General features: G+C 64.8%; 117 protein-coding genes (1 of these 117 cut by a window edge). 58 read left to right on the top strand and 59 right to left on the bottom strand.

All coding sequences use genetic code 11. From position 1 onward, the window contains the following. Positions 1-238 carry the 3' portion of a DUF1491 family protein gene (locus J1C52_RS11455; protein ID WP_227428077.1) on the top strand. The gene continues 98 nt to the left of window position 1, outside the view, so 238 of the gene's 336 nt are visible here — the last part of the coding sequence; its start codon lies beyond the left edge, outside the window; its stop codon occupies positions 236-238. Positions 239-305: 67 nt separating this feature from the next. Here J1C52_RS11455 and phnE (J1C52_RS11450) read toward each other — a convergent pair whose 3' ends face one another. The 10 genes from phnE (J1C52_RS11450) to J1C52_RS11405 all read right to left on the bottom strand — a co-directional run bounded on the left by phnE (J1C52_RS11450) (position 306) and on the right by J1C52_RS11405 (position 8207). Continuing rightward, complete coding sequence (gene phnE / locus J1C52_RS11450; RefSeq protein ID WP_227428076.1) at positions 306-1118, bottom strand: phosphonate ABC transporter, permease protein PhnE; 813 nt, start codon at positions 1116-1118, stop codon at positions 306-308. Beyond that, complete coding sequence (phnE, locus tag J1C52_RS11445) at positions 1115-1924, bottom strand: phosphonate ABC transporter, permease protein PhnE (RefSeq protein ID WP_227428075.1); 810 nt, start codon at positions 1922-1924, stop codon at positions 1115-1117. Before phnE (J1C52_RS11445) ends, phnE (J1C52_RS11450) begins: the two co-directional genes overlap by 4 nt. Then, on the bottom strand, positions 1921-2748 hold the full coding sequence (gene phnC / locus J1C52_RS11440; protein ID WP_227428074.1) for a phosphonate ABC transporter ATP-binding protein: 828 nt from the start codon (positions 2746-2748) through the stop codon (positions 1921-1923). The genes phnE (J1C52_RS11445) and phnC overlap by 4 nt, the downstream gene beginning before the upstream one ends. Before the next feature lie 73 nt (positions 2749-2821). Then, complete coding sequence (gene phnD, locus J1C52_RS11435; protein WP_227428073.1) at positions 2822-3769, bottom strand: phosphate/phosphite/phosphonate ABC transporter substrate-binding protein; 948 nt, start codon at positions 3767-3769, stop codon at positions 2822-2824. A gap of 184 nt (positions 3770-3953) precedes the next feature. After that, a complete protein-coding gene (locus tag J1C52_RS11430; protein ID WP_227428072.1) occupies positions 3954-4646 on the bottom strand; it encodes a L,D-transpeptidase in 693 nt (230 codons plus the stop codon). Between the two features lie 52 nt (positions 4647-4698). Beyond that, positions 4699-5019 carry a hypothetical protein gene (locus J1C52_RS11425; protein ID WP_227428071.1) on the bottom strand — a complete coding sequence of 107 codons (321 nt, stop codon included), beginning with the start codon at positions 5017-5019 and terminating at the stop codon, positions 4699-4701. 82 nt (positions 5020-5101) lie between these two features. Continuing rightward, positions 5102-5413, bottom strand: a complete 312-nt coding sequence (locus J1C52_RS11420; RefSeq protein WP_227428070.1) for an antibiotic biosynthesis monooxygenase — start codon at positions 5411-5413, stop codon at positions 5102-5104. Continuing rightward, positions 5410-6078, bottom strand: a complete 669-nt coding sequence (locus tag J1C52_RS11415; RefSeq protein WP_227428069.1) for an orotate phosphoribosyltransferase — start codon at positions 6076-6078, stop codon at positions 5410-5412. Before J1C52_RS11415 ends, J1C52_RS11420 begins: the two co-directional genes overlap by 4 nt. A gap of 13 nt (positions 6079-6091) precedes the next feature. Beyond that, a complete protein-coding gene (pyrC, locus tag J1C52_RS11410) occupies positions 6092-7123 on the bottom strand; it encodes a dihydroorotase (RefSeq protein WP_227428068.1) in 1032 nt (343 codons plus the stop codon). 10 nt (positions 7124-7133) lie between these two features. Next, positions 7134-8207, bottom strand: coding sequence for a threonine aldolase family protein (locus J1C52_RS11405; protein ID WP_227428067.1), 1074 nt, complete (start codon positions 8205-8207; stop codon positions 7134-7136). Positions 8208-8327: 120 nt separating this feature from the next. Between J1C52_RS11405 and J1C52_RS11400 the strand changes: the two genes are divergently transcribed. The 9 genes from J1C52_RS11400 (at position 8328) to J1C52_RS11360 (ending at position 16404) form a co-directional block, all read left to right on the top strand. Next, positions 8328-8885 (top strand): NifU family protein, encoded by a 558-nt coding sequence (locus tag J1C52_RS11400; RefSeq protein WP_227428066.1) that lies wholly within the window; start codon positions 8328-8330, stop codon positions 8883-8885. Further along, positions 8875-9498, top strand: coding sequence for a tRNA (adenosine(37)-N6)-threonylcarbamoyltransferase complex dimerization subunit type 1 TsaB (gene tsaB / locus J1C52_RS11395; RefSeq protein WP_227428065.1), 624 nt, complete (start codon positions 8875-8877; stop codon positions 9496-9498). Before J1C52_RS11400 ends, tsaB begins: the two co-directional genes overlap by 11 nt. Then, the gene (gene rimI / locus J1C52_RS11390) at positions 9495-9905 is read left to right on the top strand and encodes a ribosomal protein S18-alanine N-acetyltransferase (RefSeq protein ID WP_227428064.1); all 411 of its coding nucleotides are present in this window, start codon (positions 9495-9497) and stop codon (positions 9903-9905) included. Before tsaB ends, rimI begins: the two co-directional genes overlap by 4 nt. A 155-nt stretch (positions 9906-10060) precedes the next feature. Then, positions 10061-11053, top strand: a complete 993-nt coding sequence (locus J1C52_RS11385) for a BMP family lipoprotein (RefSeq protein ID WP_227428063.1) — start codon at positions 10061-10063, stop codon at positions 11051-11053. Between the two features lie 11 nt (positions 11054-11064). After that, a complete protein-coding gene (locus tag J1C52_RS11380; protein WP_227428062.1) occupies positions 11065-12645 on the top strand; it encodes an ABC transporter ATP-binding protein in 1581 nt (526 codons plus the stop codon). Beyond that, the gene (locus J1C52_RS11375) at positions 12642-13736 is read left to right on the top strand and encodes an ABC transporter permease (RefSeq protein ID WP_227428061.1); all 1095 of its coding nucleotides are present in this window, start codon (positions 12642-12644) and stop codon (positions 13734-13736) included. Before J1C52_RS11380 ends, J1C52_RS11375 begins: the two co-directional genes overlap by 4 nt. Continuing rightward, positions 13736-14698 (top strand): ABC transporter permease, encoded by a 963-nt coding sequence (locus J1C52_RS11370; protein ID WP_227428060.1) that lies wholly within the window; start codon positions 13736-13738, stop codon positions 14696-14698. The genes J1C52_RS11375 and J1C52_RS11370 overlap by 1 nt, the downstream gene beginning before the upstream one ends. 24 nt (positions 14699-14722) lie before the next feature. Beyond that, positions 14723-15643, top strand: a complete 921-nt coding sequence (locus tag J1C52_RS11365) for a sulfite exporter TauE/SafE family protein (protein WP_227428059.1) — start codon at positions 14723-14725, stop codon at positions 15641-15643. Beyond that, positions 15643-16404, top strand: coding sequence for a TIGR02186 family protein (locus tag J1C52_RS11360; RefSeq protein WP_227428058.1), 762 nt, complete (start codon positions 15643-15645; stop codon positions 16402-16404). Before J1C52_RS11365 ends, J1C52_RS11360 begins: the two co-directional genes overlap by 1 nt. A gap of 13 nt (positions 16405-16417) precedes the next feature. On the opposite strand, the gene J1C52_RS11355 is transcribed toward J1C52_RS11360, so the two are convergent. The 4 genes from J1C52_RS11355 to J1C52_RS11340 all read right to left on the bottom strand — a co-directional run bounded on the left by J1C52_RS11355 (position 16418) and on the right by J1C52_RS11340 (position 19245). Then, positions 16418-16888: a hypothetical protein gene (locus J1C52_RS11355; protein ID WP_227428057.1), complete on the bottom strand. Its 471-nt coding sequence runs from the start codon at positions 16886-16888 to the stop codon at positions 16418-16420. Positions 16889-17061: 173 nt separating this feature from the next. Next, on the bottom strand, positions 17062-17595 hold the full coding sequence (locus J1C52_RS11350) for a GNAT family N-acetyltransferase (protein WP_227428056.1): 534 nt from the start codon (positions 17593-17595) through the stop codon (positions 17062-17064). Continuing rightward, positions 17579-18070: a flavin reductase family protein gene (locus tag J1C52_RS11345; RefSeq protein WP_227428055.1), complete on the bottom strand. Its 492-nt coding sequence runs from the start codon at positions 18068-18070 to the stop codon at positions 17579-17581. Before J1C52_RS11345 ends, J1C52_RS11350 begins: the two co-directional genes overlap by 17 nt. A gap of 83 nt (positions 18071-18153) precedes the next feature. Then, on the bottom strand, positions 18154-19245 hold the full coding sequence (locus J1C52_RS11340; protein ID WP_227428054.1) for a UDP-3-O-(3-hydroxymyristoyl)glucosamine N-acyltransferase: 1092 nt from the start codon (positions 19243-19245) through the stop codon (positions 18154-18156). Positions 19246-19348: 103 nt separating this feature from the next. Here J1C52_RS11340 and J1C52_RS11335 point away from each other — a divergent pair, with 103 nt between their 5' ends. The 5 genes from J1C52_RS11335 to rnr all read left to right on the top strand — a co-directional run bounded on the left by J1C52_RS11335 (position 19349) and on the right by rnr (position 24078). Further along, positions 19349-19774, top strand: coding sequence for a YqaA family protein (locus tag J1C52_RS11335; RefSeq protein WP_227428053.1), 426 nt, complete (start codon positions 19349-19351; stop codon positions 19772-19774). A 58-nt stretch (positions 19775-19832) separates the two neighbouring features. Continuing rightward, positions 19833-20180: a hypothetical protein gene (locus tag J1C52_RS11330; protein WP_227428052.1), complete on the top strand. Its 348-nt coding sequence runs from the start codon at positions 19833-19835 to the stop codon at positions 20178-20180. Beyond that, the gene (dapE, locus tag J1C52_RS11325; protein ID WP_227428051.1) at positions 20161-21318 is read left to right on the top strand and encodes a succinyl-diaminopimelate desuccinylase; all 1158 of its coding nucleotides are present in this window, start codon (positions 20161-20163) and stop codon (positions 21316-21318) included. The genes J1C52_RS11330 and dapE overlap by 20 nt, the downstream gene beginning before the upstream one ends. Next, the gene (locus tag J1C52_RS11320; protein ID WP_227428050.1) at positions 21312-21737 is read left to right on the top strand and encodes a GNAT family N-acetyltransferase; all 426 of its coding nucleotides are present in this window, start codon (positions 21312-21314) and stop codon (positions 21735-21737) included. The genes dapE and J1C52_RS11320 overlap by 7 nt, the downstream gene beginning before the upstream one ends. A gap of 130 nt (positions 21738-21867) precedes the next feature. Continuing rightward, positions 21868-24078 carry a ribonuclease R gene (rnr, locus tag J1C52_RS11315; RefSeq protein ID WP_227428118.1) on the top strand — a complete coding sequence of 737 codons (2211 nt, stop codon included), beginning with the start codon at positions 21868-21870 and terminating at the stop codon, positions 24076-24078. 6 nt (positions 24079-24084) lie between these two features. On the opposite strand, the gene J1C52_RS11310 is transcribed toward rnr, so the two are convergent. The 10 genes from J1C52_RS11310 to J1C52_RS11265 form a co-directional block, all read right to left on the bottom strand. Next, positions 24085-24309, bottom strand: a complete 225-nt coding sequence (locus J1C52_RS11310; protein ID WP_227428049.1) for a DUF1127 domain-containing protein — start codon at positions 24307-24309, stop codon at positions 24085-24087. Between the two features lie 170 nt (positions 24310-24479). Next, positions 24480-25772, bottom strand: coding sequence for a crotonyl-CoA carboxylase/reductase (gene ccrA, locus J1C52_RS11305; protein WP_227428048.1), 1293 nt, complete (start codon positions 25770-25772; stop codon positions 24480-24482). A 135-nt stretch (positions 25773-25907) separates the two neighbouring features. Next, positions 25908-27296: a 1-acyl-sn-glycerol-3-phosphate acyltransferase gene (locus J1C52_RS11300; protein WP_227428047.1), complete on the bottom strand. Its 1389-nt coding sequence runs from the start codon at positions 27294-27296 to the stop codon at positions 25908-25910. 186 nt (positions 27297-27482) lie between these two features. After that, positions 27483-27905: a nucleoside-diphosphate kinase gene (gene ndk, locus J1C52_RS11295; protein WP_227428046.1), complete on the bottom strand. Its 423-nt coding sequence runs from the start codon at positions 27903-27905 to the stop codon at positions 27483-27485. Positions 27906-28006: 101 nt separating this feature from the next. After that, the gene (locus J1C52_RS11290; RefSeq protein ID WP_227428045.1) at positions 28007-29038 is read right to left on the bottom strand and encodes a DUF1036 domain-containing protein; all 1032 of its coding nucleotides are present in this window, start codon (positions 29036-29038) and stop codon (positions 28007-28009) included. A gap of 89 nt (positions 29039-29127) precedes the next feature. Further along, positions 29128-29535, bottom strand: coding sequence for a hypothetical protein (locus J1C52_RS11285; RefSeq protein ID WP_227428044.1), 408 nt, complete (start codon positions 29533-29535; stop codon positions 29128-29130). 319 nt (positions 29536-29854) lie between these two features. Beyond that, complete coding sequence (locus tag J1C52_RS11280; RefSeq protein ID WP_227428043.1) at positions 29855-30541, bottom strand: DUF502 domain-containing protein; 687 nt, start codon at positions 30539-30541, stop codon at positions 29855-29857. Positions 30542-30560: 19 nt separating this feature from the next. Continuing rightward, entirely contained in the window at positions 30561-31487 is a 927-nt protein-coding gene (locus tag J1C52_RS11275) for a pseudouridine-5'-phosphate glycosidase (protein ID WP_227428042.1), read from the bottom strand. A 10-nt stretch (positions 31488-31497) separates the two neighbouring features. Next, the gene (locus tag J1C52_RS11270; RefSeq protein WP_227428041.1) at positions 31498-32391 is read right to left on the bottom strand and encodes a carbohydrate kinase family protein; all 894 of its coding nucleotides are present in this window, start codon (positions 32389-32391) and stop codon (positions 31498-31500) included. An 84-nt stretch (positions 32392-32475) separates the two neighbouring features. Next, a complete protein-coding gene (locus tag J1C52_RS11265; protein ID WP_227428040.1) occupies positions 32476-32688 on the bottom strand; it encodes a hypothetical protein in 213 nt (70 codons plus the stop codon). A 266-nt stretch (positions 32689-32954) separates the two neighbouring features. Here J1C52_RS11265 and recA point away from each other — a divergent pair, with 266 nt between their 5' ends. The 3 genes from recA to J1C52_RS11250 all read left to right on the top strand — a co-directional run bounded on the left by recA (position 32955) and on the right by J1C52_RS11250 (position 37064). Next, positions 32955-34022, top strand: coding sequence for a recombinase RecA (gene recA / locus J1C52_RS11260; protein ID WP_304621951.1), 1068 nt, complete (start codon positions 32955-32957; stop codon positions 34020-34022). Positions 34023-34122: 100 nt separating this feature from the next. Then, positions 34123-36780 carry an alanine--tRNA ligase gene (alaS, locus tag J1C52_RS11255; RefSeq protein WP_227428039.1) on the top strand — a complete coding sequence of 886 codons (2658 nt, stop codon included), beginning with the start codon at positions 34123-34125 and terminating at the stop codon, positions 36778-36780. Continuing rightward, on the top strand, positions 36777-37064 hold the full coding sequence (locus J1C52_RS11250; protein ID WP_227428038.1) for a DUF1330 domain-containing protein: 288 nt from the start codon (positions 36777-36779) through the stop codon (positions 37062-37064). The genes alaS and J1C52_RS11250 overlap by 4 nt, the downstream gene beginning before the upstream one ends. Before the next feature lie 66 nt (positions 37065-37130). On the opposite strand, the gene truA is transcribed toward J1C52_RS11250, so the two are convergent. Continuing rightward, positions 37131-37898, bottom strand: coding sequence for a tRNA pseudouridine(38-40) synthase TruA (truA, locus tag J1C52_RS11245; protein WP_227428037.1), 768 nt, complete (start codon positions 37896-37898; stop codon positions 37131-37133). Between the two features lie 36 nt (positions 37899-37934). Next, positions 37935-38780 carry an SDR family oxidoreductase gene (locus tag J1C52_RS11240; RefSeq protein WP_227428036.1) on the bottom strand — a complete coding sequence of 282 codons (846 nt, stop codon included), beginning with the start codon at positions 38778-38780 and terminating at the stop codon, positions 37935-37937. Between the two features lie 214 nt (positions 38781-38994). Between J1C52_RS11240 and ppk2 the strand changes: the two genes are divergently transcribed. From ppk2 to J1C52_RS11220, 4 genes are all read left to right on the top strand, one after another. Next, positions 38995-39846 carry a polyphosphate kinase 2 gene (gene ppk2, locus J1C52_RS11235; protein WP_227428116.1) on the top strand — a complete coding sequence of 284 codons (852 nt, stop codon included), beginning with the start codon at positions 38995-38997 and terminating at the stop codon, positions 39844-39846. Positions 39847-39924: 78 nt separating this feature from the next. Continuing rightward, positions 39925-40242 carry a DUF6525 family protein gene (locus tag J1C52_RS11230; RefSeq protein ID WP_227428035.1) on the top strand — a complete coding sequence of 106 codons (318 nt, stop codon included), beginning with the start codon at positions 39925-39927 and terminating at the stop codon, positions 40240-40242. A gap of 9 nt (positions 40243-40251) precedes the next feature. After that, positions 40252-40428, top strand: coding sequence for a DUF4169 family protein (locus tag J1C52_RS11225; RefSeq protein ID WP_227428034.1), 177 nt, complete (start codon positions 40252-40254; stop codon positions 40426-40428). Further along, a complete protein-coding gene (locus J1C52_RS11220) occupies positions 40428-40649 on the top strand; it encodes a ribbon-helix-helix domain-containing protein (protein ID WP_227428033.1) in 222 nt (73 codons plus the stop codon). The genes J1C52_RS11225 and J1C52_RS11220 overlap by 1 nt, the downstream gene beginning before the upstream one ends. Positions 40650-40651: 2 nt before the next feature. Here the strand turns inward: J1C52_RS11220 and J1C52_RS11215 are convergent, their stop codons facing one another. The 4 genes from J1C52_RS11215 to hpt form a co-directional block, all read right to left on the bottom strand. Then, a complete protein-coding gene (locus J1C52_RS11215; protein WP_227428115.1) occupies positions 40652-41740 on the bottom strand; it encodes an AI-2E family transporter in 1089 nt (362 codons plus the stop codon). A 171-nt stretch (positions 41741-41911) separates the two neighbouring features. Further along, the gene (locus tag J1C52_RS11210; protein ID WP_227428032.1) at positions 41912-42796 is read right to left on the bottom strand and encodes a c-type cytochrome; all 885 of its coding nucleotides are present in this window, start codon (positions 42794-42796) and stop codon (positions 41912-41914) included. Between the two features lie 75 nt (positions 42797-42871). Continuing rightward, on the bottom strand, positions 42872-43327 hold the full coding sequence (locus J1C52_RS11205) for a c-type cytochrome (RefSeq protein ID WP_227428031.1): 456 nt from the start codon (positions 43325-43327) through the stop codon (positions 42872-42874). 82 nt (positions 43328-43409) lie between these two features. Next, on the bottom strand, positions 43410-43949 hold the full coding sequence (gene hpt / locus J1C52_RS11200; protein ID WP_227428030.1) for a hypoxanthine phosphoribosyltransferase: 540 nt from the start codon (positions 43947-43949) through the stop codon (positions 43410-43412). A 67-nt stretch (positions 43950-44016) separates the two neighbouring features. Between hpt and J1C52_RS11195 the strand changes: the two genes are divergently transcribed. Continuing rightward, positions 44017-44463: a type II toxin-antitoxin system RatA family toxin gene (locus J1C52_RS11195; protein ID WP_227428029.1), complete on the top strand. Its 447-nt coding sequence runs from the start codon at positions 44017-44019 to the stop codon at positions 44461-44463. On the opposite strand, the gene J1C52_RS11190 is transcribed toward J1C52_RS11195, so the two are convergent. The 3 genes from J1C52_RS11190 to J1C52_RS11180 are packed head-to-tail and all read right to left on the bottom strand — an operon-like array spanning position 44460 to position 46619. Then, positions 44460-44927 (bottom strand): CinA family protein, encoded by a 468-nt coding sequence (locus J1C52_RS11190; protein WP_227428028.1) that lies wholly within the window; start codon positions 44925-44927, stop codon positions 44460-44462. The genes J1C52_RS11195 and J1C52_RS11190 overlap by 4 nt on opposite strands. Continuing rightward, positions 44924-45421 (bottom strand): phosphatidylglycerophosphatase A, encoded by a 498-nt coding sequence (locus tag J1C52_RS11185; protein ID WP_227428027.1) that lies wholly within the window; start codon positions 45419-45421, stop codon positions 44924-44926. Before J1C52_RS11185 ends, J1C52_RS11190 begins: the two co-directional genes overlap by 4 nt. Positions 45422-45467: 46 nt before the next feature. Next, on the bottom strand, positions 45468-46619 hold the full coding sequence (locus J1C52_RS11180) for a bifunctional 2-C-methyl-D-erythritol 4-phosphate cytidylyltransferase/2-C-methyl-D-erythritol 2,4-cyclodiphosphate synthase (RefSeq protein WP_227428026.1): 1152 nt from the start codon (positions 46617-46619) through the stop codon (positions 45468-45470). A 193-nt stretch (positions 46620-46812) separates the two neighbouring features. Between J1C52_RS11180 and dusB the strand changes: the two genes are divergently transcribed. The 14 genes from dusB to J1C52_RS11110 all read left to right on the top strand — a co-directional run bounded on the left by dusB (position 46813) and on the right by J1C52_RS11110 (position 62408). Then, complete coding sequence (gene dusB, locus J1C52_RS11175) at positions 46813-47799, top strand: tRNA dihydrouridine synthase DusB (RefSeq protein WP_227428025.1); 987 nt, start codon at positions 46813-46815, stop codon at positions 47797-47799. After that, positions 47796-48902, top strand: a complete 1107-nt coding sequence (locus tag J1C52_RS11170) for a two-component system sensor histidine kinase NtrB (RefSeq protein WP_227428024.1) — start codon at positions 47796-47798, stop codon at positions 48900-48902. The genes dusB and J1C52_RS11170 overlap by 4 nt, the downstream gene beginning before the upstream one ends. After that, entirely contained in the window at positions 48902-50296 is a 1395-nt protein-coding gene (locus J1C52_RS11165) for a response regulator (RefSeq protein WP_227428023.1), read from the top strand. The genes J1C52_RS11170 and J1C52_RS11165 overlap by 1 nt, the downstream gene beginning before the upstream one ends. A gap of 137 nt (positions 50297-50433) precedes the next feature. Beyond that, entirely contained in the window at positions 50434-52668 is a 2235-nt protein-coding gene (locus tag J1C52_RS11160; protein ID WP_227428022.1) for a sensor histidine kinase NtrY-like, read from the top strand. Next, entirely contained in the window at positions 52661-54037 is a 1377-nt protein-coding gene (locus J1C52_RS11155) for a sigma-54-dependent transcriptional regulator (protein ID WP_255618463.1), read from the top strand. Before J1C52_RS11160 ends, J1C52_RS11155 begins: the two co-directional genes overlap by 8 nt. A 69-nt stretch (positions 54038-54106) precedes the next feature. Next, positions 54107-55483: a Trk system potassium transporter TrkA gene (gene trkA / locus J1C52_RS11150; protein ID WP_227428021.1), complete on the top strand. Its 1377-nt coding sequence runs from the start codon at positions 54107-54109 to the stop codon at positions 55481-55483. Between the two features lie 28 nt (positions 55484-55511). Beyond that, positions 55512-57038, top strand: a complete 1527-nt coding sequence (locus J1C52_RS11145; RefSeq protein ID WP_227428020.1) for a potassium transporter TrkG — start codon at positions 55512-55514, stop codon at positions 57036-57038. Positions 57039-57185: 147 nt separating this feature from the next. Then, entirely contained in the window at positions 57186-57419 is a 234-nt protein-coding gene (gene hfq / locus J1C52_RS11140) for an RNA chaperone Hfq (RefSeq protein ID WP_071470717.1), read from the top strand. A gap of 68 nt (positions 57420-57487) precedes the next feature. After that, positions 57488-58738, top strand: coding sequence for a GTPase HflX (gene hflX, locus J1C52_RS11135; RefSeq protein WP_227428019.1), 1251 nt, complete (start codon positions 57488-57490; stop codon positions 58736-58738). A gap of 126 nt (positions 58739-58864) precedes the next feature. Beyond that, entirely contained in the window at positions 58865-59719 is an 855-nt protein-coding gene (locus tag J1C52_RS11130; RefSeq protein WP_227428018.1) for a GGDEF domain-containing protein, read from the top strand. 135 nt (positions 59720-59854) lie between these two features. Next, complete coding sequence (locus J1C52_RS11125; RefSeq protein WP_227428017.1) at positions 59855-60091, top strand: twin-arginine translocase TatA/TatE family subunit; 237 nt, start codon at positions 59855-59857, stop codon at positions 60089-60091. A 57-nt stretch (positions 60092-60148) separates the two neighbouring features. Further along, entirely contained in the window at positions 60149-60685 is a 537-nt protein-coding gene (gene tatB / locus J1C52_RS11120; RefSeq protein WP_227428016.1) for a Sec-independent protein translocase protein TatB, read from the top strand. Then, positions 60682-61557: a twin-arginine translocase subunit TatC gene (gene tatC / locus J1C52_RS11115; RefSeq protein WP_227428015.1), complete on the top strand. Its 876-nt coding sequence runs from the start codon at positions 60682-60684 to the stop codon at positions 61555-61557. Before tatB ends, tatC begins: the two co-directional genes overlap by 4 nt. Then, positions 61554-62408 carry an ATP-binding protein gene (locus J1C52_RS11110; protein ID WP_227428014.1) on the top strand — a complete coding sequence of 285 codons (855 nt, stop codon included), beginning with the start codon at positions 61554-61556 and terminating at the stop codon, positions 62406-62408. Before tatC ends, J1C52_RS11110 begins: the two co-directional genes overlap by 4 nt. An 88-nt stretch (positions 62409-62496) precedes the next feature. On the opposite strand, the gene putA is transcribed toward J1C52_RS11110, so the two are convergent. Continuing rightward, positions 62497-65937, bottom strand: a complete 3441-nt coding sequence (gene putA, locus J1C52_RS11105) for a bifunctional proline dehydrogenase/L-glutamate gamma-semialdehyde dehydrogenase PutA (protein ID WP_420493655.1) — start codon at positions 65935-65937, stop codon at positions 62497-62499. A 137-nt stretch (positions 65938-66074) separates the two neighbouring features. Between putA and J1C52_RS11100 the strand changes: the two genes are divergently transcribed. Then, the gene (locus J1C52_RS11100; protein ID WP_227428013.1) at positions 66075-66545 is read left to right on the top strand and encodes an Lrp/AsnC ligand binding domain-containing protein; all 471 of its coding nucleotides are present in this window, start codon (positions 66075-66077) and stop codon (positions 66543-66545) included. Here J1C52_RS11100 and hpaR read toward each other — a convergent pair. After that, on the bottom strand, positions 66542-67048 hold the full coding sequence (hpaR, locus tag J1C52_RS11095) for a homoprotocatechuate degradation operon regulator HpaR (RefSeq protein WP_227428012.1): 507 nt from the start codon (positions 67046-67048) through the stop codon (positions 66542-66544). The two genes, J1C52_RS11100 and hpaR, sit on opposite strands and share 4 nt — an antisense overlap. 179 nt (positions 67049-67227) lie before the next feature. Between hpaR and J1C52_RS11090 the strand changes: the two genes are divergently transcribed. Next, positions 67228-67485, top strand: a complete 258-nt coding sequence (locus J1C52_RS11090; protein ID WP_227428011.1) for a DUF2312 domain-containing protein — start codon at positions 67228-67230, stop codon at positions 67483-67485. Positions 67486-67491: 6 nt separating this feature from the next. On the opposite strand, the gene J1C52_RS11085 is transcribed toward J1C52_RS11090, so the two are convergent. The 16 genes from J1C52_RS11085 to bchF form a co-directional block, all read right to left on the bottom strand. Beyond that, on the bottom strand, positions 67492-68367 hold the full coding sequence (locus tag J1C52_RS11085) for a hypothetical protein (protein WP_227428010.1): 876 nt from the start codon (positions 68365-68367) through the stop codon (positions 67492-67494). A gap of 160 nt (positions 68368-68527) precedes the next feature. After that, the gene (locus J1C52_RS11080) at positions 68528-68983 is read right to left on the bottom strand and encodes a c-type cytochrome (protein ID WP_227428009.1); all 456 of its coding nucleotides are present in this window, start codon (positions 68981-68983) and stop codon (positions 68528-68530) included. A 69-nt stretch (positions 68984-69052) separates the two neighbouring features. After that, complete coding sequence (gene hemA, locus J1C52_RS11075) at positions 69053-70264, bottom strand: 5-aminolevulinate synthase (protein WP_227428008.1); 1212 nt, start codon at positions 70262-70264, stop codon at positions 69053-69055. Positions 70265-70288: 24 nt separating this feature from the next. Continuing rightward, positions 70289-71089 (bottom strand): putative photosynthetic complex assembly protein PuhE, encoded by an 801-nt coding sequence (gene puhE, locus J1C52_RS11070; RefSeq protein ID WP_227428007.1) that lies wholly within the window; start codon positions 71087-71089, stop codon positions 70289-70291. Positions 71090-71145: 56 nt separating this feature from the next. Continuing rightward, on the bottom strand, positions 71146-72240 hold the full coding sequence (gene acsF / locus J1C52_RS11065) for a magnesium-protoporphyrin IX monomethyl ester (oxidative) cyclase (protein ID WP_370633261.1): 1095 nt from the start codon (positions 72238-72240) through the stop codon (positions 71146-71148). Further along, positions 72237-72533, bottom strand: coding sequence for a hypothetical protein (locus J1C52_RS11060; RefSeq protein ID WP_227428006.1), 297 nt, complete (start codon positions 72531-72533; stop codon positions 72237-72239). The genes acsF and J1C52_RS11060 overlap by 4 nt, the downstream gene beginning before the upstream one ends. A gap of 46 nt (positions 72534-72579) precedes the next feature. Continuing rightward, the gene (gene puhC / locus J1C52_RS11055; RefSeq protein WP_227428005.1) at positions 72580-73056 is read right to left on the bottom strand and encodes a photosynthetic complex assembly protein PuhC; all 477 of its coding nucleotides are present in this window, start codon (positions 73054-73056) and stop codon (positions 72580-72582) included. Positions 73057-73068: 12 nt separating this feature from the next. Further along, entirely contained in the window at positions 73069-73716 is a 648-nt protein-coding gene (gene puhB / locus J1C52_RS11050) for a photosynthetic complex putative assembly protein PuhB (protein ID WP_227428004.1), read from the bottom strand. 35 nt (positions 73717-73751) lie between these two features. Next, complete coding sequence (puhA, locus tag J1C52_RS11045; RefSeq protein ID WP_227428003.1) at positions 73752-74546, bottom strand: photosynthetic reaction center subunit H; 795 nt, start codon at positions 74544-74546, stop codon at positions 73752-73754. Between the two features lie 18 nt (positions 74547-74564). Continuing rightward, a complete protein-coding gene (locus J1C52_RS11040) occupies positions 74565-75998 on the bottom strand; it encodes a PucC family protein (protein WP_227428111.1) in 1434 nt (477 codons plus the stop codon). Beyond that, on the bottom strand, positions 75995-76672 hold the full coding sequence (gene bchM, locus J1C52_RS11035) for a magnesium protoporphyrin IX methyltransferase (RefSeq protein ID WP_227428002.1): 678 nt from the start codon (positions 76670-76672) through the stop codon (positions 75995-75997). Before bchM ends, J1C52_RS11040 begins: the two co-directional genes overlap by 4 nt. After that, on the bottom strand, positions 76672-77571 hold the full coding sequence (gene bchL / locus J1C52_RS11030; RefSeq protein WP_227428001.1) for a ferredoxin:protochlorophyllide reductase (ATP-dependent) iron-sulfur ATP-binding protein: 900 nt from the start codon (positions 77569-77571) through the stop codon (positions 76672-76674). The genes bchM and bchL overlap by 1 nt, the downstream gene beginning before the upstream one ends. A 91-nt stretch (positions 77572-77662) precedes the next feature. Then, positions 77663-81217 carry a magnesium chelatase subunit H gene (locus tag J1C52_RS11025; RefSeq protein ID WP_227428000.1) on the bottom strand — a complete coding sequence of 1185 codons (3555 nt, stop codon included), beginning with the start codon at positions 81215-81217 and terminating at the stop codon, positions 77663-77665. Then, positions 81207-82787: a ferredoxin:protochlorophyllide reductase (ATP-dependent) subunit B gene (bchB, locus tag J1C52_RS11020; protein ID WP_227427999.1), complete on the bottom strand. Its 1581-nt coding sequence runs from the start codon at positions 82785-82787 to the stop codon at positions 81207-81209. Before bchB ends, J1C52_RS11025 begins: the two co-directional genes overlap by 11 nt. A gap of 67 nt (positions 82788-82854) precedes the next feature. After that, complete coding sequence (locus tag J1C52_RS11015) at positions 82855-84147, bottom strand: ferredoxin:protochlorophyllide reductase (ATP-dependent) subunit N (RefSeq protein WP_227427998.1); 1293 nt, start codon at positions 84145-84147, stop codon at positions 82855-82857. Further along, positions 84144-84626: a 2-vinyl bacteriochlorophyllide hydratase gene (bchF, locus tag J1C52_RS11010; RefSeq protein WP_227427997.1), complete on the bottom strand. Its 483-nt coding sequence runs from the start codon at positions 84624-84626 to the stop codon at positions 84144-84146. The genes J1C52_RS11015 and bchF overlap by 4 nt, the downstream gene beginning before the upstream one ends. Before the next feature lie 305 nt (positions 84627-84931). On the opposite strand from bchF, the gene J1C52_RS11005 reads away from it, so the two are divergent. The 8 genes from J1C52_RS11005 (at position 84932) to idi (ending at position 93605) form a co-directional block, all read left to right on the top strand. Then, positions 84932-85729, top strand: coding sequence for a cobalamin B12-binding domain-containing protein (locus J1C52_RS11005; protein WP_227427996.1), 798 nt, complete (start codon positions 84932-84934; stop codon positions 85727-85729). A 58-nt stretch (positions 85730-85787) separates the two neighbouring features. After that, a complete protein-coding gene (gene ppsR / locus J1C52_RS11000; RefSeq protein WP_227427995.1) occupies positions 85788-87215 on the top strand; it encodes a transcriptional regulator PpsR in 1428 nt (475 codons plus the stop codon). A 91-nt stretch (positions 87216-87306) separates the two neighbouring features. Continuing rightward, positions 87307-89001, top strand: a complete 1695-nt coding sequence (gene bchE, locus J1C52_RS10995; RefSeq protein WP_227427994.1) for a magnesium-protoporphyrin IX monomethyl ester anaerobic oxidative cyclase — start codon at positions 87307-87309, stop codon at positions 88999-89001. A 5-nt stretch (positions 89002-89006) separates the two neighbouring features. Continuing rightward, positions 89007-89600 carry a bacteriochlorophyll 4-vinyl reductase gene (bchJ, locus tag J1C52_RS10990; RefSeq protein WP_227427993.1) on the top strand — a complete coding sequence of 198 codons (594 nt, stop codon included), beginning with the start codon at positions 89007-89009 and terminating at the stop codon, positions 89598-89600. 83 nt (positions 89601-89683) lie between these two features. Beyond that, positions 89684-90580: a chlorophyll synthase ChlG gene (gene chlG / locus J1C52_RS10985; RefSeq protein ID WP_227427992.1), complete on the top strand. Its 897-nt coding sequence runs from the start codon at positions 89684-89686 to the stop codon at positions 90578-90580. Then, positions 90577-91848 carry a BCD family MFS transporter gene (locus J1C52_RS10980; protein WP_227427991.1) on the top strand — a complete coding sequence of 424 codons (1272 nt, stop codon included), beginning with the start codon at positions 90577-90579 and terminating at the stop codon, positions 91846-91848. The genes chlG and J1C52_RS10980 overlap by 4 nt, the downstream gene beginning before the upstream one ends. Positions 91849-91851: 3 nt before the next feature. Next, positions 91852-93033 (top strand): geranylgeranyl diphosphate reductase, encoded by a 1182-nt coding sequence (locus J1C52_RS10975; RefSeq protein ID WP_227427990.1) that lies wholly within the window; start codon positions 91852-91854, stop codon positions 93031-93033. Then, positions 93030-93605, top strand: coding sequence for an isopentenyl-diphosphate Delta-isomerase (gene idi / locus J1C52_RS10970; RefSeq protein WP_227427989.1), 576 nt, complete (start codon positions 93030-93032; stop codon positions 93603-93605). The genes J1C52_RS10975 and idi overlap by 4 nt, the downstream gene beginning before the upstream one ends. Here idi and tspO read toward each other — a convergent pair. The 3 genes from tspO to J1C52_RS10955 form a co-directional block, all read right to left on the bottom strand. After that, entirely contained in the window at positions 93593-94051 is a 459-nt protein-coding gene (gene tspO / locus J1C52_RS10965; RefSeq protein ID WP_227427988.1) for a tryptophan-rich sensory protein TspO, read from the bottom strand. The two genes, idi and tspO, sit on opposite strands and share 13 nt — an antisense overlap. A gap of 139 nt (positions 94052-94190) precedes the next feature. Then, on the bottom strand, positions 94191-95237 hold the full coding sequence (crtB, locus tag J1C52_RS10960) for a 15-cis-phytoene synthase (RefSeq protein ID WP_227427987.1): 1047 nt from the start codon (positions 95235-95237) through the stop codon (positions 94191-94193). Further along, a complete protein-coding gene (locus J1C52_RS10955; protein WP_227427986.1) occupies positions 95234-96775 on the bottom strand; it encodes a phytoene desaturase in 1542 nt (513 codons plus the stop codon). The genes crtB and J1C52_RS10955 overlap by 4 nt, the downstream gene beginning before the upstream one ends. A 134-nt stretch (positions 96776-96909) precedes the next feature. Between J1C52_RS10955 and crtA the strand changes: the two genes are divergently transcribed. The 5 genes from crtA to J1C52_RS10930 all read left to right on the top strand — a co-directional run bounded on the left by crtA (position 96910) and on the right by J1C52_RS10930 (position 101803). Continuing rightward, entirely contained in the window at positions 96910-97614 is a 705-nt protein-coding gene (gene crtA, locus J1C52_RS10950; RefSeq protein WP_227427985.1) for a spheroidene monooxygenase, read from the top strand. Next, entirely contained in the window at positions 97611-98612 is a 1002-nt protein-coding gene (gene bchI / locus J1C52_RS10945) for a magnesium chelatase ATPase subunit I (RefSeq protein WP_227427984.1), read from the top strand. Before crtA ends, bchI begins: the two co-directional genes overlap by 4 nt. A 52-nt stretch (positions 98613-98664) precedes the next feature. Beyond that, positions 98665-100392 carry a magnesium chelatase subunit D gene (locus tag J1C52_RS10940; protein WP_227427983.1) on the top strand — a complete coding sequence of 576 codons (1728 nt, stop codon included), beginning with the start codon at positions 98665-98667 and terminating at the stop codon, positions 100390-100392. A gap of 3 nt (positions 100393-100395) precedes the next feature. After that, complete coding sequence (gene bchO, locus J1C52_RS10935) at positions 100396-101268, top strand: alpha/beta fold hydrolase BchO (RefSeq protein WP_227427982.1); 873 nt, start codon at positions 100396-100398, stop codon at positions 101266-101268. Positions 101269-101356: 88 nt separating this feature from the next. Further along, the gene (locus tag J1C52_RS10930) at positions 101357-101803 is read left to right on the top strand and encodes a hypothetical protein (RefSeq protein WP_227427981.1); all 447 of its coding nucleotides are present in this window, start codon (positions 101357-101359) and stop codon (positions 101801-101803) included. Between the two features lie 15 nt (positions 101804-101818). Here the strand turns inward: J1C52_RS10930 and J1C52_RS10925 are convergent, their stop codons facing one another. The 3 genes from J1C52_RS10925 to J1C52_RS10915 all read right to left on the bottom strand — a co-directional run bounded on the left by J1C52_RS10925 (position 101819) and on the right by J1C52_RS10915 (position 103943). Continuing rightward, complete coding sequence (locus J1C52_RS10925; protein ID WP_227427980.1) at positions 101819-102217, bottom strand: c-type cytochrome; 399 nt, start codon at positions 102215-102217, stop codon at positions 101819-101821. Then, on the bottom strand, positions 102214-102987 hold the full coding sequence (locus J1C52_RS10920; protein ID WP_227427979.1) for a gamma-glutamyl-gamma-aminobutyrate hydrolase family protein: 774 nt from the start codon (positions 102985-102987) through the stop codon (positions 102214-102216). Before J1C52_RS10920 ends, J1C52_RS10925 begins: the two co-directional genes overlap by 4 nt. Positions 102988-103088: 101 nt before the next feature. Continuing rightward, a complete protein-coding gene (locus J1C52_RS10915) occupies positions 103089-103943 on the bottom strand; it encodes a TIGR00282 family metallophosphoesterase (protein WP_227427978.1) in 855 nt (284 codons plus the stop codon). Positions 103944-104076: 133 nt separating this feature from the next. On the opposite strand from J1C52_RS10915, the gene J1C52_RS10910 reads away from it, so the two are divergent. After that, complete coding sequence (locus J1C52_RS10910) at positions 104077-104940, top strand: hypothetical protein (RefSeq protein ID WP_227427977.1); 864 nt, start codon at positions 104077-104079, stop codon at positions 104938-104940. A 3-nt stretch (positions 104941-104943) separates the two neighbouring features. Here the strand turns inward: J1C52_RS10910 and J1C52_RS10905 are convergent, their stop codons facing one another. Continuing rightward, a complete protein-coding gene (locus J1C52_RS10905) occupies positions 104944-105441 on the bottom strand; it encodes a D-galactarate dehydratase (protein WP_227427976.1) in 498 nt (165 codons plus the stop codon). An 83-nt stretch (positions 105442-105524) separates the two neighbouring features. Between J1C52_RS10905 and moaA the strand changes: the two genes are divergently transcribed. The 5 genes from moaA (at position 105525) to J1C52_RS10880 (ending at position 110141) form a co-directional block, all read left to right on the top strand. Then, positions 105525-106529, top strand: a complete 1005-nt coding sequence (gene moaA / locus J1C52_RS10900; RefSeq protein WP_227427975.1) for a GTP 3',8-cyclase MoaA — start codon at positions 105525-105527, stop codon at positions 106527-106529. A gap of 123 nt (positions 106530-106652) precedes the next feature. After that, entirely contained in the window at positions 106653-107252 is a 600-nt protein-coding gene (locus J1C52_RS10895; RefSeq protein ID WP_227427974.1) for a (d)CMP kinase, read from the top strand. Further along, positions 107249-107950, top strand: a complete 702-nt coding sequence (locus tag J1C52_RS10890; RefSeq protein ID WP_227427973.1) for an FG-GAP repeat domain-containing protein — start codon at positions 107249-107251, stop codon at positions 107948-107950. The genes J1C52_RS10895 and J1C52_RS10890 overlap by 4 nt, the downstream gene beginning before the upstream one ends. Positions 107951-107954: 4 nt before the next feature. Further along, positions 107955-108734 (top strand): 23S rRNA (adenine(2030)-N(6))-methyltransferase RlmJ, encoded by a 780-nt coding sequence (gene rlmJ, locus J1C52_RS10885; protein ID WP_227427972.1) that lies wholly within the window; start codon positions 107955-107957, stop codon positions 108732-108734. Positions 108735-108857: 123 nt separating this feature from the next. After that, positions 108858-110141, top strand: coding sequence for a DUF3422 family protein (locus J1C52_RS10880; RefSeq protein ID WP_227427971.1), 1284 nt, complete (start codon positions 108858-108860; stop codon positions 110139-110141). A gap of 21 nt (positions 110142-110162) precedes the next feature. Here J1C52_RS10880 and J1C52_RS10875 read toward each other — a convergent pair. After that, positions 110163-110848: DUF6680 family protein (locus tag J1C52_RS10875; protein WP_227427970.1), on the bottom strand; the 686-nt coding region annotated here is incomplete at its 5' end.

The raw sequence follows: 110848 nt of genomic DNA, 5'->3' as shown, positions 1-110848 counted from the left end.
TGCCACTTCTGGCGCGGTGCTGGTGAAACTGGCACCGATGGACGGGACCGCGCGCGCCTATCTGAAACGCTTCGATTTCGCCCGCGATGCGCATGTCTGGGACGTGCTGCGCGCGGGGCCAGAGGCAGAGGTCGATGCCACCATAACCCGCGAGCGGCAGGTGGACCCCGATCTGTGGGTCGTCGAGGTGGAAGATCCCCAAGGCCGTCACCTGCTGGACGAAGAGGGCTTGGCCTGACGCTGGTCCAAATGAAAACCGCCGCGCCTTTCGGGGCGCGGCGGCTGGTTTCGTTGTGTTGGCCCGCCTAGATGATCGCGTGGCGCACCTTGGCGGATACCCATTCGCTCAGCACCACGGTGCCCAGAATGACCAGCAGGATCAGGGACACTTGGTTCCATGCCAGCACGCTCATGCTGGCCTGTAGCTGCAAGCCGATCCCGCCCGCGCCCACCAGCCCCAGAATGGCGCTTTCGCGGATATTGATGTCCCAGCGGAACACGCTGATGCCGTAGAAGGTCGGCAGCACTTGCGGGACGATCGCGTAATTCAGGATCTGCGCTTGGCTGGCGCCCGTGGCGGTCACGGCCTCGACCTGTTTCACGTCGGTTTCCTCGATCGCCTCATAGAGCAGCTTGCCGATGAACCCGACCGAGCGCAGCCCGATTGCGATGATCCCGGCCAGAATGCCCGGCCCAAGGATCGACACCAGCAAAAGCGCCCAGATCAGCGAGTTGATCGAGCGCGAGGCCACGATCAGGAACAGCGCGATGGGCCGCAGAACAAGGCGCGAGGGCGTGGTGTTATTGGCCGCCAGAAAGGCCAGCGGCACGGCCAATATGATGCCCAGAAGCGTGCCCAGTGTGGCGATGTTCATCGTGTCCCACAAGGGCCAGATCAGGCTGTCGATATAGTCCCATTTGGGCGGCACGGCGCGGCCCAGCAGGTCGCCCGCCGCGCGCGGCGCGTCATAGACAAAGGCCCAGATGGTGCGCTGGGTCATCATCTCCCAGCACCACACGAACAGCGCCACACAGGCCAGCCAACCGCCCCAAAGCGCCAAGCGCGCCTTGGGCGTGCGGTGCCGCCAGATCGGGGTTTGTGCGTCGGTCACGCTCATTTCAGGAACCTCCGCAGGTAGCCGGACGAATATTCGGCCAGCATGACGATTGCGATGATGATAAGCAGGATCGCGCCCGCCGTGTCGTATTCATAGCGCCCCAGTGCCGTGTTCAGCGTGCCGCCGATGCCACCCGCGCCAACAATGCCGATCACGGCGGATTCGCGGAAATTGATGTCCAGACGATAGAGCGACAGGCCGATCAGCCGCGGCATGACCTGCGGTTGCACCCCGTAATTGACCAGTTGCACCCAGTTCGCGCCTGTCGCGCGGATCGCTTCGGCCTGTTTTTCGTCAATATCTTCAATATCTTCGGCCAGAAGCTTGCCGATAAAGCCAATCGTGGCGAAAGACAGCGTCAGAAAGCCCGCGAAGGCACCAAAGCCGAACAGCGCCACGAAGAAGATGGCGATAATGACCTCTTGCAGCGAGCGGCTGATGGCGATGATGCTGCGGCAGACCAGGTAGACCGGGCGCGGCGCGATGTTGCGCGCGGCCCCAAGCCCGATGGGGATAGAGATCAGCACCCCCACCACGGTCGAGGTGAAGGTCATCGTCAGGCTTTCGCCGATCCCGATCCAGATGTCGCGCGAGCGCGACGTGAAGTCGGGCTGCAAGAAGCCCGCGATGAAGCGTTGCGCGCGCGACATGCCTTCGACCACGCGGGCCCAGTTCACCTCGACCGTGCTGAGCGCAAGGGCCAGGTAGACAATCGCGCCCAAGGTCAGGGCAATGCGCCAGAAGCGCGACTTGACCATCATTGGCGGCTTGCGCCACCGGGTCGGGTAGGTGGTGGCGTCACTCATAGCGCGCCCATCATCTTTTCGGTCTGCGCCTGTTCCTCGGCTTCAGCCTCGGCATCCTCGGCGGCACCCTTGCGCATGGCGGTCCAGTCCTCTGCGCCGTAGATCAGCGTCAGCGCGTCTTCGGTCAGGTCAGAGGGCACTCCGTCGAACACCACGCGGCCCGCTTGCAGGCCGATGATACGGTCGCTGAATTGCTGTGCCAGCACCACGTCATGGATGTTGATGATCGCAGGCAGGCCGCGCTCGCGGCAGATCTCGACAATCAGGCGCATGATCTGGCGGCTGGTTTTCGGGTCAAGGCTGGCGGTCGGCTCATCAATCAGCAGCAGCTCCGGGTCTTGCGCCAGCGCGCGCGCGATGCCTACACGCTGCCGCTGCCCGCCCGACAACGCATCGGCGCGTTTGTCGGCATGCTGCATCAGCCCAACGCGGTCCAACAGGCGGTAGGCATTGGCGACGTCCTTCTCGGGGTATTTGCGCAGGAAGGACCGCCAGAAACCCACATAGCCCAAACGCCCCGACAGCACGTTTTCCATGACTGTCAGACGCTCGACCAGCGCATATTCCTGAAAGATCATGCCAATGCGGCGGCGCGCGCGGCGCAACTCGCCCGTGCGCAGGCCGGTGATGTTCAGGTCGTTCAGCAGCACCTTGCCGGTGGTGGGCTGCACAAGACGGTTGATGCAGCGAATGAGCGTCGATTTGCCCGCACCCGACGGGCCGATCAGCCCCAGAACCTCGCCTTTCGGAATTTCGAAAGACACGTCGCTCAGGGCTTTGTCACCCGTTTTATAGGTCTTGCCCAGACCGTCGATTTTCAGCATCTTGCGCCCTTTTCAAACAGGAAAGAACAGGCAGGGCGCACCCTGCCTGTCTGTTTTGATCGCGCTGCAACGGTTAGTTGCAGCTGTAGCTTACGCCATTGGCTTCGTCGATCTGACGGATCACGGCCCAGTTTTTCTGGAAGGTGATCGGGATGAACTGCGCTTCGCCCGAATTCTGGAACTCGGTTTCCATCGAGGTGCCGGTCCAGTCAAAGGTGAAGAACGCCTCGCGCACCTTTTCCTGAAGGTCGGGGTGCAGGTTGTAGACGGTGCCGTAGCCGGTGGTCGGGAAGGTCTGCGAGGTATAGACGATCTCGTAGCTGTCTTCCGAGATCACATCGCGCGACACCATCCGCTTGCGGACAGAGTTGGCGATGGACGCGGCGTCATAGTCCTTGTTCACGACACCAAGGATCGACTGGTCATGCGCGCCAGAGAAGGCGGGGGTGAAATCGCGCTCGGGGATCATGTCGAATTCCGACGCAAGGATCGCCGAGGGTGCCTTGAAGCCCGAGTTCGAGGTTTCCGAGGTGAAGGCCAGTTGGCGGCCCTTGATGTCCTCGACCGTGGCGATGCCGGAACCGGGATAGGTGATGATTTCCATCTCATACCCGAAAGAGCCGTCTTCGGCAGCCATCATGGCGAAGGGGCGGAAGCCTGCGCAGGCCACGGCCAGCGGGTTCGACCCGGTGTTGAAGCCCGCGACATGCAGACGGCCCGCGCGCATGGCTTCGATCTGGGCGGCGTTCGACTGCACGGGGAAGAATTGGACATCCTTGCCGGTCAGCGCCGACATGTGGTCAAGGAAAGGCTGCCAGACTTCGGCATAGACTGCCGGGTCTTCGACAGGGGTGTAGGCGAAGATCAGGACCGACGGGTCCAGCCATTGCGATTCGTCGGCCGGAATGTCTGCGATCAGGTCGCCATCGGCGTCGGAATAGCGCTCGTCCAGTTCGAACGCGGTTGCAGGCAACGCCAGCAGCGCGGCGGTTGCCGCCGTGGCCATGAGGGTCTTCAGCATTTTCTCTCTCCCTTCGGGGTTGTCGTTCCGGGCGTTTCGTAGCGCCCTTTCTTGACAGTTGGTTTACACTCCCGTGACGGTTTTATGACAATGATTGACAGCGCCTGACAAGCTTTTTCGGGCCTAGGTCCGCAATGGCCGAATGGCGCGCTCCGGAACCATGTCCCGGCGCGCGCCGCCCGTGTCAGAACAGCATTCCCAGACCCGCAGGCGCAAGCGAGGGCAAGACCACCACTTTCGCCCCGTGAATAGCCCGCGCGTGCAGGTCGATCACGTCCTGGTCCAGCAGGCGAATGCAGCCCGAGGACACCGCGCGCCCGATGTCGCGCGCAACCGCCCCGCCATGGACGCGGTAGAGCGTATCCTCGCCGTTCTGGAACAGGTAAAGCGCCCGTGCGCCCATCGGGTTGTCGGGGCCGGGGGGCATACCGCCCTTGGCGACCGAGAAGCGCTCGAGCGACGGCTCGCGCGCGATCATCGCCTCTGGCACTTTCCAGCGCGGCCATGCGCGGCAGAATTGCAGCCGCGCTGTGCCGGACCACGCGAACCCTTCGGCGCCCACGCTTACGCCATAGCGCAGCGCGGTGTCGCGGCTTTGCACGAAATGCAGGTTGCCCGCATCCGGGTCCACGATGATGGTGCCGCGCGGCTGGTCGGGCCACGGGTTCTCCACGCTTTGCCGCCAGTGCTGGGGCGGTAGCGTTCCGGGTGAGATGGCGGGCACGGGGAAGGGTTCATCGGTGATGGCGTCGTAGAAGCCGGGCAGGGGCGGATGGGCCGGGGGCTGCGCCACGGCGCGGGTTGCGGGCATGGGTTTGGCGCAGGCCGATAAGCCAAGCGCCACCGCTGACGCGGTGAAAGCTCTGCGTGTAAGCATGGGATTTTCCTGAAAACTGTAGCATGTTCTGCGCCGAAGCGCGGTGAGGTGGCTACATGTTCCGGGGCGGTCCTTGCGGCGGGGCAGGCTGGGTCTGCATCCGTGCGTTTGTCTGCTGCGGCGCGGCAGGGGCGGCTCGCTCTGGCCCTGCAATGTCCCTCGGGCCCGCGCCCTCCAGGTATTTTGCGCATCCCGCACCCGGCAAGAATGCGCTGCGGCAGGTGCGAATCTGGCTTTGCGCCGCGCTTTGCGGGGCGGTCTGGGCCAAGGGTGCGGCATCTGCCGGCACGCTCGGCACCCACGCATTCAGCGCGCCCAAGGGCAGCATCAGGACCATCATCAGGGCCAGAAGGACGGGGCGAAGCGCACGCATAAGGCCTGTTTGGGTCACAAGGCGCTATAACGCAAGCCCAACGCCGCCCCCGCCGGTCACGTTCGCGCGCGCCGCTTGGGGTTTAGGCGTCTGGCCCATCCGCGTGGGTGAAATGATGCACCCATGCGCTTTCGAAAAAATGCGCCATGCTGTCCGGGATATGCACCCGGTCCCAATTCGGCCCGATAAAGGCGGTCAGGCTGCCCGCGCTCTTCCAGACAGAGATCATGGCGTATTCATCGGGGCTGGCTTGCGTCGGAAACCCGACCGTCACGCCCACACAGCCGGCAACATCGGCGACAGAGGCGCGGGCGACGGTTTTGAACAGCGGCTCGAACTCTGCCCGCAAATGCGGATGGATGCGCACGCGGTAGATGCGGGTGATCTTGCTCAAGCCCCCGCCCAGTCGCGGGGCGCGCGTAGGAACGCCTCCACGGCATCGAGTGTCGCGGTATCGAAATCCTCGCCCCGCCGCGCTTCTGCCAGCACGTCCCACCATGTGCACAGGTAGTGCAGCTTGACGCCATGCTCTGCCAAACGCGGCTCGGTTTCCGGGAAGATGCCGTAATAGAAGATCACGGCGGTATGCGCGCAAGTCGCACCCGTTTCACGGATCGCATCGACGAAGCTCAGTTTAGAGCCCCCATCGGTGGTCAAATCCTCGACCAGCAGCACGCGCTGCCCTTCGCTCATCGCGCCCTCGATCCGTGCATTGCGCCCGTAGCCCTTGGGCTTCTTGCGCACATAGGTCATCGGCAGCGCCATGCGTTCGGCCACCAGCGCGGCAAAGGGAATGCCCGCCGTTTCACCGCCCGCGATATTGTCGAACGCCTCCATCCCCGCATCTTCCAGCACGCGGCAGGTCAGGAAATCCATGAGCGTGGACCGAATGCGCGGGAAGGAAATCAGCTTGCGGCAGTCGATATAGGTCGGCGCTTTCAGGCCCGAGGCCAATGTGAACGGCTCTGCCGCATTGAAATGCACGGCCTTGATGTCCAGAAGCATCCGCGCGGTCAGGCGAGCGGCTGTGGCGCGGTCGGGGTAGGTGGTGGGGATCATGTCAGAGCCTTTGTTACAGAACGCGCCAATGCAGCGGGAAACCGGGGTCGAACACGGTCACGGGTCCAGCGCCGGTTTCGATCTTGGCAGGGTAGGCGACCGGATCAGCGGTTTTCTCCAGCGTGATCGTCGCGTCATTCACCGGCAGGCGGTAAAAGGCCGGACCGTTGCGGCTGGCGAACCCTTCCAGCTTGTCCAGCGCCCCCGCCGCCTCGAACACATGGGCGAGGATGGACATCGTGTTGGTGGCCGTGAAGCAGCCCGCGCAGCCACAGGCGTTTTCCTTGGCGTCATCCGTGTGCGGCGCGCTGTCGGTGCCAAGGAAGAACCGCGCATCGCCAGAGGTCGCGGCCTGCACCAGCGCCAGCCGGTGGCTTTCGCGCTTGGCGACCGGCAGGCAATAGTAATGCGGCTTGATCCCGCCCACCAAGATATGGTTGCGGTTGATGACCAGATGGTGCGTCGTGATCGTGGCACCAAGGTTCTCGGGCTGGCTTTGGACATAGGCCACGGCGTCGGCGGTCGTGATATGCTCCATCACCACGCGCAGCCCCGGCGTGGCGCGGCGGATGGGGTCGAGCACACGGTCGATGAACACCGCCTCGCGGTCGAAGATGTCGATGTCATGGTCCGTAACCTCGCCATGACAACACAGCGGCACGCCCGCTTCCGCCATCGCGTCGAGCACCGGGCGGACCTTGTCGAAATCGCGCACACCGCTGGCCGAGTTCGTGGTCGCCCCCGCCGGGTATAGCTTGACTGAAGCGATGATCCCGTCCCGATGCGCCGCAACCACGTCGGCCGGGTCGGTGTCTTCGGTCAGGTAAAGCGTCATCAGCGGCGTGAAGCCGTCGCCCGTCACGCGCAAGATACGCTCGCGATAGGCCGCCGCCTGAGCGCCTGTTACCACGGGCGGCACAAGGTTGGGCATGATGATCGCGCGGGCGAAATGGCGCGCGCTTTCCGGCGCGATGCCTTCCAGCATGGCACCGTCGCGCAGGTGCAAATGCCAATCGTCGGGGCGGGGGATGGTGAGTTGGGTCATGTGCCCGTCTTTAGCCAAGCGCGCGGTCCGAGGCCAGCGCGTTTTGCCCGGTCAGAGCGGTCAGGAAATGGTCAACATCGCTTTCGGTTGTGGACCAGCTTGTGACCAGCCGCGCGCCGATCGGGTCGGGGTCGTCAAACGTCGCATAGTCGGGCCACAGGTAATATTGCGCCCCCACCGCTTGCAGCCGGTCATGGCCCGCGCGCGGCCATGTGGCGAACAGCATGTTGCCGCCGCGCGGATAGGCGATTTGCGCGTGCTCCGTCAGCCCCGCTTCCAGCCGCGCGGCCATGGCATTGGCGTTCCGGGCTAGATTTAGCCACAGATCGCCCTCCAGCCAGGCCAGCATTTGCGCCGAAAGATACCGGTGTTTCGACGGCAGATGCCCGCCGCGCTTGCGGCGCAACTGGAATTCCCAAGCCTGCGCGGTGTTGAAGAAGATCACCGCCTCGACGCCGAAAAGCCCGTTCTTGGTGCCCCCCAGACACAGCACATCGACACCCGCGCGCCATGTCATGTCCGCAGGTGAGCAGCCTTCGGCCACCAGCGCATTGGCAAAGCGCGCGCCGTCCAGATGGACGGGCAGGCCGTGGGCGTGGGCGATTTCCGCCAATGCCGCGATCTCTGCCACCGAATAACGCGTGCCGCATTCGGTCAGGTTGGTCAGGCTCAGCAGTCCCGGCTGGACATGATGCACCACGCCCTTGCACGATTGCGCCAAGGTCAGCGCCAAGGCGTCGGGGTCGATCTTGCCGTTTTCGCCCGCCACATGGGTCAGCTTTGCCCCTCCGGTGAAGAATTCCGGCGCGCCGCATTCGTCAACCTCTATGTGTGCCAGACGGTGGCAGTAGATCGCGCCCCAAGGTGGGCAAAGGCTGGCACAGGCCATCGCATTGGCCGCTGACCCGGTCGAGACGAGAAAGACCTCGGCTTCCGGCGCTTCGAACAGCGCGCGGATGCGGCCGCGTAGCGCGTCCATATAGGTGTCTGCCCCGTAGCCCATGGCATAGCCTTGGTTCGCGGCGCGCAGCGCGTCCAGAATGGCGTCGGGCACGCCGGATGTGTTGTCGGAAGCAAACTGCATGGATGGACCTTTCGTAAGCTGCCCCCAAAGCTGCGCGGGGGCGTGGGCGCTGTCAAGGTGGCGACCTTGACAGGTGTGGGGGCAGGGCGCATATGCCCCGTAACACCAAGGAGATTGCTCATGTTCATCCAGACCGAAAGCACCCCGAACCCGGCCACGCTGAAATTCATCCCCGGTCAGGACGTGATGGAAGTGGGCACGGCGGATTTCCCGAATGCCGACAGCGCCGCCTCTTCGCCGTTGGCGCGGCGTCTGTTTGCGATCAGCGGCGTGACGGGGGTGTTTCTTGGCCTCGATTTCATCACCGTGACCAAGGCGGATGATCTGGACTGGCAACACCTGAAGCCCGAGATCCTTGGCGCGATCATGGAGCACTTCCAGTCCGGCGCGCCCGCCATCGAAGGGGCGGCGCAGTCGGGTCATGCGGCGCATGACGGCCCCGACAGCGAGATCGTGGGCCAGATCAAGGAATTGCTGGACACCCGCGTGCGCCCGGCAGTCGCCCAAGACGGCGGCGACATCACCTTTCACGGGTTCGAGCGGGGTGTCGTCTACCTGCATATGAAAGGCGCTTGCGCCGGTTGCCCGTCCTCGACCCTGACGCTGAAAATGGGGATCGAGAACCTGCTGCGCCACTACATTCCCGAAGTGACAGAGGTGCGCCCCGTTGCCGTTTGACGCTTTGGTCTTGGGCTTTGACACATCGGCCGCGCATTGCGCGGCCGCTTTGGTGTCGGGCGACCGGGTTCTGGCGCAGGCGCAGGAAGACATGGCCAAGGGCCAAGCCGAACGCCTGATGCCGCTTCTGGAAGAGGTTCTGGCGCAAGGCGGGGCCGCGTGGTCCGATCTGGCCGCGCTGGGCGTGGGCATCGGCCCCGGCAATTTCACCGGCATTCGCATCTCGGTCGCGGCCGCGCGCGGGTTGTCGCTGGGCTTGGGCGTGCCCGCGATCGGCGTGAGCGTGTTCGACGCGCGCGCCCATGGCCTGCCGCGCCCGCTGAGCGTGGTCGAGGATGCCAAGCGCGGCATGGTCTATGTGCAGCATTTCGGGCCGGACAGCGCCCCGGCCCTGAGCGCGCTGGAAGATGTGGTCGTGGCCGAACATATCACCGGCACGGGCGCGGGCCTGCTGGGCGCGGTGCCGCTTGCCGCCTCCGTGCCGCTGGCGGTCGCCATTGCCCGGATCGCGGCCCTTCGCCTTGGCACGCCCCAGCCGCGCCCCGCGCCGCTTTACCTGCGCGCGCCCGACGCCGCGCCCTCGAATGATCCCGGCCCGGTGATGCTATCGTGACGCCCGAAGCAATGGCCGTGCTGCACAAGGCGGCCTTTCCCGACGACCCTTGGACGGCGCGCGATCTGGCCGCCCATCTGGAGGATCCGGCTTCGCTGCTGGTCGCGCAGGACAAGGGGTTCATCCTGCTGCGCTGCGTTCTGGACGAGGCCGAGGTGCTGACCTTCGCCGTCGCCCCAAATGCGCAAGGGCAGGGCATGGGCGCGACCCTTCTGGCCAAGGCCATCGATCAGGCGCGGGCGCGCGGCGTGCAGCGGCTGTTCCTGGAGGTGGCCGAGGACAACACCCCGGCCCGCGCGCTTTACGCGCGTGCAGGCTTTGCCCAGACCGGGCGGCGCAAGGGTTACTACCGCCGCAGCCACGGCCCGGCGGTCGATGCGCTGTTGCTGGAGCGCGCCCTAGCCTGACCTTTGGTCACTTCCCCGCCATGCGCCACGTCGCCCGGTTTTTCCTGTTGACCCTGCGCGCGCTTAGGGGGTTAATCGACCCCAATCGCGGCCCACCGCGAGTGTTCCCCAAGACCCAAGCGCGCAACAGCCGCGCATCCAACAGGAGAGCTATGATGAAATCCCTCAAGACCCTGACCCTTTCGGCATCCGTGCTGGCGCTGGGCGCCGGCATGGCGCTGGCCGAAGGCCCGGCGCTGATTTTCGACCTTGGCGGCAAGTTCGACAAATCCTTCAACGAGGCCGCCTATAACGGTGCCGAGCGCTGGAAAGCCGAAACCGGCGGCGAATACCGCGATATCGAGATGCAATCAGCGGCGCAGCGCGTGCAATTCGCCCGCCGCATGGCCGAATCCGGCGCGAACCCCATCGTGGTGCTGGGCTTCCAGAACGCCCCCACGCTGGAAGAGGTCGCGCCCGACTATCCCGACACATCCTTCGTGCTGGTCGATGCGGTCGCCGATCTGCCCAATGTCCGCTCGGTCATCTTCGCAGAGCATGAAGGCAGCTACCTTGTCGGGATGCTGGCCGCGATGGCGTCTGAATCGAACACCATCAGCTTCGTCGGTGGCATGGAAATTCCGCTCATCAGCGCGTTTGCCTGCGGCTATGCCCAGGGCGCGAAAGCTGTGAACCCCGACATGAACGTGATCGTGAACTACACCGGCAACACGCCCGAAGCATGGAACGACCCGGTGCGCGGTGGCGAAATCGCGCGCGGCCAGATCAGCCAAGGGTCGGATGTGGTCTTCGCGGCTGCCGGTGGCACCGGGCTGGGTGTGCTGCAAGCGGCGGCAGATGCGGGCGTCTATTCCATCGGCGTGGACAGCAACCAGAACTACCTGCACCCCGGTTCGGTCCTGACCTCTATGCTGAAACTGGTGGACGAGGCCGTCTATCAGGCCTTCACCGATGGCCCCGGCATGGAAACCGGCGTTGTGACGATGAACCTTGCCTCGGCTGGCGTGGGCTACGCGCTGGACGAGCATAACGCCGACCTGATTACCGCAGAGATGCAGGAAGCCGTGGAAGCGGCCCGCGCGTCGATCATCGCGGGCGAAACCGTGGTGCATGACTACCGCACCGACAGCACCTGCCCGGCGTTCTGAGCGACCCGCGCATGACGACTGTCACAGACCAAGCGACGCGGCAGGAAACTGCCGCGTCCTCTGCGCAAGTGCCGCCCGCAATCGAATTGCGCGGCATCTCCAAGGCATTCGGGCCGGTTCAGGCCAACAAGAACATCTCGATCAAGGTCGCGCGCGGCTCGATCCATGGCATCGTGGGGGAAAATGGCGCGGGCAAATCCACGCTCATGTCCATCCTCTATGGCTTTTACAAGGCCGATGCGGGCGAGGTGTATATCAACGGCAAACGCACCGATATTCCCGACAGCCTGGCCGCGATCCGCGCCGGTATCGGGATGGTGTTCCAGCATTTCAAGCTGGTCGAGAATTTCACGGTTCTGGAAAACGTCATCCTCGGGGCCGAGGACAGCGCGCTTCTGGGACCGTCGCGCCGCCGCGCACGCGGTGTTCTGAAGCAATTGGCAAGCGATTTCGAGCTGGAGGTCGAACCCGACGCGCTGATCGAAGAGCTGTCCGTCGGACACCAGCAGCGCGTCGAGATCCTGAAGGCGCTGTATCGCGAGGCCGACATCCTGATCTTGGACGAACCCACGGGCGTGCTGACCCCGTCCGAGGCCGACCATCTGTTCCGCATCCTGCGCGGGCTGAAGGAGCAGGGCAAGACCATCATCCTGATTACCCACAAGCTACGCGAGATCATGGATGTGACCGACGAGGTCAGCGTCATGCGGCGCGGCGAAATGGTGGCTACCCGCAAGACCGCCGACACCAGCCCGACCGAGTTGGCCGAATTAATGGTGGGCCGCAAGGTCTTGTTACGCGTGGAAAAAACCAAGGCGCAGCCGGGTGATGAGGTGCTGCGCGTCGAAGGCCTGAGGCTGGTCGATGCGCAAGGCGTGGAACGCTTGCGCAAGATCGGCTTCAACCTGCGCGCGGGCGAGATATTGGGCATCGCGGGCGTGGCCGGCAACGGCCAGTCGGAACTTCTGGAAGTGCTCGCGGGCCTGCGCGAGGCCGAAGGCAAGGCATGGCTGCGGGGCGCGCCGTTGCCGCTTTCTGGGCCAGAGTGCAACGGGCAGGCGCGCCGTGCCGCGCGCATCGCCCATGTGCCAGAGGACCGTCACCGCCGTGGGCTGGTGCTGCCCTTCCACGCATGGGAAAACACCGCGCTCGGCTACCATAACGACCCGCGCTATAACCCCAGCCCGTGGCGGATGGACGGCGCGGCCATCGTGGCCGACACCGCCGCCAAGATGGAACGCTTCGATGTGCGCCCGCCCAACCCGCAACTGCCCGCCGAGGGGTTTTCGGGCGGCAACCAGCAAAAGATCGTGCTGGCGCGCGAAATCGAATACGGCCCGGACCTGTTGCTGGTCGGCCAGCCCACGCGCGGGGTCGATATCGGCGCGATCGAATTCATCCACCAACGCCTGATCCAGCTGCGTGACGCGGGGGCCGCGATCTTGCTTGTGTCGGTGGAACTCGATGAAATCCTGTCGCTCTCGGACCGGATATTGGTCATGTTCGACGGGCGTATCATGGGCGAGCGGATGGCAGACGCGACCGACGCCAAGGAACTGGGCCTGATGATGGCCGGGATGACCGAGACATGAGCAGCAAACGCATTCCCAACTGGGCCGATGTCACGCTGGTGCCGCTGGTATCGGTGGTGCTGGCCTTTATCATTTCGGCCATCCTGATCTGGGCCATCGGCGAATCCCCCTGGGCCGCCGTCAAGATGATGGTCGATGGCGCGTTCGGGTCCAGCTATGGCTGGGGCTACACGCTCTATTATGCCACGAATTTCATGTTCACGGGCCTTGCCGTGGCCGTGGCCTTTCAAGCGCGACTGTTCAATATCGGCGGCGAGGGGCAGGCGGCGCTTGGCGGGCTGGGCGTGGCTTTGGTGCTGCTTTATCTGCCATGGCCGCATTGGACGCTGGCGCTTCTGGGCGCATCGGTGGGCGCGGCTTTGTTCGGCGCGCTCTGGGCGCTGATCCCCGGCTATCTGCAAGCGAAACGCGGCAGCCATATCGTGATTACCACGATCATGTTCAACTTCATCGCCGCGTCCTTCCTGAATTACATGCTGGTCAATTTCCTGCGTCCCGTGGGCAGCCAAGACCCGTCCTCGCCGCGCTTTCCCGATGCGACGAGCCTGCCGAAACTTCATGAAATCCTTGGGCTTTTCGGCATTCCCTTTTCCAAGGTGCCGCCCGTCAACATCTCGCTTCTGATCGCGGTGGGCCTGTGCTTTGCCGTGTGGTGGATGCTGTGGCGCACGCGGCTGGGCTACCAGATCCGCGCCTTGGGCGAATCCGAGCCTGCCGCGCAATATGCAGGCATCAGCCCCGCGCGTATCACGATCATCGTCATGCTCATCTCTGGCGGGCTGGCGGGGTTGATGGCGCTGAACAACGTCATGGGTGAACAGGAACGGCTGGTTCTGAACGCGGTCGAGGGCGCGGGCTTCATCGGCATCGCCGTGGCGTTGATGGGTCGCAACCATCCGTTCGGGGTGTTCCTGGCCGCGATCCTTTTCGGGTTCCTCTACCAAGGCGGCGCGGAACTGGCGCTCTGGACGGGTATCCCGCGCGAGCTGATCGTCGTCATCCAGGCGCTGGTCATCCTGTTTACGGGTGCGCTGGACAACATGGTGCGCATTCCGATCGCGAAACTCTTTTCCCTGCGGAGGGCGGGCTGATGGATTTAGCAACCCTTGCGCAGGTGCTTGACAGCACGCTGCGACTGGCGACACCGCTGCTTTTCGCCTGCCTTGCGGGCCTGATTTCCGAGCGCGCGGGCGTGTTCGACATCGGGCTGGAGGGCAAGATCCTCGCCGCCGCCTTTCTGGCTGCCGCGATTGCCTATGTGTCGGGCAATGTCTGGCTGGGCGTCTTGGCGGGCATCGCGGTGTCGGTGTTCATGTCGCTGATCCACGGCGTCGCCTCGATCACGTTCCGGGGCAACCAGCTTATTTCCGGCGTGGCGATCAACTTCCTTGCCGCCGGTCTGACCGTGGTGATCGCGCAGAACTGGTTCCAGCAGGGCGGGCGCACCCCGTCGCTGACCGGGGATGCTCGGATGCCGACCATTGATTTGCCCTTCGCTGAGGCCTTGGCCGACGTGCCTGTGATCGGCCCGATATACGGCATCTTTTCGGGCCACGCTCCGCTGGTTTACCTTGCTTTCCTGTGCGTGCCTGCAACGTGGTTCCTGCTGTTCCGCACCCGCTTCGGCCTGCGGCTGCGCGCGGTTGGCGAAAACCCCGCGGCTGTGGACACGGCAGGCGTGTCGGTCATTGGCTTGCGCTTCGGCGCTGTGGCCATCTGCGGCGTGCTCTGCGGGTTGGCAGGCGCGTATCTGTCCACGGGCCTGTCGGCGGGCTTCGTCAAGGACATGAGCGCCGGGCGGGGCTATATCGCGCTGGCGGCCATGATCTTTGCCAAATGGCGCCCATGGCACGCGATGGGCGCGGTGCTGCTGTTCGGCCTGCTGGAGGCTGTGGCAAATCGCTTCCAGTCGATCGAGGTGTTTGGGCTTGCGCTTCCCGTGCAGGTGATGCAGGCCTTGCCCTATATCCTGACGGTTGTCATTCTGGCAGGGTTCGTGGGCCGCGCCATTCCGCCACGGGCGGGGGGCAGCCCCTATGTGAAAGAACACTAGCCGCGCTTAGCGCCGGGGCCGACCATGCAGATATACCTGCCGATTGCCGAAACCTCCGTCAACGCTTTCACGTTGCTGGGGGTTGGCGGCGGGGTGGGGATGCTGTCGGGCATGTTCGGCGTGGGCGGCGGGTTCCTGATTACGCCGCTTCTGTTCTTCATCGGGGTTCCGCCCGCCGTTGCCGTGGCAACCGGGGTCAACCAGGTCGTGGCCTCGTCCATCTCTGGCGTGCTGGCGCATCTGAAACGCAAGACGGTGGACCTGCCCATGGGCTGGGTGCTGCTGGTGGGCGGCATGATCGGGTCGGTGGTGGGCATCTGGTTCTTCAACCTGATGAGCCGGCTGGGTCAGATCGACCTGATCGTGCAACTGTCTTACGTGATCTTCCTCGGCGTCATCGGTGCGATGATGTTCAACGAAAGCCTGCGCGCGCTCTTGCGCACGCGCTCGGGCACCGCGCCAAGGCGCAAGCGGCATATGCATACATGGATCCATAACCTGCCGCTGAAGATGAAATTCCGCGCCTCGGGCCTCTATATCTCGGTCTTTCCGCCGCTTCTGGTGGGGGTGGGCGTGGGCATTCTGGCCGCGATCATGGGCGTGGGCGGCGGGTTCATCCTTGTGCCCGCAATGATCTACCTTCTGGGAATGCCCACCAAGGTGGTGATCGGCACGTCGCTGTTTCAGGTCACATTCGTCGCGGCCTTTACCACTTTCATGCACGCGCTGACGAACCAGACGGTCGATGTGATGCTGGCGGTGTTCCTGATTATCGGCGGCGTGATCGGCGCGCAGATCGGCACGCGTGTGGGGCTGAAGCTGGGGGCAGAACAATTGCGCATCCTGCTGGCGCTGATGGTGCTGGCGGTCTGCGGCAAGATCGCCTTCGACCTGCTCTGGCCGCCTGCGGAACTCTACTCCATCTCGGTCGCGGGGGGCGCGTGATGGGACGGCTTTTCGCCCTGCTGCTGCTTGTGTTGACAGCCGCGCCCGCGCAGGCGCAGGAAGAGGTCGTCGCGGGTCTGAGCCAGAACAGCGTCGCGCTGACGGTCAATTTCGTGGGCTCCGACATCCTGATCTTCGGGGCTGTGCGCCGCGACGGCGTGATCCCCGAAGGCCCGCTGGACGTGATCGTCACCGTCGAAGGCCCGCCGCAGGAAGCCACGATCTGGCGCAAGGCGCGCCGCTTCGGCATCTGGGTGAACGCAGAGGCGCAAGAGGTCCGCGCAGCCCCAAGTTTCTACGCCGTGGCCAGCACCGCGCCCTTGGCCGAGATCCTCTCGCCAGAGGCGGATCTGGATTACCGCATCTCGACCCGGCTCGCGATTTTCGAAGCCCGCAGCGACACCGACCTGACCGATCCCGCCGCCTTCACAGAGGCGCTGATCCGCATCCGCAAGGACGAGGGGCTGTATCAGGAAGGGGCGACGCCCGTTGATCTGGAACGCGACACGCTGTTCACGACGCGCATTACCCTGCCAAAGAACATTGTCGAGGGCAGCTATGCCGCGCGCATCTTCCTTATGCGCGAGGGGGCGGTCGTGGACGAGTATGAAACCTTCATCGAGGTGCGCAAGGCGGTGCTGGAACGCTGGCTGTATTCGCTGGCCTATGACCAGCCCGCGCTTTACGGCTTGCTGGCGCTAGTCTTGGCGGCGGTGTTCGGCTGGGGCGCGTCAGCCATTTTCCGGCTGATCCGCAGCTAGCGGGCGCGGTCGCTCAGCCGCCCAGAAGCCCGCCGAACATCTCGCCGAAGGCATCGCGCAGGGCGTAGCTTAGCCCCGCCAGCACCAGCGCGCCCGCGACCAGCATCATTCCCCATGTCAAAATCTGGAACCCGATCGCAAGCCCGCCCAGGGCAATGCCCGAGAGTGCGGCGCGCTTCGCCTCGTGCCGGATGAACGAGGCCAGCCCAAGGATAATCGCCAGCCCGGCAATCAGGCCCGTGGCCAAGTTCAGGTAATCGTCCAGATCGCGGGCCATCGGGGCCGGTGGCGGCGCGTCTTGCCCGACCGCCGCACGCGCGGCGGATTTCGCGATCTCGGCGGCAAGCTCGCCCAAGGTGACGCCGGCAGCTTGTTGCGGTGCGAAGGGTCCGGCCCAGAAGACGACCAGCCCCATGCCAAGGGCGATTGCCCCAAGGGTGAAGGCGGCCCATCCAAAAGGTTGCGCTGTTTGAGCTTCCGACATGATATGCCTCGTTTGAAAATGGCTTTTGTGGAAGGCTACCGCGCAAATATGTCGAGGATTTGGCAAACCGTTACCGCCCGCGCGCCGCGCCCCGGCCGCAGAGCCGGGGCCTCTGGGTTGGCTTGGTGGACCGCAAGGCCCCGGCTCGGGGGCCGGGGCACGGCGCACAACCTTCAGCGCAGCGTCAGCCCTATCCGATACTCTGGCCCCAGCCGCCCTGCATGTGGCGGCCCCATCTGCCGCATCCCGCAGTCGCGATAGAGTGCGAGCGCCGCGTCATTGGCGGCGTCAACCGCCAGCACAAGTTTGTCAGTCTCTGGCCAGTGTGTGCCAAGTGCGGTCATAAGCCCCGCCATCGCCAGCCGCCCGAGCCCGCGCCCCTGATAGCGGGTCGCGATCTTCAACCCGTGCAGCGAGGCCGCGCGCGCGGGCACCCAATCCGGTGCGGCTTGCCCGCGTTTCACAAGCGCCAGCCCAACCGGCGTGCTGTCCAATAGAAAGGCTAGCAAGAGCGCGTCGTCTGAGTTGGCCTCAGCCCAATCCTGAAGAGTATAGGCAAAACTGCCGCTGAACTCTTCCTGCTCTGGCGTGACGCAAAGCGCGGCCAAGGCAGGGAAGAGCGGGTCTTGCGGGCCGCTCAAGACATGGACATCAAGTTCCGGGTGCGGGCGACCGGCCTCCCGTGGCGGCTCAGCCGATGGACCCATAGGCCCCGCTGAAAAAGCTGAGGCCCGCGCCTTCGCGGGTGGCCACGCGCTGCACTTCGCCCACGACAATCGCATGATCGCCGCCCGGATAGACGGCGTGGCGCGCGCATTCGAACCGGGCAAGGCAGCCCGGCAGCAGCGGCGTGTCGCCCAAGCCCGCCTCTATGCCGGGCAGGCTGAAATCGAACCCGTCGCGCGCGAAATGTCGGGCTATGTCCAGCTGGTCCTCGGCCATCACATGGATGGCGAAATGCGGGGCTTGCTCGAAAATCTCGAACCGGCGGGAAAAGCGCCCCGGTGCCCACATGACCAGCGCGGGCTCTAGCGACAGCGCGGCAAAGCTGTTGGCGGTAATCCCGACCGGGCCTTGCGCGGTCTGGGTCGTCACCACCGTGACGCCGGTGGCAAACCGCCCCAAGGCATCGCGAAACGCGCGCTGATGGTCTGCATCCGGGGTGAAAACCTGCTCTGTCATGACGCTTCCGTCCATTGCTTTGCCTTTGCTGCCTGCCAAGATGTCAGCCGACAGCTAACCCGCGCGCGGGTTTGGGCAAGGTGTCAATCCTGCGCTTTGCCGCCGAAAACCGCCTTTTGCAACTCTGCCACGGTCGCGGCCAGACGCGGCAGGCGGCGCAGGGCCTTGCGAATTTCAAGCTGGGTTTCGATCTTGGTGGCCGGATCGCCCAGCATCGCGCGCCCGGCGGGCACATTGGTGTAGATGCGCGCGGCCCCGCCCGCGATCACGTCATCGCCCACGAAGATATTGTCATTCACCGCGACCTTGCCGCCCAACAGCACGCGGTTCCCGATACGCGCAGACCCGGCCACACCGGCCATGCCGCAGAGCATACAGTCTTCGCCGATCTGCACGTTATGGCCGATCTGGACGACCGAATCGATCTTGGTGCCCGAGCCAATGACCGTGTCGCGCACCGTGCCCCGGTCGATCGAGGAATTCGCGCCCAGTTCCACATCATCCCCGATGGTGACGGACCCAAGCGACTGGATGCGCATCCATTTCTGCTGGCGCAATTCCCGGTCGCCCGACAGCGAGGCGCGCACGTCTTCGGCCGCCGACGGCTCTGGCGTGACAAAGCTGAAACCGCAGCCGCCCACCACGCAATTGGGCTGACCGATGAAGCGGTCGCCGATGCGCACCCGCGCGGCAATGCGCGTGCCCGTGTGCAGGATGGCATCTTCGCCGATCACCACGTCTTCGGCCACGGTCACACTCGGGCCGATGCAGGCGCGCGCGCCGATCACCGTGCGCGGGCCGATATAGGTGAAGGGACCGATGCGCGCGCCCTTTGCCACGACTGCGCTTGGGTCGATGCAGGCCTGCGGGTGAATGCCTTGGCCAAAGTCATAGCCCTGGTCCATCAACCGGCTGACGCCTGCCATGGCAAGGCGCGGGCGCGGCGCGAAGATCGCGGCCTGAAGCCCCATGGCGCGCCAATCGGCGCCGGGCCACAGGATGGCCGCGCGCGCTGCCCCCTTGGCCAGCCCATCGGCGTATTTCGGGTCCATCGCCAGTGCCAGCGCGTCCGGTCCGGCCTGCGCGGGTTCGGCTGCGTGGGTCACGATCAGGTCCAACGCGCCTTCGGCTTTGGCCCCAAGGGCTTGGGCAATATCTGCGATGCGATGCGCCATGATCCCGCCTTTCCTGTCGGTTGCGCCCTTTTAGCGAATGCCCAAGGGCAGGGCCAGATGTTTGGCGCGTGACAGCGGCCTGCCGTCGGGGCATGAGGGGCGCATGGATCTGCTTGCCCTCTTTTTCGCCGCGCTTGTGGCGGCCACGCTTCTGCCCGCGCAGTCGGAAATCGTGCTGAGCGCACTTGTGCTGGCCGGCAGCCACCCGGTCTGGCTGCTGCTGACCGTTGCCACCACGGGCAATGTGCTGGGGTCTTGCGTGAACTGGGCCTTGGGGCGGTTCCTGATGCGCTACAAGGACCATCCGCGCTTTCCCTTTCGCCCCGACCAGATCGCCCGCGCCGAAGGCTGGTATGCCCGCTATGGCTGGTGGAGCCTGTTTTTCGCATGGGCCCCCATCATCGGCGATCCGCTGACGCTGGCGGCGGGCACGATGCGCGAACCCTTCTGGCGTTTCCTTCTGGTGGTGACATTGGGCAAATTCGGGCGCTACGCGGTTCTGGTCGCGGCGGTGCTGGCGGCGTCCTAAGCCCTTGCCAGCCGCGCGCCGACCTGCGAGGAACGGACAAAACGACCGGAGCCCGGACATGCCGAAACCCGACCGCCCCAAACCCCCCGCGCCAGAACAGGTTTTCACCCTGCTGGTCGAACTGGGCGTGACCGACGATCTGCCGAAGGGCGCGACGGGGGCGGGGTTGCTGCTCTATGCGCCGGGGCCGGACGAGGCGAGTGCCGTCCGCGACGCGGTGTCGGTGCTGAAACAGGCCGATCTGAAACCGCTGGACGTGACAAGCTACGGCACGCTGGACGACCGCTTGGCGGCGGGCGACGAAATCCCGCAGGAAGAGCGCGACTTGATGGCGCGCGCACTGGCCGAGAATGCCGTGATCGTGGCACAGAAAACATGGTTTACCGATGACGCAGCAGATGATTGACCCGGTTCAACTGACAGCCGACTTGGTGCGCTGCCCCTCTGTTACCCCGGATGAGGGGGGCGCGCTGGTGTTGCTGGAGAGAATGCTTGGCCATGCGGGCTTTGCCTGCACCCGCGTGGACCGGGGCGAGACAGCCAATCTGTTCGCCCGTTGGGGGGCAAAAGGCCACGCACGCAGCTTCGGGTTCAACGGGCATACCGACGTGGTGCCGATTGGCCTGCGCTCGGACTGGACGCGCGATCCGTTTGGGGGCGAACTTGCCGAGGGGCGGCTGTGGGGCCGGGGCGCTTGCGACATGAAATCGGGCGTCGCGGCCTTTGTCGCCGCCGCCATCGACTTCGTGCAGGCTTCACCGACCGACGGCGCGATCATCTTGGCCATCACCGGCGACGAGGAAGGCCCGGCGCAAGACGGCACCATCGCGCTGCTGGACTGGATGGACGCGCAAGGCGAGGCCATGTCGGTCTGTCTGGTCGGCGAACCCACCTGCCCGGAGCGCATGGGCGAGATGATGAAGATCGGGCGGCGCGGGTCGATGAACGCGACCATCACCGCGCGCGGGCGGCAGGGGCACGCCGCCTATCCGCATCGCGCGGCGAACCCGCTTCCCGTGCTGGTGCATCTGCTGGACCGGCTGGCGCGGCACGTATTGGACCGCGGCACCGAGCATTTCGACCCTTCGACCTTGGCGCTGACCACGGTCGATGTGGGCAATGCGGCGACCAATGTGATCCCGGCCACGGCGCGGGCGGGGCTGAACATCCGCTTCAACGACCTGCACACGGGCGCGTCGCTGACCGAGTGGCTGGAGCGTGAGGCGGCAGAGGTCTGCGCGGGCACGGGCGTGGCATTAGAGGTGTCGGTCAGCGTGTCGGGCGAGGCGTTCCTGACGCCGCCGGGCCCGCTGTCGGACATGGTCGCGCGCGCGGTCGAGGCGGAATGCGGGGTGACACCGGTCTTGTCGACCTCTGGCGGCACCTCTGATGCACGTTTCATGAAAAACCACTGCCCGGTGGTGGAATTCGGGCTTGTGGGGCAGTCCATGCACCAAGTCGACGAATACGCGGAAATCGAGCATATCGAACAACTTAAGCGCGTTTATTCACGTATCTTGCAGGATTACTTCGCCGGATGCTGACGGTTGCCCCGACAACGGACATCGCCACCTGTCACGCCCTGCGGCGGGTGGTTTTCATCGAGGAACAGAATGTCGATGAGGCGCTCGAGGTGGACGGGCTGGACGAGCGCGCCCTGCATGTTCTGGCGCGGCTGGACGGCCTGCCCGTGGGCTGCGCGCGGATACTGCTTATGGGGGACACCGCCAAGATCGGGCGGGTTTGCGTGCTGGGCACCCATCGCGGGAAAGGCATCGGGCAGGCGCTGATGCGTGCGGCGCTGGAGCTGGCGCAAGCGCAGCCGGGGGTGCGGCGCGCGAAGTTGGGCTCTCAGGTCCATGCGCTGGGGTTTTACGAAAGCCTTGGGTTCGTGCCCGTGGGCGAGGTTTACATGGAAGCCGGCATCGCGCATCGCGACATGCTGCGCGCGTTCAGCGCGTGACGCGCCTTGCGCCCCATGCTAAAGCGCGGCGCATGAGATACGCCCCAGTCTGCCCAGATCGCCCACCCACCCACCCCCGGCAGGGGCTGCGCCCCTGCCTTGCGCTCTGGGCAGACTGGGGCGCGCCATGGTGAAGCAGCTTCCCTCTGTGTCCGAGTTGCGCGACTGGATGGCAGAGAACCCCTCTGCCACCATGCGCGAGATCGCGCGCGCCTTTGGTATAAAGGGTGCGGCCAAGATCGACCTGAAAGCCATGCTGCGAGAGTTGGAGGGGGAGGGCATCGCCCCGCGCCGCCGCGCCTCTGGCGGTGCCTTGCCGCCGGTGACGGTGCTGGACGTGCTGGGGCCGGACGAAGATGGCGACCTGTTCGCGCGCCCGATCGAGTGGCGCGGGCAGGGCGGCGCCCCGCGTGTCATCCTGCTGGCCCCCAAGGATTTGGGCGCGGGCGACCGCGTTCTGGCCAAATGCGAGGCGATCCGCGGCCCCGATTACGAGTATCAGGCCAAGGTCATCCGCAAGCTGGGGTCGAACCCGCAGCGCATATTGGGCCTGTTCCGCAAGGGGGCCGAAGGTGGGCGCGTGGTGCCCATCGACAAGGGGTCTGACCGCGACTGGATGGTTGGCCCCCATGATGTGAACGGCGCGCAGGATGGCGAACTGGTGCTGGCCGAACCCATGGGCCGCGCCCGCTTTGGCCCGCCGCGCGCGCATGTGGTCGAACGTTTGGGCGACCCGACCGCGCCCAAGGCAGTGTCGTTGATCGCGATCCACCAGCACGGCATTCGGGACGCCTTCGATGACGCGGTGGTGGCAGAGGCCGACAGCGCGCAGCCCATGCCCTTGGGCAACCGGCTGGACCTGCGCGACATGGCTCTGATGACCATAGACCCGTGGGATGCGCGCGACCATGACGACGCGCTTTTTGCCGAACGGCGCGGCGACGGGTTCACGCTATGGGTCGCGATTGCCGATGTCGCCGCCTATGTGCGCCCCGGCTCAGAGTTGGACCGCGAAGCGCGCAAGCGTGGCAATTCCACCTATTTCCCCGACCGCGTGGTGCCCATGCTGCCCGACACATTGTCGGGTGATCTGTGTTCCCTGCATGAGGGTGTTGACCGCCCCTGCATCGCGTTGGAAATGCAGATCGACGCAGAGGGCAACAAGATCGGCCATCAGTTCCACCGCGCGATGATGCGCTCTGCCGCCAGCCTGACCTATGAGCAGGCGCAGGCGGCGGATGATGGGCGGCTTGATGCGCAGACGGAACCGCTTGCCGGACCCTTGGGCGATTTGTTCGCTTGCTACCGCGCGTTGACCCGCGCCCGCGAGCGTCGCGCACCGCTGGAGATAGACCTGCCGGAACGCCAGATCGTGCTATCGGATGAGGGGCGGGTCACATCGGTCGCCTTCAAGGAACGGCTCGACGCGCACAGGCTGGTCGAGGAATGCATGGTGCTGGCCAATGTCGCCGCCGCGGAAACGCTGCGCGAAAAGGGCCGCCCGCTGCTCTACCGCGTGCACGAAGAACCCAGCCCCGACAAGTTGGAGGGGTTGCGGCAGGTGGCCAAGGAAACCGGGCTGGTGCTGGCCAAGGGGCAAGTGCTGCACACGCGCCACCTGAACCGCCTTTTGGCGCAGGCCGAGGGCACCGAGTTTGACGAGATGATCAACATGGCCACGCTGCGGTCCATGACGCAGGCCTATTACGCACCGCAGAATTTCGGGCATTTCGGGCTGGCGCTGCGCGAATACGCGCATTTCACCTCACCCATCCGGCGCTATGCCGACCTGATCGTGCATCGCGCGCTGATTTCGGCGCATGGCTGGGGCGATGACGGGCTGTCGGCTTGGGATGTGGAGCATCTGGAGGAAACCGCCAAGGCGATTTCCGAGGCAGAGCGCCGCTCCATGACCGCAGAGCGCGACACGAATGACCGCTATCTGGCGTCCTATCTGTCGGAACGCATGGGCGCGGAATTCGCGGGCCGCATTTCGGGCGTGGCGCGGTTTGGCGTGTTCGTGAAGCTGGACGACACCGGCGCGGATGGGCTGGTGCCCATTCGCACCATCGGGGCCGAGTATTTCCGCCACGACCCGGATGCGCAAAGCCTGACCGGCGAGCGCACTGGGGCCATGATCCAGATCGGCCAGCGCGTGCTGGTGAAACTGGCAGAGGCCGAGCCGATCACCGGCGGGCTGATGCTGGAACTGCTGGAGGTCGAGGGCGAAACGCTGCCCGTCGCCCGCGGTGGCCCTGCGCGCGGCGGCCCAAAACGCAAGGCCGCGAAAGCCAAGCGCAAGGCCAGCAAGCTGGCGCGAAAGTCGCGCCGGAAAGGCTGATCGCGGTCAGCCTTGGTGCTTGAACGCGGCTTCCGCCGCGATGCGCGGGATTTCACTGCGGTGAATGCCCAGATCGCCCAGTTCGCGGTCGGACAAGGCGTGCAATTCGCGTGCGGTGCGGTTGTAGACGGCGCGCTGCTGCATGAGCGTGCGGAACGCGTCGCGCAGCTCTTGCAGACGTGCCAGCAGGCTGCTGGAGCGTGGGGCGCGGGTCTGGGTGGCATAGGTCATGGTCGGCTCCTTCGAAATGGTATGTTACCGTTAAATCTATGCCGATGCTGCGACTGCACAATAAGCAAGACGGAAATGCCGCTATGCAGCATTTGCAAGGCAGGCTTCGATCAAGAAAAAACCGCGACCGGAAAGCCGGTCGCGGTATGCGCTTGCGCTGATGGGGCTGTTTACTTCGTCGGGCCGGCGTCCAGCACCTCTTCCAGCGTGCGCAAGCCGGTGCGCGGCGATTGCACCAGCACGGCCATGTTGCCCGGCAGGTGTTCGTTGCGCAGCATCTTGGTATGCGCAGCCGGGATGTCTGCCCAGGTGAACACTTCCGACATGCAAGGGTCCAGACGGCGCTCGATCATCAACTGGTTCGCCGCAGACGCTTGCTTCAGATGCGCGAAATGCGAGCCTTGCAGGCGCTTCTGGTGCATCCACATGTAGCGCACGTCAAAGGTGCAGTTGAAGCCGGACGTGCCCGCGCAGATCACGACCATGCCGCCCTTCTTGCACACCAGCGTCGAGACCGGGAAGGTCGCTTCGCCGGGGTGTTCGAACACCATGTCCACGTTCACGCCCTTGCCGGTGATGTCCCAGATCGCCTTGCCGAATTTGCGGGCTTCCTTGAACCACTCGGCATATTCTTCGCTGCCGACCTTGGGCAACTGGCCCCAGCAGTTGAATTCCTTGCGGTTGATGACGCCTTTTGCGCCCTGATCCATCACGAATTGCCGCTTGGATTCGTCCGAAATCACGCCGATCGCATTCGCACCCACGGTGTTGGCCAGCTGGATCGCATACGACCCCAGACCGCCCGAGGCACCCCAGACCAGCACGTTCTGGCCGGGCTTCAGGTCATGCGGCTCATGGCCGAACAGCATACGGTAGGCGGTCGCCAGCGTCAGCGTGTAGCACGCCGCTTCTTCCCAGGTCAGGTGCTTGGGGCGCGGCATAAGCTGCTGGGCCTGCACGCGGGTGAACTGGCTGAAAGAGCCGTCATGCGTCTCGTAGCCCCAGATGCGCTGGCTGGGCGAATACATCGGGTCGCCGCCATTGCAATGCTCGTCATCGCCATCGTCCTGGTTGCAGTGGATCACGACCTCGTCGCCCACTTTCCAGCGCGTGACCTTGTCGCCCACTTTCCACACGATGCCCGACGCGTCGGAGCCAGCGATGTGATAGGGCTGCTTGTGGCCGTCAAACGGGCTGATCGGCTGGCCCAGACCGGCCCAGACGCCGTTGTAATTCACGCCCGCGGCCATCACCAGAACCAGCACTTCATGGCTGTCGATGTCCCAAGTGTCGACCACTTCGACCTCGAAGGCCTTGTCGGGTTCGCCATGGCGCTCGCGGCGGATCGTCCACGCATACATTTTCTTGGGCACATAGCCCATCGGGGGCATTTCGCCGATCTCGTAGAGGTCTTTTTCGGGTGCGTCGTATTGGGCGATGCCCGTCTGGTTATCCAGCGCCATGTCGGCCTCCAAGCTCAGGGTTGCGGGGGGTCAGCCCCGGTTGAGGTGCTGCGACGCAGAATTCATGCGGCGCTTGCAGCATGGATAAAATGGGCCGCGCAACATTGCAACCCTGAATATTGTCATTTTGTAATTTTATGTCGAAAGCCTGTCGGGCGGCGACGCATCCGGTCCCGGCTCTCGACTGGCCGAGGCGGCGTAATAGGCGATCAGGTCTTGCGCGTCCCCGGACACGCGGAATTCGCCGGAATCCTCAACAATCACGCCGCGTAGCGCCAGTTGCGCCAAGCCACGCGCCATCATCTCCTGCACGCGCGCAGGCTCTGGCGCGGCCATTTCCAGCTGTTCCAGGATCGCGCTGGCCTCTGCTTCCAGCTGCGACCTGTTGCCGCGTCCGCCCCGCGCTTGCAGCGTGGCGGCGCTCAGCGGCACCGCAAGGATCGGCATGGCTGCGCGAATCCGCGCCATCAGCAAGTCGCCCAGCGCTTCGGCATCATGGTCGGGATGGCTGCGGGCAAAGGCGCGCAGCGACACAGGCTGGCCATAGCTGACCGCCGCCTGCCCAAAGCCCCGGAACCGCCCCCACAGCTTTTGCCACAAGATGCGCGCCACGAACCCCAGCGCCACGCCCGTGCGCCCGCGAAAGCGCCGCCGACCGCTGGCCTGCGCGGCAATCAGCACGCGGTCCTCCAGCACGCGGTCATAGGCCAGCGCCACGGGCACGAACAACACATCGCGCACCCCGGTCTTGTCCCAGCCGCGCAGGATATAGGTCAAAAGCCCCACCTTGGCGCGCCCCACATGCCCATCCAGGCTCAGCCCGCCCTCTGGGAAGATCGCCTGCGTGATGCCCTGTTGCACAGACATCTGCACATAGCGCGCCAACACCGCCCGATAGAGCGGATTGGCATAGCGCCGCCGGATGAAATAGGCTCCCATCGCCCGGATCAGCGATTTCAGCGGCCAGATCCGCGCCCATTCGCCCACCGCGTAGCTCAGCGCGGAATGCTGCGAGGCAAGCCATGTCACCAACACGTAATCCATGTTCGAGCGATGGTTCATCACGAAGACGATCGCATCCTCGGGCGCGACATGGTCCAGCTCGCTCTGGTCCTCGGCGCGCACCACCACTTGGTACAAACCCTCGCCAATGCGCCGCGCAAGCCTTATGGCCAGCCCGAAATAGGTGGCGGTGGAAAATCCCGGCACGATCTCGCGCGCGTAGGAGCGCGCCTTTTCAAAGGCCACATTGGGCGGAATGCCTTCCTCGCGGGCATAGTGGCGCACCGCTTCCATAACCTGCGGGTCATAGACCAGCCGGATCACCTGGTCCTGCCGCCGCATCAGCTTGAACGGCTCTATCGGGCGCTTCAGACGTTGGTTCAACCGCGCGACCGCCCGCTCGGCGCGTTTGCGGAAAAACCAGCGCACGGACGGGAACAGGAAATGCGACGCGAAAGTGACCGCGGCAAAGCCCACGATCAGGATCAATGCCCAGACTGGCAATTCGACGCGCTCAAACATTCCCGCAATCTGTCAGGAAGAACAGGCGCGGTAAATGCAGAACCGTTCCTGTTTTCATCCTTGCCTAAATATCCTCGGGGGGTGAGCGCGCGCCGCAAGGCGCGGGCGAGGGGGGCAGACAGCCCCCCTAAAACCAAAGGCCCCGGGCGTGACCCGGGGCCTCTCGTTCAGCGCGGCCGGTCGGGCTTAGCCGACCAGTTCAATACCTGCGAAGAAATAGGCGATCTCGACCGCCGCGGTTTCCGGCGCGTCAGAGCCATGGACCGAGTTCTCGCCAACCGATTGCGCGAATTCCGCGCGAATGGTGCCGGGGGCGGCATCGGCGGGGTTGGTCGCGCCCATGACTTCGCGGTTCTTGGCGATCGCGTTCTCGCCTTCCAGAACCTGCACGACAACCGGGCCGGATGCCATGAATTCGCACAGTTCGTCATAGAAGGGGCGTTCAGCGTGGACCTTGTAGAACTCGCCGGCTTGGGCCTTGGTCATGTGAATGCGCTTTTGCGCCACGATGCGCAGACCGGCTTCTTCGAACTTGGCATTGATCTTGCCGGTCAGGTTGCGGGCGGTTGCATCGGGTTTGATGATCGAGAAGGTGCGCTCTAGGGCCATGATAACTCTCCGGATATATCTGGGTGCGGAAAAGGATTTTCCGCCTGCGGGGGCCGCTTATCATGGGTATATGACGGTGAAAAGACCCGTCGCGTGCGGGCCTAGTCGCTGCGGTAGAAATCGAGGGGCTGCATCACGCCTAGCGGAAACAACGACAGGCTGTCCTGCGACAGCTCGAATACCTCGAAACAGCGAATATCGCCATCGCGCGCATAGCTCTGCGCCAGCAGATAGGGGCCGTCGCCCATCGCGCCTTCGCAGGTATTGGCCAGTTCCATCAGCCGCGTGTCGCTTGGAATGTTCTGATACCATTCCTCGAACACCCCGCCCGCGATCAAAAGCTGGTAATTCGGATCGCTGGTCGAGGTCCAGAACCCCTGAAGCTCGGCCCGGAGCCGGGCATAGGGGTCGGACCCTTCCACCCGCGCCTCGCGGATCGTGACATCGACATTCGCGCCGCCATAGCCCGCCAGATCGCCCACCCATGTCATCGGCGTGTTGGGGGCAAGGTCCATCATCCGCTCCAGCAGCGCTTGGTCCGTGTAAAACGCGCTAGAGGCGACATAGCGCCAGCCGTCATTGTGCAATTCGCATTGCACGCTCGCATCCGTCACCTCGCAATGGCTGAGCAGACCCGCCACGGTATAAGGCTCGCCATGCGTGCCCGGCGCGTCACCTTGCGCCATGGGGGCAGGGGCGGGCGGCGGCGCGGGTGGCGGTGGCGCGGTTTTGCTGCTGGTCAGCGTCATCGTGAAGCGCGTGATCCCGTCGCTCAGCGCGATTTCCGAAAATGCCTCTCGGTCATAGCCGCGCGCGGCGCACTCCTCGTCCCCCATGATGTCAAAGGGCTGCGGCGAGGTGCAGAAATAGTAAGTCTCATGCGTCCAGCTATCCAGCTTCGACGTGGCGCGGTAATAGTAGAACCGGTTTTCCAGCGGTTCTGACACGACCGCGCGGCAGGCGTCTGGCTCAACCGCCCACCACCCCTCTGACCGCCATGCGCCATCGCTGCGGTAGCCAATGGCGACCGTGACGCGCGCATTTGTTTCGTTGCAAAAGCGCAACTCAGCCAAAGCCGTGTCGGGCGTGGCCAAAAGGGGCAGGGCAAAGGCGGTCAGGATAAGGGAACGCAAAGCAAGCTCCGATGTTTGGGCTACTTTGGCATCTTGGCACGGGATTTGCGTTTTGCGAAGGAAAAGTCGCGGATCAGATGCATCAGCACCTATCGCACCGCGATGTCGCCTGATCGTATCCGGTCCATCAAAGCTGGTGTGGCATTGATCCCGCCGTGGTCGTCCAGCCAAGCAATCGTCTTGCAGGCCGAGGCGGTGTAAAGCGCCTCGGCCTCTGTTGCGGCTTGCCGCCGGAAACTGCTTTGGTCAGATGGTGGCTCTGGCCAATCCCCAGCCTTGCAGCCCGTGACCGCGCCACTTGCGAATTCCAGATAGCGGGAGTCTTGCGACACCAGAACTGCCAGCCCCTCGTCGAACCAAGTGGGCACGGGTTGCGACACCAAGCGGCGCGCTGTGCCAAGTCTGGCGTGCAGTTCGCCATGGGCCATTTCATGCGCCAGAATGGTCGCAGTCGCGCCGTCTGGATAGACAAAGACAAACAGGTTCAAATAGGCCATCGCAAGCGGTCGCGGCCCGTCGGATACACCACAATTTCCCGACAGGCACAAAAGCCAGACCGGGTCCGCGGCGCGGTTGGGATAGATCTTGTGCAGCCTGTCTCTTGCAGCGTCAAAGCCTTGCAATGCGGCCTCAATCTGCGCGTCGGTTGCCTGACTATCGGCATAAATGTTCGGCGATACTTCATGAAAGCCGGAACAAGTGGGACACAAATAGGCCCTTAGATGCGGTTCCGAATGCAAAAGAAACGCCGATGCAGCGCCAATAAGCGCCACCACCACAAACAGCCACCTCCGCCAAGTTAGGCGCAGGCCGCGTTTATCCTGCATCCTTCACCTCCGGCGCTGCCACCAGCTTGCCCTTGCGGCTGTCGGGATAGACCAAGCCCGCCGAGATAATCAGCTTCGCGGCATCCTCGATCGACATGTCCAGCTCGATCACGTCGCGGCGGGGCACGAACAGCAGAAAGCCAGAGGTCGGGTTCGGCGTGGTCGGCAGAAAGACAGAGATCATCTCGTCCTGATCCGCGCCCAAGCGGTCGCCGATTTCCCCGCGCGTGGTGGTCGAGATGAAGGCCGTGGCCCATATCCCCTTGCGCGGGTATTCCACCAGGCAGGCGCGGTCGAATGTGGGGGCAGAACGCGCAAGGATCGTGTCGGCGATCTGTTTGACGGCGTTGTAGATGGAACGCACGACCGGCATCGCCTCGACGATGCGCTCGCCCCAGCCGACCAGCGTGCGCCCGATGAAGCCCTTGGTGAAATAGCCCATCACCACGGTAAAGATCAGGAAGATCGCCACGCCCACGCCGGGAACGTCCCAGCCTGTCAGCACCTCTGGCTGAAAGCGCGCGGGGATCAGCGGCATCACGATCCCGTCGATCCATGTCACCACGTTCCAGACCAGCCAGACCGTCAGCACGCCCGGCGCGATGACCGCAAGGCCGGCGAGGAAATTCGAGCGGATGGACCCCAAAAGCCCGCGTTTGTGATGCTCTGCCGACATGCCCTGTCCTGCCTGTGTCTTAGCCGCCGATATGGGGCTGCGCGGCTTGCGATACAAGCGCGCGGGCAATCTGGGCACCCAGCCGCGCATTGTTGCGCACCAGCGCGATATTGGCGGTCAGCGACGCGCCGCCGCTCAGCTCGTATATGCGGGCCAGCAGGCGGGGCGTGACCTCTTTGGCGGCGACGCCCGCGCAATCCTCCAGCGCCTGCGCGATCCAGCCGTCGATCACCGCGCGCGGGATTTCATCGGCCTCTGGGATGGGGTTGGCCACCAATTGCCCGCCGGGCAGGCCAAGCGCCGCGCGCATCAGGTGCGCGCGGGCGATGTCTGCGACGTCATCCATCCGCAACGGGGCGGGCAAGCCACTCTCGCGCGACCAGAAGGCCGGAAAGCCGCTTTGGCCATAAGCGATAACCGGCACGCCCAGCGTTTCCAGCACTTCCAGTGTCTTGGGCAGGTCCAGAATGGCCTTGGCCCCCGCCGCAACCACGGTGACAGGGCTTTGCGCAAGCTCTTGCAAATCGGCGGAAATGTCGAAGCTCAGCTCGGCCCCCCGGTGCACGCCGCCAATGCCGCCCGTGGCAAAGACCGCGATGCCTGCACGCGCGGCACAGATCATGGTTGCGGCAACCGTGGTCGCGCCGGTGGCCCCCATGGCCAGTGCCACCGCCAGATCGGCGCGGCTTAGCTTCAGCGCGCCTTTCGTCTGGGCCAGCCTTTCCAGCTCTGCGGGCTCCAACCCGATATGGATGGTGCCGCCTAGCACCGCGATGGTCGCAGGCGTGGCCCCGGCTTGGCGAATGTCATCTTCGACCTGCTGCGCCATGGCCAGGTTCTGCGGGTAGGGCATGCCATGGGTGATGATGGTCGATTCCAGTGCCACAATCGGCGCGCCTGCGTCGCGCGCCTTGGCCACTTCGGTTGAATAACGCATCTCAAGCATCTGGAATCCTTTAATGTTCCGGACCACCCGCCACATAGGCGGCGGCGGTGCGCAGCGCATGGGCCAGCGCGTCTTGGCGCGCCATGCCGCGCGCCTCTGCCGCCATATGCGCGGCCATGAACGTGTCGCCCGCGCCGGTCACGCGCACCGCCTGCACCTGCGGGGGCGCAAGGGTCAGAAGCGTGTCGGCACTGGCATCCGTGGTGTCGCGCGCGCCATCCGTGACCAGCACACGCTGCGCCCCGCGTGCCAAAAGCCCGCGTGCGGCATCGGCGGACTTGGCGAATTCGGTGCCGCAAAGCAGGCCGGCCTCTTCAAGATTGACGTAAAACACCGTTCCGGGCCGCGCGATCAGTGGCAGCAGTCGCTCCCCCTTGCCCGGAGAGGCCGGGGCCACCCGCAGATCCGCCGCCGCGAAAGCGGGCGCGCTTGCGATTTCGGCCAGTAGCGAAACCGTCAGGTTGCCATCGAGCGCGATCATGCCCTGCCAAGGGCTTGCGTCACTTGCCAACCGCCCATCACGCAGCGGGGCCAAGATCTTGGCCCCGGCCATCTCCAGCGAATGCACATCGGCAATCGCCGCGATCAGCCCGCCCGCGCCCTCGATCGCCATATAGGTATCGGTGGGCAGGTCGGGCGCGCGGTAGACATGGGCGCAACCCACGCCGCGCGCGCTCATCTCGGCCACCAGCGCATCGCCCGCCGGGTCTTGGCCAATCGCGGCCAGCACCTGTGGGTGTGCGCCCGCGCGCACCAACGCCATGGCGATATTCAGCGCAACGCCGCCGGGAATGCGCGCGATCCGGCCCGCCACGTCAGAGCCCACGCGCATCGGGGCGGGCGTGCGACCGATGATGTCCCACAGCGCCGCGCCGATGCAAAGAATGTCTGTTGAAGCTGTCATGGCCAAGGTGATGGTCCAAACCCGGCCCCTTGGCAAGCCACCGCGGCACGCCGGACCGGACCCCGGCGCGCCACCCGGTTGCGATCAGGCGTAAAAACGCCCGCCGAAGATTTGTTCAACCGCGTCCTGACGGGTCAGGCCTTGCGCGCGCAGCTCCGCGTCAGAGGTCGCGCTCAACTGCTCTACCCGGCGGTAGGTCGGCGACAGCTGCGCCATGCTTTCCAGCACGCGGGTCAGCTTGTCCATCAGCGACTCGGTTGCGCCGGATACAAGAATGTCAGTCGTTACACTTGCCATGGGGTCAGTCCTTTCCAAAAGGCGATACGCCTCCCTTGCGATCAAGTTAGGTCAGGGTGGCTGCCCTTACCACGGCAAATCCGGAATGCCCGCTTTGCATTTCGTGCAAAGCTTTGGCGGCAAGACTTTATTAACCGCTTTGTCGCAATCTGGCCGGGATCTCTAATCATAAAGTTCTCGCTTTGTGCTTTTTGATCGTGTAGAACATGTCAGGAACAAACACGCGATTGCCGCAACCGGCACGCTGTGAAATAAGGGGCGAAAGAATGGCTGTAGCGGACCTGCTGAACATGACCGACAAGAAGACGGCGGAAAAACAGAAAGCACTCGACTCGGCGCTGGCGCAGATTGAGCGTCAGTTCGGCAAGGGTTCGATCATGAAGCTGGGGGGCGACAACCCCTTCAAGGATATAGAGGCGACCTCGACTGGCTCGCTGGGTCTGGACATCGCGCTGGGCATCGGCGGCCTGCCCAAGGGCCGCATCATCGAGATTTACGGGCCGGAATCCTCGGGCAAGACCACGCTGACGCTGCATGTGGTCGCCGAAGAGCAGAAAAAGGGCGGCGTCTGCGCCTTTGTCGATGCCGAACACGCGCTCGACCCGCATTACGCCAAGAAACTGGGCGTCGATCTGGATGAATTGCTCATCTCGCAGCCCGACACGGGCGAACAGGCGCTGGAAATCGTCGACACGCTGGTGCGCTCTGGCGCGGTGTCGCTGGTGGTGGTCGATTCGGTCGCGGCGCTGACGCCCAAGTCGGAGCTTGAGGGCGATATGGGCGACAGCTCTGTCGGCGTCCATGCCCGCCTTATGTCTCAGGCCATGCGCAAGCTGACAGGGTCCATCAGCCGCTCGAACTGCATGGTGATCTTCATCAACCAGATCCGCATGAAGATCGGCGTCATGTTCGGCAGCCCCGAAACCACGACCGGGGGCAACGCGTTGAAATTCTACTCCTCCGTGCGTCTGGACATTCGCCGCATCGGCTCGATCAAGGATCGCGACGAGGTTGTCGGCAACCAGACCCGCGTGAAGGTGGTTAAGAACAAGGTCGCGCCGCCCTTCAAGCAGGTGGAATTCGACATCATGTATGGCGAAGGCATCTCGAAAACCGGCGAATTGCTGGACTTGGGCGTCAAGGCCGGCGTGGTCGAGAAATCGGGCGCGTGGTATTCCTATGGCGACGAACGCATCGGGCAGGGGCGCGAGAACGCGAAAACCTTCCTGCGTGAAAACCCTCAGCGCGCGATAGAGATCGAGGATAAAATCCGCGCCGCCCATGGGCTGGATTTCGCCATGTCGGAAAACGATCCCGACCTGACAGAGGACTAACCGTCCGGTCACATGATTTCGGCGCGGGGTGTGGACAGCCCCCGCGCCGAGGGCTAAACCGTGCCATCAGATTAGCACGCGCAAGCGCCCGGAGTGTGACATGCCCAGCCTGAACGACATCCGCTCGACATTCCTCGACTTTTTCGCCCGCAACGGGCACCAGGTCGTCGACAGCTCGCCCCTTGTGCCGCGCAATGACCCGACGCTGATGTTCACCAATTCGGGCATGGTGCAGTTCAAGAACCTGTTCACCGGGCTGGAACACCGCGATTACAACCGCGCGACGACCTCGCAGAAATGCGTGCGCGCAGGTGGCAAGCATAACGACCTTGATAATGTCGGCTATACTGCGCGCCACCATACCTTCTTCGAAATGCTGGGGAATTTCAGCTTCGGCGATTACTTCAAATCCGACGCGATCCCCTTCGCCTGGGAATTGTTGACCAAGGATTTCGACATCCCCAAGGACCGTCTGCTCGTCACCGTTTACCACACGGATGATGAAGCGGCAGACATCTGGAAAAAGGTCGCGGGCCTGTCGGATGACCGCATCATCCGCATCCCGACCGATGACAATTTCTGGCGCATGGGCCCGACCGGCCCCTGCGGCCCCTGCACCGAGATTTTCTTCGACCATGGCCCCGAAATCTGGGGCGGCCCTCCCGGATCGCCCGAAGAAGATGGCGACCGCTTCATCGAGATCTGGAACCTCGTCTTCATGCAGAACGAACAGCATGACGACGGGTCCATGACCGAATTGCCGCGCCAGTCCATCGACACCGGCATGGGGCTGGAGCGTATCGGCGCGCTGTTGCAAGGCAAACACGACAATTACGACACCGACCTGATGCGCGCGCTGATCGAAGCCTCGGCGCATGTCACCAATTCCGACCCGGACGGCCCCGGCAAGACCCATCACCGCGTGATCGCCGACCACCTGCGCGCGACGTCCTTCCTGATCGCCGACGGTGTGTTGCCCTCGAATGACGGGCGCGGCTATGTCCTGCGCCGCATCATGCGCCGCGCCATGCGCCACGCGCATATGCTGGGCGCGCAAGACCCGGTCATGCACCGCCTCGTGCCCGCGCTGGTCACGCAGATGGGCGGCCATTTCACCGAATTGCGCGAGGCGCAGGCGCTGATTACCGAAACCCTGCGCGCCGAGGAAACCCGCTTCCGCCAGACGCTCGATCGCGGGTTGAAACTGCTCGATGCCGAGCTGACTGACCTGTCGGACGACGCCGATCTGCCCGGCGCCACGGCCTTCAAGCTGTATGACACCTTCGGCTTCCCGCTGGACCTGACGCAAGATGCCCTGCGCGAACGCGGCCGCAAGGTCGATGTGGCGGGCTTCGACGCCGCCATGGCCGAACAAAAGGCCCGCGCGCGCGCCGCTTGGGCGGGGTCGGGCGAGGCTGCCGATGCCTCGATCTGGTTCGACATTGCCGATCGCGCAGGTGCGACAGAGTTCTTGGGCTACAAATCCGAAACGGCAGAGGGCCAGATCCTTGCGCTGGTCGCGGAAGGCGCGGAAGCCGACCGCGCCGAGGGGCAGGTCCAGATCATCACCAACCAGACGCCGTTTTATGCCGAATCCGGCGGTCAGGTGGGTGATACCGGCCTGATCCGCACCGCGACCGGCTTGGCCCGCGTGACCGACACGCGCAAGGCCGCAGGCCTGCATATCCATGTGGCAGAGGTGACGGAGGGGCATATCGCCAAGGGCCAGCCCGCCAAGCTGGAGGTTGACCATTCCCGCCGCAGCGCCATCCGCGCCAACCACTCGGCCACGCACCTGCTGCACGAGGCGCTGCGCCGCGCGCTTGGCGACCATGTCGCACAGCGCGGCTCGCTCAATGCGCCCGACCGGCTGCGCTTCGATTTCAGCCATGGCGCGGCGCTGGACCCCGCGCAGATCGCGGCGGTAGAGGCAGAGGTGAACGCCTTCATCCGCCAGAACGGCGCGGTCGAAACCCGCATCATGACGCCCGATGACGCGCGCGCCTTGGGCGCGCAGGCGCTCTTTGGCGAGAAATACGGCGAAGAGGTGCGTGTTGTCTCGATGGGCACGCTTATCGGCTCTGGCAAGGGTGCCGAGGGCGACACCTATTCGCTCGAACTGTGCGGCGGCACGCATGTGGCGCGCACGGGCGATATCGGCGCTTTCGTGGTGCTGGGCGACAGTGCCAGCTCTGCCGGTGTGCGCCGGGTCGAAGCGCTCAGCGGTCAGGCCGCCCTCGATTACCTGCGCGCGCAGGACCAGCGTCTGGCCGATGCCGCGCTTGCGCTCAAGGCGCCCGCCGCCGATGTGCCCGCCCGCGTGCGCGCGCTCATGGACGAACGCCGCGCGCTGCAAAACGAGATCGCGCAACTCAAGCGCCAGATCGCCATGGGCGGCAGCACGGCAGAGGATGCGCCGCAAGACGTGGGTGGCATCAAGCTGATCGCCCGCGTCATGCAGGGCGTCAGCGGCAAGGATCTGCCCGCGCTGATCGACGCGATGAAAGACAAGCTGGGCAGCGGTGTCGTGGTGCTGATTGCCGATACGGGCGCGAAGCCCGCCGTCGCCGCAGGCGTAACGTCAGACCTGACCGACCGTATCTCGGCGGTGGACCTTGTGCGCGCCGCCGTCACCGAACTGGGCGGCAAGGGCGGCGGCGGCCGTCCCGACATGGCGCAGGGCGGCGGGGCCGACATCGCCGGGGCAGAGGCCGCGCTGAAAGCCGCAACCAACCATCTGGCAGGAGTATCCGCATGAGCGCTCTCTGGATCGCCCACGTCACCGTCACCGACCCCGACGCCTATGGCCAATATGCCAGCCGCGCGACCAAGGCGATTGCCGATCACGGCGGCGTCTTCCTCGCGCGTGCGGGCCGCGCGGTCCAGCTTGAAGGGCAGGGCCACCCCCGCAACGTGGTCGCGCGCTTTCCCTCGGTCGAAGCCGCGGTCGCGTGCTACAACTCTCCCGCCTATCAGGAAGCGCTGAGCTTCGCCAAGGATGCCGCCACGCGCGAGCTGGTCGTCGTCGAAGAGATCGACTGATCCTTCATCCTTGCAAAAATATCCTCGGGGGTGCGGGGGCAGACAGCCCCCGCCTGTCCCAAGGCCTTACAGGAACGGGTCATCCGGATAGCCCACCCCGGTCAGGCACAAGCCGTCTGGCGGGCTGACCGGGCCACAGGCCGCGCGGTCGCGTGCCTCCAGCGCCGCTTTCACGTCATCGGGGGCCCAAGCGCCCGCGCCCACCCGTTCCAATGTGCCGACGATGCTGCGAACCTGGTTGTGCAGGAAGGACCGCGCGCGCAGGTGAAAGCGGTATTCCACCCCGCCGGGCACATCGCGCGCCTCTATCTCTACCGCATCAAGCGTTTTGACGGGCGACAGCGCCTGGCATTGGCTGGCGCGGAAGGTGGTGAAATCATGCTGCCCGATCAGATGCGCCGCGCCCGCGCGCATGGCACCCACATCCAGCGCGTGGCGGATATGCCAGACAAAGCCCGCATCCAGCGCGGGCGGCGCGCGCCGCGCAAGCAGGCGAAAAGTATAGCGCCGCTCCAGCGCCGAGAACCGGGCGTGAAAATCCTCTGTGACCTGCGCACAGGCCAGGATCGCCACGGGCAGCGGTTTCAGATGGTGGTTCAGCGCCTCCATCAGGCGAAAGGCGTCCCAATCGCGGGCCATGTCGCAATGGGCCACTTGGCCGGTGGCGTGCACGCCCGTATCGGTGCGGCCCGCGGCGGCAATCGACGGCAGATCGGGTTCCAGCCATGCCAGCGCGTCCTCTATCGCGCCCTGCACCGAAGGCAGGTCGCGCTGCCGCTGCCATCCGCAAAAGGGGCGGCCGTCATATTCGATTTTCAGGGCATATCGCGGCATGGCGAGGGGCTTAGCGCCGCGCGGCGACAGATGCAATTACCCTTCCGCCGCCAGCACCGCGCGCAACCCGCTGCGGTAGTCGGGATAAAGCGGCTGCCAGCGTAGGTCGCGCTTGATGCGGTCATTGCGCACACGTTTGCTTTCGGAATAGAAGCTGCGCGCCATGGGCGACAAATCCGCTGCCTCGAACGCGATTTCCGGGGGCGGGGTCATGCCCAACAGCTCTGCCGCATAGGCGATCACGTCTTGCGGCGGGGCGGGGTCGTCATCGCACAGGTTGTAGATGGCCGTGCCTTGGTCCGACTGGATCGCCGCGTGAAGCGCGCCGCCGATGTCGTCGCGGTGAATGCGCGAAAACACCTGTCCGGGTTTGACGATACGCTGCGCGCTGCCGTCGCGCAGACGCTCGAACGGGCTGCGACCGGGGCCATAAATGCCCGCCAGCCGCAAGATATGCAGCCGCGTGGGCGCGGTGGCTTGCCATGCGGCCTCTGCCGCGACGCGGGCGCGGCCGCGCGCCGTGCCGGGGGTGAGGGCCGTGTCCTCATCCACCCATGCGCCGCCATGGTCGCCGTAAACCCCGGTGGTCGAAAGGTAGCCGGTCCATTCCAGATGCGTGGCGCGCGCGATTTGCGGGCCATGGGCGGCCAGCACCGGGTCGTCGCCATCCTCTGGCGCGACGGAGCTTAGCACATGTGTCACCCGCTCCAGCGGCAGCGTGGTCGCGGGCCAGAGCAGCGGCTCAATGCCTGCGCGCTCCAGCGCGGTTGCGCGCTCGGGGCTGCGCGTGGTTCCGATGATATGCCAGCCCAGCGGCAGCAACCGCTCTGCCAGCGACTGCGCGCTATAGCCATGGCCAAGGGAAAGAAGCGTTTTCGTCATGGCCAAGATATCGGGCGCGGAGCCGCCCAAGGCAAGCCCGGATTGAGGCATGTCAAGGACAGGTTTTGCAGCGCGGGGTAGAATGGCGCATTCAGGAAATCAGACAGGACGCTTGCCCATGGAAGATGTCGCCGCCACCGTTTTGCCAGAAGGCACCCCGATCGAGCCGGTCGAACCCGTCCGCCTGAAAACCGCGCCCGCGAAATATGCCTGGATGCCCGATCCCGACACGCTGACGCAGGACGAGATCCGGCAATTCTTCGAATCCGACCGCTACCCGTATCGCTACAAGATGGCCCGCGCCCCCTACGAGGCCGAGAAAGCCCGCCTGCAAGCCGAGCTTCTGAAGGTGCAGAAATGGGCGATAGAGACGGGCGAGCGCTTCGTTTTCCTGTTCGAGGGGCGCGACGCCGCTGGCAAGGGCGGCACGATCAAGCGGTTCAACGAGCATCTGAACCCGCGTTTCGCCCGCGTCGTGGCACTCAACAAACCGTCCGAGAAAGAGCTCGGCCAGTGGTATTTCCAGCGCTATGTCGAACATCTGCCGACCAGTGGCGAAATGGTGTTCTATGACCGCTCTTGGTATAACCGCGCGGGGGTCGAGCGGGTGATGGGCTTTTGCACGCCCAGCGAATACCTGGAATTCATGCGTCAGGCGCCGGAATTCGAGCGTATGCTGGTCCGCTCTGGCATTCGACTGTTCAAGTTCTGGTTCTCTGTCACCCCGGACGAGCAGCGCCGCCGCTTCAAGGCGCGCGAAACCGACCCGCTGAAACGCTGGAAACTGTCGCCCATCGACAAGGCGAGCCTTGGGAAATGGGACGAGTATACGCAGGCCAAGGAAGCGATGTTCTTCTACACCGACACCGCCGATGCGCCTTGGACGGTGGTCAAGTCGAAGGACAAGAAGCGCGCGCGGCTGGAATGCATGAAGCATGTCCTCTCGACGCTGGATTACCCCGACAAAGACCCCGAGATCGCGCGCAAGCCCGATCCGCTGATCGTGGGACGTGCGCGCCACATGGTGCTGTCGGGCGCAGAGCTTGGGCATGTCATGGGCGGCTAGGGTGGTGCAGCGGGGCGGGTTGCGGTTGGTTATAGTATAGCGTAACATTGCGGGATGGTTTCAACCCGCAAGGATCGCATGGCCCGCTCCAACCGTGGCACAACCAGCCTGCGCGTGAAGACCCGCAGGCGCAACCCGATGCAGGAGTATGACCGCCTGCCGCCCGAATTGCGCGCATGGTTGGCGCGGGCGGCGCTGCCGTGGCGGCCCGGCTCTGTTGCGCGCGTCTATGCGCGCGCTGTCTCTCGCACCGGCGACCCGCAGCGCGCCTTGGCGCAGCTTGATGCGGTTGAAGCGCGCCTTGTGGCAAAGGATGCCGCCGCGGTTTGGGGGGCTGCACATCCGGCGGCCAATGCGCCCGAAATGACGATTGCCGACAGGGCAGGGCGCGGCTAACCTGCGCGCATGAGCAAGGTTGTCAATCTGCGCACGATCCGCAAGCAAGCCGCCCGCGACGCCAAACGCCGTGCGGGCGACGAGACTGCCGCGCGCCATGGCCGCACCCGCGCCGAACGCGATGCCCAGAAAGCCGCCGCCGAGAAGGCCCGCGCGCATCTGGATGCGCATAAGCGCGAAAGCTGATGCCGCGCCCTGTCAAACATTCGCTGACGCTGCGGGGGCATCGCACATCGGTGTCGCTGGAAGCCGAATTCTGGCGCGCCTTTCGCGCGCTGGCAGAGCGCGAGGGCATGGCGCTGAATGAACTTGCCGCCCGGATCGACGCCGCGCGCGGGGATACGGGGCTGGCCTCTGCCATCCGGCTATACGTGTTGGAGGACGCGCTCAAGCGCGCGGGCGGCTAGGGTTATTCCGCGCCGATCGCTTTTGCGTATTGGCGCTCTTCGGCTTCGGTCGCGGGCTGGGCGGGGGGCAGGGGGAATTCCTCTTCCGGCAGCCCTTCGCGCGACAACAGCACCGCCACCGGTCGCGCGGCGGGAATATGCGAGCACACGATCATCACCGCGACCATGAAGGGCACCGCAAGGAACATGCCCGGAATGCCCCAGACCGCGCCCCAGAACGCGAGCGAGATGATGATCCCGAAGGACGACAACCGCAGCGTCTTGCCCATCAGCATGGGGTCGATGACATTGCCCAACAGGAACTGGATCATGCCCGCGATGACGAAGATCAGGATCGCGGTCGAGGGTTCCGCCACCTGGATATAGGCCACCAGCGTGACCACCAGCGTGGCGATGATCGACCCGACAGAGGGGATGAAGTTCAACACGAAGGTCAAAAGCGCCATGGCCAGCGCGAATTGCAGGTTGAACACGCTCAGAAGCAGGAAGATCAGCGCGCCGGTCACGGCGGAAATCAGGGTTTTCACCAGCAGGTAGCGGTTCACCCGCCGGATGATCGACCCGATGATCGCGCTCACGCGCGTGGCCTGCGCATGATCGCCCATCAGCTTTTCCAGCTTGGTGCCGAACCAGACGCGCTCGGCAAACAAAAAGCCCACAAACAGGATAATCAGCACCACCTGAGACAAGAGCGACCCCGCTTGCCCAGCCGCAGAGCGCAGATAGCCCGACACCTCGATGGAGCGCACCGTGGCCAGAACCGAGGCTTCGACATCTTCCCCCATCCAGGCGAACATGCGCGCGATGGCGCGTTGTGCGTCCTCTGTATAGGCCCGCGTGGTGGTCAGCACCGTGTTGATCTGCGAAATCACCAGCCCCACCAGCGTCAGCAGCCCCGAGGCGATCAGCACCACCGCCAGCACCGAGGCCACCCAGTTCGTGACCCGCAGATTGCCGATCTTCATGCTTTGGATGGAATTGATCGCGTCCGATGTCAGCGAGAACAGGATGATGGCAATCGCGAGCGAGATCAGGATGAACTTGGCCTGCACCAGCAGAAACAGCACCACCGCGAAGGCGATGATGCCCATCAGCCATGTTTGCAGGCGGAACTTTTCGCCAAAACTGAGCCGTGCGGCCAGCGGGGTGACAGATTTAGAATTGTCCGACATGATCCAGGGGCTGTGCTGCGTTGCGCCCAAGTATGCGAGGGAAAGCCGCGCTCGGCAAGGCGTGATGGCGCAAAGCGCGCGCGCGGCGCATCAGCGCTGTCCCGCGCGCAAGATATAGGCGGCAATCGCGTCCAGCTCGGATTTCTCCAGCTGGCCCAGATTGGCGATGACCTTGGCCATGGACCCGCCCGCCACGTCGAAGGACGGGGTAAAGCCGGTTTCCAGATAGGCGCTGATGTCGAAGGCGGTCCACGTGAATTCGTCGCCCGCGATGGCCGGGATGCGGCCGCTGCCAGAGGGGTTGGGCGCGCCCGTCAGCCACGCGCCGGTGTCGAGCCCCCCCAAGGCGTCGCGCGGCGTGTGGCATTCGGCGCAATGCGCCAGCGCCTCTGCCAGATAGCGCCCTTCGCTTTCCTGCGCAGTCAGATCGCCGGTCACGACCCAGTCGCGGTCCATGTAAAGCGCTTTCCACACGCCAAGGCTGCGGCGGATGTTGAAGGGAAAGCCCAGATCATGCGCGCGCGAGGGCGTCGCATCGGCGGGCAGCGTCTGCATATAGGCGTAAAGATCGGCAATATCCTGCGGGTCGGCCTTGGCATAGGATGTGTAGGGAAAGGCCGGGTAATAATGCTGCCCCTCGGGCGAGACGCCGCGCATGACCGCATCCATGAACTGCGCTTGCGTCCAGCCGCCGATGCCGTGCTCCGGGTCGGGGCTGATATTGGGGGCGTAGAACGTGCCGAACTGGGTCACGAACTCTGCACCGCCGCGCAGCAGCTTGGGGTCCGCGTCATCCTCTGTGCCCATATGGCACGACGCGCAACCGCCCGCCAGAAAGATCCGTTCGCCCGCCAGCGCGTCGCCCGTCAGGCGCTCAGACACGGTTTCGGGCAGGCCAACAGGCTGGGTGATATACCATCCCACCGCCACCGCCGCCGTCCCAAGCCCCAAAAGCAGCGCCCCGATGCGGTTCATATCCGTGCCTTTCCTTTTTGGAACAGGCCGCCCCAGCTAGGGGCGGCCTGTCATGTGCTTCGCGAAAGCGTCAACTCAGCTTTCTTCGCGGTAAACTTCGTGGCAAGCACCGCAAGTTGCGCCCATCGCGCCCACGGCGGGGCGCAGCGCGTCCAGACCGTTGCCGGCCACGCCTTGCAGGGCGGCGGTCGCTTCCTGAAGCGCCACGAATTTGGCGGTGAAATCGTCAAGGTTTTCCCAGATCTCGGCCTTGGCGCGGGTTTCCATGATCGCCGACGAATCGGTGCCTTCGGGCCACAGGCGCGACTGGTCGTGACGGGTCAGGTGGAACATGTTGTCGGCAGCGGTCTGCGCCATCTCAGCGTCATAGTCCATCCGGCCCTGCGCCATGCCACCCAAAACGGCAAGGTTGTGGCCATAGAGCTTGAACTGACCTTGACGCGCCTGAACTGCGTTCATGTCCTGCGCCAGCGCCGGTGCTGCCAATGCCACGGCCAGTGCCGCGCCGGAAATTACCTTGAAGAATGCCATCCTGTCGCTCCTCGAGTGTTGTTTGTGGCCTAAAGCGTAGCGCAGCTTCGTGAGGTTTCAAACACACGCGCGCGTGAACGGCCTAATCAAGGAAGCGAACCTTGCCGATATAGGGCAAATTGCGGTTTCGTTGGGCATAGTCGATCCCGTAGCCCACGACGAATTCGTCCGGTATCTCGAACCCGGTCCAGCGGGCACGAATATCGACCTCGCGGCGCGACGGCTTGTCCAGCAGCGCGCAGACCTCCAGCCGGGCGGGGTTGCGTGCCAGAAGCATCTGAAGCACGTGGTGCAGGGTAAAGCCCGTATCGACGATGTCTTCCACCACCAGCACGTCACGCCCTTCGATCTTGCCCGACAGATCCTTCAGGATCCGCACCTCGCGCGAGGATTGGGTGCTGTCGCCGTAGCTCGACGCCTCGAGGAAATCGACCTCCACGGGCAGGTCGATCTCGCGCACCAGATCGGCGATGAAGATGAAAGACCCGCGCAGCAGACCCACCACGACCAGCTTTTCGGTGGCGGCGAATTCACGGGTGATTTCCTCTGCCAGCTCTTCCACCCGTGCGGCGATTTGCTTGGCGCTTATCATCTGGTCGATTTCGTAGGGTTTTTGCGACATCTCGGCCCCTTGATTTTTCGGGCCAAGTCTAAGACATGTCCCCCCCAGACAAAAGCCCGGATCGTGAATGCCAACCCATACCGAACATCGCCACATGCCCTATACGGCGCGTCAGATTTACGATCTGGTGGCGGATGTCGCGCGCTATCCTGAATTCCTGCCATGGACCGCCGCCGCGCGCATCCGTTCGCGCAAACCCATCGAAGGCGGGGAAGAGATGGAGGCCGATCTGGTCATCTCGTTCAAGGTCTTTCGCGAACGCTTCGGCAGCCGCGTGCGGCTGTTCCCCGAGGATGGCGTGATCGACACGGCCTATCTGGACGGGCCGTTCAAGCACATGGTCTCGCGCTGGACGGTGAAGGATGCCGAGGGCGGCGGCTGCATCGTCGATTTCCACGTCGATTTCGAGTTTCGCAGCCCGATGCTACAAAAGATTATCGGGGTTGTCTTTGACCAAGCCATGCGCCGTGTCGTGGGCGCGTTCGAGGCTCGGGCAAAAGCGCTTTACGGTTAGGCTTGCAGCCGCGCCAGCACCATGGCCAGCGCGTGCTCGACCGTCGCCGCGCGCACCGCGTCACGCCCGATCGCGCCGAATTCAACCGTTTCGGTGACGACCGCTTGCGCATCGGCCAGCCCGAAGCAGACGCGGCCTTCTGGCTTGTGCTCTGACCCGCCGGGGCCAGCGATACCAGTGACCGCGACCGCGATTTGGGCCTGCGACCGTGCCAAGGCACCCGCCGCCATTTCATGCGCCACCTGTTCAGAGACCGCGCCATGCGCGTCGAGCGTGGCTTGCCGCACGCCCAGCATGTCGCGCTTGGCGGCGTTGGAATAGGTGACAAAACCCCGGTCCACCACGTCGGACGAGCCGGGCACGGCGGTGAGAGCGGCCATTATCAGCCCGCCGGTGCAGCTTTCGGCGGCGGCCAGCATAACGCCTTGCACTCGCGCCGCATTCAGCACCGCGCGCGCGCTCATGCGCCCATCAGCCCGTGGCTGACCACGGCGGCCACGGCCACCACCAGCGTGGCGAGCGCGCCCGCGATCACATCGTCCAGCATCACGCCCAAGGGCGTGTGCATCCGGTCGGCCAGCCCCACCGGGCCGGGCTTCCAGATGTCAAACGCGCGAAAGGCCACGAAAGCCGTGACCCAACCGGGCCAGAGCGCCGTCACCGGCACGCCCTGCATCATCGCGCCCAAGGAGACGGGCCAAAGCGCGATCCACATGCCCACAACCTCGTCTATGACGATCTCTGACGGGTCGGCGTCGGGGGTCTCGCGCGTCTCGGCAATGGTGGCCCACCAGCCAAGGGCGAAGGCCACGAGCGTTGCTGCCAAAAGCAGCCAGAACCCGCCAAGCACATGCAAGGCCCAAGCCGCGGGCAGGGCGGCCAGTGACCCCCATGTGCCGGGCGCGGGGCGCAGGTAGCCCACGCCGCCAAAGGTCGCGATCATGCTGGTCATGCTCATGCGCAATCTCTCTTCATCTTGCCAAAAATACTCAAAATCCGCCGCATCATCCCGCGATCAGGCAGGCCGTGGCCAGCGCCGCGATGCCTTCCTCGCGGCCCGTGAAGCCCAGACGCTCGGATGTGGTGGCCTTCACGCTCACGCGCCCGGGCTCGACCCCCATGATGCGCGCAAGCTCTGCCTGCATCGCAGTCGCATGGGGGCCGATCTTGGGGTGCTCGCACACCAGCGTCACGTCGCAATTGCCAAGCTGGTAGCCGCGCGCGCGCGCGAGTTCGATCGCGTGGCGCAGGAAGATATGGCTTTCCGCGCCTTTCCATTGCGGGTCGGAAGGTGGGAAATGGCGGCCAATATCGCCTTCGGCCAAGGCACCATAGATCGCATCCGTCAAGGCGTGCATCCCCACATCGGCGTCGGAATGGCCCTGAAGCCCGCGCCCATGCGGCACCTTTATGCCGCACAGCCAGCAGCCATCGCCTGGGCCGAAGCGGTGCACGTCATAGCCATTGCCTAGCCGAATATCGGTCATCTGGGGTGTCCTTGCTTGCAAGATCGCCTCTGCCCGGTCGAAATCGGGCGGGTAGGTCAGTTTGAAATTCGCGTCGCTGCCGGGCACCAAGGCCACGGGCAAGCCGTAGGCGCGGGCGATTTCGACGTCATCGGGCGCGTCGCCCGGCCATGCCTTGTGTGCGGCATGAAGCGGCGCGAAGTGAAAGCCCTGCGGGGTTTGCGCGCGGTAAAGCCCGTCACGCGCCACCGCGTCGCCCACCAGCCCCGCATCGCCACGCCAAAGCGCATCGACCACCGCAAGGGCAGGGGCGGCGGCGGGGCCGTCATTTAGCGCTTTTTGCACATCGGCGATGATCCGGGCGGACACGAAAGGCCGCGCGCCGTCATGGATCAGCACCCGCGCGGGCGGATCGTCCGCCAAGGCGTCGAGTGCTGCGCGCACAGACGCCGTCCGCGTGGCCCCGCCCGCCACGAGCGTGACGCCGTGCAGGTCGAGCGTGGTCGCGCGGTCCATATCGTCGGGGTGAAGCACAAGGACCAGCCGCGACAGCCCGCCCGCGCGCAAGGCATCGAGTGTCCAGGCCAGCACCGGGCGCCCGGTCAGGGGCCGCCATTGCTTTGGCAAGCCTTCGCCTGCACGCGTGCCGCGCCCTGCGGCAACGATAATGGCAGCGGTGCTTTCGGTCATCACTCTCGCCTTGTTATGCGCCTTCTATATGCACGGGGCGCGCGGTGCTGACAATGCGCGCGAAGCCGCGCGTGCGCCGCTTAATAATTAAGCACATGATGAAATAAGCGCCAAGAAACCCTTGGTTGCGTTTGCCATGCTGCCTGCTTCTGGCTATCCCTGCACAGATGAACAATCGCGGCTGCCACCTGACATGACCCTGTTTTCCGACCTGCCCACCGACCCGGATCTGCCGGTGATTCTGGCCCCAATGGCCGGGATCACGGACCTGCCGTTCCGGCGGGTCGTGGCCGGGTTCGGGGCGTCGCTGGTGGTGTCGGAAATGGTCGCAAGCGAGGATATGGTCCGCGCGCGCCCCTCGACCCGCGCCAAAGCGGAACTGGACCTGACCGATGGCGGAACCGCCGTGCAACTGGCCGGGCGCGATGCGTGGTGGATGGCGGAAGCCGCGCGCATGGTGGCCGATCAGGGCGCGCGGATCATCGACATCAACATGGGTTGTCCCGCGAAGAAGGTCGTGGGTGGGCTGTCGGGGTCGGCGCTGATGCGCGATCTGGATCATGCGCTGTCGCTGATTGACGCGGTGGTGGGCGCGGTGGACCTGCCCGTTACGCTGAAAACCCGGCTGGGCTGGGATGAGGATTGCCTGAACGCGCCCCAGCTTGCGCGCCGCGCGGCCGATGCGGGCGTGCGGATGGTCACGATCCACGGGCGCACGCGCTGCCAGTTCTACAAGGGCCAAGCCGATTGGGCGGCGATTGCGCCGGTGGTGCGCGCGGTCGATGTGCCGGTTATTGCCAATGGCGACATCACTTCGCCCCTGCGCGCGCGTCAGGCGCTGGCGCAATCGGGTGCGGCGGGCGTGATGGTGGGGCGCGGGGCGCAGGGCCGTCCATGGCTTCTGGCGCAGATCGCCGCCGATCTGGCGGGCCGCCCCGTGCCGCAAGCCCCGGAAGGGGCCGCGCTGGTCGATCTGGTGGCCGGCCATTACGAGGCGATACTGGCCTTTTATGGCCGCGATCTGGGCCTGCGGGTCGCGCGCAAGCATCTGGGCTGGTATGCAGATGCCGCTTGCGGCTGCGCGGGCGCGCGCCGTGCCGCGCTGACCGCGACAGACCCGGCGCGCGTCTTGGCACTGCTGCCCGATCTGCTGACCCCGGTGCAAGAGGTGGCCGCATGACGCCGCCCGCCACCGGGTCCATCTGGGCCGCCTTGCCCGCACCGGCCTTCATGGTGGGCCATGTCGACGAAATGGAATGCGTGGCCGATTGCAACCCGGCGGCAGAGCAGTTCCTCAGCCTGTCGCGCCGCGCGGTGTTGGGCCGCTCGCTGGGCCAGCTCATGCAGGTGGATGCCGAGATTGACCGCGCGCTGGAGCGGTGCCGCAGCAACCGCGCGGCGGTCTTCATCAACGATGCCGCCGTGGTCATCGGCACCCGCAAGCCGGTGATCTGCTCTATCCAGCTTGCGCCGCTGGTGGACCGGCCCGAACTGGTCCTGATGCTTGTCACCCCGCGCGAGATCGCGGGCAAGCTGGGGCAGGCCGACGGCATTCGCCATGCCGCGCGCTCGGCGATCGGCATGTCGCAAATGCTGGCGCATGAAATCAAGAACCCGCTGGCGGGGATTACCGGTGCGGCGCAGCTTCTTTCCATGGGGCTGGAGCCGCGCGACCGCGAGTTGACCGACCTGATCGTGGCCGAAACCCAGCGCATCGTGAACCTGCTGGACCAGGTCGAGCAATTCGGCAACCAGCGCCCGCCTTCCTGCCGGCCGATCAATATTCACGACATCCTCGAACGCGCGCGTCGCTCTGCCGAAGTGGGCTTTGCCGCGCATATGCGCATAGAGGATGCCTATGACCCGTCCTTGCCCCCCGTTTGGGCCGATGGCGACCAGTTGTTGCAGGTCTTCCTGAACTTGCTGAAAAACGCAGGCCAAGCGCAGCCCAATGGCGGCACGATCCGCATTCGCACCTTTTTCGAGCATTCGCTGCGCGTGCGCGCCGCCGACGGCTCTGACATCGCGCTGCCCATCCATGTCGAGATCATCGACGATGGCCCCGGTCTGCCGCCCGCCATCGCCGCCGAGGTCTTTGACCCCTTCGTGTCGGGCCGCGAGAATGGCACCGGGCTGGGGCTGGCGCTGGTGTCCAAGATCATTGCCGCGCATGATGGCTGGGTGTCGGTCGACAGCCGCCCCGGACAGACAGTGTTTCGTGTTTCCCTTCCGCGCGCCCCAGAATCGAGGGACCGCGACGATCTAACAGAGGAGCTTTCCTGATGGATGGCACGGTTCTGGTTGCCGATGACGATCGCACCATCCGCACGGTGCTGACCCAAGCGCTGACACGGGCGGGCTGCAAGGTGCATGCCACCTCCAGCCTGACCACGCTGATGCGCTGGGTCGAGGAAGGGCGGGGCGATCTGGTCATCACCGATGTGATGATGCCCGATGGCAACGGGATAGAGATGATCCCCAAGATCAGCCAGGAACGGCCCGATCTGCCGGTGATCGTGATCTCGGCGCAGAACACGATCATGACGGCCATTCAGGCCAACGAGGTCGATGCGCATGATTACCTGCCCAAACCCTTCGACCTGCCGGACCTTCTGAAACGCGCGGGCACGGCGATGAAGAACCGCAAGCTGGTCGCCGCCTCGGCGCAGGCGGATGCCGCGCCCAAACCCGCGCCGCGAGGCGACATGTCCAGCATGGAAGGGCTGCCGCTGGTCGGGCGCACGCCGGTCATGCAGGAACTGTATCGCCTGATCGCGCGGGTGATGAATTCGACCATGCCGGTGCTGATAACCGGCGAATCCGGCACCGGGAAATCGCTGATCGCGCGCACCTTGCACGATCTGTCGGACCGGCGCGGCCAGCCCTTCATCTCTGCCACGGCGGAAGATTTCCGCAGCCCCGATGCCGCGCAAGCGCTGGTGTCGCGGGTGCGCTCGGGCTCTCTCTTGCTGGATGAGCTGGCCTCTTACGACGCCGATGCGCAGCTTCGCGTGGCCCGCCTGCTAGACAGCCTGCCCGATGACGGCCCGCGCATCATGGCCACCGCGCAGACCAACCTCGCGCAATCCATGGGCGAAGGCAGCCTGCGCGAAGACCTGTATTATCGGCTCAGCGGCGTCACACTGTCCGTGCCCGCCCTGCGCGAGCGGATCGACGATCTGGAACCCTTGGCACGGCATTTCCTGTCGCAGGCCGCCGATGATGGTGCCACCTCGCGCGAATTGTCGCCAGAGGCGCTGGAACTGGTGCGCGGCTATTCATGGCCCGGCAATGTGCGCCAGTTGCAAAACACGCTGCGCCGCCTGACGCTGACAGGGCAGGACCAGATCATCGCCCGCGCAGAGATGGAAATGGCGCTGAAAAGCCAGCCCTCTGCCGTGTCTTTCGGCGAAGACATGGGCGGCGAATCGCTGTCCGAGTCCACGGCGCGGCACTTGCGCCGCTATTTCGACCTGCACGGGCAGGATCTGCCGCAGCCGGGGCTATATGCCCGCATCCTGCGCGAAATAGAGATACCGCTGATCGAGATCGCGCTGGATGCGACCGGGGGCAACCAGGCCCGCTGTGCAGAGCTTCTGGGCATCAACCGCAACACCCTGCGCAAGAAGATCACCGAGTTGGATATCGAGGTCTCTCGGCGCCGCAAGCTGGCCTGATCGGGCGATTTTGATGTAGAAATGCCACATGCCCTGTGGCACAATCCACACAAAGGGCGCATGAACGCCCGGTCGGCGGTGTAAAGCGGTGGGGTAGTTTGGGGCAAACGGCGCTCTCTTGGGGTCTGTTCAGCCAGGTGTTCGGCAGGCGCAGCCGTCGCGGAACTGCGGCGGGCGCGGTGGCGCTGGTGCTTGCTGGCCCGCTTCTGGTGCTGCTGACCCTGCTGGCGCTTGGCCCGCTGGACGGGGTATTCAACACATCCGGGCTGGCGTTGATCCTGCTGGCAGATTTCGTCTACATGCTGCTGGTCGCGGGGCTTGTGGCGGTGCGCGTGGCGCGTCTGGTCGCGGCGCGGCGCAAGGATTCCGCTGGCTCGCGGCTGCATTTGCGCCTGACCACGCTCTTTGCCGCCATCGCCATGGTGCCCACCGTGACCGTGGCCGTGTTCGCCGTCATCACGCTGAACGTGGGGCTGGAAGGGTGGTTTTCCGACCGGGTGCAGCGCGTTGTCGGCAATTCGCTGGCCGCCGCCGAAGCCTACCAGTTCGAGCAGGAACGCGACCTGCGCGCCGATGCCCAAGACTTGGCCGCCTATCTGGATACCGCGCGCCGCGTCTTTCCGCTGCTGGACGAAGGCGAATTGCGCAACCTTCTGTCCGAGGCACAGGCGCGGGTGCAGCGTGGCCTGCGCGTGGCCTTCGTCATTGACGGGGCGGGCGAAATTCGGGCGCGGGGCGAGCGGTCCTATCGCTTCAACTTCGTGCCCCCCACGGCGGATGAGATGACCCGCGCGCGCGAGGGCACCGTTCTGATCCGCGACTGGCCGCGCAACGAATTCCGCGCCATCGTGCCGCTGAACGATTTCTTCGACCGTTACCTCTATGTCTCGCGCGCGGTGGACGGGCAGATTTTGGCGCTCTTGGATGAAACCCGCGAGACGGTGGCGTTTTACCAGCAGTTGGAACAGGATCGCGGGCGCATCCTGTTCCAGTTCGGCGCGCTGTATCTGGGCTTTGCGCTGATCCTGATCCTTGCCGCCGTCTGGCTTGGCCTGAACTTTGCCGAACGCTTGGCGCGGCCCGTCGGGCGTTTGGCCGAAGCCGCCGAGCAGGTGGGCGCGGGCGATCTGGATGTGCAGGTCGTGGTCATGCGCGAGGATGACGAAATCGCGCTTCTGGGGCGCGTGTTCAACCAGATGACCCGGCAATTGAAGGGCCAACGCGAGCGCCTGCTGGAAAACAACCGCCAGATCGACGCGCGGCGGCGCTTGTTCGACTCTGTGCTCAGTTCGGTCACGGCGGGGGTGATCGGGCTGGATGCGGATGGCCAGCTTGCCTTCATCAACCGCGCCGCCGAAACCATGCTGGAGTTGGACCCCGACGCCCGCGAGGATCGCAGTCTGGGCCAGATCGCGCCCGAATTCCTGCCCCTGATGGACCGCGTGCGCGACCTGCCGCTCGGTCAGGACCGGGTGCAGGAAGAGCTGCGGCTGGTGCGCTCTGGCCGCTTGGAAACGGTGCTTGTGCGCTTTGCCGAGCGCCGCCGCAGCGATGGGCGGCTTGAGGGCTATGTGATCGCGTTCGACGACGTGTCGGAACTTGTCAGCGCGCAACGCATGGCCGCATGGGGCGACGTGGCGCGCCGGATCGCGCATGAGATCAAGAACCCGCTGACCCCCATCCAGCTTTCCGCCGAACGCATCGCGCGCAAGTTTGGCCGCAAGCTGGAAGGCGAAGATGCCGACAGTCTTGCCCAGCTTACGTCTGTTATTGTTCGGCAAACCAATGACTTGCGGCGCATTGTTGACGAATTCTCGCGCTTCGCCCGTATGCCCGAACCCGACCGGCGCGCGCATGACCTGACCGCTATTCTGCGTGATTGCACGCTTCTTCAGGAAAGCGGGCAGCCCGACATCGCCTTCACCCTGACACTGCCCGCAGAGCCCGTGATCGTGCAGGTCGATGACACGATGATGGCGCAGGCCTTCACCAACCTTATCAAGAACGCGGGCGAGGCGATTGCCTCGCGCCGCGAAGAAGACCCCGACAGCCCGCCGGGCGAAATTCGGGTGCAGTTCGAAACCGGGGAAGAGCAGTTGCACATCACGATCACTGATAACGGGATCGGCTTGCCGCAGGACCGCAACCGCCTGTTCGAACCCTATGTGACCACGCGCGCCGAGGGCACGGGCCTTGGCCTGTCCATCGTGCGCAAGATCATCGAGGAACATGGCGGCACCTTGCGGCTGACCGATGCGCTTGGCCCCGATGGCAGCCCGCAGCGAGGGGCCATGGCCGATATTCGACTGCCGCGCCTTGCCGCGGGGCAGATTTCAGACGACCAACAGGAAGATGGTACGGATCATGGGTGATATCCTCATCGTAGATGACGAGCGCGACATTCGCGAGCTGATCTCGGAAATCCTGCAAGATGAAGGGTTTACGACCCGTCTTGCAGCCAATTCCGACCAGGCTATGGCCCAGGTCAATGCCGATCCGCCCGCGCTGATGATCCTCGACATCTGGCTGAAGGACAGCAAGATGGACGGCATCGACATCCTGATGTCGGTCAAACGCTCGAACCCGGATATTCCGATCGTCATCATCTCGGGCCATGGCAACGTGGAAATCGCGGTCGCGGCCATCAAGCAGGGCGCTTACGATTTCATCGAAAAGCCCTTCAATATCGACAAGCTGATGGTCGTGATCGGCCGCGCGATGGAAGCGTCGCGGCTGCGGCGCGAGAACCAGGATCTGCGCCGCCGCGAAGTCGGGTCATCGCAGCTTTTGGGCGAATCGGCAGCCTATCGGGCGCTGTGCAGCCAGTTGGAGAAGGTCACGCAATCCAACGCGCGGCTGATGTTCACCGGCCCGTCCGGGTCCGGCAAGGAAGCGGCGGCGCGGTTCGTGCATGAAAATTCCGACCGTGCTTCGGCCCCGTTCGTGACGGTGACATCGGCAGCCATCGAACCCGACCGCATGGAGGAAGTGCTGTTCGGCCGCGAGTCGGCCGAGCGCGGGGTCGAGCAAGGTCTGCTGGAACAGGCCCATGGCGGTGTCATCTTCTTCGACGAGGTGGCCGACATGCCGCTGGGCACGCAATCGAAACTGTTGCGCGTGCTGGTCGAGCAGCAATTCATGCGCACAGGTGGCACCGACAAGGTCCGGGTGGACCTGCGGGTCATGTCCGCCACCACGCAAGATCTGACCGCGCGCGTGCAAGAGGGCCTGTTCCGGCAGGAATTGTTCGACCGGCTGAACGTGGTGCCCATCCGCGTGCCGGGGCTGGAAGAGCGGCGCGAGGATATTCCGCTTCTGGCCGAGCATTTCATCGACATGCTGCATACGACCCAAGGTCTGCCCCGCCGCGCGCTGGACGAGGCTGCGAAGGCCCATCTGCAAACCCTGTCATGGCCCGGAAATATCCGTCAGTTGCGCAACATGATCGAGCGCGCGCTGATCCTTGGCGATGCGGGCCGCCCGATAGAGCTGTCGGACCTGCAAAGCGACACCGGCCCCGAGGATGCCGAGCGCAGCGTGTTGCTGTCAGGCTCGCTGACAACCCTGCCTTTGCGCGAGGCGCGTGAATTGTTCGAACGCGAGTATCTGTTGGCGCAGATCAACCGTTTCGGCGGCAATATCAGCCGCACCGCCAGTTTCGTGGGCATGGAGCGCTCGGCGCTGCATCGCAAGCTGAAATCGCTGGGCGTGAACACCGCGCGCCTGTCGGCCAAGGGCTAAGGTCTTGCAAGCCCGCGCGCGCGCTGGCACATCAGGGGCTTTGACGGCCGCAACCGGGGGGCGCGGGACATGAAGATCATCGTCTGTGGCGCGGGGCAGGTGGGGTGGCAGATCGCCCGCCACCTGTCGGGCGAACGCAATGACGTCACCATCGTCGACAACAACCCCGTGCTGGTGCGCCGCGCGACCGACACGCTGGATGTGCAGGGCGTGACGGGTTTCGCAAGCTACCCCGCCATTCTGGAACAGGCGGGCGCGCGCGATGCCGATATGGTCATCGCCGCCACCTATTCCGACGAGGTGAACATGGTCACGTGCCAAGTGGCCCATAGCGTGTTCGGCGTGACCAAGAAGATCGCCCGCCTGCGCGCCCAGACCTATCTGGACCCGCGCTATTCCGACCTGTTCCGCCGCGAACACCTGCCGATTGACGTCATCATCAGCCCCGAGCGCGAGGTGTCGCTGGCGGCGATGAAGCGGGTGGCTTACCCTTCGGCTTTCGAGGTGCACGAGTTCTTCGGCGGGCGAGCTTTGCTGTTGGGCCTTGTGCTTGATGACAAATGCGCGGTGCTGAACACGCCCTTGCGGCAATTGTCGGAACTCTTCCCCACCTTGCGGGTCATGGTCGCGGGTGTGCGCCGGTCCGAGCGGCTGTTTGCGCCCGAACCCGAAGACCAGCTTTTCGCCGGGGACGCGGTTTATCTGCTGCTGGATGCCGCCGATGTCGCCCGCGTGTTCGAGGTGTTCGGCAAGCAGGCGGCCAAGCAGGAACGCGTGCTGATTATCGGCGGCGGCAATGTAGGCCTGTCGGTCGCGACCATGCTGGAAGGCCAGCCCGAACGCGTGCGCGTCAAGGTCATCGAACGCGACCGGGGGCGGGCAGAGCTGGCCGCCGACGCGTTGGAGCGTTCCATCGTGCTGCATGGCGATGCGATGGATGCCGACCTGCTGGCAGAGGCGCGCATCTCCAAGACCGACGCGGTTCTGGTGCTGACGGATGATGACAAGACCAACCTGCTGGCCGCCGTGCGCGCCAAGACCCTCGGCGCCAAGATGGCGATTTCGCTGGTCAATGACCCCGGCATGGTGGGCTTGGCCGATGCGATGGGGGTCGATGCCTATATCAACCCGCGCGCGCTGACCGTCAGTTCCATCTTGCGGCATATCCGGCACGGGCGTGTGCGGTCCGTCTACCTGCTGGGCGACCGAGAGGCCGAGGTGATCGAAGCGCAAGTCTTGGGCACCTCGCAACTGGCCAACCGCGCGGTGCGCGACATCGCCTTTCCCGAAGGCGCGCTGCTGATCGGGGTGCAGCGCAAGGGCGTGTTCATGAAGCCGTCCAGCGGCATGGTGCTGCTGGAGGGCGATCTGATCGTCGTCTTCGCCCTGACAGAGGACGTGCCCAAGGTGGATGAATTGTTGCAGGTCGCGGTCGAGTTCTTCTGAACGCGCGCTTGGGCCGAAAGGGGCGGCAATGAACAGCACGGCACGCGGCACGACGGTCATGGTCGCCCTGATGGGGCTGACCGCCGCCGCCATGCTGGTGCCCGCCGCGCTGGGTTTTACCCTGCGCGAACACGCCACCGCCCGCGCCTTTCTTTATTCCGCCAGCCTGCTTGCGGCCTTGGCGGGGCTGACCTATCTGGCCGTGCGCCGCGCGCCGGGCGGGCAGGGGATGTTCTCGCACCCGTTCTATGTGCTCTCGGCCTCTTACCTGTTCGTGCCGCTTTTCATGGCCCTGCCGGTGACAGAGGCCACGCCCGGCGGCCTGCCGCTGTTCGATGCGTGGTTCGAGATGGTCTCGGCCTTCACCACCACGGGCGCGACGGCGCTGGGGGTGGACATGCCCCGCAGCCTGCTGTTCTGGCGTGCCATGGCGGGCTGGATGGGGGGCTTGTTCGTGCTGGTCTACGCGGGCGCGCTTCTGGCACCGATGAACATGGGCGGCTTCGACATTGTCACCGCGCGCTCGGAAACCGAAAGCGCGCTGCCCGAATGGTCGCGCAACATGCGCGCCACCCAGATAGAAGTGCGCAGCGACAGCGGGCTGGGCGGCAACCATCTGGGGCGGCTTTGGGCCTATATCCGCTTGATCGCGCCGGTCTATATGGGGCTGACGCTGCTGTTATGGGTGTTGTTGTCCATGCAGGGCACGCCGCCGCTGGTGGCGCTTATACAGGCGATGTCCACGCTTTCGACCTCTGGCATCGTCGCGCCAGAGCCCTTGGGCTTCGGGGCAGAGCTGCTGGTCGCGCTGTTCCTTGGCTTGGCGCTGACGCGGCGTGTCTGGCCCGGCGCGATCATCCCGCAAGATGCCGGACGCGTCTGGGACGATGACGAGATACGCCTTGCGCTCGTGCTGCTGGCGGTGGTCGTGGCAGGGCTATGGGCGATGAACGGGGCAAGCGGCTTTACGGATGCCCCCGGCGCGGCCTTGGCAGAGCTGTGGGGCATAGGCTTTACCGCGCTTTCCTTCCTGACCACGGCGGGCTTTGTCAGCACCATCGGCGCGCCGGACCTGACGGCCTTCGCCGGTCCCGGCGGGATCGTGCTGCTGGGGCTGGCCATGCTGGGCGGCGGGGTGGCCACCACGGCGGGCGGGTTGAAACTGCTGCGCGGCTTCGCGCTGTTGTGGCAGGCCAAGCACGAGTTGGAAAAGCTTGTCCACCCCTCGGGCATGGGCGGCGACGGGCCGCGCCTGCGGGGGTTGCGCAGCGAGGGCGCGTTCTCGGCATGGCTGTTCCTGATGGTCTTCATCCTCACGCTCAGCGTGCTGGTGATGGCGCTGGTGCTGCTGGGCCACCCGCTGGAGGACGCGCTGATCTATGCCAGCGCCGCCCTGACCACGACCGGCCCGCTGACCGAGATTGCCGGGCCGGACCCGCTGAGCTTTGCGGCCCTCTCGGATCCGGCGCGCGGGGTCATGGCGCTGGGCATGATCCTTGGGCGGCTGGAATTGCTGCTGCTTCTGTCGGTGCTCTGGCCCCGGCTGGAGCGGTAAATACACAGCACACCAGACAAATTCCCGGCTGCACCGCATTTTTTGCCACGCGGGGCTAGAAGTTTTGCAAAAGCCGTTTCATAGTGAGCGGATAGGGAGACGAGGCTCTCTGCGTATAGCAAACCGCCCTGACAAAAAGGCAAGCGCATGGCCAGCGATAAACAAAATCTGCAAGACGCATTTCTAAACCACGTTCGCAAGAACAAGGTTCCGGTGACTGTATTCCTGATTAACGGGGTGAAGCTGCAAGGCGTCATCACCTGGTTCGACAATTTCTGTGTGCTGCTGCGCCGCGACGGGCAAAGCCAGCTTGTCTACAAGCACGCGATTTCGACGATCATGCCGGGTCAGCCGATCTCGCTTTACGAGGGTGAAGGCTGATCGCCCGCGAACCGATTGACCTAACGGAGCTTGGGGGCGAGGGCGGCAAACGGCTGACCCGCGCCTTCGTGCTGCATCCTGAACTGAAAAACGCCCCCGGCGCGCGAGAGCCGCAGGACGCCTTGGCCGAAGCCATGGCGCTGGCCTATGCGCTGCCGGGTCTGGACGTGGTCGGCGGCCAAGTCGTGCGCCTGCCGCGGGCGCATCCGGGCCAATTGTTCGGCAAGGGCAAGCTGGAAGAGTTGCGGCAGGCGCTGGAAGCGGACGAGATTGATCTGGTCTTGATCGACGGCCCGGTCAGCCCCGTGCAGCAGCGTAATCTTGAAAAGGCTTGGAACGTCAAGCTGTTGGACCGCACTGGGCTGATCCTCGAAATCTTCGCGGATCGCGCCGCCACGCGCGAAGGCGTGCTGCAAGTGGAACTGGCGGCGCTCAGCTACCAGCGCACCCGGCTGGTGCGCGCCTGGACCCATCTTGAACGTCAGCGCGGCGGGCTTGGCTTCGTGGGTGGCCCCGGCGAGACGCAGATCGAAGCCGACCGCCGCGCCATCGACGAGCAGATGACCCGCCTGCGCCGCCAGTTGGACAAGGTCGCCAAAACCCGCGAATTGCACCGCGCTGCGCGGCGCAAGGTGCCCTATCCGGTGGTGGCGCTGGTGGGCTATACGAATGCGGGCAAATCCACCCTGTTCAACCGGCTGACAGGGGCGAATGTCATGGCCAAGGACATGCTCTTTGCCACGCTCGACCCGACCATGCGCGCGGTGCGGCTGCCCACCGGCAAGGACGTGATCCTGTCGGACACGGTGGGCTTCATCTCTGACCTGCCCACGCTTCTGGTCGCGGCCTTTCGCGCCACGCTGGAAGAGGTGCTGGAGGCCGATCTGATCCTGCATGTCCGCGACATCGCCCACCCGGCGACAGAGATTCAGGCCGCCGATGTGGCGGGCGTTCTGGCCAGCCTTGGGGTGGCTGAGGACGTGCCGCAGATCGAGCTGTGGAACAAGGCCGACATGCTCGACCCCGACGCGCGTGCGCAGATCGACCGGCAGGCGGCGCGCACCGAAGGGGTTTTCGTGGGCTCTGCGCTGACGGGCGACGGGCTAAGCGCGCTGTTCGACGCGATCACCGAAATCCTCGACGATGCACGCCATCACGACAGGGTGCAGCTGGCCCATGCCGAGGGGCGCTTGCGCGCGTGGCTGTTCGCCCAAGGCGTGGTCGAGGCAGAGGTGCAGGGCGAGGACAGCACAGAGCTTCATGTGCATTGGTCCGACCGCCAGAAAGCCCAGTTCCGCCGCTTGCGCGACGACGCCTGACGCCTTTGCTAGGCGTGGCTTTTTTGTCGCGGCCCCCATGGTTAACAAAGTTTTGCCGCAAACTGGCCCTTTCGCGACCATGGTTAACCCGCATAGAAATCGGGTAGTTAGGGAACAGGTCTGGCCATGAACAGCACCGTCGTGGATATGAAACCCAAGCAAAGCCCCGCCCCGGTGGCCGATGTTCTGGATGCCAATTCGCCCATGCCGGGCCATTACGACACGATTTTCTACCTTATTCGCCAGACCATCGGCGCACGCCATGTTACCATCCAGCTGGATGGTGATCCGCGCCCGCCCGCCGACGAGCATATGGCCTGCCTCGAATCGCCCTTGGTCAGCCAAGGGCGGCGCTTCGGGATGCTGCGGGCCTATGCGGAAGAATTCGAATCGGGTGCCTCGCATCTGCTGGCCGGGTTCGCCGTGCTGGTAGCCGAGCAGCACGCACTCTGGGCAGAGGCGCATCTGGACGTGCTGACCAAGGCACTGACGCGCCGGGCCTTCATGTCCGATCTGGGCCGCGCCGCCGCGACGTTTCAGCGCAGCGGGCGTCCGTGCAGCCTTATCATGTTCGACCTCGACCATTTCAAAAAGATCAACGACACCCACGGCCATGCCGCGGGCGATGCCGTGCTGCGCGCGGTGGCCCATGTCGTGCAATCCGAATTGCGCCGCTGCGACATCCTTGGTCGCTTGGGCGGCGAGGAATTCGGCGTGCTGGTCATGGCCGACCACTTGACCGCGTTGGATATTGCCGAGCGTCTGCGCTCGGTGATCGAAGCCACGATCATCCGCGACTATCGCCATGTGGCCTTTACCGCCAGCCTTGGCGTGGCCACGATGGACGCCACGACCGACACGCGCGATGCGCTGATCGCGCTGGCCGATGCGCGGCTTTACGCCGCCAAGGAAGGCGGTCGCAACCGCGTGCAGGGCGATGATAACCTGCCCGGCCTGGACGAAATGCAGGCGGCAGAATAATCGCGACCCCGTGAACGGGCCGGTGTTTTTATGCCAAAGCCCAAATTGGGGCTTTGATTACCGCGCGTAAATCCATAAATGGTGAGGTTGTGAACCGGTCCGCACGCGGCGCGTGCCCGGCATAGGGAGAATGACATGCTCAACAATATCGGCCCCGCGGGCTTTATCATCATCGCGATCGTCGTGCTTGTGCTGTTCGGGCGCGGCAAGGTCAGCGCGCTGATGGGCGAAGTCGGCAAAGGCATCACCTCGTTCAAGAAGGGCCTGAAAGACGGCACCGAAGAGATCGAGAAGCAGGAAGATGACGCCGCCAAATCCGCGCGCGACATCACCCCCGAGTCCGACAAGGACAACAGCAAGGACCGCGCCTGATCGTTGTCCTCATGGCGCGTCGTGCCGTGACATTCATGAACGGGCAGGGGTATCTGCATGTTTGATCTGGGCTGGAGCGAGCTTCTGGTCATCGGGGTTGTGGCGCTGATCGTCGTCGGCCCCAAGGACTTGCCGAAGATGTTCCGCACGCTTGGCCAAGTGACGGCCAAGGCACGTTCCATGGCGCGGGAATTCTCGCGCGCGATGGAAGACGCGGCCGACCAGTCCGGGGTCAAGGACGTGGCGCGCGACCTGCGCGGCATGACCAACCCGCAGGGCATGGGGCTGGACGAGTTGAAGGATCTCAAGAATTGGGATCCGATGAAGGAAAAGCCCAAGACCGACGCCAAGAAACCCGCCGCCGCCAGCGCCAGCACGCCGGGCGATGACGAGGACGAAATCGACCGCATCGCCGCCGAGATGGACGATATGCGCAGCGCCGCCGCCAAGCGCGCGGCCCCCAAGCCATCGGATAGCGACGCGGCCAAACCCGCGAAACCGGCAGAGAAACCCGCAGACCCGGCCCCCGAGCAGCAGGTCGCGAAAGGCCCGGCGGACAGCCCCAAGGGTAGCAGCACGGACAGCACCACATGAGCAACGCGCAAGACGACAAGATCGACGACACAAGCGCGCCGCTGATCGAACATCTCGCAGAGCTGCGCAACCGGCTGATAAAATCGGCGCTGGCCTTCGTGGTCGGCATGGTGTTGTGCTTTTCCGTCGCGACGCCCATTTTCAACTTCCTGACCGCGCCCTTGTGCAGCGTGCTGGCCGAACGCGGGCAGGATTGCGACCTGATCTTCATCAGCCCGCAAGAAGGCTTCTTCGTCGCGATCAAGGTGTCGTTCCTCGGCGGCTTCATGCTGGCTTTCCCGGTCATCGCGACGCAGCTTTGGCGCTTCGTGGCCCCCGGTCTTTACCGCTCGGAACAAGGCGCGTTTCTGCCCTTCCTGATCTCCTCGCCGATCATGTTCCTGCTGGGCGCGTCCTTCGCATTTTATGTCGTGACACCCTTGGCCTATGATTTCTTCCTTGGCTTCCAACAATTTGGCACTGGCGGCGAAGCCGTGGTCGAGGAGGGTGCTGCCGCGCCCTTGTCGGTGGTGTTCCAAGGCTCTGCGCAGGAATACCTGAACCTGACCATCCGCTTCATCGTGGCCTTCGGCATGTGTTTCCAGCTTCCGGTGCTGCTGACGCTGATGGGCAAGGCTGGGCTTGTGTCGGAAGCGGGCCTGAAAGCCGGGCGCAAATGGGCCGTGGTGGGCATTCTGACGCTGGCCGCCCTTGTTACGCCGCCCGATGTCATCACGCAGATCATCCTCTTCGCGGTGGTCTACGGTCTTTACGAGGTGTCCATCTGGCTGGTCGCCCGTGTCGAGCGCGCCCGCAACGAGCGCCTGCGCCGCGAAGGCCTGCTGGACGATGAAGACGAGGACGATACCGGCGAAGAGGCCGACAAGGCATGAACGACGACGCCCTGACGCGGATTGCCGAGGCGCTGGAGCGCCTCTCGCCGCCGCCGGGTGCCGCGCCCGCGCTGGACGGGGCCGATGCCTTCGTCTGGCACACCAGCCCCGACAGGCTGCAACCGGTGGCGAAAGTGTCCCGCGTCGATCTGGACCTGCTCGTGGGCATTGGCCGCGCGCGCGACACGCTGCTGGCCAATACCCTGCAATTCGCCCGTGGCTTGCCCGCGAATAACGCGTTGCTATGGGGCGCGCGGGGGATGGGGAAATCCTCGCTGGTCAAGGCGGTGCATGGCGCTGTGCTGGCGCAGCAGCCGGATTGCGGGCTGAAACTGGTCGAGATCCAGCGCGAAGACCTTCCCAGCATCGGCCGCTTGCTGGACATGCTGCGCGCCGCGCCCGATGCCCGTTTCATCCTGTTTTGCGACGATCTGTCCTTCAGCCATGACGACCAGCATTACAAATCGCTGAAAGCGGTGCTGGATGGCGGGGTCGAGGGGCGGCCCGACAACGTGGTTCTCTATGCCACCTCGAACCGCCGTCACCTGATGCCGCGCGATATGATCGAGAATGAACGCTCGTCCGCCATTTCGCCCTCGGAAGCGGTCGAGGAGAAAGTGTCGCTGTCGGATCGTTTCGGGCTGTGGCTGGGCTTTCATGCTTGCGACCAGGATGATTACCTGGCCATGATCGAAGGCTATTGCGCGGCCTATGGGCTGCAAATCGACCCCGCCCGCCTGCGGGCGGAAGCGATCGAATGGCAGGCCACGCGCGGCAGCCGGTCGGGGCGCGTGGCGTGGCAGTTCTTTACCGATCTGGCTGGCCGCGAGGGCGTGAAGATCACGCGTTAGCGCCCCTTGGCTGTGGTGGATAGGGGGCTTTGCCCCCGCCGCGGCTGCGCCGCGCCTCCCCCAGGATATTTTTGCAAGGATGAAGGGTCTATTGCGCGACCTCTGCCAAGAGCTGCGCATTGCCCCCCGAGGCGGTTGTGTCGATGCATAGATGACGCTCGAGCGTGACATGGGCGCGGTCAGGCCGGTCGGTGATGAGCGGCAGGATCGGGCCTGTGCGGCGGGCAAGCGCCTGGGCGATCTGGCGCGCGGTGGTTGCGTCGCCCCAGTAGAGGACGCCCGCGAAGCCCTGCGCGCTGTCGAGGTCTTGCGGGATGCCGTCCAGCACAAGGGCACGGCCACCAAGGGATTCGACAGCGCGCTTTTGGTCTGCCGCCAGATCGGCCCCCGGCCCAAGGCAGAGAAGCGGCGCGCGGGTGAGGTCGCTCAGGCGGTTCGATTCGCCGGTGGGGCCGGGCAGGGTGTGTTCTGCGAGGATGGCTTCCGGCTGCGGCTGGAGCGCCTTGGCCAATGCGCCAAGGGGCAGGGGCGCTGACTGAAGATGCGCGTGGGCGGCTTTGTCCTTGGTGAAGCGGGTCAGGTATTTCGGACCGCCCGCCTTTGGCCCGGTGCCCGAAAGCCCTTCGCCGCCGAAGGGTTGGCTGCCGACGATGGCCCCGATCTGGTTGCGGTTGACATAGAGATTGCCCGCGCGCACGCGGTCGACCACATGTTGCACGCGGGTGTCGATGCGGGTGTGCAGCCCGAAGGTCAGCCCGTAGCCCGTGGCGTTCACATCGTCGATGACGCGGTCCAGATCGGCGGCCTTGAAGCGGGCGATGTGCAGGACCGGGCCGAAGACTTCGCGCTTCAGATCGGCAATGCCGCGCACGCGCAGGGCCACGGGGGCGATGAAATGGCCACTGGACGGGGCGCTGAGCTCGTGCAGGACGAGGGCCTCGGCGCGGGCCCCTGCCACATAATCCGCGATCTGGGTCTGGGCGTCTGTGTCGATGACGGGGCCGATATCGGTGCTCAGATGCCAAGGGTCGCCCAGCCGCAGCTCGTCCATCGCGCCGAAGAGCATGGTCTCGAATTCAGACGCGATGTCGTCTTGGACATAAAGGCAGCGCAGCGCCGAACAGCGTTGCCCCGCCGATTGAAAGGCCGAGGCGATCACATCGCGCACGGCTTGTTCGGGAAGGGCGGTGCTGTCGACGATCATGGCGTTCAGCCCGCCGGTTTCGGCAATCAGCGGCGCGCCGGGGGCCATGTGTTCGGCCATGGCGGCCTGAATGCGCATCGCGGTTTCGGTCGAGCCGGTGAAGGCCACGCCGTTCACGCGCGCGTCCGAGGTAAGTGCTGCCCCGACCGTTGCCCCGTCGCCGAGGAGTAGTTGCAGCGCCTTGGACGGCACGCCTGCTTGATGCAAAAGCCCGGTCGCAAAATGCGCGATAAGGGGCGTTTGTTCGGCGGGTTTGGCGAGCACACCGTTTCCGGCGGCCAGCGCGCCCGCGATCTGGCCGGTGAAGATGGCCAGCGGAAAGTTCCACGGGCTGATGCAGGTGAAGATGCCGCGCGCGGGGGTGGACAGCGTTTCGGCTTGGCCCGCGTAGAAGCGCAGGAAATCCACCGCCTCGCGCAATTCGCCCACGGCATCGGCCTGCGTTTTGCCGGCTTCGCGCGCGAGCAGGGCAAAGATCGGGCCGAAATGATCCTCGTAAAGGTCTGCGGCGCGGCGCAGCGCATCGGCGCGGGTTTTGGCATCGGCAGACCATGGGCGGGCGGTGGCCAGCGCGGTTTCGACATCGGCGGCAGAGGCCGGGGTCACGCGGCCCAAGCTTTCCGACGGGTTGGCCGGGTTCACCGCGCTATAGCTGTCGGCCCCGGTCACAGCGCCCGCGATCAGGGGGGCGGCGCTGAATTCCGCCGTGGCCCAAGGCGCGCGGGCCGCCGCGATTGCGTCCAGATCGGCGGCATCCGTCAGATCCCAGCCACGCGCATTGCGCCGCGCGGGCCCGAACAGGTCGGGGCCCTTGGCGATCTTGGGGTTGCGGCCCATCTGGCCTTGCAGCGCGGCAAAGGGGCAGGCAGCCACGGTTTCGGGGGGCACATTTTCGTCCACGATCTGGTTCACGAAGGACGAATTCGCGCCGTTCTCCAGCAAACGGCGCACCAAATAGGCCAGCAGGTCTTTATGCGCGCCGACGGGGGCATAGATGCGGCAGCGGGTGCCTTCGCGCTTCAGAACGATGTCGTGCAAGGCCTCTCCCATGCCGTGCAGGCGCTGGAATTCGTAATCGGCGGGGTCCACGGCCATCTCGGCTGCCATATGCAGCACGGCGGCGACGGTATGGGCGTTATGGGTGGCGAATTGCGGGTAAAGCTGGGCGCGCAGGCGCAAAAGCTGGCGGGCACAGGCGATATAGTTCACATCGCTCGCGGGTTTCTGGGTCAGAACGGGGAACCCGTCCAGCCCCATGACCTGCGCGCGTTTGATTTCGGTGTCCCAATAGGCGCCCTTGACCAGCCGCACCATCAGCTTGCGCCCGAGGCTTTCGGCCTTGGCGGCCAGCCAGTCGATGGTGTCGGCGGCGCGGGGGCCATAGGCTTGCACCACCACGCCGAACCCGTCCCAGCCGTCGAGCGCCGGGTCGTCCAGCACCCGGTCGATGACTTGCAAGGACAGCGCCAGCCGGTCGCTTTCTTCGGCGTCGATGTTGAAGCCAAGGCCCAAGGCCGCCGCCAGCCGCGCCAAGTCGCGCACACGCGGCACCAGTTCGGACAGAACGCGGTCTTCTTGCGCCACCTCGTAACGCGGATGCAGCGCGCTGAGCTTGACCGAAATCCCCGGATTGGTGCGGATGTCGTTGCCGGTGGCGCGCGCACCGATGGCGCGGATCGCGCGCCCGTAGGCGGCATGGTAGCGCTTGGCATCGGCCATGGTGCGGGCGGCTTCGCCGAGCATGTCATAGGAATAGCTGTAGCCACGCGCCTCCATCTTGGCGGCGCGGGTCATGGCGCTGTCGATGCTTTCGCCCAGTACGAACTGGCGGCCCATTTCCTTCATGGCGCGGGCCACGGCGGTGCGGATCACCGGTTCTCCCAGCCGTTTCACGGCGCCGCGCAGGGTGGCGGCGGCGGATTTGCCGCGCTCATCCAGCACACGGCCCGTCAGCATCAGCGCCCAGGTCGAGGCGTTCACAAGGCTGGAAGAGGACCGGCCCAGATGCCGCCCCCAGTCCGAGGGCGCGATCTTGTCTTCGATCAGGTCGTCGATCGTGGCGGCATCTGGCACGCGCAGAAGCGCTTCGGCCAGACACATCAGCGCGATGCCTTCGCTGGTGGACAGGCCGTATTCGGCCAGGAACACCTCCATCAGGCCGGGCGCATCGGCGCGGCGGATCTCGCGCACCAGCCCGGCCGCGGTTGCGCTGATCTGCGCGCGGGCGTCCGGGTCAAGCCCGGCGGCGGCGATGGCCTGCGCGATATGCGCGCCCTCGTCGCGGCGGATATGCTGTGTTAGGGTGTCAGGCAGGGGCATGGGCATCGCGCACTCCGGCAGGCAAGAATTTTGCGTCTGGGATTTCCATTTTTCCCGAGTATTGCAAGAAACCCATTTCATTTCTTGCTTATTTATGGTGTTTTGCAGTTCTGGCGGCCGAATATCAGGGAAATCGCAGAACAATGACCCGTATCAAACTGGACAGCTTCGACCATGCGATTCTGCGCAACTTGGCAGTGGATGGGCGCATTAGCGTGACGGAATTGGCCGGGCGCATCGGGCTTACGAAATCGCCCACGCAGGCGCGGCTGCGGCGGCTGGAAGAGCAGGGTGTGATCCTTGGCTACCGCGCGCTGATCGACCCGCTTCAGATTGATGCCGCGCATATCGCCTTTGTCGAGGTGAAGCTGTCCGATACCCGCGAAACCGCGCTCAGCGCCTTCGAGGACGCGGTGCGCCAAGTGCCCGAGATCGAGGAATGCCACCTGATCGCGGGCGCGTTCGATTACCTGCTGAAAGTGCGCTCACGCGATATTGCCGCCTATCGCCGGGTGCTGGCAGAGCATATTTCGGGGCTGCCTTGCATCACCTCGACCTCTACCCATGTGGTGATGGAAGCAGTCAAGGAAACCGGGGCACAATCGCCGATCTAGCGCCCGCCCGCAGCGCGCCGGGCCGGGCGCGGGGCTTCTGCCGCGTCTTCGGCATTTAGTTCTTCGACCGTGTCGCGCAATTCGCTCAGCAGGTTCAACAGGCTTTCCAGCCGCTCGGCCCCAAAGGCCTTGGCCAGACGCTGGTAATCCGGCTCGGATTCCTCGACCACCTCTTCGAACAGGGCGCGGCCCGCCTCGGTCAGGGTAACGCGGTGGCGTCGGGCATCGGTGCACTCTACCTGGCTAATCAGGCCGCGCTGGGTCAGGCTGCGGAAGATGCGCGTCAGCGAGGGCGGCAGGATCACGCAGCGCTCCGACAGGGTGCGCGCATCCAGCCCTTCTTCTTCGGCCAGCGCGCGCAGCACACGCCATTGCGGCATGGTCAGGTCGTGACGGTCGATATAGGGTTTGAAATAGCGGGTCGTGGCCTCGCGGGCGCGCAGCAGCGAAATCGGCAGCGATTTCTCGTATTTGCGCAATTCCTTGGCTTTTGGGGTGGGCATCATTCCGCCTTATGGTGATTTTGCCGAAGGTAGCAGAGCGGGCGCTTGTTTCAAAAGAAAATTATCTCGCAGGCGCATAATCGCCCCGCCGCGTGGCGCGCTTGCCCCTTGCGCGCATCGCCCCGATTGGGCACACCCGTGTCAGAGCAATTCCAAGAGCCACCCGAAAGGCCCGTCCCATGTCCGATCTATCCGCCGAGTCCTACAACGTGACCGCCGAAGAGCTGCGCCAGTTCGTCGAGCGCTACGAGCATCTGGAAGCCGAGAAAGCCGATATTGCCGATCAGCAGAAAGAGGTCATGGCAGAGGCCAAGGGGCGCGGCTACGACACCAAGGTGCTGCGCAAGATCATCGCGCTGCGCAAACGCAAGCCCGACGAGATCGCCGAGGAAGAAGCGGTGCTCGAGGTTTACAAGGCGGCGCTGGGGATGATGTGACCCGCGTCAGGGTTGCAGCAGCGTGACGCCGTCCATCGCGGCCAGCGTTTCGACATCGTCGTCGTAAAGCTCTGACAGCAGGTCGACCATGTCTTCGCCCCAACCAAGGACCGATACGTCCACGTCGATCTTCGCCTCGTCGCAGAACTTGTCCAGAAAGGCCGCGATCACGCGCTGGCGCTGGCCACGGTCCATGGGGGGCGCGTTGTCCATATAGGCGGCAAGCTTGGCCGCGCCGCCATCGATCATGACGGTTTCGAACCAGTCATAGACATGGCTCAGCGTGGTCGTGTCCTGATGGCCAGAGACGACGCGCAGCACGTCTTCCCAGATGAAAGGCGTATCCTCGTCGCACCAGACGGTGACGGGCGCTTCGGGGAACTGGGTGCGGATGGTGCGCACAAGGTCGGACCAGCGCAGGTTCGTCGGTTCCAGATCGCCCTTGATGACGGCGGCCTGTTCGTCATTGACCGAGTCGATTAGCGCCGGCAGGAAAGAGGCCGGGTTGCGAATGGCCATGTAAAAGCTGACGGGATGATCGCCGAACAGCGCCCGCAGCCCGGCGATCCGGGGTTCGGCCATGGGGCTGAACTGCGCGCGCCGCACGGCGCTGGGCAGAGGCGACAGGAAGCGCGTGGTCGACAGAACCAGCCGTTCCGCCTTGTCATTCGTGACGATCGAATCCAGCAGGATCGCGCCCGCACCGGGGGACAGCCCCTCGCTGCCATGGGTTTTGATCGCGTCCAGAATGGGGCTGCGGAACCGGCCCGTATCGGGCACGTCGATCCCTTCGCGGGCAAGGATTGCGCGGTTCTTTTCCAGACAGCTGCGCAGCCGCCCGTCATCGGTCAGATGTGCCCCAAGATGAATCGCAATGTCCATAGCGCGAAATCCTTTTTGCTCTCTGCCCTTATCACCGCGAATTGTGACATGTTTGGGCTACAATTCGGGCCATTCCTCGGCTTTGTCGCCTTGATAACCAAAAAGCCCCCGAACGACAGTGCGTTCGGGGGCAATTTCGTGCCGAAATCGGCGGATTTGGTTAGCCTGCGGGCTCTTCCTGTGCGCCGAAGGTCGCAAGATAGGCGGCCACGTCTGCCGCGTCCGATTCCGAACGCACCTGGAACGCCATCTGGCTGCGGGCGCGGTTGTTGCCGGTCACTTCCTGAAGGTAGCTGCGCGGGTCTTGCACATAGGTCGTGATCGCTTCTTCCGACCAGACCAGCCCGGCCTCTGCGCCGGCGGCCACAAGGTCGGCACCGTAGCGGAAGCCTTCGACCACGCCGGCCTGACGACCGATCACCCCATAGAGGTTCGGGCCCGTGCGCATGTTCGGACGGCCCGCCAGCACTTCGCCCGAGTCGTCGACGACATTGTGGCAGTTCTGGCACTGGCGCTGGAACACGGTCGCCCCATTCTCGGCATCTTGCGCGAGGGCGGGCAGGCCGGTCATCGTCAGCGCGAAAGCGCCGATTGCGGCTTTGGTAGAAATCTTCATCGGTGTTTACTCCCTTAGGTCTGTCCCACGCATATAGATGACCCGCCCATTGAACTAGTCAAGGAACGTTTACGCGACTGCGTGGGCAATCGCGCATTGCTTCCACAGCGAGGCCAGCGCCTCGACAAGGTGGTCGATATCCGCATCCGAATGCAGCGGGCCGGGGGTGATGCGCAGCCGCTCGGTGCCCTTGGGCACGGTCGGGTAGTTGATGGGCTGCACATAGACCCCCCAGTCGCGCATCAGGATATCGGACAGCATCTTGCACTTGACCGGGTCGCCGATCATGACCGGAATGATATGGCTGTCGCTGGCCATGTGCGGAATGCCGCGCGCATCCAGTTTCGCGCGCAGCTTCGCCACGCGGTCGCGCTGGGCCATGCGTTCGATGTCCGACTGCTTCAAGTGCCGGATGGACGCGGTTGCGGCCGCCGCCACGGCAGGCGGCAGGGCGGTGGTAAAGATAAAGCCAGAGGCAAAGGACCGCACGAAATCGCACATGGCCGCGGTGCCGGTGATATAGCCACCCACCACGCCGAACGCCTTGCCCAAAGTGCCCTCGATCAGGTCAATGCGGTGCGCAAGACCACGTTCTTCGGAAATGCCGCCGCCGCGCGGGCCATACATGCCGACCGCGTGGACCTCGTCCAGATAGGTCAGCGCGCCATGGGCTTCGGCCACTTCGACGATCTCGCGCATGGGGCAAATATCGCCATCCATGGAATAAACGCTTTCAAACGCCACGATCTTGGGGCGGTCGCCCACGGCTTTCAGCTTGCGGTCCAGATCGCGCCAGTCATTGTGCTTCCAGATCACCTTGTCGGCGCGCGAATGGCGGATGCCTTCGATCATGCTGGCATGGTTGCCTTCGTCCGACAGGATCACGGCATTGGGGATCTTGGACCCCAGCGTGCTGAGCGCCGCCCAGTTCGAGACATAGCCGGATGTGAACAGCGTCGCCGCTTCCTTGCCGTGCAAATCGGCCAGTTCCTCTTCCAGGATGCGGTGGTAATTGTTGTTGCCGGAAATATTGCGCGTGCCGCCCGCGCCGGTGCCGCAAGAGAGAACGGTTTGCACCATCGCATCGACCACATCGGGGTGATGGCCCATGCCAAGGTAGTCGTTCGAGCACCAGACGGTGACTTCGTTCACGTCATCGCCGTCGAAATGCCGGACCTTGGGGAAACTGCCGCATTGGCGCTCGACCTCGGCAAAGATGCGGTAATTGCCTTCGTCTTTCAGATTGCGCAGGCTGGCTTTGAAATGGGCGTCGAAGTCCATCTGGGTATCCCCTCGGTCGTTATTTCAGGTTTTTGTTTTGTCATTTGCCGGGGCCGGGATCATCCAGCGCCAGAGTTTGTCGTCTTGCACCCGCCAGACCATGAACCAATGTTCCAGCAGGGCGAGGGCCGACAGCATCGACAACAGCGTGAAGCCGATGATGTCGCCTTGGTCCCCGGCCTGATACGCGCGCCACAGGCGTTCAAGAAAACAGCCCACCGCCAGCGCCAGAAGCGTGACAGAGGCCGGGAAAAACCCGCTGACCGGGCCGGGCCGGAAATAGCTGGCCAGATGCGCGAGCGGGGTCGGCAGGAAGGCCGTGTTGATGAAGGGCACGCCGAAGAACAGGTTCAGCTTGGCCGAAACCCGCGCGAAAAAGAGAAGCGCGAAGGTCCAGAGCGCGAAGGGGTTGGCCGCCCCCCACGCGGCAAAGGCGAGTGACACCAGCACCACGACCAGCACGGTTTCGTGCCACGCGACCGTGCCGAAAGCCGCGCGAAAGCGCGCGCCCGGGGCAAGGCCCACGGGGCAAACCCGCGTGTTCGGCCCGGTGATGATGCCCGACAGGAACGCCAGCTCCACCCAGCCCCAGATCGCAAGCGCCGATAGAAAGGCAAACCAAGCGCCTTGCGGGCTGGGGTCGGCAAGCGTTGCATTCACCCCCAGGACGCCCGCGGCGAACAGGGGCAGCGACAGGATGACCGACCAGACATGGCTGTCCGGCCCGCCCCGGTCGGCCGCGTGCACGCGCCACAGCAGAATGCCGGTCGCGAACCACCACAGGAACAGCGCGGCAAGGGCAGCGATCCAGGGTGTGTCGAACATGCGCTCTCCTGTCGGGGTTGGGTAGGGTGCGTGCTCAGCACGCACCCTACGCGGCGTCAGTAACTTGGTTCCAGCCGGACCGATGCCGGCGGGGTCGATTTCTTGACGGGCAGCAGATACAGCCGCGCAAAGCCAAGCCCGGCGCTGGCCATGCCCGACCAACGGGTCAGGGTGCCGGAAATGCCGCCGCGCTTCGTGCCCTCTTCCACCTTGCGATAGGCGCGTTCGATCTTTTTCAGCGTCGGCAGCCACGCGGGGTGGTCGATGTCCAGCTCCATCGGGAAGACCTGTTTCGCGATCTCGCCGGTCTTGCGGAACACCTCTTGGTCATACCAGTCGATATCGACCCCCAACGCCTTGTGGAATTCGGGCCGTGCATGGTCGCGCACATACATCGTGGCGAACACGGCGGTCAGGAAGAACCGGATCCACAGCTTGTTGGCGAAGCTCTCGGTCAGCTTCGGATCGGTGCGCATGAGAAGCGCAAAGGCTTCGCCATGGCTGAACTCGTCATTGCACCATTCGCGGAACCACTTGAAAATCGGGTGGAAGCGCTGGTCTGGGTGCGCTTCCAGATGGCGGAAGATGGTGATGTAGCGCGCATAGCCGATCTTTTCCGACAGGTAGGTCGCGTAGTAGATGAATTTGGGCCGGAAATAGGTGTATTTCTTGGCCTTGGTCAGAAAGCCCAAATTCACCGCCACGCCTGCTTCGCGCAACGCGTCATTGATGAAACCCGCATGCCGCGCCTCGTCGCGGGCCATGTAGTTGAACAGCTCGCAAATATCGGGGTTGTTGCCGCGGCGCTTCATCTCCTTGTACAGCACGCAGCCCGAGAATTCGGCGGTGCAGGACGACACCAGAAAGTCGATGAATTCGCGCTTCAGCCCCGGCTCCATCCCGTCCCAATCGACCGCGTCCCAGTCCTCGTTCTTCTTGAAATGGCCCTTGTTGGGGTCCGATTTCATCTGGGCGATCAGGATGTCCCACTCCTTGCGAACGGGGGTCACGTCGATGCGGTCCAGCTCGTCGAAATCGGTGGTGTAGAAGCGCGGGTTCAGCAGGGTCGATTCCTGCGCCATGGCATTGGTGTCGAAGCGATCCGCCATTTCGGCGTGCAGCTCGTCATGGGTTGTGGCGTGCATGTTCATAGGGTGATCTCCTCCGAGAATGAGAACTCGCAGAGTTCCATGAATTCAAAATCGCCGGTCATCCGCGTCCAGAGCCGTTCCAGCGCATTGGCGCGGGTGATGACGGCGGTGCGGTCCTCGGATATGACTTCGCCCCAGGCGGCCAGCACGGGCGGGCCTTGCACCAGCACTTCGTCGCCGGGATGGATGACAGAGCCGTCGTTGAACCGCACATGCGCGTGCAGCGCTTCGAACCGGTGGCTGACCTCGACGGTGCAGGGCACCTGTTCGACCTTTCGAGAGAAGAGTGACATTTCTGGATTCCCTTTGTTTTTTATGGGCGGGGTCGTCTGGGTCGTTTCAGTATTCTGCAAGCATCCGCTCGAACGCGGCGAGGTTCTCTGGCCCGAAAACCGTCAACTCGACCCGGTAATCGGTCAGCGGGTCGATCGCGGCCAAACGGCCATTCTCGAAACGGATGACATCGACGGGCAGGGACGGGTCGATGCCGTGGCGACGGCGCATCGTCATCAACCCATTCTGGATGACGGTGACGAAACCGCCATGATCCATGTCAGCCAGAACCGTGCCATCTTCGCGCAGCACGGTCACGGCCTGCGCGTCTTGTCCGATCATTCGCAGCGACCATTGCTCGACAATCGGGGCATCGGCGGGGGTGGCGGCAATCTGGCGCCCGGTGACGCTGGCATAGGTCACAAGCGCCAAGGATACGGCCACCAGCGCGAACATGGCGCGGATCAGGCCGATGGGGATCATGTCATTGTTGTCGTTGCGCTTGAAGCCGGGTTTGAAGCCGCTGTTATCGGTGCTGGACATGGGTCTCGCTCCTTACTCGGCGGCGACCAGATCGCCTTGCGGAGCGGTCTGGGGCTGTTTGCGTTCAAGGGTGGGCTGGCTGATGCGCGCCTCTGCGGCCTCTGCCAGGATACCGGCCACGCGCGCGGCATCGGGAATGCAGCGCAGCGCGGGCTTGGTCACGCGCACATGGCCGGGGCGCAGATGCGGCCAGAGGATGAGGTAGGAGAATTTCGTCTCGCCCAGCGTTTCCAGCGCGATGGTGCCCACGCCATTCTTGCGCAGGCGCAAATCGGCATTGGCGATCTGGCGGAAGGGCAGGTTCAGCGTGACGGTCAGCGCCGCGCCGATGCGCATGGCCACGCGTGCAGTGGTGATGGTGTAGACCGTGCTGCGCGCCTGAACCCAAGCCATCGCCAGCAGCACCACCATGCCAAGCGCCCACAGGATGGTGTAGGGCAGGCCATAGGCAAAGGCGCCCGCCGCCCCGCTTTCCAGCGCGCCGACGCTGGCGCGCCAGCCGACGATCACCACGAAATAGGCGGTGATCCAGTTGACCTTGTAGGCCTCTTGCGCCAGCGCCCAAGTGTTGGGACGGCCCTGCCACAGGATGTGTTCGTGTTCGGGGGGGCGCTCGGGCAACCCCTTGACTGGTTCGAATGCGAAATCATCATGTGACATGGGCCGGTTCCTTGTTTTTATGGGTGGTCAGGGTCTCAGGCAGGGCTGTTCATGACCTGCTTGAGGGCCGCCATCTGGGTCATGCGCTTGTCGGCGGTATACATGTAGCCGCCCGCGACATAGGCAGAGACCTTCTCTTCCTCGAGCTTGGTGATCTGCGCGTCCGAGGCGAGCGTCGGAATGCCCTTGAAGCTTTCACTGTCCAGCGCATTCACGATCACGCGGTCGGATTTGATCTTGGCCATGGTCATCGGGACCAGACGTTTGCCGCCATCGTCGAGCGTGACTTCAAGGTAGCGCACCAGCTGTTCCGGCACGTCCACCCACATATCGGTCACTTTGCCCGGCGATTTGCGGTCATGGCACATCACCATCAGCCCGCGCGGGTCACGCCCGGCTGACACGGCGAATTCGCCCAGCTTCGCCATGGGTTGGATCTTGGCATGGCCATGGCCATCCAGTTCCGCCTCGTCGCGGCGCGCGGCCCATGCGGCCGGGCCAACACCGTCTTTCAGCGGGTCGCCCGTGGGCGCAAAGGGAAAGCCGCCCGATTGCGAGGTGCGCGCCAGTGCCAGATCGCGGGTCTCGCGCTCTGCATTGGGGGCAAGGTATTCGCCCCGGCCATGCGGGAGAAGGAATGTCTTGGGTTCAGGCACCGAGAGGTTCGACCCGGCAGGGCTGCCATCGTCGTTTTCCAGCGGGTAGCCTTCGCGCATATTCTCGCGCTGGATGTAGTAGATCAGCCCCGCGAAAAAGCCCCAGAACAGGTAGAGCGAGACGAGCGCCAGATCGAAATTGCCAAAGAATATCCAGCCATATGGGGTATCCATGGGTAGTCCTCCGTTTGGTCAGGTCGGAAAATCGGCAAGGCCGATCCGTTGGTTGCGTGGTTCGGTGGTCAGGATACGGGTGCGCACAAGCGGCCCGAGGATGGTCAGCGTCAGGAACAAAAGCCCGATTTCCAGGTGGTAGACGACGGAATAGCCGATATCGGGCGTCATCAGCCCCGCGCCCAGATGGCCGCCATCGGCCAGGGTTTGGACGGTATCGCGCAGGCTGCCCCCGATGATCGTGGCAAGGCCCGCCGCCGTGGCTTGCGCAGCGCCCCAGGCGCCAAGTGCCAGCCCCCCGCCGACAACGCCTCGGCGCGGCATTTCCATGGCCGCGGTCAGCGTGGTGACGGCGAACAGGCCCAAGCCCAGCCCGATGCCGAACGCACCCGCAAAGAACAGCGGCGCGAAATGCAACGGCCCGGCGAAGATGACGGCAGAAAAGGCGAAGATGCCGAAGAGCAAGCCCCGCCCTGCCAGCCGGAACGGGTCTGCGTCTTGCGTCAGGCCGCGCGCGGCCCAAAGGAAACCCAGAAGCGCGCCGACCGCCCAGACAGCCGTCAGCGTGGTCGTGGCCCCCACCGACAGGTCCAGCACATCGCCGCCATAGGGTTCTAGCAGCACGTCCTGCATGTTGAAGGCAAGCCCGCCCACGAAGACCACGGCCAGCAAGCGCCCGGCTTGCCCGCCCTTGATGTAGTCATTCCACGCATCGCTGAAGGACGGGCGCGGCGCGTCACGTTCATCGCGGCTCATCGGGCGCACGCGCTCTTGTTTCCACAGGGCCACGATGTTCAGCGCCAGCGTGACCACGGCACAACCCTGCACCACGCGGATCAGCCACAACTCGCTGAAATCGCGCAGCAAATAGCCCACGATCAGCGCCGAAATCGCCATGCCGGCCAGGTAGGTGACATATAGCAGAGCGACGACGCGCGGGCGGGTTTCATCCGTCGCCCGGTCCGCGGCCAGCGCCACCCCCGCGGTCTGTGTCATATGCAGGCCAAGGCCCGTCATCAGGAAGGCCAGCGCCGCCAGAACCTCGCCCGCGAAGGGCACGTCATAGACATTGTCGCCATTCAGCACGATCAGGGCAAACGGCATGACGGCCAGACCGCCGAACTGCCAGAGCGAGCCGAACCACAGGTAGGGAATGCGCTTCCAGCCAATGGCCGAGCGGTGGTTGTCGGACCGGAACCCAAGAAACGCCCGGAAGGGCGCGATCAACACCGGAAGCGCGATCATGACGGCCACAAGGCTGGCGGCCAGCGACAATTCCACGATCATCACCCGGTTCAGCGTGCCCAGCAGCAGAACCGTCGCCATGCCGACACTGACCTGGAACAGGCTCATCCGCCAGATCTGGCGCAGCGTCAGATCGGCGCTTGCGGCATCCGCGAAGGGCAGCCAATTGGCGCTCAGGTTCTTGATCGTGCCCTTGCCGATAATCATGGCCGCACCCTCAGACATTCCGAGATGTAGAAGCCCCGGCTGACGCGCCCGACGCGGTCCAGTCCTGCAACAGCCATGCGCCGCCAGTCATGCGGGATCATCACGGGCGAGCGGTCGGACCGGGGAAACACCTTGCCCGCGTTCCACATCGCCATCAGAAGCGGCGTGCGGGGCGCGACGGTGAACACGACCTGACCCGCACGCGCCGACAAACCGTCAAGCGCGGCTTCCAGATCGGGGCGGGTGTAATAGATCAGGCTGTCCATCGCGATCACATGGTGGAAATGGCCCAAATCGGCGGCCAGCATGTCGCCCGCTTTGAACGTCACACGGGCCCGCAGACCTTCGGGCAGGCGCGCCGCCGCGATCTCGACCAGCTTGGGAGAGATGTCGATCGCGACCACATCGGCCCCGCGCGCGGCAAGCTCGGCGCTCGCCGCCCCGGTGCCACAGCCCGCGTCCAGAACCCGCGCACCCGTCAGGTCACCCGGCAACTGCCCCAGCATCATCGCACGCATCGTGTCACGGCCTTCGCGCACGGTCTGGCGAATGCGGCTGACGGGCGCGTCCGATGTCAGACGCTCCCACACGCGCGTGGCCGTGCCATCGAAATAGCTGGCAACCCGGTGGCGCGTGGCGTCATAGCTCGCGCTGGAGGAAGCGGTGTCGCGCATCAATCGAACCCCAGCAATTCAAAGATCTCCCGGTCGGGCAGGGATTGCGGGTTCAGCTCGTCCTTGGTGCCCGTCAGCAGCGCATTGGCCAGCCGCAGGTATTCGGCGCGGCAGGCAAGGATGTCTTCATCCGCATCCATCTCGAACAGGGTCTTCTTCTTCAGGCGTGACCGGCGGATCGCGTCCACATCGGGCATATGGCCGATGCGCTTGAACCCCGTCACATCGCAGAAGCGGTCAACCTCATCGGTGGCTTTAGAGCGGTTGGCAATGCAGCCTGCCAGCCGGACCTTGTAATTGGCCGACTTCGCCTGCACGGCGGCAATGATCCGGTTCATCGCATAGATGCTGTCGAAATCATTGGCGGTGACGATCACGGCTTTGTCGGCATGCTGCAAGGGGGCGGCAAAGCCGCCGCAGACCACGTCGCCCAGCACGTCGAAAATGACCACATCGGTGTCATCCAGCAGGTGGTGCTGCTTCAACAGCTTCACCGTCTGGCCCACGACATAGCCGCCGCAGCCGGTGCCCGCGGGCGGCCCGCCCGCTTCCACGCACATCACGCCGCCCCAGCCTTCGGTCACGAAATCCTCGGGGCGCAGCTCTTCGGGGTGGAAATCCACCTCTTTCAGAATGTCGATGACCGTGGGTTGCAGCTTGCCCGTCAGGGTAAAGGTGCTGTCATGTTTCGGATCGCAGCCGATCTGCAACACGCGCTTGCCCATGCTGGCAAACGCCGCCGACAGGTTGCTGGACGTGGTCGATTTGCCGATTCCGCCCTTGCCATAGACGGAAAACACCGTGGCACCTTCTATCTTCTGGGTCGGGTCCAGATGCACCTGCACCGAGCCTTCGCCATCCTGCCCGTTCAGGCGCGGTATCTCGTCTCTGGGGCTCATGCTGTGTTTCCCTTCATCCTTGCAAAAATATCCCGGGGGTGCGGGGGCTGGCCCCCGCGTGCCGGGCTTGGCGATATGGCGGCGAGGTTGCTCATTCGGCGGCAATCCCTTCCACGCGGTCTTCGATCTCGTCGGCGGCATCCTGCAACGCGGCCAAGGTGGCGGCGTCGGGTTGCCAGTAATTTCGTTCACTGGCCTCGATCAGCCGTCCAGCCATCCGGGCGCTGGCTTGCGGATTCAACTCGGACAGGCGCTTGCGCATCGCCTCATCCAGCACGAAGGTCTCGGACAGGCGCTGGTAGACCCAAGGCTCGACCGTCCCGGTCGTGGCCGACCAACCGAGTGTATTGGTGATCTGCGCTTCCAATTGGCGCACGCCTTCGGCCTTGTGCTCCAAGAGCGCTTCGTAAAACTTCGGGTTCAGCGCGCGCGAGCGGGTTTCCAGCGCGATCTGGTCTTTTAGCGTGCGCACCTGTCCCGCGCCGCGCGTCTGGTCGCCGATATAGACGGGCGTATCCTGCCCGCCGCGCGCGCGCTTCACGGCGCGAGCAATGCCGCCCAGCGTGTCGAAATAATGGTCAACCGTGGTCACGCCCAATTCGACCGATTCAAGGTTCTGATACGCGCAATCCACGCGGGCGAGGGTGGCTTTCAGCAACTCCGGTTGCGCCACGGGCTTGCCGTTCACACCGTAGGCAAAGCCCTTACGCGCCTGGTAGGCGTCGGCCAATTCGTCCTCGTCCCCGAAGGTGGAACTGTCGACCAGCGCGTTTACATTGGACCCATACGCCCCTTCGGCGTTGGAAAAGACCCGCAGCGCGGCCTCTTCCAAGGGCACACCCAATTCCTGCGCGGTGGCCATTGCGTGCGCGCGGATGAAGTTCTGCGATGCCGGTTCCTCGGCCAGCGCCGCTTTCAGCGCGGCTTCGGCCAGAAGGCGCGTCTGCAGCGGCAGCAGGTCGCGGAAAATGCCCGACAGCGTCATCACCACGTCAATGCGCGGGCGGCCAAGTTCCGAGAGCGGGATCAGGTCCGCGCCCGACAGGCGGCCATAGGCGTCAAACCGCGGGGTCGCGCCAATGAGCGCCAAGGCCTGTGCAATCGGCCCGCCATCGGATTTGATATTGTCCGACCCCCACAGCACCATCGCCACGGATCGCGGCAGCGTCGGGTGCGCATCGAGCAGCTTTTGCGCCTGAACCTTGCCCTCGCGCAGGGCGAAAGCGGTGGGCATCCGGAACGGGTCGAAGGCATGGATGTTGCGCCCCGTGGGCACGATCTGGGGCGCGCGGATCAGGTCGCCGCCGGGCACGGGCGCGATATATTCGGCGCTCAGCGCGCGCATGATGCCGTCCAATTCGGCATCGCCCTGCAACGCCAGATCCATCGCCGCGCGGGTGTCATCGTCGCAATCGACCTGCGCCAGCAGGTGGGCGCGGGCGGCCGCGTCCATCTTGCGGCCCACGATGTGCAGGCCTTCGGGGATCAGCGCGTCTTCCAGTTCCAGCAGTTTCAGCCAAAGCGTGTCGGGCGCGCCCGTCATGTCCAGCGCGGCGGCCTGATCGGCGATCAGCGCTTCCAGATCGGCGCGCGTGTCGGCGTCGTCATCCCCGGCGGCGCGCCAGCGTTGCAGGCTGTCTTTCAGCTCTTGCAGGCCTTTATACAGGCCCGCATGGGCCACGGGTGGCGTCAGATGGGTGATCGTCACCGCGCCCGAGCGGCGCTTGGCGAGCGAGGCCTCTGACGGGTTATTGGCGGCATAAAGATAGATATTCGGCATCTCGCCGATCAGCCGGTCGGGCCAGTCGCGCGCGCCCATGCCCGCTTGCTTGCCGGGCATGAATTCCAAAGCGCCATGCATCCCGAAATGCAGCACCACATCGGCGCGGTAGGCGTTGCGCAGCCACAGGTAGAACTGGGTAAAGGCGTGGGTCGGCGCGAAGCCGCGCTCGAACAGCAGGCGCATCGGGTCGCCCTCGTAGCCGAAGGTCGGCTGCACGCCCACGAAGACATTGCCGAACTGGCGGCCCAGGATGAACACGCCGCGCCCGTCGGACTGGATGCGCCCCGGCGCGGGCCCCCAGACCGCTTCGATGGCCTTGAGCGGGGGACAATTGCGCACCATGTCATCGGCGCAGACATGGGCCGCGACATTAGCCTCTTGGCCATATTGGGCAGCGTTGCCCTTCAGGACCATCTCGCGCAGCGCGTCGACATTTTCAGGCACATCAAGGGTATAGCCCTCGGCCTTCATGCGGCTCAGGGTGTTGAACAGGCTCTCGAACACGCTGAGATACGCCGCCGTGCCCACCGCGCCTGCGTTGGGCGGGAAGCCGAACAGGACGATGCCCACTTTCTTTGCGGCATTCTCCTTGCGGCGCAGTTGCACCATGCGCAGCGTCTTTTCGGCCAGCGAGATGATGCGTTCATGGCAGGGCGCCATCTCGCGCGAGCCGGTGGTGACATTGCACCCCATGTGGCAGCCAGTGCAGGTATCGGCCCCGTGACGACCCGCGAACACCGTGGGGTTGGTCGCGCCGTCAATCTCGGGCAGGGCGATCAGCATGGTGGTTTCCACCGGCCCAAGGCCTGTGCCCGACCCGCCCCATTGGCCAAGCGTCTGAAATTCAAGCGGATGCGCGACCATATAGGGCACGTTCAACCCGGTCAGCGTTTCCACGGCGGCGGGGCTGTCGTTATAGGCGGGGCCACCGACAAGGCTGAAGCCGGTCAGCGACAGAAGCGTGTCGACCTTGCCCTTGTGATAGGCCTCTATCGCGGGACGGCCGTCCAAACCGCCCGCAAAGGCCGCGCGCACGGCAAGCCCCTTGGCTTCCAAAGCCCGGATGACGGCGTCGTAATGCGCGGTGTCCTTGGCCAGAACATAGGACCGCATCAAGAGCACGCCCACGGTGCCCACGGGCTGGGCGGGGCGCGGCAGCTCGGCCGGGTCGGTGGTGATCCGCTCTGGCAGGTCTGGGTGGTAAAGCCCCACTTCGGGGTAGTCGATGGGGGCGGCGGCCTTGATCTGTGCCCAGTCCTTGCGGCCCGAATAGCGCCCGATCAGGAAGCGCATCATGGATTCGATATTGTCGTCCGATCCGCCCAGCCAATACTGCATGGACAGGAACCACGCGCGCAGATCCTGCGCCTTGCCCGGCACGTAGCGCAGGATTTTCGGCAGGCGGCGCAAAAGGCTCATCTGCTTCTCGCCAGAGGCGGGCTTGGATTTGTCGCCGCCACCACGCAGCTTTTTCATGACCTTGGCGATGCCCGTGGCGGGCTTGGCCATGTCCAGATCGCCCATCTTGGTCAGTTTCACGATCTGCGGGTCGGAAATGACACCGATGAAGGCGTCACAGCGGTCGCGCGCGGCCTGCATTTCGGGCAGGCAGGCGAGGACGTGCTCTTCGATGAACAGAAGGTTCGCCACGACGATGTCGGCGGCATTGATCGCGGCTTTCGCGCGGGCGAGCGCGTCTGGGGTTTCGGCCCATTCGGCGGCCGCGTGGATGGACACCTCCAGCCCGGGGAAATCGGCGGCAAGGCGCGGGAGGATGCGCAGGGCCGGACCCGCCGCATGGGCGTCGAGCGTGACGACGACAAAGCGATACGGCTTGGGCTGGAGATGTGTGTTATCGAGCATAATGCGCCTTGGCCTCGTAGAGGGTGTCGACGGAAATCTCGTGCAGGCCCTTCTCGGTGGCGAAGGCCTCTGTGTTGCGCCGGGCCTTGCCGCGCACGAAGAAGGGGATCTTCTTCAACTCGCGCTCTGCGCAGGACAGCCAGACCACGTTTTCATGGGCGGCTGCGACCTGCGAAGGGGGGGCGTCCGCCGGGGGCATCGAGCCCCCGTCAGCCGCGGCCGCAGTCGCGGCGGGCGCACTGGCCGCGATCTCGCGCGGGGCATGGCCGCCGTGATGCGAAGGGCCTGCATCATCGTGGAATTCGAAATCCTCGCGGAACATGTGCAGAAGGTGCTCTTCTAGCCCCATCACGAGCGGGTGCACCCATGTGTCGAAAAGCACATTCGCCCCCTCGAACCCCATCTGGGGCGAGTAGCGGGCCGGAAAATCTTGCACATGAACGGGGGCCGAGATGACCGCGCAGGGAATGCCCAGACGTTTGCCGATATGGCGCTCCATCTGGGTGCCGAGGATCATCTCGGGTGCGGCATCTTCGATGGCGCGTTCGACATCGAGGTAATCGTCGGTGATCAGCGCCTCTAGGCCGAATTCACGCGCCAAGGTGCGCAGGGGGCGGGCCTGTTCGCGGTTGTAGCAACCCATGCCGCAGACCTCGAAGCCCATCTCGTCGCGGGCGACCTTGGCGGCGGCCATCACATGCGTGCCGTCGCCGAAGAGGAAGACGCGCTTGCCGGTGAGATAGGTGCTGTCGACCGAAGCGGCCCACCAGGGCTGGCGCAGGCGGCTTTCGTCCACGGGCAGGGTGGAGCTGGAGAGCGCGCGGACCTCTTCGATGAAGGCGCGGGTGGCATTTGCGCCGATGGGAATCGTCTTGGTGAAGGGTTGGCCGTGTTCCTTTTCCAGCCAGCGGGCGGCGGATTCGGCGCATTCGGGGTAGAGCAGCACGTTGAAATGCGCAGCCCCCATGCGTTTGATGTCGGCGGGCGACGCCCCCATTGGGGCCGCGACATTCACCTCGATCCCCATCTCGGACAGAAGGCCGGTGATCTCTGCCACATCGTCGCGGTGGCGGAAGCCAAGCGCGGTGGGGCCAAGGATGTTGCAGGTCACGCGCTCGGTGCGGGCCATGGGCGCGGCCAAGGCGCGGCAGATCTGCAAGAACGCCTCATCCGCGCCGAAATTTTCCTTGCGCTGGTAGCTGGGCAGTTCCAGCGGGATGACGGGCACACCAAGCCCCATCGTGTCGGCCAGACCGCCGGGATCGTCCTGGATCAGCTCGGCCGTGCAGGAGGCGGCGACCAGAAGCGCTTGCGGCTGGAAGCGGTCATGCGCGTCGCGGCAGGCGGTTTTGAACAGCCCGGCTGTGTCCGCGCCCAGATCGCGGGCCTGGAAGGTCGTGTAGCTGACGGGCGGGCGATGGTTGCGCCGTTCGATCATGGTGAAAAGAAGGTCGGCATAGGTGTCGCCTTGCGGCGCGTGCAGGACCATGTGCAGATCGCGCATGCCGGTGGCGACGCGCATCGCGCCCACATGGGGCGGGCCTTCATATGTCCAGACGGCGAGCTTCATGGCTGATACCCGGGGGCTGTCTGCCCCCGGACCCCCGAGGATATTTGTGCAAGGATGAAAGAGGCGGTCATTCGGCTGCCTCCAGGCGGTTGGGGTGTTGGCGGGCGAGGAGCTCTCGGCGGCGCAGGGGCCGGGCGAAGAGGGCTGCCAGATCGCCCGCCTGTTCGTAGAAATGGACGGGGGTGAAGACGAGTTCGATCGCCCATTTGGTGGCCAGCCCTTCGGCTTCCAACGGGTTGGCAAGTCCAAGACCGCAGACGGTAAGATCGGGGCGCGTGGCGCGCACGCGGTCGAGTTGCAGGTCCACGTCCTGCCCCTCGGAGATGACCGGGCCTTTGGCGATCAGGTCCAGTTCCGGGCCGTGCAGGTCGGCATGTAGATAGGGGGTGGAGATTTCTATCGCTTCCATCCCGCATTCACGGGTCAGGAAGCGCGCGAGCGGAAGTTCCAACTGGCTGTCGGGCATGAAGAAGATACGCTTGCCGCGCAGCGTGGTGGCCGCTGCGGCGATGGCTTTCTCGGCCCGTGCGCGGGGGGCGGCGACCACCTGATCGACCTTTTCCGGCGCGATGCCGAATTCGGCGGCCACGGCTTTCAGCCAGAGCGTGCTGCCTTCGGCGCCGAAGGGGAAAGGGGCGGCGATGCGCTTCGCGCCGCGGCGTTGAAGCGCGGCATGGGTTTCGCCCGCGAAGGGCTGGGTGACGGCATAGACCGTGTTGGGGCCGATGGCGGGCATGTCCTCTGCCCGGCGGGCGGGCAGGCAGCGCACGGGCACGATGCCGATCTGTGCCAGCAGGTCCAGCGCCTGATCCTCGACCACATCGGGCAGGGCGCCGACCAGAAGCAACTCGCGCGCCTGTGTTTCGGGCAAGCTGGGCACAAGGGCGGCAAGGCAGGCATCCTCGCCTTCGGTGAAAGTGGTTTCAATGCCCGAGCCCGAATAGTTCAGCACCCGCACATTCGGCCCGTGCTGCGCGCTCAGCCGTTCGGCCGCGCGCGACAGGTCCAGCTTGATGACCTCTGACGGGCAAGAGCCGACGAGGAAAAGCTGCTTGATGTCGGGGCGGCGTGCGAGCAGGCGGGCCACTTCGCGGTCGAGTTCGGCATTGGCATCGGCCATGCCGGCGAGGTCTTTTTCCTCCAGGATGGCGGTGCCGAAACGCGGTTCGGCAAAGATCATGACGCCCGCCGCCGATTGCAGCAGATGCGCGCAGGTGCGCGAGCCGACCACAAGGAAGAACGCGTCCTGCATCTTGCGGTGCAGCCAGATGATGCCGGTCAGGCCGCAAAACACCTCACGCTGGCCGCGTTCGCGCAGCACCGGCACATCGCGGCAACCCGTATTCAGGGGAGCGTTCATGCCGCCACCTCCAGCGTGCCGCCAAGGCGGGCCATGCGCAGCTTCCACAGGAATTGGCCGGCATTGATGAAATAGGTGATATAGGCCACCAGTGCGAGGATCATCAGGTCGGTCGGACCCATGGAGCCTGCGAACAGCGCGGTGATATAGATCGTGTGCAGCGCGATTACGCCGAAGCTGACCACGTCCTCCCAGAAGAAGCTTTCGGCGAACAGGTATTGGCCGAAGACCTCTTTCTCCCAGATCGCGCCCGTGACCATGATCGTGTAGAGCGCGGCGGTTTTCAGAACGACCGATACCGTGGCCGCCGTGTAGCCGTCGCCTGTCATAAGGTAGCGGATGACCAGCGCGGCAGAGACAAGACAGATCACCAGTTGAACGGGGGCCAGGATGCCCTGCACCAGCGTCCAGCGAGAGGCGTCGCGCCGGGCGCGCTGCTCTGCCGTGTAGAGGGGTTTGTGAGTCCGCGTCCCGCCCATCTGGCGTTTCCTTCTCGATTCCTTGAAGTGATGTTATCGCCCGGTTTGGCAAAGTGTCAATTAAAACTTACAACGCGGGAGCGATGCCTGAATTCTGGACATATGCGAAGAAAATTCGCGAGAGCCCTACAAAATCCCTTTATTTATTAGGCTTCAGAAGGGCTTGGTGTGCGATACGAGGCGCTTCCCGGATTCTGTGTAAGTTTCTTTTGACATTTTTGGGGCCAACTGCAACACTTGAGCCTAGGGATGCGTGACCCCGTTCGATCAAGGGTCGGGGCGCTGGCGCGACATGCGAGGGCAACGTGGAAGATCACGGCCAGATACAGCAGCACTATGCCGGCGCGCCGGTTGGCACGATCTCGCAATTCGCGCTGCGCGTTGTGTCGGAATTGCGCCGCAATGCCCGGATAGAGACCGGAGAGGCGCATCAGGACATCCTGAAGCTGGTCCTGTTCCATGCCGCCAACGGAGAGGCCGAGCCTTTGGCGCGCCTCTTCGTCGAGATGAAGCGGCGCGGGATCACCGCCGAGCAGATCATCGACATCTATTTCCCCGCCGCCATCGGCAAGATTGGCGATGACTGGCACGAGGGCGATCTGGACGTGTTGCAAGCCACGCTGTGCATGTCGCGGCTTCAGGTCTTGCTGCGCGAGCTTGGGCGGGCCTGGATGTCGGATTCCGCTGGCTTGCCAACCGGCCCGCGTATCTTGCTGGTCCTGCCCGGCGGCGAACAGCACACATTGGGCGCGATGGTTGCCGCCAACCAGATGCGCCGGATCGGCGTGTCGGTTCGGGTCTGTCTGGTTCCCAAACCCGCACTTCTGGCCGAGCAATTGGAAAATAACCGCTTTGACGCGGTTTTTGTCTCTGCCGCGAACCGTTCTTGCCTTGCGTCTTGTGCCGATTTGGTAAAGACAATTCGTAGGTTACCCGAAGGGGGCCTACCTATTGTGTTGGGTGGCGGTATATTGAGCGATATGCAGGACGACACGGGGCTCAAGGCACTTGCCAGCCATGTCGGTGCAGACTTGGCAACGTTGGACGTGACCAAGGCACTCGCAATGTGCGGCTTTAACAGCAAGGCGCAGGCGGCGGAATAGCCGTGGGTGTCAGCCCGTTACGGACCATGGGCAAGTGGCGTGAAGGAGCAAGTCGCACGTGTCGAATGATGGTGCCAATTTTCAGTCGGACGCGGCGGTTCCCATTCTGCGGGATCCCGTCGTTACTTCTGTTGTGGCCACGCTTTCGGATGTGTCGCTGGTGGTGGGCCATGATGGCAAGGTGCGCGCCGCCGTGGCCAAGCCCGAGTCGAGCTTTGCGCCCTTGGCCAAAAGCTGGGTGGGTCAGGATTTCGCGACCCTGATCGACGCCGATTCGGCCAGCCGCTTCCGTGATCGCTGTGCCGATCTTGCCGCGCGGGCTCAAAAAGGCGATCCGTCGCCGTTTCGCTGGGTGGAACTGGTGCACAAGGGTATCGGCAGCAGCGGCGTGCCGGTGCGTTATGCCATGCATTGGGTCAGCCAAAGCGAAGAAGTGCTGCTGCTGGGGCAGGACCAGCGCCCTGTCATGGAAATCCAGCAACAGCTGATGAATGCCCAGATCGCGCTGGAACAGGATTACGAGGCGCAGCGCGAGCTGGATACGCGCTACCGCCTGCTGATGGATTTCACTTCGGACGCGGTGGCGCTTGTGTCGGCCACGACCGGCATGATCGTGGACCTGAACTACAACGCGGCCTCGCTGTTTGGCGCGTCGCGCGCCGATCTGCTGGATACGCCTTTTGCTGAACGCTTTTCAGGGCGGCGGCGGGGCGAGCTGATGTCGGCGCTGTCCTCGCCGCTCGCGGTCGATTCGCCCGGCCCGGTAGATGTCGAGCTGAAAACGTCGCAGCGCCAGTTGCAACTGACCTCGAAACTGTTCCGCGCGGCGGGTGAACAACTGATCTTCGTGCGCCTGAGCGACCCTGAAATGGGGTCCGTGGCTGATGGCAAGCTGGTCGCCAACCTGCGCCAGTTGTTCTATCGCGGCCCCGATGCGATGGTCTTTACCGACCGCGACGGCAATATCCTGACCGCGAACGAAACCTTCCTGAACCTGACCGATGTGTCGAACCCCAGCGCCATTCAGGGCCGTTCGGTTGCCGATTTCCTAGCGCGCGGTGTGGTCGATCTGAAAGTGCTTCTGGAAAACGCGCAGCGCGCGGGCCAGTTGCGCATGTATTCCACCAAGCTGAAAACCGATTTCGATGCGACTGTGGCCGCCGAGATTTCGGCCACTTGGCTGGATGATCGCCTTAGCCCGGTTCTGGCGCTGGTGATCCGCAACGCATCCAGCGCCGCCGCGCGCCGGGGCGAGGCGGGCACCGCCGATGCCGATATGCGCGGCGTGATGGAACTTGTGGGGTCGAGCACGCTGAAAGACATCGTCGCCGAAACCACCAATGTGATCGAGAAGATCTGTATCGAGACGGCAATTGAGTTGACGCGCAACAACCGTGTCGCCGCCGCCGAGATGCTGGGCCTGTCGCGCCAGTCGCTTTACGTGAAGCTGCGCAAATACGATATGCTGTCGCGCGACGAGGACTGAGCGCGCTGAAAACCCGTTCGGGTTTGATCTGCGTCAATCAAAATAGTCATCACATGTGTCAACCTATGCTTACACATAGGGGAGCAAGGCCATGCGCATCGTTTTCATCCATCCCAACTACCATTCCGGCGGGGCAGAGATCGCGGGCAACTGGCCGCCCGCTTGGGTGGCCTATCTGACCGGCGCGCTGAAATCGCATGGCTTCGACGATATCCATTTCATCGACGCGATGACCAACCATGTCGGCCCCGACGATCTGCGCGCCAAGCTGATCGCCTTGCAGCCCGACGTGGTGGGCGCGACCGCGATCACCCCTTCCATCTATGAAGCCGAGGAATGCCTGCGCATCGCCCGCGACGCGGTGCCCAATGCGCGCACAATCCTGGGCGGCATTCACGCGACCTTCATGTTCCGGCAAGTGCTGTCCGAAGCGCCCTGGATCGATGTCATCGTGCGCGGTGAGGGCGAGGAAATCCTTGTCGCGCTGATACAGGCCATGGCGACCGGGCGCTGGCCCGCCGACCGCCACAAGATCAAGGGCTTGGCCTTTGTCGATGGCGGAGAGATCACCGCCACCGAAGCCGCGCCCACGGTCAAGGATCTGGACGGGATCAAGCCCGACTGGTCCATTCTGGAATGGGACAAATACATCTACATCCCGCTGGGTCGCAAAGTCGCCATTCCCAACATGGCGCGCGGCTGTCCCTTTACCTGTTCCTTCTGTAGCCAGTGGAAATTCTGGCGCGACTACCGCGTGCGCGACCCCAAAAAGGTCGTGGATGAGATCGAGGATCTGGTCGAAAACCACGGCGTGGGATTCTTCATCCTGGCTGACGAAGAGCCCTCCATCAACAAGAAGAAATTCATCGAATTCTGCGAGGAGCTGATCGCCCGTGGCCTGCCCGAGCGCATTCAATGGGGCATCAACACCCGCGTGACCGACATCATGCGCGACAAGGATTTGCTGGGCTTTTACCGCAAGGCGGGGCTGGTGCATGTGTCCTTGGGAACCGAGGCCGCCGCGCAGATGAAGCTTGATGTGTTCAACAAGGAAACCACCGTCGCACAGAACAAGGAAGCCATTCGCCTGCTGCGCGAGGCGGATATCTTCGTCGAAGCGCAATTCATCGTGGGCTTGGATAACGAGACTGCCGAGACGCTGGAAGAAACCTACCAGATGGCGTGGGATTGGCAGCCTGACCTTGCAAACTGGGCGATGTATACGCCTTGGCCTTTCACGCCGCTCTTTCAGGAATTGCGCGACCAGGTCGAGGTGTTCGACTATTCCAAGTACAACTTCGTGACGCCCATCATGAAGCCCGCCGCCATGACACGCGGCGCGCTGCTGGAAGGGGTGCTGAAGAATTACCGCCGCTTCTACATGAAAAAGGCGCTCTTCCATTACCCATGGCGCGGCACCGGCTACCGGCGCAAATACCTGCTGGGCTGTCTGAAAGCGTTCCTGAAGGCGGGCGTGCAGCGCCAGTTCTACGACCTTGGCAAGAATGGCTATTTCACCATGCGCCCGCGCGACGATCTGGATTTCGGCTTTGACATGACCCGCACCATTGCCGACGCGCAAATGGCCGATTGGGAAGATCACGCCGAGAAGAAGCGCAAGGCGCAGGAACGCCGCGACGCGCTGCGCGCCCAAGGCAAGGCGCGCGCCGAGCTGCGAAATGCGGTCAAGGCCTGCGGCGGCGGGACGGCGCAGATGGAGGATGTATCGCGCAGCTTTACCCTGCCCAATGGCGCCACCGCCACGCGGCAGGAACCGGCGGAGTAGGGGACATGACCGCCCTGACCAATGACGGGGCACGGATCGGGCCGAACGCGATCCTTCAGCATGTCCCTGTGCTGGACGCCACGATCGGAGAGCGCTTGCGCGGCGCGCTTCTCTATCGCGCGGGCGTGGCAGAGCCGCCCGCCGATGCCGGCATGTGGCCCGAAGCAGAGGTCGCGCGCCTGCACCATGCCGTGCGCCTGTTCCTGCCCGACCGCGCGCCCGCGATCCAGCGCGCGGCAGGGTTGGCGGTGGGCGACTATATCCTTGCGCACCGCATCCCCAAGCTTGCGCAGCGCCTGATCCGTGCCTTGCCCGCACAATTGGGGGCGCGGCTGCTGACCATGGCGATTGCCAAACACTCCTGGACCTTTGCCGGGTCGGGGCAGTTCCGGGTGCTGGGCTATGGCCCGCTGCGGGTGGAAATTCGCGACAATCCACTGGCGCAGCACGCCGCCGATGCGCCGATCTGCCATTGGCACGCGGCGGTGTTCGAGCGGCTTTACAGCGCGCTCGTCTGGCCGGATGTGCGCGTGGTAGAAGAGGCCTGCGCAGCCACCGGCGCGCCCGCCTGCCTGTTTCGGATCGCGCCCCGGGCTTGACCCGGGGCCTTGCGGCCCGCTTTTTCGGGTGTCAATCCTAATTTACACTTGCGCGACTCGCGACTGACAGGCAAGATTTACATATGACCGTAAGCGAAAGTATACAGCCGCGCCTGCCGCACCCCGCCGCCATGTTGGAGCTGATAAAGCCCATCACATGGTTCCCGCCCATGTGGGCCTATTTGTGCGGCATCATCTCTGTGGGTGTCTGGCCTGACAGCTGGGCGCTGGTGGTGCTGGGCGTGGCTTTGGCCGGTCCCATTGTCTGTGGCATGTCGCAGGCCGCCAATGACTGGTGCGACCGCCATGTCGATGCGATCAACGAACCAGACCGCCCGATCCCATCGGGCCGCATTCCGGGGCGCTGGGGCTTGTACATCGCGCTCGCGATGAGCCTTCTCTCCCTTGGCGTCGGCTGGTTGCTGGGCCCATGGGGCTTTGGCGCGACCGTCGTGGGCGTTCTGGCCGCCTGGGCCTATTCGGTCGAACCCATCCGCGCGAAACGCTCGGGCTGGTGGGGGCCGGGGCTTGTGGGCCTCAGCTACGAAGCCCTGCCATGGTTCACAGGCGCTGCTGTCATCGCCGCAGGCGCGCCAAGGTTCGAGATCGTGGCGATTGCGCTGCTCTATGGATTTGGCGCGCATGGCATCATGACGATCAATGATTTCAAGGCGATAGAGGGCGACCGCCAGATGGGCCTGCGCTCTCTCCCTGTCACGCTCGGGCCGGTGAATGCCGCGACCGTTGCGGGCACCGTCATGGTGCTGGCGCAGCTGATCGTGGTCAGCCTGCTGGTGATCTGGGGCAAACCGCTCCATGCGGCTGCCATTGCCGTGGGCATCGGCGTGCAGATCTGGGCGCTCGCCCGCTGGCGTACCGACCCCGCGCGCCTTGCGCCGTGGTTCAACGGCACAGGCGTTGGTCCCTATGTGCTGGGCATGATGATCGCCGCTTTCGCGCTTCGGGGCTTGGGCGGATGACGCTGAGCTGGGTCCAGATTTTCCGCCTTGGGCTGGTGCAGGCCGCGCTTGGCGCGATCGTGGTCTTGATGACCTCGACCCTCAACCGCCTGATGGTGGTCGAACTGGCGCTGCCCGTCGTTTTGCCCGGCGCGCTGGTCGCTTTGCATTACGGCGTGCAGATCACGCGCCCGAAATGGGGCCATCTGGCCGATCAGGGCGGCAACCGGACCCGCTGGATTATCGCGGGCATGGCGCTTCTGGCGCTGGGCGGGGTGGGGGCGACGCTGGCCATTCCGCTGCTGGAGAGCAATCTCGCGCTGGGTCTGGCCGTGTCGATCCTTGCCTATGCCGTCATCGGCCTTGGCGTGGGGGCATCCGGCACCTCGCTTCTGGCGCTATTAGCCACCGCGACCGCCGAACGCCGCCGCCCTGCTGCCGCCACCATCACATGGCTGATGATGATCGCGGGTATTGCAATCACGGCCATCACGGCGGGTAAGTTTCTGGACCCCTATAGCCACGGGCGGCTGTTGGCGGTGGTGCTGACCATTTGCACCGGCGCGGTTGCCGTCACCACCCTTGCCGTCTGGGGCATAGAGCGCCGCGTCATCGCCCGCCCCGCACCGCCCGAGCAAAGCTTCCGCGAGGGGATGCGCGAGATCTGGGCCGACCGCGCGGCGCGGCACTTCACCTTTTTCGTCTTCCTGTCCATGACCGCCTATTTCATGCAGGAGCTGATCCTGGAGCCCTATGCGGGCCTTGTGTTCAACTTCACCCCCGGCCAATCCACCCAAATGTCGGGCGCGCAAAATGGCGGCGTGTTCTTGGGCATGGTGCTTGTGGGCGTCGCCGCAACAGGCTTCCGTCTGGGCAGCCTGCGCGCTTGGGTCGTGGCGGGCTGCGGCGGCTCGGCGCTTGCGCTGATCGCGATTGCCGGGGCCAGCACTTGGGCCTTGCCGCTGGTGCCGCTGGTTGTCACGCTGGGCTTTTTCAACGGCATGTTCGCGGTCGCGGCCATCGGGTCCATGATGCAGCTTGCGGGCGAGGGGGCGGACAAGCGCGAAGGCGCGCGCGTGGGCCTGTGGGGCGCATCCCAAGCCATCGCGGCGGGCTTTGGCGGCCTTACGGGCGCTGCGCTGGTCGATCTGGCGCGCAGCCTGTTGCCCGTGGCCGATGCCTTCGCCGCCGTCTTCCTGTTTCAAGCCATCCTTTTCGTCGCGTCTGCCGCTTTGGCCGCGCGCATCATGTCAGCGCGCGAGACTGCCGCGCTCGTTCCGGGGGAATAACGCATGAGCTTTGATGTTTTCGTGGTGGGCGGTGGCCCTTCCGGCGCAACAGCGGCCGATGACCTTGCGCGCGCGGGCCACAAGGTCGCGCTTCTGGACCGCGACGGGCGCATCAAGCCCTGCGGCGGCGCGATCCCGCCGCGCGCGATTGCCGATTTCGACATTCCCGCGGACCAACTTGTCGCCCAGATCACCACCGCGCGGATGATTTCGCCCACGGGGCGCGCGGTGGATATTCCTATTGAAAACGGCTTTGTCGGCATGGTCGATCGCGAGCATTTCGACGAATTCCTGCGCGTGCGCGCGGCAGAGCACGGGGCAGAACGGCTGACGGGCACCTTCCTGCGTATCGAGCGCGACCGCGACGGAACCCATGTCGTCTGGCGCGAAAAAGCCACCAAGGAAGAACGGCGCAGCCTGACCAAGCTGGTCATCGGCGCGGATGGCGCGCGCTCAAACGTGGCCCGCGCCGAAGTGCCGGGGGGCGACAAGATTCCTTACGTCATCGCCTATCACGAGATCATCAAGGCACCGCCCGCCAATGCCAGCTACGACCCGGACCGCTGCGATGTGATCTATGACGGGCGCATCTCGCCCGATTTCTACGGCTGGGTCTTTCCGCATGGCAAAAGCTGCTCTGTCGGGATGGGCACAGAGCGGCCAGAGGCGGACCTGAAAGCCGCGACAGCCGATCTGCGCGCTATGTCGGGGTTGAGCGGTTGCGAAACCATCCGCCGCGAAGGCGCGCCCATTCCGCTGCACCCGATGGACCGCTGGGACAATGGCCGCGACGTGGTGCTGGCGGGCGATGCGGCGGGCGTGGTCGCACCCAGCTCGGGCGAGGGGATTTACTACGCCATGGTCGGCGGGCGCGTCGCGGCAACGGCCGCACAGGCCGCGCTCGCCTCTGGCAAGCCCAAGGATCTGGCACTGGCGCGCAAGCTGTTCATGCGCGAGCATAAAACCGTTTTCAAGGTGTTGCGCTCGATGCAGGATGCTTATTACAAATCGGATGATCGGCGCGAGCGCTTTGTCAGCTTGTGCCATGACATCGACGTGCAGCGCCTGACATTCGAGGCCTATATGAACAAGAAGCTCGTGGCTGCAAGGCCGCTCGCCCATGTGAAAATCGGCATCAAGAACCTGCTGCACCTGACGGGCCTTGTGCGCCCGAACTTCACATGAGCTGGCTGATCCCCGCATGGGAAGACGGCGAGCTGCGTCCGCTCGACAAGCTGGATGTGCATCGCCGTGGGTTGAAGCACAAGGCGATCAGCGTTTTCGTGACCGAAGGCGACCGCGTGCTGTTGCAACGGCGCGCGGCGCATAAGTACCACACGCCGGGCCTTTGGACGAATACCTGCTGCACCCATCCGCATTGGGGCGAATCCGATCTGGATTGCGCGCATCGGCGGCTGGAAGAGGAAATGGGCATCGTGGACCTGCCGCTGCACCATGTAGCCGAAATCGAATACCGCGCCGATGTGGGCGGCGGGCTGGTCGAGCATGAATTGGTGCAGGTCTACACCGCCCGCGCCATGCCCGACCTGAAAGTGGCGCCCAATCCCGACGAGGTGGATGATACCGACTGGATCAACCTAGCCGCGCTGAACGCGGTGCTGGAAACCTATCCCGACCGCTTCACGCCGTGGCTGCGCATCTACCTGCGTGACCATGCCGCGCAAATCTTCGGGCCGGAACTAGCCGCCGAAATGGCCGAGTCGCGCCTATATCACGAGCCCGCTCAGGCGAATTGAGGATTGCGCTGCCAGACCGACAGGTTCAGCGCGCCCGCGATCGTGACCCATAGCAGGTAAGGCGCGATCAAGGCCCCTGTGATCGTGTCGAGGGCCGTGAAACTGGCCAGTGTTGCCGCGACCGCGACCCACAGACAGCACAGGATGACAAAGGCCGCGCGCATCCGCTTCAGCCCGAAAAACACCGGCGACCAGAGCGTGTTGAACGCGATCTGCGCGGCCCAGAAGGCCAGCGCCTGTTGCGATCCGTCGATCTGCGCCACCCGCATGGCGGCATAGGACATGGAGATGTAGAGCGTGATCCAGACCAGCGGAAAGACGAAGCCCGGTGGCGTCCACCACGGTTTGTCCAGATCGCGATACCACTGATCGGGCTGGAACATGGACCCGGTCGCGCCCGCCGCGCCACAGGCGGCAAGGAAGGTCAGAAACAGCATCCAGTCCATGTCGGTCCCTTGCCTTTGCCCAGCTTCCGTCGTTGACCATGCCTGACCTAGCGGAGCGCCCGTTCCGGGCGCAAGCCTTTACTTGCGCGCCCCTGGACGGGGCGCATTAGGCGCGGCGTGGCCTGTTGAGAGATATATGTCAGGCGCTGCGCTGGTCCATGCCCGAATGCGCATTGCGCCGCGCCAAGTCTTGCGCGCGCAGCCGCGCAAGCGCGTCGATCAGCGTGTCCGAGCGGGTGGGCTGCGCTTGCCCGGCGGCCGCATCGACCAGGAAGGCCACTTCGGGCGCGGGCTTGGCGTAAAGCGTCGCCATGCGGGGCTGCACGGTGCTCAGCCCCGCGCGCAGGCCCGACAGGCCCAGCCAGCCCAGCTTGCGCATCTTGCCGGTATGCGCGCGCCCGGTGATGTTGTCATATCCGCGCCCGCGCACCGCCCCGCCAATGCCCGCATAGATATGACGCGCGGCGAAAATGCCGGGACGGCAGGCCAGCGGCAGGTCCGCGATACCCGGTTCGGCGCGCAGATAAAGGCGGTCGGCCTCGCGCAAGAGGCGCGCGGTCATGGCGCGGATTTCGGGCAAGGGCGCGGGGCGGCGCAGGAAGGCCGCCGGGTCGATCCCGGCCTCTGCGAACCAGTCGCGCGGCAGGTAGATGCGGCCCAGATCGGCATCCGCGCCCACATCGCGGGCGATATTGGTCAGCTGCATCGCCAGCCCCAGATCGCAGGCGCGTGCCAGCCTGTGGCGGTCGCGCACGCCCATGAGCACGCACATCATGACCCCCACCACGGCGGCCACGCGGGCGGAATAGTCCAAGACCTGCGAGAGCGTGTGATATTCGCGCTCTTCCGCGTCCCAGGCCAGCCCTTCCAGCAGCGCATCGGGCAGGGCGCGCGGCAGGGCATGGGTTTCGATCATGCGGGTGAAGCAACGGTCAATCGGGGCATTGAATGGACGACCGGCATAGGCGCGGTCCAGCCGCTCTTGCAGGTGCAACACGGCGCGGATTGGGGCGGCACCTTCATCAACCGCATCATCCGCCAGACGGCAAAAGGCATAGAGCACCAAAGACGGGTCGCGCACCTTGGCGGGCAGCAGCTTCGACGCCGCATGAAAGGACAGCGACCCGGTGCGGATTGCCGCGCGGCATTCGGCCAGATCGGCCTCGGCTGATGCCACCGCGGTCATTCGGCGGCCATGGGCAAGGGCGGGGCCATGGGGCGCGGCGCGTCGGGCACAAGCTGGCCCATCACCTCAGCCGTGCCGATCACGCCGGGCACGCCCGCGCCGGGATGGGTGCCCGCGCCCGCCAGATAGAGGCCCGGCAGTTCTTCGGACACGTTATGGGGGCGGAAATAGGCGCTTTGCAGGATGCGCGGCTCGATCGAGAAGCCCGCGCCCAGCGGCGAGAGATACCGGTCACGAAAGGTTTCGGGCGTGAAGACAAGGCTTTCGGTTACGCGGCTGGTCAGGCCGGGCAGCAGGCGCTCTTCCAGCATGGCCAGCATCTTGGCGCGGTAGGGTTCGGCTTCCACGGCCCAATCCACGCCATTGTCATGGCCCAGATGCGGCACAGGGGATAGCACATAGAACGTATCATCCCCATCGGGCGCGACGGAACTGTCGGTGACAGAGGGGCGATGTACATAAAGGCTCATGTCATCGGCCAGCCGCCCGCGAATGAAGATGTCCTTGATATGGTCGCGGTAGCGCGGCCCCACGACGATGGTGTGATGCCCCACATCGCGCCACATCTCGCGCGTGCCCCGCGTGCCGAAATACCACACGAAAAGACCCATCGACCAGCGCTGACGCTTGACCTTGGCATCGGTCCAGCGCTTGCGCGGGCGGTTGCGCAAAAGCCGCGTATAGGTGTGGCCCGCATCCGCGTTCGAGATGGTGATATCGGCATGAAGCTGGGTGCCGTCTGCCAGTCGAACACCCGCGGCGCGACCGTTTTCGACAAGTATTTCATCTACTTCCGTGGACATCTTGATGTCACCACCCTGATCGCGGATGACATTCGCCATGGCATCGGCAATCGCCTGCACGCCGCCCATCGCGTAATGCACGCCAAAGGCCGATTCCAGATGGCTGACAAGAATATACATCGACGTCACGCGAAACGGATCGCCCCCGATGAACAGCGGGTGAAAGGACAGCGCGAAGCGCAGGCGCGGGTCACGAACGCGGCGCGCGGCATGGGCATAGACAGAGCGGTCCGCGCGCAGCCAGACGAAGCGGGGCAGAACCTTTATCAACTCCCACAGCTCGTTCATGGGGCGGCGGCCAAGGTCTTCGTAGCCGAACCAATAGCGGTCCTCGGCATCGGACAGGAATTTGCGGAAACCGGGCAAGTCGCGAGGCGAGAGCGCCGCGACCTCTGCCTCTGTCGCGGCCTTGTCGGCGTGCAGGCGAAAGCTGGACCCGTCAGGCCAACGGATTTCATAAAAGGGTTTCATGGGGCGCAGCGTGACCTCGCGGTCGAAATCGCGCCCGCAAGCCGCCCATAGGTCGCGCAGGCCTTGCGGCACGGTCACGATGGTCGGCCCAAGGTCGAACCGGTGCCCGCCCATGGTAATGGACGACCCGCGCCCGCCCACGCGGTCCAGCTTGTCGATGACCGTGACATGGTAGCCCTTGGCCCCCAGCCGCATGGCGCTGGCCAATCCGCCCAAGCCCGCCCCGATCACGATGGCCCGCGAAGCTGCGTTAGAATCAGTCATGTCCGGTCCCCGTGCCGTTCTTCCGGGTCAAGCCTACACCCGCCCGATGTGTCAATCAAGGTTTACATTTGATCCTTTACTCTGTCTATCTGTTGTGACAAACTTCTGGTGAAGTCGCAGGATGGAATCGACCCATGCAGACCGTCACACTCAGCCTGTTCCGGTTCGACAGCACGCTCTCGCGCCTGTGGGTGCTGGGGCAGATGGGGGCGGCGCGGCTTTCGCTGCCGCGTGTGCCGGGGCTGGAGTTCTGGAAGCTGTGCGGGTCGGGCACGGGCGAAGGGTTCACGCCGCGCCCGAACTGGGGTGTCTGGGCCATTCTTGGGGCGTGGGATAACTTCAAGATCGCTCAGGAAGGTCTTGATCTAAAACCATTCTCTAGCTGGCGCGTCCATGCGCAAGAGGCCTATACGCTGTTCATGGAACCCGCCTCTGTGCGTGGCCATTGGGCGGGCCGTCGCCCGTTCCAGCCCGAGGGCGAGGTCACTGGTCCCATTGCGGCCATGACCCGCGCCACCGTCAAACCCGCCCGCGCGCTGCGCTTCTGGGGTCGCGTGCCCGATATTTCCGCCAAGGTGGGCGCCGACCCGAATGTCATGTTCAAGATCGGCATCGGAGAGGTGCCGCTTCTGCACCAGGTCACTTTTTCCGTCTGGCCCGACACTGCCAGCATGGCCGCCTTCGCCCGCCGTGGCCCCCATGCAGAGGCCATTCGCGCCGTGCGCGACGAGGGTTGGTTCAACGAGGAACTTTACGCCCGCTTCCGCCTGATCGGCACGGCGGGCACATGGCAGGGGCGCGACCCCTTGGCCCAAAGCATTCAACAGGAGGCCGCATGACGCCGTTCCCCTTCGCCGCCATCGTCGGACAGGACGAGATGAAAACCGCGATGGTTCTGACCGCCATCGACCCGAAAATCGGCGGCGTGCTGGTCTTTGGCGACCGGGGCACGGGCAAGTCCACCGCCGTGCGGGCTTTGGCCGCTCTTTTGCCGCCAATTCAGGCGGTTGCGGGCTGTCCTTGCAACTCTGCCCGGCCAGAGGATTGCCCGGATTGGGCGCAGGTCAGCGACATGTCGCTGGTCGAGCGCCCCACGCCCGTGGTCGATCTGCCACTGGGGGTGTCAGAGGACCGCGTGACGGGCGCGCTCGACATCGAACGTGCGCTTACGCGCGGGGAAAAGGCGTTTGAAGCGGGGCTGCTGGCGCGCGCGAACCGGGGCTACCTGTATATCGACGAGGTGAACCTGCTGGAGGACCATATCGTTGATCTGCTGCTGGACGTGGCGCAATCGGGCGAGAACGTGGTCGAGCGCGAAGGCCTGTCCATCCGCCACCCGGCGCGTTTCGTGCTGGTCGGGTCCGGCAACCCGGAAGAGGGGGAACTTCGCCCGCAGCTTCTGGACCGGTTCGGCCTGTCTGTCGAAGTGACCAGCCCGAAAGAGATCGACACCCGCATAGAGGTGATCCGCCGCCGCGATGCCTATGAGAACGACCATGCCGCGTTCATGGCCCGGTGGCAGCCCGAGGATGCCGCCTTGCGCGAGCGCATCTTGCGCGCACGCGCTGCACTCGCGGATCTGAAAACCAGCAATGTCGTGCTGCATGACGTGGCATCGGTCTGCCTTGCGCTTGGGTCCGATGGGTTGCGGGGCGAGTTGACGCTGTTGCGCTCCGCGCGCGCGCTTGCCGCCTTCGAGGGCGCGGGCGATGTGACCCGCGACCATATCCGCCGCGCGGCCCCCATGGCGCTGCGCCACCGCCTGCGCCGCGATCCGCTGGATGATGCGGGGTCCACCGCGCGGGTGGCGCGGCAATTGGCCGAAGTGCTGCCATGATCTTCATCTTGACGAAATCACTCACTTTACGACGTTAGCCAACGCAGCCAGCATGACCCCGTTCGACGCCACCAGCGGCCCGCACCGCCCCACGCCGTCGCCCGATCCTTGGGCGCAGTTGGGGCTTGCGCTGGCGCTGTTGGCGGTGGACCCGCGCGGCTTGCGGGGGCTTTGGCTGCGCGGGCGCGCAGGCCCGGTGCGCGATCGCGTGCTGGCGGCCTTGGCACCGCTTGCCCCGCGCAAGCTGCACCCGTTCATGCCAGAGGATGCGCTGACCGGTGGTTTGGACCTGTCGGCCACGCTGGCGCTGAACCGCCTGCACCGCCACGAGGGGTTGCTGTCCCGCGACGGCACGCTTGCGCTGACCATGGCAGAGCGCTGCCCGCCGGGCCTGTCTGTCCGGCTGGGGCAGGCGCTTGATGCGCGCCCCGGCCTGTCGCTGGTCGCGCTGGATGAAGCGGCGGAAGAGGGCGAGGGGCTGCCCCCCGCCTTGGCCGACCGTTTGGCGCTGTTTCTGGACATCGACGGCTTTGGCTGGTCCGACAGCGCCGACATCACGCTCGACCCCGCGCGCATTGCTGCGGCGCAGGCGCATCTGCCAAAGATCGCCCTGCCGCCGGAGGTGCTGGAACAGATGACCCGCATCGCCGCGAGCCTTGCCATCGACAGCCTGCGCGCGCCTTGGCTGGCGCTGATGGCCGCGCGCGCCCATTGCGCATGGCGCGGCGGGCAGGCGTTGGATGAGCGCGATCTGACATTGGCGGCGGAACTGGTCCTTGGCCACCGGGCGCGTGCGTTTCCGCAAGACACACCACCAGAGGACCAGCCGCCCCCACCAGAGCCGCCGGAAAACGACCCCGATCAGGCGCAAGACCGCGAGGCGCAAGAGCCGCAGATCCCCGATGAGCTGCTGATCGAAGCCGCTTTCGCCGCTCTGCCGCCGGGTCTGCTGGCGCGTCTGCAAGCCGCCAAGGCCGCGCGGATCGCGGCAGGCAGCGGTGCGGGGACGAAACGCAAATCCATGGCGCGCGGTCGTCCCATGCCCTCGCGCCCCGGCAAGCCGGGGTCTGGCGCGCGGGTCGATGTGGTGGCGACCCTGCGCCAAGCCGCACCGTGGCAGGCGATGCGCCGCGCCGCGCGTCCCGATGCGGCGCAAGGGCGGCTGTTGTTGATGCCCGGTGACATTCGCATCAAGCGTTATCAGGACCGCACCGACCGGGTGCTGATCTTCGTGGTTGATGCCTCTGGCTCCGCCGCCGTTGCCCGCTTGGCCGAAGCCAAGGGTGCGGTCGAGATCATGCTGGCAGAGGCCTATTCCGCCCGCGACCATGTCGCGCTTGTCACATTCCGCGGCGATCACGCCGAACTGGCCTTGCCGCCCACGCGGTCGCTGGTTCAGGCCAAGCGGCGGCTGGCGGGGCTGCCGGGCGGGGGGGCGACCCCCTTGGCCAGCGCCATGCAGGTGGCCTTTGACGCAAGCCTACAGGCCCGCGCGCGCGGCATGTCGCCGACACTGGCCTTTCTGACCGATGGGCGCGGCAATATCGCGCTGGATGGCACGCCCGACCGCGCGCAAGCGGGGGCGGATGCGACAACGCTGGCAAGCGCCATTGCCGCGCGCGCGATTCCCGCGCTGGTCATCGACACCAGCCTGCGCCCCAAGCCGCACTTGTCGGACCTGGCGGCGACGATGGGGGCCACGCGGATCGCGCTGCCCCGCGCCGATGCCCGCGCCATGGCCCAGACCCTGGGTGCCGCACTCGGGGGGAAGGAGGGCTAGGGAATGGACGACCTGCCCACCGACTGGCCGCTGCGCGAGAAATCCCGCCTGATCCGCTGTCGCCCGCATGTCTGGCATGTGCAGGTCACGGGGCAGGGGCCGGATGTGCTGCTGTTGCATGGGGCGGCGGCCTCTGGCCATAGCTTTCACAAACTTATGGCGCATCTGCCCGGCTACCGCTTGATCGCGCCGGACCTGCCGGGGCAGGGCTACACGCGCGCCGGCGGGCATTTGCGGCTGGGGCTGGACGCGATGGCGGATGACCTGACGGCGCTTTGCGCCGATCAGGATTGGCGGCCCATGACCATTATTGGCCATTCGGCGGGTGCGGCGGTTGCGCTGCGCATGGCCGAGATCATGCCGCGCGCGCCCCATGCCGTGGTGGGGATCAATGCCGCACTGGGACCGTTCGACGGCTTCGCGGGCTGGCTGTTTCCGAAACTTGCGCGCGCCATGGCCACGGGGCCATTCGCGGCGGCTGTTGTGACAAAGCTGTCGTCGTCGCGCGCGCAGGTGGCGCGGCTTTTGGCGGGTATGGGGTCGCCGCTGGATGACGAGGGGGTCGAGATGTATCGCCGCCTTGTCAGCCGCACATCGCATATCGCGGGCACCTTGGGCATGATGGCACAGTGGCAGCTGGAGCCGCTTCTGGAACGCCTGCCGCAAATCAGCGTGCCGACCCTTTTGATAACGGCCGCGGGGGACCGCGCGGTGCCGCCCCGCGTGTCGGCAGAGGCGGCGGCGCGGATGCCGCGCGCCCGGCATGTCGCCCTGCCGCGTTGGGGCCATCTGGTCCATGAGGAAGCGCCCGCAGAGGTGGCGCGGCTGATCCTGGACTTCCTGCAAGACAAGCAAAGCCCGGTCAGCCTGGTCTAGGTCGCAAAGGCTGCGTGGCACTTGGCCACATGGCGCGCCCCGATCAGGTGGTGTTATAGTATTACATCAGTGACCAAGCAGATGCACCATGCAGACCCAGACACCCGCCGACCGCCGCGCAAGGCACAAGCGCGACCAATCCATTTTTCACGAACTCTTGCGCCGCCATGGCGACATTCGCCGCGAGGTCGAGGAAATCCCCGATGGCATTCGCGCCCGCACATGGGCGGTGGACCCGGCCCTTGTGCCCTTGCTGCACAACCACGCCGAACAGATGCACCGCCGGGTGAAAGAGAAATTCGGCCTGCGCTTCTGGGATCCGGCCTTTGCAGAGCTGTTTGCGCAGGCCGACAAGGTCGAGATGCGCGTGGAGCTGACCGAAACCGGGGTCGATGTGCTGGAAACCTCGGCCGATCCCAACGTGGTCAAGCTGATCCGCGCGCATGGCGCGACGGTCAGTGCTTTCGTGGCCCATGGCGGGCGCGCGGCGTCGCAAGAAAGCCCGTTGCCCCCGGATTACATCCGCGTGCTTTAGGCGGGCAGGGCGGGGTCAGTAGATGCCATTGGCGCGTTGCAGCGCGCGGATATAGGTCACGATCTTGGCCACATCCGCGTCGCTGACCTGCGGTTGCGCGGGCATGTTGCCAAAGGACCAGTGATGCGCGCGCACGCCCATGCGGGCGGCAAGGAAGAACGACATGTCGCTATGGTGGCCGGGTTCATAGATGACGTGAACCAAGGGCGGGCCGACACCGTCTTTGCCTGCTGCATTTGGGCCGTGGCAGCTTGCGCATTGCGCCGCGAAAAGCTCGGCCCCTTCCTGTTCCGTGGCGCCCAGTTCCGGCACATCGACCTCGACCATGACGCTTTGCGCGTCATGGCCGGAATTGAACCAGACGATTGCCGCCCCAAGAATGACAAGGGCGGCGGCGGCAAGCTTGCGTGTCATGCGCTCATCCTCCATTCCTTTGCGCCGCCCGCCCAGGCACGGGCGGCCTGACCAAAAGCTTCGAACAAGGGGCGCGAGACCGGGTCATCGCCCGCGCGCCATTCGGGGTGCCATTGCACCGACAGCGTGAAGCCCGGCGCATCCTTGACATAAAGCGCCTCTGGCGTGCCATCGGGGGCGTGCCCGTCGATCACGATGCGCGCGCCGGGGGTTTTCACGCCTTGGCCATGCAGCGTGTTGGTCATCACCTCTGCCGCGCCCATCAGGCGGTGAAACACGCCGCCGTCGGTAAAGCGGACCACGTGGCGCAGGGCGAATTTCTCTTCCAGCGTGCCGTCGGGGGGCATTCGGTGGTTCATCCGTCCCGGCAGATCGCGGATTTCGGGGTAAAGTGTGCCGCCCATGGCGACATTCACCTCTTGAAAACCGCGGCAGACGCCCAGAAAGGGTTGCCCGCGCTCAACGCAGGCGCGCACCAAGGGCAGGGTGATCGCATCGCGCGCGCGGTCGAACGCGCCATGGGCGGGGGTTTCCGCCTCGCCATATTCCTCTGGGTGGACATTGGGGCGGCCCCCGGTCAGCAGGAATCCGTCGCACACCTCCAGCAGCTCTGCCACCGACATGAGTGTTGGATCGGCAGGCACCACAAGCGGTATGCAACCCGACACTTGCGAGATCGCCTCGGAATTCATGGTTCCGCCCGCATGGGCGGGGTATTCGTCATTTATCAGGTGCGAATTGCCGATAATGCCGATGACGGGCCTGCGCATGTCTCGTCCTGTCCGTATTTGCTCCTAACCTAGCAAACCCAGCGCAAAGGTCGAGAGGCTGCGCGCTCCAAGCCCCCCGCCAACACGCGACTGCGCAGCGTTTAGTCGGTGCTGCCCGACAGGGGCGGCAGATCGACCGGGGCGGGACCGGCCGCCGCCAGCCGCCCGCCCGCGCGCACCATCTCGACCCGCGTGGCGCGGCCCGTGGCGTCGTCGGTTTCGACATAGAGGCCACACAGCGTGGCGGTGCCCATCGCCGGCTCGAACCGGCTGCGCGGCATCCCGGTGATGAAACGGCGCATGGGTTCGTCTTTCTGCATTCCGATGACGGAATCGTAATCGCCGCACATGCCAGCATCCGACTGGTAGGCCGTGCCACCGCGCAGGATTTGCGCGTCAGCGGTCGGGATATGGGTATGCGTGCCCACCACGACGCTGGCGCGCCCGTCGCACCAATGGCCCATGGCGGTTTTCTCGGAGGTGGCCTCGCAATGAATATCGACCAGCGCGGCCTGCACCATGCCGCCGGGCGGATGGGCGCGCAAAACCGGGTCCACCGCCGAGAACGGGTCAGAGAAAGGCTGCTTCATGAACACCTGCCCCAACGCTTGGGCCACCAGCACCCGCCGCCCGCGCGCGTCTTGGAACACATGTGCGCCATGGCCGGGTGCGCCGGATTTGGCGATGTTCAGCGGGCGGATGATGCGCGGCTCTTGCGCGCAGAATTCGCGCATGGCGCGCTGGTCGAACGCATGGTCGCCCAGCGTGATGCAATCCGCGCCCGCCGCCAGCAAGCCCTTGGCGTGTTCGGGCGACAGCCCCGCGCCGCCGGTCGCGTTCTCGCCATTGACGACCACGAAATCCAGTGCCCATGCCGCGCGCAGCACCGGCAGCCAGCCGGTGACAGCCTTGCGGCCCGCGCGGCCCATCACATCGCCAAGAAAGAGCAGTTTCATGCGTTTTGGCTTAGGCCGCAACCGCGCAAGGGGCAAGGGCATAGAGGGCGCGATTGGCTCAAATACGAGGTATTTTTCGCCTCTGTTCGCGTGGAATTCCGGCTAATCTTGGGCCAGGTGGGTTGGGTTGCGGATGACGGAGCATATCATCAGGTTCAAATTGCCCGACCCCATGGCCGACCAAGGTCATGGGCCGATCGCGCTGCGCACAGTGTCCGTGCCGGCGCGGCGCGTCGTGAAAGACGCGGCCTGTCCTTTCGCGCTGGCCGTGCCAGAGGCGGGTCTGGATGTGCTGTTCCTGTTCGACCAGCCCCCCGACCTGCCCATGGTCGAGCTGTTCCAGCATGTGCTGCGCAACATCTGCGCCACGGGCCGCAAGGTGGACCGGGCCGCGCTGACACAGGGCCAGATCTGCCTAGAGGTGGACGGCATCGCGCTGGGCTTTGGCCCCGACCGGCTGCCCGAGCGGCGCTCTGGCAGCTATTGCCGCCCCGCGGGCGGGACGCGCGGGCCGGATAAAGCGGCCCGGCTGGGGCTGGTGTTGCAGCGCCATCAGGCCAGCCTGCGCCTGCGCGTGGGGCGCGGGGCAGAGGATGCGCTGCTGTCGGAGCTTGTAGAGCATGTCTGCATGGGCCGCGCGCCCAAGGCGGTGGTTCTGCTGGGGCGGCGGCTGGTGTTGAGCCTTGCGGAATTCCGGCAGCACAAGCCCTCTCGGCTGGACCTGTTGTCCAGCGGCCCGACCCTGCCGCGCCCGGTGGCCCGCTATGCCCGCCCGCCCGCGCCAGAGGGCAGCACAAGGCGGCGCATGGCCGAGGCGCGCAAACCCTTGCTGCCGCAGGGGCGACAGGCGGGCTATGACGCCGCGATGCTGGAACACCGCTCTTTGCAGAGCGCGCTGCGCGGATCGCAGCCGGGCAAACCGCCCGCGCGCACCCCCCCGCGCGTCGCGGCACTGGCGGTTGCGGCCTTGTCGGGCGTGGTGCTGATCTGGGGGTAGGGGCTATTCGGACAGAACGCGCAGGGGCAAAAGTTCGGTCAGCGGCGCCCCCAAGGCGCGGAAGGCCGCCAGCGACAATTGGCTGCCCGCACCGGGGGCCGCGCCAGAGGGGCGCAGTTCCACCCGGATCGCGCCGCTGCCATCCACGCGCTCGACCCGGCCTTGGGTGACGCGCGTCACAAGGCCCGTGCGCAGCCAGAAGCCTTGCTCTGTCGGGCTGCCAAGGCTGGCAAGCGTCTCTCCCAGAAGCGCGCCGCCCGTCACGTCCACCGCCTGCGCTGCGGCGCGTTCGGCGGGGCTGGTGGTGTCCAGCGTGTCGGCGGTCTGGCCGCGCTGGCCAAGGCCCGTGGCGCGCGCGCCGGGGCGCGCGAGCGGGCGCAGCGTGTCGGCCCCCGGTGTCAGAACCGGGACAGACGGCGCGCCCGATGGCCCGCCAAAGGGCAGCGCCCCGCATCCCGCAAGCCCGCAAACCGCAACGAAGGTCAGAAAATGCCGTGTCATATGCCGACCCTAATACCAAAGCCCACGCCCAACAATCACATATCCCCTTGCCGGGTGCCAGTGCAGTGGCTACTTCTCGGCGCATGACAGCACCGCTTATCGACCCGTTCGCCCGACCGATCTCTTACCTGCGTGTCTCCGTCACGGACCGCTGCGATTTCCGTTGTGTCTATTGCATGGCGGAAAACATGACCTTTCTGCCCAAGAAAGAGCTTCTGACGCTGGAAGAGCTGGACCGCATGTGTTCGACCTTCATCCGGCTTGGGGTTGAAAAGCTGCGCATCACCGGGGGCGAGCCCTTGGTGCGCAAGGGCATCATGACCTTCTTCGAGCAGATGCGCCGCCATCTGGACAGCGGCGCGCTGAAAGAGCTGACGCTGACCACCAATGGCAGCCAGTTGCGCAAATTCGCCGACCAGTTGGCCGATTGCGGCGTGCGGCGGATCAATGTCTCGCTCGACACGCTGGATGACAAGAAATTCGCCGATGTCACGCGTTGGGGCAAGCTGGCGCAAGTGCTGGACGGGATCGACGCGGCGCAGGCGGCGGGCCTGCGGGTCAAGCTGAACGCGGTCGCGCTGAAGGGTTTCAACGAGGACGAGCTGTTCACCCTGACCGAGTTTTGCGCCGCCCGCGACATGGACCTGACCTGGATAGAGGTCATGCCGATGGGCGATCTGGGCAACGAGGACCGGCTCGACCAGTATTGGCCGCTGTCGGACCTGCGCAAGCGACTGGCGGAACGCTATACGCTGACAGATCTGGCGGAACGGTCGGGCGGGCCCGCGCGATATGTCCGGCTGGAAGAGACGGGGCAGAAAATCGGCTTCATCACGCCGCTGACGCACAACTTCTGCGAAAGCTGCAACCGCGTGCGCCTGACCTGCACGGGCGAGCTGTATATGTGCTTGGGTCAAGAGGACATGGCCGACCTGCGCGCGCCCTTGCGGGCCTCTGACAGCAACGACTTGCTGGAAGATGCCATTCGCGCCGCGATTGGCCGAAAGCCCAAGGGCCATGATTTCGACTATTCCCGCCAGAAGGTCGACGGCCAGATGACCCGCCACATGAGCCATACCGGCGGTTGACGCAGCGCCCGCGCCGCCGCGACAAAACCGATTCTTGCCCATTAATTCGGCAGATAGAGGATTGCCCCGGTGGACCCGCGTAGGGTATCGGGGCGGTAGAAGATCACCAAGAGACACGCGCCCATGCACTTCACGGTTGCAATCGACGGACCTGCCGCAGCGGGCAAGGGCACGATAAGCCGCGCCATCGCACGCGAATTCGGCTTTGCGCATCTCGACACCGGGCTGCTGTATCGTGCCGTGGGCATGAAAGGCGGCGACCCGATTGTCGCCGCGCGCAGCCTGTCCCCGGATGATCTGGCGCGCGACGGCTTGCGCAGCCTTGCCGCCGGAGAGGCCGCCAGCCGCGTGGCCGTGCTGCCCGAAGTGCGCGCCGCGCTGGTGGATTTCCAGCGCGATTTCGCCCGCCGCGAGGGCGGCGCGGTTCTGGACGGGCGCGATATCGGCACCGTCATCTGCCCGGAAGCAGAGGTGAAACTGTTCGTCACCGCCAGCGCCGAAACCCGTGCGCGCCGCCGTTGGCTGGAAGCGGGCGAGGATGGCAGCTACGAGGAAGTTCTGGCGCAGGTCCGCGCCCGCGACGCGCGCGATATCGGTCGCGCCGATGCGCCGCTTCTGGCCGCGCCCGATGCGATTACGCTCGACACGACCGAAATGACGGTCTCTCAGGCGGTGGAATTCGCCAAGGACGTGATCGCGCAACGGCTGGCAGAGCGCGCATGATCTGGCGCGCGCTGGCCTTGGTGGCGGTGCTTGCCGCGCCCGTGCAGGCACAAGAGCACATCACCGTTGCGCGCTACATCACCCCCAGCAGCGAATACGACCATGGGGCCGTGCCAGGTGGCGAATATGCCGGGCTGGAAGTGACGACCGCGCGCGGCCAGTATCGCGTGCGGCTGGAAGGGCAGGTTTTCGAGGATACCGCACCCCGATTGGCCGATCTGGATGGTGACGGCGCAGCAGAGGTTTTGACTGTCGTGTCGATCTTCGACCAAGGCGCGCAGATCATGGTCTGGGGGCTGCGTGACGGCGCGCTTGCGCCCCTTGTCTGGAACCCGCCCATCGGCACGCGGCATCGCTGGCTGGCCATCGCGGGCATCGCCGATCTGGATGGCGACGGGCGGATGGAAATCGCCTATGTCGACCGCCCGCATCTGGCGCGGGTCTTGCGGGTCGTCTCTCTCTGGCGCGATGGCGCGACATGGCGCATCGCCCCCGTCGCCAGTGCCGAGGGGCACACAAACCACCGCTACGGCGCCCCGCTGATCGAGGGCGGTGTCTTCGACTGCGGGCAGGGGCCAGAGATCGTGACGGCGGATCGCGGCTGGGCACGGGCCTTGGCGTCACGGCTGGTAGACGGTCGACTGCAGACCCGTGATCTGGGGCCCTATACCGGCCCCGACAGCCTGACCTGCGGCTGATCCGATGCTGTCCTATCAACACGGCTTTCACGCGGGCAACCTGGCCGATGTGCATAAGCACGCGCTTCTGGCGTGGCTTTTGGCCTATATGACCGCCAAGGACAAACCGCTCAGCTATATCGAAACCCATGCCGGACGGGGCTTGTATGATCTGGGCAGTCCGCAAGCGCTGAAAACCGGCGAGGCGGCGGCGGGCATCGCGCGGGCAGCGCCGCTGTTTGACCACGCGCATCCCTATCTCCGCGCGCTGGCCGCCACCCGTGCGGCGCATGGGGCGCAGGCTTATCCCGGCTCTCCGCTGATTGCCGCGCATGGTTTGCGTGCGGGCCATGACCGCCTGTCGCTGGCCGAGCTGCACCCGGCGGAATATGACGCGCTCTCGCGGGCGATGGCGGGGCAGGGCGCGCGTGTCTACAAGCGCGATGGGCTGGAGATGGCGCAAGCGCTTTGCCCGCCAACCCCGCGCCGGGGCGTGCTGATGGTGGACCCGTCCTACGAGGTAAAGGCCGACTACGCCACCATCCCCCGCGCCTTGGGCCAGATCGCGCGCAAATGGAACGTGGGGGTGCTGGTGCTGTGGTATCCGATCTTGGTTGATGGCCCGCATGACGCGCTGACAGCCGACCTGCGCAGCGAGATGCCGGAAATCGCCCTGTTCGAGGCTCGTTTCACCCCCGCCCGCCCCGGCCACCGCATGGTCGGCTCTGGCATGGCGGTGCTGAACCCGCCCTGGGGCATGGCGGACGAAGCCGCGCGCCTGACCCGGCTTTTGTCGGGGCTGTAAACCGCGCGCATCTGTGGCAGGATTGCAAGTATGCACCGGGGCACCACGGAAGCGCTTTCCTTTGCTGCGGTGCAGAATATGCTAGGCCCAAACAATCACCCGCCATTCGGGACCAAATAGAACATGCCGCCGATTCAGGACCACCCCAACCGCTACGCCATGGTCAACGAGCTGCACGCGCGCCCGGCGGCCAAGATCACCGCGCCGGCGACCGCGACCTTTCTGGCCATCAAGCCCTCGCGCTTTGCCGCCAAACGCTCGCGCGCCGATGACCGCGCGCATCTGCTGGCCCTGCTGGAGCGGCACGGGGCGGGCCACCCGTCGCCGGATGCGACGCATTTCTCGACCGATATGGGCCGCTACCATATGAAATGGGAAAGCCATACCGAGTTCACGACCTACACCACCTTCGAACAAGGCCTGACCGACCGGCCTTTTGACCCCTCCAGCTTCGATGTCTACCCCGAGGATTGGCTGGACAAGGCCCCCGGCACGCGCCTGACCTCGATCATCATGCGCATAGAGGTGATGCCCGAGAACCCGTCGGACATGACCGCCAAGATGCTGGACTGGTTCGTGCCCGAAAGCCTTGCGGCTTCCAGCGTGCTGGACGGGGTGGCGGTGATCGCCAGCGATTTCCGTATAGACGCGGCGGGCCATATCCGTATGGCGATGTTCGTCAAACCCGGCACCGGCGGGCGGCGCGTGGGCCGCATCGTGCAGCGCATGTGCGAGATCGAGACCTACAAGACCATCTCGATGCTGGGGCTTTTGCGCGCGCGGGACATGTCGCCGCAAATGGGCGCGCTGGATGATGAACTGACGCGGCTGACACGCGCCATGAACGACGGCGGCTCGCGGTCCGAGGAAACGCTGGAGGCGCTGCTGCGCATCTCCTCCGAGCTAGAGAATATGGTCGTCGAATCCTCTTTCCGGTTTGGGGCCACGGGCGCCTATGAGGCGCTGGTGCATCAACGCATCGAAGTGCTGCGCGAGGTACGTTTCGACGGGCGGCAAACGCTGAACGAATTCATGATGCGCCGCTTCGATCCGGCCATGCGCACGGTCAAATCGGCCGAAGCGCGGCTGGCGAAAATGGCCGAACGCGCCATGCGGGCGGGACAGTTGCTCAGCACGCGGGTGGACGTGGAACGCTCGGCCCAGAACCAGGAACTGCTCGCCAGCATGGACAAACGCGCCGATCTGCAACTGCGCCTGCAACACACGGTCGAGGGGCTGTCGGTGGTGGCAATCAGCTATTACGCGGTGAACCTTGTGGCCTATCTGGTCATGCCCTTGGCGGAACCCGCGGGCGTGTCGAAAACCGTCGCCATGGCGGTGCTCGCGCCCGTGGTCGTGCTGGGGGTCTGGGGGATGGTGCGGCGGATCAGGGCGAAGTTTGAGTGAGGCTTTTGAAAATCGCAGCAATCAGTTATCTGCCTCATCGTCGTTGACAAGCGCTTCGTCAGCTTTTTCGAAACGACGATAATCAATAACTCCTACAGGAACTACCCTATTTCCTTGATAGAGGTCTAAGACGTATTGCCTTATCATACGCTGCTCAAGTTCGATGTCATGCCAACCTTGAGGCGTATAACCACCTTCGAATATTTCAAGCTGCTCTGCATTGTGCCCGAGTTCTCTCGCAATTGAATGTAATAGTTTTGCCAATAGCTTCTGGCGTTCTCTAAAAAGTCTAAGATTATAATTCTCGTTACGGCGGTTAACTTCCTCTGGTGCCAAATGCGGGTCAATAGCTTCTTCAGGTTGTCTCGGATGCACTTCGCCGAGATGCTGCATCAGTTTTGTCCAACTGCCGATAACTTTTTCTTTTTTAGCGAATTCGATCTCGATGAGGTTAAGAGCGCCAACGTGTTCAGGGACAACGGGTGTCCGACGCGTTCGCATTAGCGTTCGAAAGATGTCCATTCTGCGCGCACGAGTTTCATGCGTTGAGTCCACACATCTAGATACGAGGATTGCGAGAACTGGTCCGATGACTATGGCTGCAACTGTAATTAGTTCGTTCTGAACAATCCATTCAGACGGCGTCAGGCGTGATCTGGTTGTCTGGGCGCTGGCTGAAAGCGTTGAGAATGGCCATGATGAACAGC

Source organism: Roseibaca sp. Y0-43, from assembly GCF_020667835.1.
In the GTDB taxonomy this organism is placed as follows: domain Bacteria; phylum Pseudomonadota; class Alphaproteobacteria; order Rhodobacterales; family Rhodobacteraceae; genus Roseinatronobacter.
The sequence above is the reverse complement of the archived record's forward strand: the minus strand, read 5'-3'. Positions and strand labels throughout refer to the sequence as shown.

Coding starts and splice junctions, on each gene's coding strand:
- J1C52_RS11220 (WP_227428033.1), top strand. CDS start 40,428: ATGCCGCGCCCTGTCAAACATTCGCTGACGCTGCGGGGGCATCGCACA.
- J1C52_RS11090 (WP_227428011.1), top strand. CDS start 67,228: ATGTCCGATCTATCCGCCGAGTCCTACAACGTGACCGCCGAAGAGCTG.
- J1C52_RS11270 (WP_227428041.1), bottom strand. CDS start 32,391: ATGACAGCTTCAACAGACATTCTTTGCATCGGCGCGGCGCTGTGGGAC.
- phnE (WP_227428075.1), bottom strand. CDS start 1,924: ATGAGTGACGCCACCACCTACCCGACCCGGTGGCGCAAGCCGCCAATG.
- J1C52_RS11400 (WP_227428066.1), top strand. CDS start 8,328: ATGTTCATCCAGACCGAAAGCACCCCGAACCCGGCCACGCTGAAATTC.
- J1C52_RS11185 (WP_227428027.1), bottom strand. CDS start 45,421: ATGAGCATGACCAGCATGATCGCGACCTTTGGCGGCGTGGGCTACCTG.
- J1C52_RS11430 (WP_227428072.1), bottom strand. CDS start 4,646: ATGCTTACACGCAGAGCTTTCACCGCGTCAGCGGTGGCGCTTGGCTTA.
- J1C52_RS10920 (WP_227427979.1), bottom strand. CDS start 102,987: ATGCGCAGGCCCGTCATCGGCATTATCGGCAATTCGCACCTGATAAAT.
- J1C52_RS11345 (WP_227428055.1), bottom strand. CDS start 18,070: ATGACAGAGCAGGTTTTCACCCCGGATGCAGACCATCAGCGCGCGTTT.
- J1C52_RS11155 (WP_255618463.1), top strand. CDS start 52,661: ATGGGTGATATCCTCATCGTAGATGACGAGCGCGACATTCGCGAGCTG.
- phnD (WP_227428073.1), bottom strand. CDS start 3,769: ATGCTGAAGACCCTCATGGCCACGGCGGCAACCGCCGCGCTGCTGGCG.
- bchB (WP_227427999.1), bottom strand. CDS start 82,787: ATGAAGCTCGCCGTCTGGACATATGAAGGCCCGCCCCATGTGGGCGCG.
- J1C52_RS11195 (WP_227428029.1), top strand. CDS start 44,017: ATGCCAACCCATACCGAACATCGCCACATGCCCTATACGGCGCGTCAG.
- J1C52_RS11180 (WP_227428026.1), bottom strand. CDS start 46,619: ATGACCGAAAGCACCGCTGCCATTATCGTTGCCGCAGGGCGCGGCACG.
- J1C52_RS11350 (WP_227428056.1), bottom strand. CDS start 17,595: ATGGGTCCATCGGCTGAGCCGCCACGGGAGGCCGGTCGCCCGCACCCG.
- J1C52_RS11205 (WP_227428031.1), bottom strand. CDS start 43,327: ATGGCATTCTTCAAGGTAATTTCCGGCGCGGCACTGGCCGTGGCATTG.
- pyrC (WP_227428068.1), bottom strand. CDS start 7,123: ATGACCCAACTCACCATCCCCCGCCCCGACGATTGGCATTTGCACCTG.
- J1C52_RS10905 (WP_227427976.1), bottom strand. CDS start 105,441: ATGACACGGCATTTTCTGACCTTCGTTGCGGTTTGCGGGCTTGCGGGA.
- J1C52_RS10880 (WP_227427971.1), top strand. CDS start 108,858: ATGCCGCCGATTCAGGACCACCCCAACCGCTACGCCATGGTCAACGAG.
- J1C52_RS11375 (WP_227428061.1), top strand. CDS start 12,642: ATGAGCAGCAAACGCATTCCCAACTGGGCCGATGTCACGCTGGTGCCG.
- dusB (WP_227428025.1), top strand. CDS start 46,813: ATGACCCTGTTTTCCGACCTGCCCACCGACCCGGATCTGCCGGTGATT.
- J1C52_RS11335 (WP_227428053.1), top strand. CDS start 19,349: ATGGATCTGCTTGCCCTCTTTTTCGCCGCGCTTGTGGCGGCCACGCTT.
- J1C52_RS11040 (WP_227428111.1), bottom strand. CDS start 75,998: ATGATTATCGGCAAGGGCACGATCAAGAACCTGAGCGCCAATTGGCTG.
- ppk2 (WP_227428116.1), top strand. CDS start 38,995: ATGCCCGATCCCGACACGCTGACGCAGGACGAGATCCGGCAATTCTTC.
- tatB (WP_227428016.1), top strand. CDS start 60,149: ATGTTTGATCTGGGCTGGAGCGAGCTTCTGGTCATCGGGGTTGTGGCG.
- J1C52_RS11145 (WP_227428020.1), top strand. CDS start 55,512: ATGAACAGCACGGCACGCGGCACGACGGTCATGGTCGCCCTGATGGGG.
- J1C52_RS11365 (WP_227428059.1), top strand. CDS start 14,723: ATGCAGATATACCTGCCGATTGCCGAAACCTCCGTCAACGCTTTCACG.
- puhE (WP_227428007.1), bottom strand. CDS start 71,089: ATGTTCGACACACCCTGGATCGCTGCCCTTGCCGCGCTGTTCCTGTGG.
- J1C52_RS11015 (WP_227427998.1), bottom strand. CDS start 84,147: ATGAACGCTCCCCTGAATACGGGTTGCCGCGATGTGCCGGTGCTGCGC.
- bchL (WP_227428001.1), bottom strand. CDS start 77,571: ATGAGCCCCAGAGACGAGATACCGCGCCTGAACGGGCAGGATGGCGAA.
- puhB (WP_227428004.1), bottom strand. CDS start 73,716: ATGTCACATGATGATTTCGCATTCGAACCAGTCAAGGGGTTGCCCGAG.
- J1C52_RS11360 (WP_227428058.1), top strand. CDS start 15,643: ATGGGACGGCTTTTCGCCCTGCTGCTGCTTGTGTTGACAGCCGCGCCC.
- J1C52_RS11265 (WP_227428040.1), bottom strand. CDS start 32,688: ATGGCAAGTGTAACGACTGACATTCTTGTATCCGGCGCAACCGAGTCG.
- ndk (WP_227428046.1), bottom strand. CDS start 27,905: ATGGCCCTAGAGCGCACCTTCTCGATCATCAAACCCGATGCAACCGCC.
- tspO (WP_227427988.1), bottom strand. CDS start 94,051: ATGGACTGGATGCTGTTTCTGACCTTCCTTGCCGCCTGTGGCGCGGCG.
- hfq (WP_071470717.1), top strand. CDS start 57,186: ATGGCCAGCGATAAACAAAATCTGCAAGACGCATTTCTAAACCACGTT.
- J1C52_RS10925 (WP_227427980.1), bottom strand. CDS start 102,217: ATGACACGCAAGCTTGCCGCCGCCGCCCTTGTCATTCTTGGGGCGGCA.
- J1C52_RS10955 (WP_227427986.1), bottom strand. CDS start 96,775: ATGACTGATTCTAACGCAGCTTCGCGGGCCATCGTGATCGGGGCGGGC.
- J1C52_RS11310 (WP_227428049.1), bottom strand. CDS start 24,309: ATGACCTATGCCACCCAGACCCGCGCCCCACGCTCCAGCAGCCTGCTG.
- phnE (WP_227428076.1), bottom strand. CDS start 1,118: ATGAGCGTGACCGACGCACAAACCCCGATCTGGCGGCACCGCACGCCC.
- puhA (WP_227428003.1), bottom strand. CDS start 74,546: ATGGATACCCCATATGGCTGGATATTCTTTGGCAATTTCGATCTGGCG.
- J1C52_RS11275 (WP_227428042.1), bottom strand. CDS start 31,487: ATGCTTGAGATGCGTTATTCAACCGAAGTGGCCAAGGCGCGCGACGCA.
- crtA (WP_227427985.1), top strand. CDS start 96,910: ATGCAGACCGTCACACTCAGCCTGTTCCGGTTCGACAGCACGCTCTCG.
- hpaR (WP_227428012.1), bottom strand. CDS start 67,048: ATGCCCACCCCAAAAGCCAAGGAATTGCGCAAATACGAGAAATCGCTG.
- bchE (WP_227427994.1), top strand. CDS start 87,307: ATGCGCATCGTTTTCATCCATCCCAACTACCATTCCGGCGGGGCAGAG.
- J1C52_RS11280 (WP_227428043.1), bottom strand. CDS start 30,541: ATGTCGGCAGAGCATCACAAACGCGGGCTTTTGGGGTCCATCCGCTCG.
- J1C52_RS11170 (WP_227428024.1), top strand. CDS start 47,796: ATGACGCCGCCCGCCACCGGGTCCATCTGGGCCGCCTTGCCCGCACCG.
- J1C52_RS11085 (WP_227428010.1), bottom strand. CDS start 68,367: ATGGACATTGCGATTCATCTTGGGGCACATCTGACCGATGACGGGCGG.
- rlmJ (WP_227427972.1), top strand. CDS start 107,955: ATGCTGTCCTATCAACACGGCTTTCACGCGGGCAACCTGGCCGATGTG.
- moaA (WP_227427975.1), top strand. CDS start 105,525: ATGACAGCACCGCTTATCGACCCGTTCGCCCGACCGATCTCTTACCTG.
- J1C52_RS11080 (WP_227428009.1), bottom strand. CDS start 68,983: ATGAAGATTTCTACCAAAGCCGCAATCGGCGCTTTCGCGCTGACGATG.
- J1C52_RS11210 (WP_227428032.1), bottom strand. CDS start 42,796: ATGAACCGCATCGGGGCGCTGCTTTTGGGGCTTGGGACGGCGGCGGTG.
- puhC (WP_227428005.1), bottom strand. CDS start 73,056: ATGTCCAGCACCGATAACAGCGGCTTCAAACCCGGCTTCAAGCGCAAC.
- J1C52_RS11125 (WP_227428017.1), top strand. CDS start 59,855: ATGCTCAACAATATCGGCCCCGCGGGCTTTATCATCATCGCGATCGTC.
- J1C52_RS11060 (WP_227428006.1), bottom strand. CDS start 72,533: ATGTCACTCTTCTCTCGAAAGGTCGAACAGGTGCCCTGCACCGTCGAG.
- J1C52_RS11240 (WP_227428036.1), bottom strand. CDS start 38,780: ATGACGAAAACGCTTCTTTCCCTTGGCCATGGCTATAGCGCGCAGTCG.
- J1C52_RS11385 (WP_227428063.1), top strand. CDS start 10,061: ATGAAATCCCTCAAGACCCTGACCCTTTCGGCATCCGTGCTGGCGCTG.
- truA (WP_227428037.1), bottom strand. CDS start 37,898: ATGCCGCGATATGCCCTGAAAATCGAATATGACGGCCGCCCCTTTTGC.
- hpt (WP_227428030.1), bottom strand. CDS start 43,949: ATGTCGCAAAAACCCTACGAAATCGACCAGATGATAAGCGCCAAGCAA.
- J1C52_RS11380 (WP_227428062.1), top strand. CDS start 11,065: ATGACGACTGTCACAGACCAAGCGACGCGGCAGGAAACTGCCGCGTCC.
- J1C52_RS11215 (WP_227428115.1), bottom strand. CDS start 41,740: ATGGGCATCATCGCCTTCGCGGTGGTGCTGTTTCTGCTGGTGCAGGCC.
- J1C52_RS11025 (WP_227428000.1), bottom strand. CDS start 81,217: ATGCTCGATAACACACATCTCCAGCCCAAGCCGTATCGCTTTGTCGTC.
- J1C52_RS11300 (WP_227428047.1), bottom strand. CDS start 27,296: ATGTTTGAGCGCGTCGAATTGCCAGTCTGGGCATTGATCCTGATCGTG.
- J1C52_RS11100 (WP_227428013.1), top strand. CDS start 66,075: ATGACCCGTATCAAACTGGACAGCTTCGACCATGCGATTCTGCGCAAC.
- J1C52_RS11165 (WP_227428023.1), top strand. CDS start 48,902: ATGGATGGCACGGTTCTGGTTGCCGATGACGATCGCACCATCCGCACG.
- bchI (WP_227427984.1), top strand. CDS start 97,611: ATGACGCCGTTCCCCTTCGCCGCCATCGTCGGACAGGACGAGATGAAA.
- J1C52_RS11190 (WP_227428028.1), bottom strand. CDS start 44,927: ATGAGCGCGCGCGCGGTGCTGAATGCGGCGCGAGTGCAAGGCGTTATG.
- chlG (WP_227427992.1), top strand. CDS start 89,684: ATGACCGTAAGCGAAAGTATACAGCCGCGCCTGCCGCACCCCGCCGCC.
- crtB (WP_227427987.1), bottom strand. CDS start 95,237: ATGACCGCGGTGGCATCAGCCGAGGCCGATCTGGCCGAATGCCGCGCG.
- J1C52_RS11285 (WP_227428044.1), bottom strand. CDS start 29,535: ATGGCCTATTTGAACCTGTTTGTCTTTGTCTATCCAGACGGCGCGACT.
- J1C52_RS10915 (WP_227427978.1), bottom strand. CDS start 103,943: ATGAAACTGCTCTTTCTTGGCGATGTGATGGGCCGCGCGGGCCGCAAG.
- J1C52_RS10895 (WP_227427974.1), top strand. CDS start 106,653: ATGCACTTCACGGTTGCAATCGACGGACCTGCCGCAGCGGGCAAGGGC.
- bchO (WP_227427982.1), top strand. CDS start 100,396: ATGGACGACCTGCCCACCGACTGGCCGCTGCGCGAGAAATCCCGCCTG.
- acsF (WP_370633261.1), bottom strand. CDS start 72,240: ATGAACATGCACGCCACAACCCATGACGAGCTGCACGCCGAAATGGCG.
- hemA (WP_227428008.1), bottom strand. CDS start 70,264: ATGGACTTCGACGCCCATTTCAAAGCCAGCCTGCGCAATCTGAAAGAC.
- J1C52_RS11355 (WP_227428057.1), bottom strand. CDS start 16,888: ATGTCGGAAGCTCAAACAGCGCAACCTTTTGGATGGGCCGCCTTCACC.
- J1C52_RS10910 (WP_227427977.1), top strand. CDS start 104,077: ATGACGGAGCATATCATCAGGTTCAAATTGCCCGACCCCATGGCCGAC.
- alaS (WP_227428039.1), top strand. CDS start 34,123: ATGCCCAGCCTGAACGACATCCGCTCGACATTCCTCGACTTTTTCGCC.
- trkA (WP_227428021.1), top strand. CDS start 54,107: ATGAAGATCATCGTCTGTGGCGCGGGGCAGGTGGGGTGGCAGATCGCC.
- bchM (WP_227428002.1), bottom strand. CDS start 76,672: ATGCGCGACACCGCTTCCTCCAGCGCGAGCTATGACGCCACGCGCCAC.
- J1C52_RS11110 (WP_227428014.1), top strand. CDS start 61,554: ATGAACGACGACGCCCTGACGCGGATTGCCGAGGCGCTGGAGCGCCTC.
- J1C52_RS11230 (WP_227428035.1), top strand. CDS start 39,925: ATGGCCCGCTCCAACCGTGGCACAACCAGCCTGCGCGTGAAGACCCGC.
- J1C52_RS10940 (WP_227427983.1), top strand. CDS start 98,665: ATGACCCCGTTCGACGCCACCAGCGGCCCGCACCGCCCCACGCCGTCG.
- J1C52_RS10980 (WP_227427991.1), top strand. CDS start 90,577: ATGACGCTGAGCTGGGTCCAGATTTTCCGCCTTGGGCTGGTGCAGGCC.
- idi (WP_227427989.1), top strand. CDS start 93,030: ATGAGCTGGCTGATCCCCGCATGGGAAGACGGCGAGCTGCGTCCGCTC.
- J1C52_RS11405 (WP_227428067.1), bottom strand. CDS start 8,207: ATGCAGTTTGCTTCCGACAACACATCCGGCGTGCCCGACGCCATTCTG.
- recA (WP_304621951.1), top strand. CDS start 32,955: ATGGCTGTAGCGGACCTGCTGAACATGACCGACAAGAAGACGGCGGAA.
- J1C52_RS11330 (WP_227428052.1), top strand. CDS start 19,833: ATGCCGAAACCCGACCGCCCCAAACCCCCCGCGCCAGAACAGGTTTTC.
- J1C52_RS11225 (WP_227428034.1), top strand. CDS start 40,252: ATGAGCAAGGTTGTCAATCTGCGCACGATCCGCAAGCAAGCCGCCCGC.
- J1C52_RS11425 (WP_227428071.1), bottom strand. CDS start 5,019: ATGCGTGCGCTTCGCCCCGTCCTTCTGGCCCTGATGATGGTCCTGATG.
- J1C52_RS11370 (WP_227428060.1), top strand. CDS start 13,736: ATGGATTTAGCAACCCTTGCGCAGGTGCTTGACAGCACGCTGCGACTG.
- dapE (WP_227428051.1), top strand. CDS start 20,161: ATGACGCAGCAGATGATTGACCCGGTTCAACTGACAGCCGACTTGGTG.
- tatC (WP_227428015.1), top strand. CDS start 60,682: ATGAGCAACGCGCAAGACGACAAGATCGACGACACAAGCGCGCCGCTG.
- J1C52_RS11250 (WP_227428038.1), top strand. CDS start 36,777: ATGAGCGCTCTCTGGATCGCCCACGTCACCGTCACCGACCCCGACGCC.
- bchF (WP_227427997.1), bottom strand. CDS start 84,626: ATGGGCGGGACGCGGACTCACAAACCCCTCTACACGGCAGAGCAGCGC.
- J1C52_RS10890 (WP_227427973.1), top strand. CDS start 107,249: ATGATCTGGCGCGCGCTGGCCTTGGTGGCGGTGCTTGCCGCGCCCGTG.
- J1C52_RS11415 (WP_227428069.1), bottom strand. CDS start 6,078: ATGATCCCCACCACCTACCCCGACCGCGCCACAGCCGCTCGCCTGACC.
- J1C52_RS11340 (WP_227428054.1), bottom strand. CDS start 19,245: ATGGCGCATCGCATCGCAGATATTGCCCAAGCCCTTGGGGCCAAAGCC.
- J1C52_RS10975 (WP_227427990.1), top strand. CDS start 91,852: ATGAGCTTTGATGTTTTCGTGGTGGGCGGTGGCCCTTCCGGCGCAACA.
- phnC (WP_227428074.1), bottom strand. CDS start 2,748: ATGCTGAAAATCGACGGTCTGGGCAAGACCTATAAAACGGGTGACAAA.
- J1C52_RS11320 (WP_227428050.1), top strand. CDS start 21,312: ATGCTGACGGTTGCCCCGACAACGGACATCGCCACCTGTCACGCCCTG.
- ccrA (WP_227428048.1), bottom strand. CDS start 25,772: ATGGCGCTGGATAACCAGACGGGCATCGCCCAATACGACGCACCCGAA.
- bchJ (WP_227427993.1), top strand. CDS start 89,007: ATGACCGCCCTGACCAATGACGGGGCACGGATCGGGCCGAACGCGATC.
- J1C52_RS10930 (WP_227427981.1), top strand. CDS start 101,357: ATGCAGACCCAGACACCCGCCGACCGCCGCGCAAGGCACAAGCGCGAC.
- J1C52_RS11130 (WP_227428018.1), top strand. CDS start 58,865: ATGAACAGCACCGTCGTGGATATGAAACCCAAGCAAAGCCCCGCCCCG.
- putA (WP_420493655.1), bottom strand. CDS start 65,937: ATGCCCATGCCCCTGCCTGACACCCTAACACAGCATATCCGCCGCGAC.